Genomic DNA, 115,343 nt, shown 5'->3' with positions numbered 1-115,343 from the left:
CTTTAAAAACAAGAAGATTAAAGCGGATAGCAGGAATTAGCTCCTGTTCATACTGTTCTTAGCTATAAAAAATATAAATTGTAAACCGTAAATCGCAAATCATAACTACCTTTGCAGCTTTAAATAATACAACTATGAACATACAAGATATTCCACAAATTAAGTATACTGATAGCGGCAATTTCTTTTTGCTTGCTGGACCTTGCGCCATTGAAGGTGAAGAAATGGCAATGCGAATTGCTGAGAAACTGATAGGAATCACCGATAAATTACAAATACCTTTCGTTTTTAAGGGTTCTTTTAAGAAAGCAAATCGATCAAGAATTGATAGTTTCTCAGGAATTGGAGATGAAAAAGCGCTTAAAATACTGAGAAAAGTATCTGAAACTTTTAATGTCCCTACCGTTACTGATATACACACTAATGAGGATGCTGATTTAGCTGCCCAATATGTGGACATATTGCAAATTCCAGCTTTCTTGGTACGTCAAACTGATTTAGTAGTGGCTGCGGCCAATACTGGAAAAGTAGTTAACTTGAAAAAAGGACAATTTATGAGTCCAGAAAGCATGAAGCATGCAGTACAAAAGGTTTTGGACTGTAGCAATGAAAATGTAATGGTTACGGATCGTGGAACCATGTTTGGATATCAAGATATGATTGTTGATTTCAGAGGAATTCCTACTATGCAACAATATGCGACGACAGTACTTGATGTAACACATTCTTTGCAACAACCCAACCAAACTGCAGGTGTAACAGGTGGAAGACCAGATATGATTGAAACCATTGCCAAAGCAGGAATTGCCGTAGGTGTTGATGGAATTTTTATCGAAACTCATTTTGATCCCGCTAATGCAAAAAGCGATGGTGCAAATATGTTGCATTTGGACTATTTTGAAGCTTTAATGACCAAACTTGTGGCCATCAGAAAAACGGTAAATTCATTTTAAATCTAGCCCTTTTGAAGATAAATAAAAGAGCCACGCATTGCGTGGTTCTTTTATTTTGAACAAATCCTCAAACCCATCCTACTTAAATTAAAATTTTCAAACATAATTTTAGAAAAAAACAAAATTTAATCTTAAATTCGAAAACATATTCCGTTTTAATATAATACAAAGTAAATGAAGACTATAAAAAAAACAAATCCTGATTTAGGGGAAGTATATCACTTCGATAATTTTTTTAATATCTCAGCCGATTTTATTTGTATTGCAGGATTTGATGGGTATTTCAAGAGGATAAATCCCGCTGTTTCAAAATTATTAGGCTATTCAGATGAGGAATTGTATGCTAACCCAATAAGTAGTTTTGTTTACGAACCAGACCTTAAAATTACTATCGAAACCAGAGAGCAGGTGTATAAAAACAAGCCGCTTTTAAATTTCGAAAATCGATATTTAACTAAAAGCGGAGAGATAGTTTGGTTGTCTTGGACATCAATGCCTATCGAGTCTGAACATTTAATTTATGCAATTGCTAAGAATATCACACATAAAAAAAGAGTCGAACAAGAAAGAAATTTACTTCTTGCTAATCTTACCCAAATTAATAAGGAACTTACCGTTCGATCACACAAAACATCCCATGATTTAAAGTCTCCTATTAATAACATGCTTTCCGTTTTTAGCCTTATCGATATTTCTAAAATCAACGATCCGGAAACATTGGAATTAATTAACATTCTTAAATTAACAAGTGAAAATTTAAAACAAACTTTAAACGATTCGATAGATGAATTGGTTGAAAATGAGAATATAAATACCCAAATCGAAGAAGTAAACTTAAGTGAATCTCTTAATGAAGTACTCGCCTCCATAAATTCTCTGGTACATGATTCAAAAGCAATTATAAATATTGACTTTTCAGGCTTTGAGAATGTTACTTTTAACAAAGCGTATATTAAAAGTATTTTTTTGAATTTATTAACCAACTCTATTAAATATTCAAAACCACATCATGTGCCCATTATTAATATCCAATCTAAAGAAGTCAATGGGGTGAAACAGTTAATTTTTTCTGATGAGGGGTTAGGTTTTGATATGGATAAGGTAAAAAATAAGATTTTTGGGCTGTATGAAAAATTCCACACTAATGTGGATAGTACTGGCATTGGTCTTTATTTAGTTTACAATCATGTCACCAATCTTGGCGGCCACATCAGAGTCGAGAGTAAAATAAATGAAGGTGCCGAATTTATCATAACATTTAGAGCCTGAAATAAAAAGAGTCGTTTAGGCTAACATTGAGTTTTTTTGCGAATTAAAGAAGCGTTGCAACAGAAGTATTTAACCGTTAAAGTTCAAAACTCTTATGAAACAAATTTCGAAAAGAACAAATCCAATTTACCCAAACGCTGAATATTCAGCGCTTCAAATACTTCAATTTTTTGTACTTATTTGTTTCGTGCTTTACTTTGGAAAAACGCTTTTTATCCCTCTCAGTTTTTCATTGTTAATCAGTTTCATTCTGTTTCCCGTTTGTAAATGGATGGAAAAAAAGGGAGTAAGTAAAACTTTAGCCATTTTAATTTCCCTTTCTTTTATACTAGTTTTTGCAGTCACCCTTTTTTATTTACTTTTTATGCAAATAAACCAGTTCTCCCATGAATGGGAACCATTCAGAAAAAAACTTCTGGAAACATTAAATCAAATCAGTGTCTATATTGCACAGCGGTTTGAAATCAGCATGGAAGAACAACTTGAATTTTTTAAAAACTCTATTAATAACTCTGGCTCACAGGCTCTTTCCTTTTTGCGGAATGCCGCATATTCATTTTCACAAATCTTTTTTTACCTCTTGATAATTCCCGTTTTTTCGGCTCTCATACTCTATCATCGTCAAATACTTGCTAACGTTCTTTACCAGATTTTTCCAGCTGAAAGAAAAGAAACCATAAAAGAAATTCTGACCGAAACTATACATGCTTATTATAATTTCATAAAAGGAATGCTACTGGTTTACCTAATCGTCGGTATATTAAACAGTGTTGGCCTCGCAATCGTTGGCATTCCTCATCCTGTTCTGTTTGGATTTATTGCATCCATTCTCACTTTCATCCCTTATATCGGAATCTTGATTTCCTCTCTCTTACCTATAGCTATTTCCTGGATTACATTCAATTCAATTTGGTACCCTTTGGGCGTTATTATTGTTTTTTCCATAGTTCAAATTCTTGAAGCCTATGTGATATTCCCTTTTGCGGTAGGAAGTCGTCTAAAAATTAACACACTCGTAATCATCATCATGATTACGGCAGGCGGAATATTATGGGGCGCGGCCGGAATGATCCTTTTCATTCCCTTTGCCAGCATAGCCAAGCTAATTGCCGATCGAACGGAAAGTTTAAAAACATTATCCCTGTTATTGGGAGATGGCGAACCTCAAAAAACAAAGTGATAATATGATTTACAAAGCCGGATAAATACTCGCTTTGGATTAAATAAAAAAACCACAAGAATATACTTGTGGTTTTTTCAGAACTGAACAGTTTTAAAAAAATATTACTGTTTTGTGTCTATTCCATTTTGATCGATTAGATACATCAAAGAAGCCATAGTAGCAGCTCCAAGTTCTAATTCTCTTTTATCCACCGCATCAAATTTATCGTTTGCAGCGTGATGGTAATCAAAATAGCGCTGTGAATCTGGCTTTAAACCTGCTTTTACAATGTTTTTAGAAGTTAACGGCCCAATATCTGAACCACTATGTCCTTTTACAAAACTATGAATTAAATAAGGCTCAAATACCTTTGTAAAGCTTGCTATTTTATCAAATTGAGCATCATCACATTCTAAAGAAAATCCCCTTGGACTGAAACCACCTGAGTCACTTTCTAGGGCGAATATATGATTCTCATTATTTGCTAAAGAAAGCTCCTCATATTTTTTACCGCCTCTAAGTCCATTTTCTTCATTCATAAAAAGAACAACGCGAATCGTATTTTTGGGTTTATATCCAAGATTTTTAAAGATGTTTACTACCTCCATGCTTTGGACTACTCCTGCTCCATCATCATGGGAACCATCAGCTAGATCCCAAGAGTCTAAATGTCCACCTACAACCATTATCTTGTCAGGATGTTCCGTTCCTTTGATTTCTCCCACCACATTATGAGACAATACATCATCAAATTGCTCGCAGGATTGTTTGAAATAGAATTTCAATTTGGAGTTGCTTTTTAGCTTTTTAGATAGTAATTCAGCTCCGTTTGTACTAATCGCAGCCGTTGGAATGTATTGCGATTTTGGAATATCACCGTAACTCTGAGCACCCGTATGAGGAAAGTCATCCAGTCTCAAGTTCATGGAACGCACGATTGTACCCACCGCTCCAAACTTTGATGCTTCTTTGGCCCCATCATATCTTTGATCCACAGCACCGGAATAAGCATGAAATGACTCTATTTGTTCATTATCCATTGGACGGTTATAAAACACTATTTTACCTTTAATTTTATCCGTTCCTAAGGCTGCTAATTCTTCCAAACTTTGCACTTCTATCACTTCAGCGATAAGTCCGCTTTTTGAAGTGGCAATCGAACCTCCTAACGCGCAGATAGGCACATTCGTTTTACTTTTATTGTCAAGAATATAGGCAGTTTCTTTTTCGCCTCTCATCCATTTAGGGACCATCACTTCTTGAAGATAAACCCGATCAAAACCTAACGTTTCCATTTGCGCCCTGGTATATTGCACCGCTTTTTCAGCACTAGCAGAACCCGACAAACGAGAACCAATTTGATTGGATAGATGATCCAACCAAGAATAACATTTAGAATTGGTTAACGAGGATTTATAAATTTCCTTGATCATTTTTTCTTCATTCGTTTGTGCAAAAAGAAAAAAACTATTTAGAACCAAAACAACAGAGACTATTGACTTTTTCATTAAATTTTTTATTATCATTTAGAATTCAAATGTATTAAAAAACAAGTTGGGTATAACTATTAAAAAATAATTATACCCAACCCATAAAATTGTGAAATGAATTTATAACACTTGCAGGAGATCCCTATTTTAATTCATTAGTTCGAAACTAATCGCTGTTCCTCCTCCTGGAGCTAAATTCAAATTGATTTTTGATTTACTAGTTACTGTTACTGTTCTTATTTTATAAGCGATAGGATTTGTTTTCCAATCGGCATTTTTTGCATCTTCATAGATGATGGCTTTATACTTTTGTCCTTTAGTCAAGAAATCCAATTTGATTTCAGATTCTCTTGCGTTTTCATCGGTAATTGCTCCTAGGAACCAAGATTCTGAACCTTTGGCTTTTCTAACTACTGTTAAATAATCACCCGGTTCAGCTTGAAGATATTTACTTTCATCCCAATCTACAGCTACGTCTTTTATAAACTGAAAAGCATCTGGATATTTTTCATAATTTTCAAGTAAATCAGCTGCCATTTGAATTGGAGAATACATGGTTACGTATAAGGCTAATTGTTTGGCTAAAGTCGTGTGAACCTGCTCGGTTTTACTTTTATCATAATAACTCATTTTGATTTCAAAAATACCCGGTGTATAATCCATTGGTCCTCCAAGAAGTCTTGTGAATGGTAAAATAGTCTCATGCATTGGCGGATTTCCCACACTCCATGCATTAAACTCATTACCACGGGCGGCCTCGGCAGCAACATAATTTGGATACGTTCTTCCGTAACCTGTTGGGCGTGAAGACTCATGTGAATTCACCATTAATTTATAATCGGCCGCACGTCTGGCAACAAAATTAAAATGATTGACCATCGTTTGGCCGTCATGAAATTCTCCTCGTGGAATAATTTTACCCACATAGCCTGTTTTTACAGCGGGATAATCATATTTAACCATGTTCTCGAAAGCGCGATCCAAATGGCGCTCATAATTAGCTACAGAGCCCGAGGTTTCATGATGCATGATCATTTTCACATTTTTTGATTTCGCATAAGCCGAAATGGCAGCGATATCAAAATCAGGGTAAGGTGTTGTGAAATCAAAAACCTCTTCCTTCCAGTTTCCGTTCCAATCTTCCCAACCTACATTCCATCCTTCTACCAATACACCATCAAAACCATTTTTAGCTGCAAAATCAATGTATCTTTTTGTGTTCTCTGTAGTAGCACCGTGTTTTCCTGAAGCCTTAGGAGCATCTGCAAAATTAGTAGCGTTTTGAGAGCCTGCATAATCCCATGTTGATTTCCCTACATGCATTTCCCACCAGATTCCAACATACTTCATCGGTTTAATCCAAGATGTATCTTCAATTTTTGACGGTTCATTTAAATTCAAAATCATTTTAGAACTAACAATATCTCTTGCATCATCACTAATCATAATTGTTCTCCAAGGAGATACGCAGGGAGTTTGTAAATACGCTTTGTCACCGATGGCATTAGGAACCAATTGAGCTGTTAATTTGTACTTGTTAACATCTACATTAAGGTGCATTACTGGGTAATTAACTACTGCTGCTTCAAAAATATTAACATATAATCCAGCATCCGATTTCATCATCAATGGAGATTGAACGATATGTTTTCCGGGAATTGATTTTACGCCAATACCATTATTCATATCAATTTTAGAATTATCAATTTCTGATAACTTTGTTTCATTGTACTCATATTCATTACTATCAAAATCTCCTGGAATCCAAAAGGTTTTATAGTTTTCAGTCAAATTGAATTGCGTAACCTCATCAGAAATAATAAAATAATTTAACTCTGTTTGCTTTGGAAAATCATATCTAAAAGCAATTCCCTCGTCAAAAATTCTAAAAATGACATTCATTTTTACATTTGTTTCGTTTTGAATAAGCGAAACTGTTAATTCATTATAATGATTTACAATTGAAGACTGTTCTCCTAAAACAGGTTTCCAAGACTCATTGAAAGTGGCATTTTTTGTCCCTAGGATAGTGAAGTTTGCATCCAGAGCAGGCTTTTCTTTCAGTTTGATACCCATTGCGCTTTCTTGCACCACATCCTTATTTTTATAGCTTACAGTATAAGTTGGTTGTCCTTTTGCTGTAAGTTTAAAATCTAAAGTGATTTTTTTTGATGGTGATGCCACACTTTGTGCTTGAAGTAAGCTCAGAGTGAAAAACAGAATACCTGATAAAAAATGTTTCATATTTTTGTTTTTTTGTTTTTAGTAGGGCTAAAATAGTAAAACCATATTTAACAACTAGCCACCATTACATAATTAGATATTCCTTTTAAAAAAACCCTTCGGTAATTAAACCGAAGGGCACACCAAGTTAAAACAAAACCAAACTATTTATTTAACTCAAAACCAACTTTATTTTCTGTGTCTGAGCTTCCGCCAATAAAAGCTTCAAATTTTCCCGTTTCAGCAACAAATTCCAAATCAGAGTTATAAAATTTCAAATCTTCAGATGAAATTTCAAATGTCACTGTTTGTTTCTCTCCTCTTTTAAGGGCTATTTTTTGAAAGCCTTTTAATTCTTTTACGGGTCTAGTTACTGAACCAACTACATCTCTTAAATACAGTTGAACTACTTCTTTTCCTTCATAATTTCCAGTATTCGAAACTTCAACACTAACATTGATCTTCTCATTGAAATTTATCTTCTCAGAAGAAATTTTCAAATTTGAATAATCGAATGTGGTGTAACTTAATCCAAAACCAAAAGGGTATAAAGGCTCGTTTCTTTCGTCAATATAATTCGATTTGAATTTTTCAAATTTTCCTTCTTTATTACCTATTGGTCTTCCAGTATTTTTATGACTGTAGTAAATAGGCACCTGCCCTACACTTCTTGGAAAAGTAGCCGTTAATTTTCCAGAAGGGTTTTCATCACCAAATAAAACATCCGCAATTGCGCTTCCTGCTTCACTTCCCGCGAACCATGTATTCAAAATTGCAGGTACAGTTTCATTTTCCTGTACTAGAACCAAAGGACGTCCCGTAAATAAAACTAATACTACAGGTTTTCCTGTTTTTAATAATTCTTGCAATAAATCTTTTTGTGCTTGTGGAATTTCAAGGTTCGTTCTGCTACTACTCTCTCCACTCATTTCAGCTGATTCTCCTAGGGCTGCGACGATAATATCAGATTGATTTGCGATTTTTAAAGCTTCAGCCAACAGTACCTCTTTAGTTCTGCCGTCCCTATGTAGTGTTTTTCCAAACATAGTAGCTTTTTCTTCAAAAGCAGCATAATAATCTAGATTACTTCCTTTGGCGTACAGCACATTTGCATTAGCCGCCACTTCTTTAATTCCTGCTATAAGTGATATGGATTTATCCATGTTTGTAGCCACACTCCAAGTACCTGCCATATTTTCTTTGGCATCAGCCAATGGGCCGATTACTGCAATAGTTCCTGATTTTTTTAATGGCAATAGTTGTTTTTCGTTTTTAAGTAAGACCAACGATTGAGCAGCTATATTTCTAGCTTCTAATCTATTGGAGCTAGTAAAAATTTCAGTTTTAGCTCTTTTTACATCACAGTATTTGTAAGGATCTTGAAAAAGTCCAAGATCATATTTGGCATTTAAAATAAGACGAACCGCATTATCGATTTGCTCTATAGTCACTTTATTTTCTGCCAAAGATTTCTTTAACGTAGTCAAGAAACCTTCTCCTACCATATCCATTTCAATTCCGGCATTTAGCGCTAGCGCGGATACAGTTTGTAAATCGCCCACTCCGTGTGCCATCATTTCAGGAATACCAGTGTAATCCGTCACAACAAAGCCTTTAAAGCCCCATTCTTTTCTTAATACATCAGTCATTAACCATTTATTTCCAGTAGCAGGAATTCCGTCAACTTCATTAAACGAAGCCATCACAGAACCAGCACCGGCGTCAACCGCTGCTTTATAAGGGGGAAAATAATCATTATACATTTTAATTCTACTCATATCAACGGTATTATAATCCCGTCCCGCTTCTGATGCGCCATATAAAGCAAAATGTTTTACACAGGATAAAATAGAATTGTTTTTAGAAAGATCATCTTGTTGGTAACCGTTGACCATTGCTTTTGCAATTTGGCTACCTAAATAAGCATCTTCACCAGATCCTTCAGAAACTCTTCCCCAACGTGGGTCACGAGAAATATCAACCATTGGCGAAAATGTCCAGTTGATTCCGTCAGCACTAGCTTCTTGAGCTGCAATTTGTGCACTGCGCTCGATTAATTTCATGTCCCAGGTACATGATAATCCTAGCGGAATAGGAAAGGTAGTTTCATAACCGTGAATGACATCCATGCCAAAAAGCAATGGAATTTTCAATCGACTTTTTTCAACAGCCACTTTTTGAACTTCTCTAATCTTTTGTGCCGACTTAATATTAAATAAACCGCCTACTTTACCTTCTTCTATGTTTTTAGCCACATTAGAGCTGTTAGCAGCTCCTGTGGTGATATCTCCTGATGTAGGTAAATTTAATTGTCCAATTTTTTCATCCAAAGTCATCTTTGCAATTAAATCAGCTACAAACTCTGCTTTTGGTTTAATTTCAACTACTTTTTTTGACGCTTTTTTTTGGCTGTAGCCAAATAGAGAAAAGCATAAAAACGCTATAATTAATTTGTTATTCATTTTGTTATTTTTTTGTTTGTTGGAACATCCAATCGTAAATTTCTTTGTTATCATATACTCGTGTCCAACTATCATGATTTGCATCGTCAAAAATGGTCAGTTCAATATTACTATTGCAAGGTTTCAGTTTTTTGTAAATAGCAATCGAATAATTAACATCCACAACATCATCTACTAAACCATGAAAAATTCTAATGGGAATAGATGCTATTTTACAGTTTTCAATCATAGGAACACGATCTACAAACCCTGCAATAGGTACTAAAGCAGCAAACATTTCAGGGTGCGCAAAAGCTAAATTCCATGCTCCCCAGCCTCCCATACTTAATCCTGTTAGATAAATTCTGTTGGGGTCAATATTATTCTCTTTTTGAATTTTTAAAATCAATTGGTACAATACTTCAGAGTCCCAATATTCATTATCTGGACATTGCGGAGCCAAAACATAAGCGTCTAATGAATTTGACTTCAAATATTTAAAAGGACCATGCATTTTCACTAATTCAATATCAGCTCCTTTTTCTCCAGAACCATGTAGAAAAATAATCAGAGGCTTCTTCTCTTTTGTATTTACAGGCAAATGCAATGCATAATTTAGTTCGTGGGTAGTAACGATTTCTGTTTTAATTTTCCCGTTAATCTCCTTTTGAGCATTAGAGCATACTGTTATTATTAAAAACAGAAAAAGAATAGTTTTTTTCATATCTAAAATTTTTATATTTAATGTATAACCTTTTCTAAAATCCATATTTACCAGAATGAAATCCAAGCTTTATTAGTCCTTGTTTTACTTCTGGAGCATTCATAAATAATTTCCATAGCAATCCTGTGCGGTAGTTTTCTAGCATAACGACTTCTGGACCTTGATCGATAGCTAAATACCGCTGAGCTATCCAATTATCATGTATACTATGTGCATCGTAAAAACCTGCAACACCCCAAACATCCGACTTATAATTCTCATATAGATTTCTCATAAGCGCTATTGATTCTGCCGGAGTATATACTATTGAGCTAACTGCTGCTGTTGGAGAAATAACTCCTTTATCATTACTTGGCATATGTGCATCATACCCTACACTTCCGTCGTTGTTTCTAGAATAAGAAGCTGTCAATCCCCAATAATTAGCACCGTATCCTTTGTAACCAAACGGATTTTCTATACAATGCAAATAATTGATTTTAGTTTGATTTAAATTTAGATCCCAATAATTAGCATATTGATCAGTTAACTGATTCGGATCCAAACCTAGATAGGAATAATGCGCCCAGAATAAAGGCCCTCCATATTCCTGAGCACCATTATGCTTTAAAATTAGAGGTAAATCATACTTTTTATCAGAAGATATTATCCCACCATTTCTTGCCCATCCTTCATGGTAGGCTTTTGCATCTATGGTATGTGTAGGTGAGGATGCGGCCAATACATAAGTAATTAAGCATTCATTATAACCTTCTAATGGAAAATTCATTTGCCAATCGTAAGTAGGCGACCAATGCCAATATAATTTATTTTGATTATTAGTATACCATTGCCAGTCCACACCTTTCCATAATTGATCAAATTTTTGACCTACTGCCTTTTCTTCTGTAGTTCCATCTTTAAGGTATTCTCTAACTGTTATCATCCCTGCCACTAAAAAAGAGGTTTCCACTAGATCTCCTCCATTATCCTTAGTACCAAAAGGAATTACTTTTCCTGTTGTTCCATCGATCCAATGTGGCCAAGCACCATGAAAGCGATCAGCCTTTTCTAAAAAATCAGCAATCTTACTCAGTCTTTGCACTCCTTGTTCTCTTGTGATATATCCACGAGAGATTCCTGAGACTAAACTCATTAAACCAAAACCTGATCCCCCAGTAGTAACTATATTCTGTTCAAAAGAAGGATTGGATGGAATATAACGCTCTCTTGCCATTCCAGAATTGGATTGCGCATAAGTCCAAAAATAGGTAAAAGTCTGCTTTTGTACCAATTCTATAAGTACGTCATTAGAGATTTTCTCGATAATAGGACTAGGATTAGCAGGTACATCATCTGATGTTGCTTGTTGCGTTTTTGATGATGAATCACAACTTACTGCAAATATAATTAGTAGTAATACTGCAATGTTTTTCATTTTTGTAATTTAAAAATTAAGCCAAATACCCCCTAATCACAATACAAATATTGCAATTTCAGGAAAGTATTAAACATATATTATTTAGAAATATATTTTATATAAAGTATAAGCAAATCTATTGATCCTATAAAAAAAGCTTGTTGTAGCATGAACTAAAACAAGCTTATATGCATTATTTTTTTTCAGTCAATAAAGTAGTTACCTCAGCACTGCTAAGTGGAGTATTGTATAATCTAAAATTATCTAGAGATCCACTCCATGAGTTCATCCAGCCTTCGTCTGGGTTTCCAGAACCACCTAATCTAAAGCCATTAATTTTTGCAGCATTAAATTTAATCGGCCCGTGATTAGCCCAAGTATTTGTTCCCTTTACAACACCATCAATATAAAAAGTCATAACAGAAGTGGCTTGGTCATAAACAAAAGCTAAATGATGCCATTGATTATCAAATATTACCGCAGTACCTGGAACACCTACCCATTCGAACCAATGATCACCTGTACCTTGTTCGTCTACAAATATTTTAACAACAGCATTAGTTGCGCTTCCCTCAAATAATCCGAACATAGATGCTTTAGCCCAGTTATCACTTGTTAAAGCAAAAGCAAATTCAGTTTGAGTTGGCACTCCATGTTTAGACCAGAATGCAACAGTCATACTTGATGCTGTTACAGCAAAATCATTAGCAGAAGGATAAGCAATGAACTTTTTTGGAATTCCTCCTTTTACACCCTTACCAGAGATACCCTCTGTAGCCGTTAATGGATTATCAGTTGGAAATTTTGCTCTAATATTATCAACGGCAAATTTTACCGGATCAATAGTTGTATCGTCAAAGGGAACATAAAATTTTAAAGGTCCTCCTACCGCATTAGCATCCTGAGGATAATTTCCTAATTCAGGCCTGTCCATTTCTTGACAGCTGAACAGCACCGTTGCAGCCGCAACTACAAAAGTGATTTTTTTAATAAAATGAATATGTATTTTCATAATTACTATTTTTTTTATAATTGAAATTAATAGTTTGAGTTTTGAATTAAAACACCTTGTGCTTGATCGATAGCAGTTTGTGGAATTGGATACAAAGCGTTTTTAGGTTGGTATCCTAAACCTCCCAATACTGCTGGAGCGTCACCCCAACGAACTAAATCATAAAAGCGTTCATTTTCCATCCCAAATTCAACTCTTCTCTCTTGCTTGATAGTTGCCAAAGTTGCAACCACATTTGGAAGAACATTTGCACCACCTCTTGCTCTTGCTCTCACCTGATTCAAATAGCCAGTTGCCGAAGCATTTCCTGTTTGAACTGCAGCCTCAGCAGCCATTAAAAGGACATCAGCATATCTAATTATTTTGATGTTTTCCCAAGTATTTTGTTTTAATCCTAACTTTGCTCTTACACTAGCCTCGGTATATGCTTTTTTATTCCAATACATTTGATCTAATGGCGGAGCTGCTGGTAAAGTTCCACTTCCATAACCACCATCATCTTGACCTGAAGTCAAAATAGTTTCTCCTTTTCTAGGATCACCAGCTTCAAAAGCATTAACTAAAGCGGGAGTAGGAACATTAAAACCCCAACCTAAATCCCAAACTCCTGAACCTCTTACTCCCTGCGAAACAAAATAATTATTTGAAAAACTTTGTCCAGTTGAAATAACCAATTGCTGAACTTCAAAAACAGATTCTTTTGAGTTATTACCATCAATGGAGAATAATGTCTTATATGATGGTTCTAAATTATATACTCCTGAAGTTATGATTTCTTGACTTTTTGCCAAAGAAGCTGCATAATTACCTTGATATAAATACAGTTTTGCTAGCATAGCATTTGCAAAACCTTTAGTCGCTCTACCTGGAAAAGACAACCAGCTCGCTGGTAGCGTTTGGCTAGCAAACTCTAAATCCGCTTTGATGAAAGCATCAACTTGCGCAACAGTAGATTTTGCTTTAACCCCATCAGAAGGAACTACAACTTTGTTTTCAATCAAAGGTACTTCGCCATAATCCCTTCTTAAATCAAAATACAAAAATGCTCTTAAGACTTTAGCTTCTGCTTTATTAACCATTGTACCATTATCAGTCAAACCTGATTTTTCAATTGCATCGATCAAATCATTACAGGCATAAATTACCTTGTAGTGGTCATTCCAGTTATTCCCGTTAAAAAAAGATGTTTTTGAATAATTAAAATTGTCAAACGAGTTTGCTTGTTCGGCTTGATCAGTAGGAGAACTTCCTTTGGCTGCATCATCGGAACGAATACATTGAAACCAATATCTCGTCCAGTCTGAAACTGCCGAAGTTCGAAGTTGTCCATATAATCCAAATGCTTGAGCTTCGAATCCTCCAGCACTTAAATCCCCATCTACTGCTGTCCCTAAAGGCTTAGTATCTAAATCCGTACATGAAGAAAAGGATGTTAAAATAAGTACTGCAAATAATGAATACTTAATTCGTAATGAAATATATTTCATATCTTAAATTTTTAATTTTATTAAAATGTCGCACTAAAACCTATACTTGTTATTACAGGTAAAGGATATCCTCCGTTATCAATACTAAACTCAATAGGAGATCCACCTGCTTCAGGAGTGAAACCTGAATTGTGTTTCCAAGTATGTAAATTTTGAGCATTTAAGAACAGTTTCATACTTTGAAAAGTAATGTTTTGTGCACTAAACGGTTTAAAGTTATAGGCCAATTGTACATTTCTAATTCTGATATAACTACCGTCTTCTACATTATAAGTAGAATTTAATTTGTTATATCCTGAAGCTTCAGATAATCTAGGCTCCCAATTTGACGTTCCAGCTCCAGTCCATCTGTCTTCTCTTGCATCTCTATAGTTAAATTGAGCAAAAGTACTGCCGTTACCCCAGTTTCTCCATACTTCATTTCCATATACTCCTTGTAAATCAATAGCTAATGAAAATTTATCATAGCTTACGCTTGTGCTAAAACCATAAGTAAAGTCTGGTGTAGGATTTCCAATTACCTTTCTGTCATCAGTAGTAATTGTTCCATCTCCGTTAACATCTTTATATTTAAAATCACCAGGACCATAACTACCTAAGGTACTAACAGGTGAAGATAAAACATCAGCATAAGATTGGTATATCCCCTCCACTTCATATCCGTAGAATGAACCTATAGGATTACCTGCACTTGTACGAGTTGGACCTGAAAAGATTTCATATCCAGGTTCGAAAACTGAATTAACTTTGTTGTTGAGCGTAGTTAAGTTTCCGCTAATAGAATAAGAAAATTTGTCTGAAACCTTGTCATCCCAAGATGTAGAAAATTCAAAACCTTTATTTTCAATTTCCCCAGCATTTGTATAGAAATTTTCGTTTCCTTGCGTAACAAAAACCAATAAATCTTTGGTAGTTTTATTGTAATAAGTAGCATCAAAACTTAAACGATCTTTAAAAGTAGTTAATTCAAAACCACCTTCATAAGATGTTACCGTTTCCCATTTTAAATTGTCTGTATTTCTATATGCCAAGACAAAAGCAGGTACTAAAGTAGAACCAAATACTGCTGATGCACCGGTAGTATAATTAGGTAAATACGGATAATGAACCGCATTATATTGATTTCCAAGTTCTCCATAAGAACCTTTAATTTTCAAAGTGTTAATACCGCTGTTCTCCATGAATTTTTCTTTTCCTAATTCCCAGGCAGCACCTATAGACCAGAAGTTTTGATCTCTTGTGTCTTTAGGCAATTCAGAAGAAGAATCTCTTCTAAAAGATCCATTTACGATATATTTTCCTTTGTAATTATATAAGGCACGAAATAAAGTAGAAGTAGTTGCTCTTTCCCATTGCTCAGAATTTGAAACCCTTGTAGCTTGATCTCCATAAGGAAATACATTTAAATACCACCATCTAGGATCATTTGGTATCGGCTCGCCCCCTATCTTTTGCTTCACAGAACCACTGATACTTTCTAAATATTCTTGAAAAGAATTGTAACCAGCTAAAAATGTTAAACTATGATCTCCAAATTTTTTATTATATGTTAATAAATAATCTTGTTGAAAATTTTGGACAGTTGTATTGTATTGAGATACACTTGTCAAAGTTCTACCAGAATAAGATGTAACTTGATTGCTTTCAGCAGCAAATACATCAATTAATGGCACATAACTTCTTCCCTTTCTAATATCCATATCCCCTGAATATCCAATTCTAAAAGTAAAGTCCTTTAATAATTTTAATTCTCCATAAACATTACCTACAAATCTATATTGATTATTAATATTTGTATCAGATTCTTCATTAACTGGAATCAAAGGATTTCCAATTTGTGCACCTCCAATTTGAACTGGCAATTGATTATAAACACCATCTGCGTTGTAAGGACTAACAATAGGAGTTGCATTTAATGCCGAACCAAAGTTATTACCAACAGGTAGTTTTGATTTTATTCCATTTAATCCTATTCCAAATTTTAATTTATCAGAAACCTTAACCTCGTCATTTACATTAAATGTAATTTTTTGTAAATTTTCATTGCGGATAACACCTTCTTCTTTTAAAAATCCAAACCCTAAACTTAACTTATTATTGTCAGTAGCGCTTTGAATACTTAGGTTAGTATTTTGTACTATCGCTCCTTTATTCTCTATTTGGTTAATCCAATCTGTATCACTATTAAATAAATTATAATAAGCATAAGGAGGAGCACCATCGTTTACTCTTTGCTCATCATACAATTGCTTAAATAGCGCTGCATTAGCAACTTTTGGTGTACCTACAATACTTTTAACCCCTGTAGAAGTGTTGAAGTTTATACTCATTTTACCTGCTTTACCTTGCTTTGTTGAAACAAGAATAACACCATTTGCACCTCTTACCCCAAAAATGGCTAAAGAAGAAGGGTCTTTAAGAATTTCAATAGACTCGATATCATTAGAGTTGATATAGCTTATATCAGTACTAAAAATTCCATCAACAACATATAAAGGTTTAGTTTGATTTCTACTAACAGTCCCTCGTATACGGATGTCTGGTTCTTGTCCCGGTCTACCTGAGTTTACCACAGATAAACCTGCAACTTTACCTTGTAAAGAGGCAACTGGATTAGCATTTGGTTTATCTGCTACAGTTTTACCTTCAATTTTAACAATAGAGCCCGTTAAATCTCTCTTTTTTGCGCTACCATAACCGATAACTACAATTTCATCCAATTGCATACTCTTTGAAACTTGCATTGTTATAACCATAGGCGTACTTTTAGCCCCTACAGTTAAAGTTTCAAAACCAATCATTGAAATTTTCAGTCCCTCACCGCTTTTAGCGTTGATACTAAAATTCCCGTCAAAATCAGTATCAGTATTGGTATTTGAATTAAGGGCGATAATTATTGCTCCTGGAATTCCCAAACCCTCTTTATCTAATACTTTTCCCTTTATTACTTGACCAGACATATAAGCTGGGAGTAGAATGAGTGCTAAAAAGCTAAAAATAAAATTTCTCATGTATTAATAGTTTGTTAAAGTTAGTGGAGCCAAATTAGATAATTACAACGTTATAGTAACTATAAAGAAATTACTACACAGCCACATCATAAGATTAAAACAGAGCAAACGATCAACGTTTTAAAGCGACTATGATTGATATATGAGTACCAGACTACATCACTATGATGTAGTAATGATGAGTTGTAATTACGTAGAAAAAAGATTAAAATAATATAATATCTATAAAAATAAAACCTTTTTTATATCATTAATAAAAATTTAGATAGATTTTCATCCTGAATAAGGTTTAATTTCTTTCTAAGGCGGTAGCGATGCAGTTCTACACCTCGATATGAAATATTCATCATTGGAGCAATTTCTTTTGACGAAAGGTTCATTTTTAAATAGATACAAAGTTTAATATCCTTTCGAGTTAGATTTGGAAACTTTTTAGAAAGGTTTATTATAAACTCATTGTGAATCTGATTCAAATTAGTCTCAAATGTTTCCCACTCATGCTTATTTACAGCATTAATTTTAATGGCTTTTTTAATTTCACTTTTTAGTTTATTAAAATCTGACTCATTATCTAAAATAGTTTGAATACTTTCAATCATTTCACTTTGTTTCGCTATAGAAAGTGATTTACCAGCAACCTCTGAAGATTTAGATTGTAATTCTAGTTCTAAAATGTGCTTTTCATACTCTTGGCTGTTCAATTCATTTTCTGACTTAAGTTCAATCTCAAGAATTTTCTTTTGATGCTTCAGTTCCTCTTCTCTCAATTCTAGTTTTTGAATATATCGCATTTTATTCCATTTATAATAAACGTATAAAATTGTGCCCACCAAAAATAGATACAATAAAACCATCCAAAAAGAAAAATACCATGGTTTTGACACCGTAAAACTAAAAGTAGAGACTTTAGTATATTGTAATCCATCATGCTTGTAAACATTTAGAATGTGATTACCATTATCTAAATTATTCAAAATAATCAACCCTTCCTTAACCGGAATAAAATCTGATGATTTATCAACCTTATAAAACAAACTCGGTTTTCCAGCTCCATAAAGCCCGGAAACCACATTTATATTTAAATCTGAATTATACTTTATTCTTGATTGGTCATCGATTAGGTTCCCATTATTAAAAGCTTCGATCCTAATTTCATGATTAGTTTTAGTGTTGTTTGCTACTTGAAGAGATATAAATCCGTCATCCAAGTTTAATAAATAGCTATTCTTATCTTTAAATATTTTTAAATTATCATTTATGATCTTACCTTCATAATATTTTTCTTGGATGCTATTCCAAACAAATTTATTTCCATTCACGGTGATAGGGTACAAAACCCCCTCTTTTAAAACCATAAAATGTCCGTTATCTATAGCTACAATATCTGAAATGTTTCTAAAATTAGAATTAAACAACTCATTCTTCTCTAACTGCTTCGTAATGGAATTATAAGTGTACCATGAATTATGAATTAAAAAGAGAATTTCTGTTCTAAACTCAAATATCTTCACTCCAAAATCATTAGCAATACTATTCATTTGGCTCACATTTTCCACATGGATAGTTTCATAATTCTCATTTAACTGAATTCGATACAAGCCTCTGTAATTATCCGCCGCCCAAATTTCATTTTTTTTATTTTGAGCAACATATTTTATAGGCTTCAAAAGACCTTTTATATCAACCTTTTTAGACAAGTCATTGCCGTCATTGTAAATAGTAATCCCACTGTATGTTGCCTGCAAATACGAATTATCAATATTACTTTTCGTAAGGTTCCATCCCCCATTTCTATCATTTAATTTAGAGAAAATATTGTTTTCATAAATGAAAGTACCTTCATTATGACCAATAAGATATTTACTGTTTATTTTACTAATATTCCAAGCCTGCCCTTGCATACTTGGAACTGATGAGAAATGCTTGTCTTCATATTTAAAAACACCATGATTAGAAGCCATTAAATAGCCTTTATCAGTGGTTGCAACTGAATATACAGAACCTAAAACTCCAGAATTATCAGAAAAAATAGAAATAGGTGTATTGACTTCGATGTGCGCAATCCCATTGTCGAGTCCCAACCACAAATCATTTTCTTTATCTAAACCAATGCTCAAAATAGAATTATTCATCAATACATTATTTCGATTGATGTTTTTATAAGTATCATTGCTTAAGTCTAAAACATAAATACCTTCGCTTGCAGTTCCTATTACCAGTTTATTATTCTTAATGAACTTAGCAACATTGATATTTGCCATTTTTAAAGTTTCATTCAAAGGGTTTTTCCAAGAACTTAAACTTCCTTTTTCGTCAATATAAACGCCATTCTTTTTAGTAAAGATGTATGTTTTATTTTTATACTTTTCAATGGAATGAATGACATTATTCTCTAAAACACCCCAACGTTGTATTTTTTCAACTTTCGAGTTTCTCATTCTAAAAACTCCTTTCTCCACAGATGCGATTAAAATTTGATTATCAACTATAAAGCAATAAGAAACAAGAAATGGAAGTTTCATTTTCTTAATAAATTTACCGTCATAAATAAAAAGGATATTAAACGATTGAAAATAAATTTTATCCTTAAATTTAAAAATCTTCCAAATTTCCTCGTTCTCATTTTCATCAAAAACCTTATTGCCCTTGGAAATGGAAACATAATTCATCTTCCCTCCTGTTCGAGACCAATATCCAAATTCCTTGTAGGAACCCGAATAAAGCTTATCTCCATCTACCATGATCGAACGGATAATGGTTTTATCAGGCAACATATACTTTTCCCACTTCACACTATTATAACGTAATAAATAATGGTTATTAGCAAAATACATAGCATCGTCATTTCCCTGGGCTACATTCCAAATTTGGTTATCCCCTTGATAATTCGATTTACTGTAGTTTTCTACAAAAGGGAGTAAGTCCTGAGCATACAATTGAAGAGATAAAATATAGAAAAAGAGTAGTGATATTGTCTTAGCTTTCAATGCGAGAAGTTTTTTTGTTTTCAAATATAATTACATTTATTCGATTTTTGGACATAAAAAAGCCTCTCATATGAGAGGCTTTAGAATACTATAGTATATGATTTTAGTTCAAAAGTAAATTATAAACCTGATTGGAAATTTCTAATTCTTCGTTAGTCGGAATCACCATGATTTTTGTTCTGGAAGTTAAAGTGTTAATTTCCCTTATTTCTTTTGAACGAATTTCATTCTTTTCCATGTCTATTTCAATACCGAAATAATCCATATCCGTACACACTAATTTTCTGATATAAGATGAGTTTTCACCGATTCCAGCAGTAAAAATTATAGCATCGAGGCCATTCATTGCTGCCGTGTAGGAACCAATATATTTCCTTATTCGATAAGCATTCATTGCAAGAGCTAACTGGCAATCAACATTACCCTTTTCAGCATTAGATTCAATATCTCTCAAATCACTGTATCCAGTAAGTCCGAGCATTCCGCTTTCTTTAAGCAATAAATTATTTACCTCGGTTGGTGTATATCCTAACGTATTTATCAAATAAAATATTAATGAATGATCAATATCTCCGCTTCTTGTTCCCATTATCAATCCATTTGACGGGGAAAAACCCATCGTATGATCCATACTTTTCCCATCCTGAATTGCAGTCATACTGCAGCCATTACCTAGGTGAATGCTAATTATTTTTGAACTTTTCTCTAAATATTCTATTGCTTTTTCAGAAACGTATTTGTGACTTGTTCCGTGAAAACCATACACTCGTATTTTTTTTTCAGTTAAAAGCTTGCTTGGTATCGCATATTTGTATGCTATTACTGGAATAGTCTGATGAAATGCAGTATCAAAAACGGCTACTTGTTTTGCTGTTGCAAAAATTTCTTGGGCAACATCTATCCCCTCTAAATTAGCAGGGTTATGCAGTGGTGCCAAGTCAAAAAGTTGTCTTATTTTTTCTTTGACTTCTTCATTTATAACAACCGTATTTGAAAAAGTAGCACCACCATGAACAACGCGGTGTCCTATCGCATCAATCTCTTGAGTGCTTTTAATTACTCCTATACGGTCATCCATTAATAACTGAGCAATCTTCTCTAAGCCTATTTTATGATTGGCAATTAGTAGAGATTCATCTAATTTTGTATTACTGGTTACGTAGGTAAGATTTGAAGTATCTAATCCTATTCTATCAATCATACCACTACATATTACTTCCTGCGTAGGCATATTGATTAACTGATACTTTATAGATGAACTACCTGAATTTATTATTATTATTTTCATTAAACTTAAATTTAAAAATGGAAAGATTGAAGGACGAAACAATTAACTTTTAACTCATTAAATTTTTCAATCTTTACATAAAGTTTTACAATCCCTGCGCTTGTATTGCTGTAATAACAACTGTATTGATTATGTCATCAACAGTACAACCACGGCTTAAATCGTTTACAGGCTTGTTTAAGCCCTGCAACATTGGTCCTATGGCTAATGCTCCGGTTTCTCTTTGTACTGCTTTATAAGTATTGTTTCCCGTATTTAAATCAGGAAAAATAAGTACGCTAGCCTGCCCTGCCACTTCTGAATTTGGCATTTTACTTTGACCAATTTCCATATCCACGGCTGCGTCATATTGTATAGGTCCTTCTATTTTAAGGTCAGGACGTTTTTTACGAACTATTTCTGTTGCGGCTCTTACTTTTTCTACCTCATCTCCTTTTCCTGATGATCCAGATGAATAAGAAAGCATGGCGATTTTAGGTTCTATTCCAAAAGCTAAACTTGAATCAGCTGAAGAAATCGCAATCTCCGCCAATTGCTCTGCGGTTGGATTGGGGTTAATGGCACAATCACCAAAAACAGAAACACGATCTTCTAAACACATGAAAAATATCGAAGAAACGATACAGGTATTCGGTTTCGTTTTAATGAATTGCAAAGCAGGCAAAATAGTATGCTGGGTGGTATGTGCCGCTCCAGAAACCATTCCGTCTGCATCTCCCTTATAGACCATCATTGTCCCAAAATAGGACACATCTTCCATTAAGTCTTTGGCCATTCCCAGTGTTACGTTTTTAGCTTTACGAAGCTCATAATAGGTGTTTACATAATCCTCGTACTGTTCAGATTCGATTGGATTAATGACTTTTACTTTCGAAAAATCAAAAGCGATTCCCAATTCTGCTACTTTATTTTCTATTTGTTTTTTGTTTCCAATAATTGAAATATCAACTACATCCATTGCTAATAATCGAGAAGTCGCGATTAGAATTCTATCATCATTCCCTTCAGGCAATACGATATGTTTTCTATGTTTCTTAGCTCTTTTTACCAGATTATATTGAAACATTTTTGGTGTCATTCCTTCTGCTTCAAAAGCACTCAGCTTTTCAGATAAACTGTCTAAATCAACATACTTCTCAAATGTATTTATAGAAGTCTCAATCTTTTGCGTATTATTGGCGTAGATCTTAGACTTAATATTTCCTATTCTGTTTGTGATACTATAAGTTCCTCCTTCAACAGAAATAATAGGTACAATACTAGTCAACCCTTTAATTAATTTTAAGATGCTATCATCAGGAACTATATTCCCAGTCAAAACTATTCCAGAGATCGTAGGATAGTTAGCCGATTCATTTGCCTGTAGCGCACCCAAAATAATATCAGCCCTATCTCCCGGAGTGATGACAAGGGCATTTTCCTTTAAATGCAACAAATAGTTGCGTAATTGCATGGCTCCTACACTAAAATTCCCGATTTCATTATTCAAAAATTCACCGCCAAACAGAACTTTAGCATCAAGCTCATCCACAATTTCCTTAATTGTAGGGTTGTTTAAACTAGAAATAACAGGAATGGCATTGACCAAAACCTCTTTTGGCAAGCTTGCCTTTAAACCATCCGTTACCAATTTAATATTTTCAGTCTGCACTTTATTGGCAATAACTGCCAATACTTCAACATCCTTTACCTTAAATGAGTCATAGGCCAGGTAGAGACTATCGATGAGTTCTTCTAATGTTTTACCTACTCCTGAACCCACAATAATAGTTGGAATTCCCAGGTTTTTCGCAATCAGCACGTTCATATCTAATTCAATGACTGTCCCTTCTCCGCTAAAACTGGTCCCCTCCACCAAAACAAAATCGAACTGCTCCTCTAATTTTTTATATTTCTCAATAATTAAATCCAGTACTTCCCCGATTTTACCTTTGTTTTTCTTTTTGATCAATTTGCTTTTTGTAATAGCAAAAGCATCCTCAAAAGAAATATCTAAACCAAAATGACCAATCACAGTTTCAATATGATTATCCAATTTACCATCCTCAAAATCTTCGATTATAGGTCTAAAATACCCCACTTTGGCGGTTTTACCAATAAGCATACTCATTAAACCTAGCGTTACAATTGATTTCCCACTGTTATGCTCACTTGTCGCTATATATATTGCCTTATTCATTTCCTTTATTTTTATTGTTATTCCAACTCAAATGGAGTCAATCCTTATCAGGCTACCTAAATCTATGTTACTTTTAACCTTTGTCACTTTGCTCTTCTTCTTAAAACCAATCCCTCCTTTTAAAATAGACAATCATACCCACTACGATTAGGGCCATAATACCAATAACGGCAAAATACCCGTTTTGATACTGTAATTCGGGCATGTGTTCGAAATTCATTCCATAAACACCTGCAATAAAAGTTAAAGGAATAAATATTGCCGAAACGATTGTCAAAGTTTTCATAATCTCATTCATCTTATGCGTTTGGGACGAGAAAAAAAAATTAGAGGCACTCTCCAGCATTCCCATGTCAGAATCTATTTGTTCAAGCAGCTCCAAACTTTTTTGATGTAATCGCGAAAAATAACTATACGATTCCTGTTCAATGACAGTAAATTCTTCATCTTCTTTCAACATTTTGATAGCGTATAAGGAATCCCTTAGTGGAATTATGGAACGCTTTAGGAAATTAAAGTTATCCCTGTGCTTCTCAATTCTCACTAAAATTTCTGGGTCCGCACTATTCTTTGATAAACTAATTAATTCCTCTACTTTATCTTCTTCATTTTCTATTGTAACATAAAAATTCTCAATAATGGCATCCAATAGGAGGTAGAGTAAAAAATCTACTTTTTTTGATCTGACAACACCTGAATGGTTTCGAATTCGTTCTCTGATGTGAATAAAAAAATCACTCCTTTTCTCTTGAAAAGAAATCAAAACCCCATCTTTTATCAAGAAACTTATTTGTTCTACACTGATATTATCAGAATGCTCTGTGGGCAGCATGGACTTTATATTAAAAAATAAAGTATCCGGAAATTCTTCAAGCTTTGTTCTCCTGCTGGTATTTAAGATATCAGAAAGTAGAAAGTTATCTATTTTAAAAAAAGCCCCTATACCTTCAATGATTTCAATTTCATTTAAGCCATGCAAATTAAGCCAGTTATTTTGCGCTAGATCTATGCATTTTTTAAAATCCGACATTTCAAAGTCTTCATATTCGGTAACTCTCAGGTCGTCGTACACAAACAATTGCATTTCCGCCTCAAACTTTTTGTGACGACCCGTATATTCTAATTTGCTTGACTGTGACTTTGGTCCTTTTTTAAATTTTATTTTTCTCATCCAAAACTGTTTAATAGGTAGTACTACAAAAAACTACCCGGATATTACGGATTGTTCCCTTTTTGGCATTTCTAAAATAACAGATTAATTTCAGGGAATTTTTATTGGTAACAAATATATGGACAATTTACAATTTCATTTATGACAATGATCATCTTTTAGCTCTAAAACAAAAAAACCGAACTATCGCTAGTTCGGTTTTAACATTAAATATAAAAAAAAAGGAATTAATCTTTTTGCGACGAAACAGCTAAATTGTAAATTACTAAACCAAATCCAATTTTATTAATCGCATCCGCAATGTTATAAACCACATCGATATTACCACTAGGAATAACTCCGTTATACCAGCCTGTAGTTCCCATCATATATCCTAATGGATAAATTGACCATCCAACAAGTACGAACCAACACAAAATTTTATGTGCTTTTTGAATTTCTCCACCTGCTGCCGCAGCTAATTTTGAAGCTTGGCCTAACCAAATTTCATAAACAATAAAGAAATAAGCAACTCCGGAAATGAATCCCCAAAAAGCAGCACTATCTTTCATTACTACTTCACCTAAGTAACCTGTAACTAACATTATTACAGAATAAATGATCATTTTCCATAATAAAGACTGCTTTGCACCTGCTACTTTTAGTATCAGATAAAATTCTAAACACATTAACGGTACAGTTAAAACCCAGTCTACATAACGAAAGAATGTCGGTGATTCACCAAATGAAGCCCAATAATCTCTCATGTAGAAATAATGCACCGCAGCAATAAAAGTGATTAGTCCTGAAACCAATACTGAAGTACGCCACTTTTTGTCAAACTGACTTAAAGACAAAAAGAAAAATGCTGATGCGGCCATCATAGCCATACACCCTACAAAGAACGTAAACCCTACATAATCTGTTGGCGATAATTTCCCAACTAAACCTGAAATAAACATAAATTTTGTCATAACGAAAATATTTTTAAATAATTATTTTGTTCAGTCAAATGTAGTAAAAGTTAAACAACAAAAACAATTATGTTCAATCTTTTTTGCTTAATTTTAAACAATAATTAAATTTTATGAAAAATTATTCAAATATTGCAATAGTTGTAAGCTTTTTCGGATTATGGATGGACTCCTATTTCTCGACTAAGTTACAGGTACTCTCCGGTTTCCTTTTTATTTTCACTTTTGGAATATTACACGGAGCAAATGATCTACTATTAATAAAAACTATAAATCCTAAAAAACAATCAAATTCATCACTTAAAATACTCGGATCTTACCTGTTAGTTGTTTTGATGGGAATACTTTTGTTTTATACCATTCCTGCACTGGCTCTACTATTATTCATAATTGTCAGTGCGTATCATTTTGGAGAACAGCAATGGCAAAATTTACAGAATGACTTTGCCAAATGGATTTTGGCCCTGTTTCAATTAGCATATGGATTCTTCATTTTATCGCTGTTGTTTACTTTTCACCCAGACGAAGTACAAAGCATCATATTGAATATCACAAGAATCAGCATTCTTAGTTCCTATTTTTCAATGTTGTTAACGATTTCGGGTATAGCATTTATTGGCTTATCGATCTACTTTTATTGGAAACTAGAAAAAATTAGAAAAAAACTACTCAACGAACTCTTTTATCTAGCCCTATTTACGATCATTTTTAAATCTTCGAGTCTGATATGGGGATTTGCGATTTATTTCGTCTTATGGCATAGCATTCCTTCTATAATTGATCAAATAAAATTTTTAAATGGCAACTATTCCTTTAAGCATTTTATTGCCTACTGTCGCGCAGCAGGAATCTATTGGTTGATCTCAATATTAGGAATGGCACTTCTCTATTTTACATTTAAAGAGCAGCAATTATTTCATGCCCTATTTTTCTCTTTTTTGGCCGCCATAACATTTCCGCATGCTTTAGTGATCACGAAAATGTTTCGCGGTGAAAAAGGATCAATTAAAAAATAGAGGCAAAAAAAAACCGTTCACCAAAGGCGAACGGTTTTCTTTATACAAAGTAGAGACGGACTGAAGTCCATCTCTACACAAGCTAATTATTTTACTTCTTCGTAATCTACATCTTGAACATCGTCTCCTTGAGCATCAGCTTGTGGCTGTGCAGCATCTTGACCTTGTTCTCCTTGAGCGTACATTGCTTCAGTAGCAGTTTTCCAAGCAGCATTGATGTTATCAAGTGCAGTTTGAATAGCTGGAATGTCTTGAGATTGGTGAGCCATTCTCAATTCAGTCAATGCATATTCTACAGCAACTTTATTTTCATCAGATAATTTTGCTCCAAGGTCTTTCAATTGAGTTTCAGTTTGGAAGATCATTCCATCTGCTTCGTTCAATTTTTCAGCTCTTTCTCTTGCGATTTTGTCAGATTCAGCGTTAGCTTCAGCATCTTGTTTCATTCTTTCGATTTCTTCAGCTGTTAATCCAGAAGAAGCTTCGATACGAATGTCATGAGATTTTCCTGTTCCTTTGTCAGTTGCAGAAACTTTTATGATACCATTAGCATCAATATCAAAAGTTACTTCAATTTGTGGAACACCTCTTGGTGCTGGTGGTATACCATCTAAATGGAAACGACCGATAGTTTTGTTGTCAGCAGCCATTGCTCTAGCTCCTTGCAATACGTGAATTTCAACTGTTGGTTGAGAATCTGCAGCAGTAGAGAATACTTGCGATTTTTTAGTTGGAATAGTAGTATTAGACTCAATAAGAGTTGTCATAACACCACCCATAGTTTCGATACCTAGAGATAAAGGTGTAACGTCAAGTAACAATACATCTTTTACATCTCCAGAAAGAACTCCACCTTGAATAGCTGCTCCAATTGCAACAACTTCATCAGGGTTAACTCCTTTAGACGCTTTTTTACCAAAGAATTTCTCCACTTCGTCAGCGATTCTTGGCATACGAGTAGAACCTCCTACAAGGATCACTTCGTCAATATCAGAAACAGATAAACCTGCATCTTTAAGTGCTTTAGCAACTGGTGCCATAGAACGTTTAACTAATGAATCAGTTAATTGCTCAAATTTAGCTCTAGATAATTTTTTAACAAGGTGTTTTGGTCCTGAGGCTGTAGCAGTTACGTAAGGTAAGTTGATTTCAGTTTCAGTAGAAGATGACAATTCAATTTTAGCTTTCTCAGCAGCTTCTTTCAAACGTTGCAATGACATAGGGTCAAGACGCAAGTCAATATCTTCTTCAGCTTTAAATTCGTCAGCTAACCAGTCAATAATTTCGTGGTCAAAATCATCTCCACCTAAGTGCGTATCTCCATTTGTAGATAATACTTCAAAAACTCCGTCTCCTAATTCAAGAACAGAGATATCAAATGTACCTCCACCTAAATCGTAAACAGCAATTTTTTGATCTTTACCTTTTTTATCAAGTCCGTAAGCAAGCGCTGCTGCTGTAGGTTCGTTGATAATACGCATTACTTTAAGACCTGCAATTTCACCAGCTTCTTTTGTAGCTTGACGTTGTGCATCATTAAAGTAAGCAGGAACAGTAATAACCGCTTCAGTAACAGTTTGACCTAAATAGTCTTCAGCTGTTTTTTTCATTTTTTGAAGTGTCATTGCTGACAATTCTTGTGCAGTGTATAAACGACCATCAATATCCACACGTGGCGTATTGTTGTCTCCTTTTACCACTTTGTAAGAAACTCTTTTTGATTCAGCCGTAACTTCAGCAAAAGAATGACCCATAAAACGTTTAATAGAAGCAATTGTTTTGGTAGGATTCGTTACCGCTTGTCTTTTTGCAGGATCTCCTACTTTAATTTCGCCACCTTCAACAAAAGCGATGATAGATGGTGTTGTTCTTTTTCCTTCTGCGTTAGGAATAACAACTGCTTCATTACCTTCCATTACAGAAACACAAGAGTTTGTCGTACCTAAATCAATTCCAATTATTTTACCCATTTTTATTTATATTTAATTATAATGTATACTTATTTTAACAACTCATAGTCCTTAAGTCAATCTTTGTGCCAATCCAAAAGGGTTCAGGAAATTGTCAGTTTATGTTAAAAATGGCGTAAAAAAATATGACAAGATGACATTTTAGAGGCTCTGCCATTGTATTCTCGTGCTGTCATTGTTCGTGTCGACACCGTTTAAGTTGATGTTTTACAAGGTTTCTAATGGACTTCAAAATCTGATGCCCACAATCTCTAAATCCCTGTTACATTCCGAAAAATCTAGTTGGATAAATTCCCTACATTATTTGAAACTACATTTTAGAAAAACATCCGACTAACATTTCTAAATTTATATTAAGATTTATTCTTTAATCAATTTAAAAGGTTTACCCCCTTCTCTTTAATTTTAGGAAATCTAGAAAACATTCACAATAAACAAATATTTATTTATTGTTTGTCAATGGCTTCCTATTTTCGATCATTTTTCATAAACAAAGGTAACGAAGACAACCCTATTTTTCCAGATAATGTATATTTGTAATCCTATCTTAAAACAAAAAAAACATGTTTACCCTAGAACAAATCAAACAAGCATACGATAAAGTAAAAACAGAAACTGATTTCGCTATTTATATTCAGGAATTAATCGATTTAGGAATACACGGATACGATACCTTCATCACTGACGGTCGAGTAGTTTATTACGGTGATACAGATCATGAGGTAAGTACCGCTAAAAAATATGAACAATTATCCGTTGCAGCTACTGCAAACAAAGAGCGTTTTATTGAATCCCTTGTCATGCATGAAGGCGGTCAAACCGACTATTATACTTTTTGCCAACAGGCGAGCCAATCTGGTATTGCCAAGTGTCGTATTGATATCATCGAGATGACGAGCACCTATCTTACCCCGGAAGGCGACCCTATTGTAATAGAAAAAATTCCAGTTTAACAACTAAATTACAAGCTCAAGAGCATAGCTGGTTTAAAAATTTAAATCAACTGCACTTTTACGCACTACTCATTAACAGGCTGATTATCATTAATTAAAAATGATAATCAGCCTGTTGTCCTTATATTCGTTGAGTAAAACCCTTACCTAATACGTTGTCGATATGGAAACTAAAATTGGTGCTGTTTTATCAGGAGGTGGTGCACGTGGAATTGCACATTTAGGAATTCGTCATTGTACCTTCCTTTACTTCCGGCACGAGCGCTGGTGCAATCGCGATCGATTTTTTATGCAGCTGGTTATCCTATACCAGAAATTGTAAACATTTTAAAGGAAAGACAAATTTTTAATTTCTCCAATATTCTAATTAAAAAGCAAGGCCTGTTTGCAATGAAAGGTTTTCAAGGCATCTATCAAGAATATTTACCAAAAAACACATTTGAAGATATAAATATTCCCTTATTTGTTGCAGCGACTGATATTCTAAAGGGAGAGATTGTTCATTTTTCAACAGGAAACCTATCTCAAGCCTTGAAAGCTTCAGCCTGTACTCCGTTAGTATTTCAGCCTATCGATTTTAATAATGCTCTGTATTTAGATGGCGGCGTAATTAATAATTTCCCTACTGAGCCCCTGATCAATAAATGCGAAATAATTATAGGAAGTTATATCAATTCAATCAAAAAAGAAGTAGATGAAGTTCACATGAATAATATCCTTGACCGCTGTTTTCATTTGGCCATGAAAAACTCTGTTCAAAATAAAATAGAGAGTTGTACTTTGTATATTGAACCACCAAACATGAGTCAATTTAGCTTATTTAACCTTAAAAAATCTGATGAAATTTATGATTACGGCTATAAATACGCGCTTTTTTTAGAAAAAGAACTAAAAGAACTTATAAACAGTTCATAAAATCCCAACAGTGAATTGTTAGCTACAAATTGTATAAGCACCTGCATGATTCTCACTTATCTGCAACTATTGCTTACAGAAAATTTAAAAAAACTGCTTATTTGCAACTCGCTTATCTAAAACTACTTACCACAAGCGTCACCGCTTGTAGTTTCGGATTATCATACTATACTTTAGATTTAAAATGAAATTCTATTCCTTTTTTAGTTTTTTTCATTACATTTAAATTTTAGCCAAAGTTATTTTTTGAATATCGATGTCCTAAAAAGTTATAAAAAACTATCAAAAACACGCGCACTACAAAAGTTGTTTCTAAAAAAACACAAAGTCTAACTACTCTTCTAATAAACGAGATAAAAAAACAACGAAGTTTAGAGTCTGTTATACTAATAAATTAAATCAATCACAATGAAGAACGATACCATCTCCCCTCAACACGAATCGATAATCGCCAACTCACTCCCGGATTCCCGCATAAAAATTGCTGGTTTTTCACCTGATCCACAATCGCGTTTGGACTCGACAGAAATGAAATACAAACCTATTTTTGACCCCACTATTCTCTTTAGAGACGAAACAGATTCTTCTACTAAACGAGCAAGTATCGCTCGACTCATTGATAAACTTAACCCATCCGTAAATATTAGATATAAAAGAACTGTTGAAGACACCTATTGCAACGTTTACTCCTATGACTATTGTTATTTCTCCAACGTATATCTTCCTACTGTGTGGTGGACAGATGAGGCACTCCAAAAAATTCTTGATGGACACGAAGTGGAAGCAATTTACGACGACACCGTAGAAACAATTTACTCTAGTGCAATTCATGATTGGTTTTTGAAATGGGGAGCTAGTTTTGGATGGAAAAGAATATTTAGTATTGATGAAATGCAAAACAAGGTAAACACCAATGGAGGTATTGGAATAATTTGTGCCAAAAGAAAACAAAAAGGACTCTCAGGACATATCGTTCCCGTTGTTCCCGAAACTAATTTAAAAAAAGCATACCGAGAAGATGGTGTTGTTATATATCCATTGCAATCGCAAGCAGGAAAATTGAATTACAACTACTTTTCTAAGGTTAAAAAAGACTGGTGGAATAATGAACTATATTCTTCTTCTGTTTTTTATTATCACGACTAAATAAGTCGTCCAAAATCCGATTAAAATAACACAGCTGAAATTCTTAAAATACACCAGCGAATTAGCAACAAAATACAACTTCAAAACGGCATTGTTTTCTGGATTAAAAACAAAACACACTGCGCCACTACTGACTTAACAATCAATACACTAAACCTTCTGTTTTTGTAATTAAATATTTTTATCGTTTTAAAAATAAACAAAAACCAAACCTCATTTTTTTTCCTTTATTTTCATTCCAATATCAAGTTGGAAATGACATAATAATAAAGTACTTTTGCAGCTTAGAAAAACGAAAGAATAGTAAAAATTACAACTTGGCTATTCGTCTTCTTAAATCATTGATATAAAAGAAAGTAAAAACAACAGCGATTTTATAGTTACATTGAAAAATCTCACTTTTTATCAATCGTTCAGTCGATACAAACACCACATTTCTGAGTCTGAAATTAAATTCCTGTAATTTAAAAGTAAAAAAGCATTTCAATGGTTGCGAATAATTATTAATAATACAAAAAACTGTGTTTAAATAATTTACAACTAATGAAACTTTGTATTCAAATAATAAAATAAAGTCATCAACCATAAAAAAAAAGAACTCGTATAAATGAAAGAAAATCAGACACAAAAATATTATTGGGGGATTGGATTAGAAAACGAAACCTACCTACAATTAGAAGAATCCTTAACAGTATCTGGTGAATTTATACAAGAAAAAATTGGTTTTGAGAAATATAGCATTGATTATAGAAAATGCTACAAACCAGAAAGTTTGACTCCTCTGTTGAAGAAAGCTTTTGGTTTAGATAAAGAATATCAAGTTAGCCGAATGATTAATAGTCATTCTCTAGAAAAACTGGATATAAATTTCCAACACAAAACAATTCCAGCAGCAAAACTTATAGAGAACACTGCTGAAACTACTGAAGCGAAACCACAATCAATAGACAATCCTGAATACCTCGGAGAGTCTATAATGGAGGTTTTTCTAAAGAACCAACCCTACAATATTCAAAGTATGATTACCCAAAGAGAAAAAACGATGGGTTCGGTACATTTTGATGGAGATTCTATCGAATTTGTTACCAAATATTTTGAAAACAGAACTATCGTCGATTCTTGTAATGAATTAAAAGCTACCAAAAAGCTATTTCTTGACAAAATCAATGAATCCGGTGTACTAAAAGAAAAATTAAATTTTCCAGATTACAACAAGGGCATTAATATGTTTATGACCAATCAGGAAAATCTTGTTTTATTTAATAATGGTACCTATCATTTTCATATTACATTGCCTACTCTTGCAGAAAATAGCCGAATTGTTGATTACGATACTTTTGATAAAACACACGCTAACGCAATTTATTTGTTGCAGTGGTTTGAGCCTTTTTTCATAGCTACACTAGGAAGTCCTGATATTATGGGAGTGATTAACAACAAATATAATCTTGATAAAAATTTCACTTTAGGTTCTATGCGAAATGCTATGTCTAGGTACATTGGTGTGGGTACTTATAATAAATCGATGCCTAGAGGTAAGATTCTAACTTACAAAGTAGATGATTTTAGAAAATTATTGAAGTTTGAAAAAGAAGATAACATTTGGTGGAGAGATCAAATCGAAGCAGAAATGGAGTATGAATTACTTCCTGAAGTTGGCCTTGATTTCAATCAGGAAAAAATGTACCAAAGCGGTTTTGAATTTAGAAGTTTTGATGAATTTCCAGCAACCTATTTAGATGATGTTCTTTTTTCTATTGTTCTAATCTGTGAGCATGCTTTAAATCTACCAGATATTAAATGGAGCCATGATAGTGTAGCTTGGAATAATTTAGTTTTTAAAACTCTAAAATACGGTTACGCAACTGAAGTCAATAAAGAAGAAAAGGAAGAAATACTAGATCTATTACAACTACTTAATACGGCAGACACCAACTATAACGAACTCAAAGCTGATTTTGACGCTATTGTATTACTAGATGAATTTTTCTTTAAAATTTTAGCTGTTTTACACGAAATGTACAAGGACAACAATGTGTGCATAGACGCTATGTGCGGTCAAAAAACAAGTTCTCCACCAGTATGGGATAACTTTAATAAATACCAAGCTGAACAACATATGATACAAATTAGTTCTCAGCATGCTCCCAAGGTTAGTTACACTCGTAAAAAAAATAATAAAAAATCACAAAACTTAATTACAGAGGGATATTAATCTATAAAAACATTAAAACTTCAATTTTCTATAAATAATAGCATTAAATTAAAAGCAAGCGTAAACCGCTTGCTTTTAGTGTTTTAAAACACACTATGAGCAATAAAATCCAACTTCGATAGCCCAATAAAACGTTAAAAAATTGCTGTGGCACAGTTGTTGGAATTACTCAAAATGTATATACGAAACGAATAAAAAAATTTAATTATAATACTAAAATATAGAAAACATGAAAACTTTAAAACTAATCGCCGTTGGAATAATTCTACTTGTATCAAGCACATCTAATGCACAACTTTCAATAAGCCTAAACATAGGAACAGCACCTGTTTATCATAATTCAGCAAATGTAACTGTAGGTTATTATTACATGCCCGACATTCAATCTTATTATGATGTCCGAGCTAATCAATACATTTATTTAGAAAGAGGAAACTGGAAACGTTCAAGAACACTACCTAATCAATACAGAAGGTATGATATAAACAATGGCTATAAAGTAGCATTGAATGATTATCGTGGAAACAGACCTTATACTAACTACAATAATGACAAAACAAGATATTATGTAGGTTATAGAGGAGAGAATCAAAGAACAGTTCAATATCAAAATGATAAACGCGCACACTACAATAAAAAAGAGCTTAAAAACTCGAAAAACAATAGATATGCTAATAACAGCAATCAGAATGGACGTGATAAAAATGACCACAAAGGATACGACAGACGTTAATCATTTTGTTTAGTAAAGAGAAAGGGAGTTTCGTAATGAAACTCCCTATTTTTATGCCCTTTAAGTTCTGTAGGCAACAAACAAAAGTGATCAGAAGAAGAGACTCAAGACAAAACAGTATTCCCATTAAAAACCAAGTTTACAAAGCGCTTAATCTGTTACTCCTAGCTGGATTGAATCGTGTAAAAAAGAGGCAAAAAAAAAACGGGAATAAATCCCGTTTTCTTATAATTATATTCTAGTTCTTTTTAGAACTTAAAGTTTAGTCCTGCTGAAAAAGTTGTTCCACTAAATCCAAACTGGTTTACTTCCCATGCATATTTAAAACGACCTCCTAAATCAGTAACCACATCGCCTTTAGTATCAATTTTGTCTGGATAAACATTGAAAAGATTGTTTACCATCACATTAGCGGATATTGTACTTGTGAACTTATAAGCAACTCCTAAGTCAGTAATAACTTTCCCTGCAAAAGTTTGATCTTTTGAGATATCAGTAGCATGCTGCCAAGTAACTTCACCAAAATAAGTGTTATTGAAAATAAGACTTGCTTTTTTCAAATCATAATTAGTACCTAACAATACTTTTGTATTAGGCCTAGCGCTTAAAATTCTACCTTGTTCCTTACGGTTAAAGATGTCATATCCATTGGCTTTCAAAATAGCTGGTGTAGCAATTTGTCCATCAATTTTAGTATTAGCAATATTAGACGCTAAACTAAATGCTAGTTTGCCATTTCCTAATTCTACATTTTTGTAATTCAAAACAACATCAACACCTTTAGTTATAGTATTAACAGCGTTGATAAAAAACTTCATACTTGTAATATCATTAGCAATTAATACTTCTTCAACTGGGTTAGTTGTTGTGTCATCTCCATCAAAGCCAACCTCTCCTGAAAACAAAACACGGTCTTTTACTTTTATATGGTAGAAATCAAGAGAAGCAGAAAAATTAGCACCTGATCTAAAAGTAATACCTGTGGATATATTTTGAGATTTCTCAGCATGTAATTGAGGAACACCTAATCCGATAACTGCTGGATCCACATTGTTAAAAGTCCCTTGATTAGAAATTGTACCACCAGACACAAGCGTTTGAATATTACTCAAATAAATTTGGTGCAAAGCAGGTGCTCTAAATCCTGTACTGTAAGATGCTCTTACTACAATATCGTTATTTAGTTTGTAACGAGAATTTACTTTCCAAGAGAAGTTATCTCCAAAATCTGAATAGTTCTCATATCTTAAAGATCCTCCTATTAAGAAAGCATCTGATACATCATAATCTAAAGTAGTGTAAACCCCTACGTTATTACGGTCTTTATTTAATGCGTTAGCTGGTTGTAATCCAGGAAAAGACTGCGCTCCTCCATTGATATAAGATTCTTCTTGACCTGCTCTTGCTTCAAAACGCTCCTTTCTAATTTCTGTACCAAAACCGAAAGTTACTTTATCAAAAGTTCTGCTAAAATCAGCATTACCTACTAACTGGCTAAAAGAATATCCACCAACATTAAATGAGGTTGGACTACTCGCACCCAAAGAAGGATTTAATGTATTATCAACAGTGTAATCTACTTTATTAGAACCAGCTGTTAAACTGAAATCTGAATTAAAACCAAGCAAAGTAGTTTTTATTCCAATAGAACCTAGATTATCAAAAATATCTGTTTTGAAAGTAGGCTGAAAACCGTTATAAGGTGTTCCAGCATCGTGCAATAAATTGAAATTATCATTAACACCAGGCCAGTACGGAGCTCTATACAAAGCAAAACTAGTTCCTTTTCTAACATTAACATCTCCAAATGCATAAAGCGTAGTTTTGTCAGAAAGAGGATATTCAGCATTTACAACCAAAGCACCCATTTTAGAATCTGGCTGTCCAATAGTCATCCCTAAGTCAGGATTTCTACTTAACCAATCTCCCCATTGCGCGTCATCAGCAGCTACTCCAAACAAATCATCTTTCCCTGGTTTCCCAGCTCTGTTAGTTTTCTTTTGATCCAAATAAGAAAGATTAAAATTCACAAAACCTTTGTCAGCAATTTTAAATCCTGAGTTAAGATCAGCTCCAAAATTGAAACCGTCTCCTTGAGAAGTTACTCCAGATGTAAGATTTACTTCTGTAAAATTAGTTTGCTTTTTAAGGATAATATTTACTACCCCTGCAATTGCATCTGAACCGTATTGAGAAGAAGCTCCGTCACGAAGTACCTCAACTCTTTCGATTGCTGAAAAAGGAATACTTTTCATATCAGTTCCTACCTCACCTTTTCCGGGAGTATCATTGATATACACTAATGCACTTTGATTTTTTCTTTTTCCGTTAACCAAAACTAAGGTACGGCTTGGTCCTAATCCACGTAAATCTGCTGGGTCAAAGTGGGCAGTCGCATCAGAAATAGCCTGAGTACTAGAATTAAATGAAGGGATTTTGTACGCTAACATTTTGTCAAAGGTAACTTGTCCACTAGACTTAAGATCTTCAGCATACAATTTATCAATCGGAACAGCCGAATTTAATACGCTTCTTACTTTTGACCTATTCCCAGTGACAACAACCTCATCTAGGCTATTATTAGGGTTCATCTTAAAAACAATAGCAGCAGCACTTGTTACTTCTATACTTTTATTTTGGTATCCTACGTATTTAGCAACCAATGTAACAGGAAATCCTTTTACTGTAATTGCAAAATTACCATTCCCGTCAGTGGTCACACCTTGCGATGTTGCTAGGTCCACAACATTAGAAAAAGGCAAAGCTAGCCCATTCTCATCCGTCACAATCCCTTTGACTGTTTGTGCATTCATAACTGCTGGTCCTATTATCATAAATAGTACGCCTAAAATAAATTGATTAAATCTCATAAATAGTTTTTTGATAGTTTGATATAGTTAATACCGCAAAACTATGTCTTTTTCTTAAAAAACTCTTAAAATATTACATTTTTATTTAATATTTTAGAAATAAAACATTTTGTTGTTTTTTATTAAAAAGCCCTACAAACAGTGACTTTCCTATATTTAAGAGTCGACTATTTCTCCCAATCACGATCGTTTTTTATAAATACCACACTTAAACAACAAATACACCCTTAGATATCAACACTTTACTTATTTAACACATTTTTCGTACTGAATTCGCTTCGTTCAAGCGCAACCACTCTAGCTTGTTCCAATCTGACAAAACAAGAAGCAAAACATCATGACTTTAAAACTTAATTCTAAAAAGATGTATCTTTGATTACATCTTGTACTTATACACGATGCTAAATGAAAAGAAATAGACCTTGATTTCAAAAACTCTAATTCTCTCTAACAGCTTTTTTTTAAATGTATCCTATGAGCATTACGTTTTTTGATACTCTATTATGGTTATCTAATTGCAATTAAAAAAATCTAAGAATCTTCAAAATATGAAAGACACGGAAAAGTTCAAAGAACAACTGATAGCGGAGTTAATTACTGTGAGAAAAGAACTTGCTTTTCAAAATGAAGAAAAAGAAAAACGTGCAACTGAATTAGAGATTGCTAACATAGAACTTGCTTTTCAAAACGAAGAGAAAGAAAAACGCGCAACCGAATTAGGTGTTGCTAACAAAGAACTTGCTTTTCAAAACGGGGAGAAAGAAAAACGTGCAACTGAATTAGGTGTTGCTAACAAAGAACTTGCTTTTCAAAACGAAGAGAAAGAAAAACGTGCAACTGAATTAGGCATTGCCAACAAAGAGCTTGCTTTTCAAAACGATGAAAAAGAAAAACGTGCAACCGAATTAGGTGTTGCTAACAAAGAGCTTGCATTTCAAAATGAAGAAAAGGAAAAACGTGCAATCGAATTAATCATAGCAAAAGACAAAGCGGAAGAAAGCGACAAACTAAAATCAGCATTCTTAGCTAATATGTCGCATGAAATAAGAACTCCAATGAATGGAATTCTTGGTTTTGCAGACTTATTGAAAGAGCCCGGACTAACAGGCGAAGAACAACAAAATTACATTCGAATAATAGAGAAAAGTGGTGCCCGTATGCTCAATATCATAAACGATATTATTGATATTTCGAAAATAGAATCCGGGCTTATGTTGCTAGACCTAAAGGGTTCAAATATTAATGAACAGCTCGAATACATTTATTCTCTTTTCAAGCTAGAAGTCGAAGTTAAAGGAGTACAACTTTCAGTTAATAACATTTTACCTAATAGTGAAATTATAATTAAAACAGACCGTGAAAAAGTTTTTGCTATTCTTACCAACCTTGTCAAAAATGCAATTAAATTTACCAATAAAGGCTCTATTGAATTAGGCTATGTCCATAAGGGTAACTACCTTGAATTTTATGTAAAAGACTCAGGAATTGGAATTCCAAAAGACAGATATGACGTTATATTTGAACGTTTTATTCAGGCCGACATTACTAATAAAATGGCGCATCAGGGAGCAGGATTGGGTTTGTCAATTACGAAAGCCTATGTAGAAATGCTTGGCGGTAAAATATGGGTAGAAAGTGAAGTTGGCATAGGATCTATATTTTATTTTACCTTGCCATACGATTTTAGAGACGAAGAAAAAATAGTTACTAAAGATGTTTTACAATGCGATACTAATAGTCTTTATGGTAAAAACCTAAAAATATTATTTGTCGAAGATGATCGAATATCCGAATTTTTATTTGATAAAACCTGTAAAATGTTCGGTAAAGAAATATTAAAAGCAAGGAATGGTAGTGAAGCTATAGAAGTCTGTCGCAATAACCCTGACATCGATTTAATACTTATGGATATTCAGATGCCTGTATTGAATGGATACGAAGCAACGCAGCAAATAAGACAATTCAACAAAGACGTTGTTATCATTGCACAAACAGCATTTGTACATATCGAAGCCTTTGAAAAATCAAAAGCTGCGGGCTGTAACGATTATATTTCAAAACCCATTAAAAAAGAAAATTTACTAGCATTAATACAAAAGCATTTCAATAAATAGTAACGTATTCACTGCGGGTAAAAGCAATGAAACTCTTTCCTAAAAGGCATAGCTACTCGAAAAGTAAAGATTCATTATAGAAGCCTTAGGGTACAGCTAATGTTCAAACACAAAAAAAATTATGGCATAGACTTTCAAACAAAAGCCAAAAACTTCAAGATTAACTTTCCGAAAATATAGTGGTATTTGCACAGCTCTTTTAATACAAACCCCCAATGGCATAATTTGTTTCATTATATTGAAATGAACTTCCTTTTTGTAAACCAATCATTTCGTCGTAAATAGGAGCTCGGGTTGAAATACTAACAATTGTTTCTCCGTCTATTCCTACTTTCTCAAAAAAACCTATAAAATAGTTAATTGAACAGTAGCAACAATTGCTCCAGGCTCATCTTTTGTTACGTCTAATGAATTTAAATATATGAATTCTTGTTGCGCAAAAGCAAGCTCATCACCCAATGCTTTGAGTAGCTCATATTTGCCGGCCCTAAGATCTTCTCTCTGGCTAGCAGATTCATTTGGGCAAAAAGTATGTTCGTTTATTTCAGTCTATCGCTTTTTAAAGTTAGCAATAAGCTCATTCCACTTTTAGATACAATCTTCCAATATTCGGCTTTTAATTATTCCTTTTTTCATAGTATCAGTATCTGGCTAAAAAGTCAAAAATAGATCCTATTTATTTTACAAAAAGTATTCCTCGTGTAAGCAAATCTAAATAAGTTTATATGAGTTGAAGCACACAAGAAATTAACTACCAGCTCCTGAAAACAAATAAGCTTAAACCAAAACAGTCCCAACAAAATGTAGGGACTGTTTCTTGAAATCTATTTTCTAAATAGCTATTAAATCTTAACGACCATTTTACCTTTGTTCTTTCCATCAAAGAGATCAATAAAAGCCTGTGGAATCTGATCAAAACCTTCCACCACTGTTTCTGTATAAGTTAGCTTTCCTTCTTGTAACCATGTCGCCAATTGCTCAACAGCTTCTGGGAATTTAGTCGCGTAATTACTTACAATAAACCCTTGCATTAGAGCACTATTTTTTATTAAAAATGGTTGTACGCTAATACTTTTAGGCACAGATGTTTCGTTATAAACAGATATTGCACCGCAAATAATCATTCGAGCAAATTTATTAATATTGAAAAGTACTGCATCCGAAATTTCGCCTCCTACATTGTCAAAATAAACATCGACTCCGTCTGGACATGCAGCGGCAATAGCTTCTGTCATATTATTAGCTGTATTATAATTGATCGCAGCATCAAAACCAAATTCTGATTTTAGCATTTCTACCTTTTCATCGGTACCTGCAATACCCACAACTCGGCAACCCAAAATTTTACCTATTTGCCCCACTATACTCCCTACGGCTCCAGCAGCTCCAGACACAACGATGGTTTCTCCTTTTTGAGGTTTTCCTATTTCGGTTAAACCAAGATAAGCCGTCATTCCTGTCATTCCTAAAACACCTAAATACGCAGATTGGGGAACCTTTGTTGTATCAACTTTAGTTAATCCCGTTCCGTTAGATTTTTGAAATTCCTTCCATTCTAACATGCCAGAAACGTAATCACCCTTGCTGAAGTCATGATTATTTGACTCAACAACCTCAGCAATAACCCCTGAACTTATTGGTTTATTTAATTCAAATGGAGGAACATATGATTTTGCATCACTCATACGCCCTCTTAAATAAGGGTCTACAGAAACATAACTTGCTCTTAGTAAAACTTCTCCAGATTGTAGTTGCGGCTGCTCTTCCGTTATCAAATCGAAGTCGGATAATTGTGGTCTACCCACTGGTCTTTTATTTAATAAAATAGTATGATTCATTTTATTTGTTTTTATATTCATTTACGATTTTCCATTATTCAAATAATATCTTTATCGATAATCTTGTAACTTATTTATTTAGTGACAAAAAAGGAATTTAAAACTAGATGATTTTCAACTAGTATTAGTCTATATATGTTACCAAATCTTCTTTGCTTTTTCTAACTTTTGTCAAATTTACCAACCAGTCTTTATCTGAGTCTCTGTAACCCAAGGCCAGTATCACACAACTTCTAAGTCCTTTTTCTTTAAGGTCTAGAATTTTGTCTAATGCAGCTGGATCAAAACCTTCGATTGGCGTACTGTCAACACCTTCAAAAGCAGCTGCGGCAATAGATTGTGAAAAAGCAATGTATGCTTGTCTTGCTGCATGTTGAAAGTTTTCTTCAGCATCTTTTTGCGGGTAGCTATTCAACAACATTTGGCGGTAATTTTCCCACCCTTCATTCTTAAAACCACGAACCTCATTAGTAAGGTCAAACATTTTATTGATGCGTTCCGCTGTATATGTATCCCAAGCTGCAAAAACAAGCAAATGAGAGCAATCTGTAATCACAGACTGGTTCCAACCAATTTCTCTGATCTTTGCTTTTACTTCCGGATTGGTGACCACCATTATTTCAAAAGGCTGCAAACCACTTGAAGTAGGTGCTAGTGAGGCTGCTTCAATTATTGTGTCAATTTTCTCTTGAGACACTTTTTCGCCGTTCATTGCTTTAGCAGCATAACGCCATTTTAATTTATCTAATAATTCCATTTTAATATTTTGTTTTATTGTTAATTATCTATTTCTACTCTCTTTATTCTACTCTGTTTGTTCTCACTTTATTTCACAAATACTATCCCATGCAGCCTGAAAAGATTCTTCTAACACCTTTTTGTCTAACTGACAAAGTCCTCTGTTTTGCATGTTCATTAAAAAAGCCATTGGGTATATGCTAAACGCATAGAGCAAATAGGGCGAAATATCTTTTATGATCCCCTCCTTTTTACCTCGTACCCATAGATCAAAAAGTGGAGTCATATATAAAAGACCTTCTTGCCTGGTTTTTTCATCGATCATTGGTGTATTATCGCATTGAGATAAAAAAGAAGCTTCTTCCTTAAACTCTAATTTAAAACTTGACATATTAAACCAAATACGTTTAAAAATGTCTTTAACAGCTATATCTTGATTGTATCCTTTGAAGGCTGCTTCTGCAAAACCACTCTTCACATAAAGGTACAATTGATTTACTAAATCCTGTTTGCTTTCAAAATACAGATAAATGGTCGCTGGAGAAACATTAGCCACTTTGGCAACTTTAGCCATAGAAGCACCTTGAATCCCACCGTTGTTGACTAAACTAAGCGTAGCGCTTAATAGTGCTATCCGTTTAATTTTACTTTTTTGAAGCTGTCCCATACTGCTATATATTGAAGATAAACCTTTTATAATTATTTAAGAGTACAAAATTACATAAAAAAGAATGAACGTTCATTAATTTATATGTAATTGGGTTTTATTTAATACTATTAAAGATTTATCCCAAAAATGAAGCACAAAGCAAGTCCCCCATTATCCTCCATCTATTTCCTAAACTTTTAAAACATCTGAATTGTAAAATAACGCTGAATAACTGATTTTAAAGCTTTTCAAATTTTGAGGACGAGAATATCTAAATATTTGGCGCTAGCATATCCCTATCTATACATACCGCATTAAATCGACTGCATTGTAAAGAACCATTTTAACAAAAAATAGAGATAGCAACATCTTGTTAAAATTATGTTAAAATAAAAATTAAACAGCCGTTTAATTTAAACGGTTGTTTAATTTTACTCCATATATAATTTTATGTCATCAAATAGTCCTTTTAACGAAAAGCAAATCCAAATACTTCAGGTAGCGGAAACCCTATTTGCCGAAAAAGGTTTTGATGGTACTTCTATTCGAACCATTGCCAAAGAAGCTAAAATCAACGTAGCAATGGTCTCGTACTATTTCGGTTCAAAAGAACGATTATTAGAATCGCTTATCCATTTCAGAACAAAAGACTTAAAATTTCAAATAGAAAACTTATCGGCTGAGAATCTTGAACCTATCGAGAAAATAAACAAACTGATTGAAATTTATATACATCGGATAAATTGCAATAAAGGAATATACCGAATATTGCATTTTGAGTTTTCCAATGAAAAAAGAGACATTGATCTTCAAGCTTTGAATGACCTGAGAACTGGAAATTTAAAAGCTTTAATTACCATTATCGAAGAAGGACAAAACAAAGGTGTTTTTAGAAAGGACATTATTGTTCCTCTTATCACCCCAACCATCCTTGGTACATTTTTTCATTTCCATATGAATAAGGCGTATTTTAAAAATTTATTACAACTAAGTACTGACGAATTATACAACAATTACATAAAAACCAATCTGACAAAACACATCCAACAAACAATAAAAGCACTTCTGATATATGAAAGTTAGTCAATTAATGCTCTTTGGGATTTTCTTTATTGGAATTTCATCCATAGAAGCGCAAGAAAAAACGAGCTTAACACTCGATGAGGCCATTCATTTGGCCTGGGCAAAAAGCAATGAAGTAAATTTGGCCAATTCCAAAGTGGCAACAAAAAAATATGAGCTTCAGTCCGCAAAAAACAACAGATACCCTGATTTGAAAGTCTCAGGACAGTACCAACGTTTAGCAAAAGCTTCGATAGATTTGAAATTGAACAAAAGTTCTGATTCAAAGCCGCTTCCTGTTGTTGATCAATTAATGCTTGGACAGGTCAATGCAAGTCTTCCCCTATTTGCCGGTTTTAAAATACAAAACAGTATTAAAGCCCATGACAACATGTATCAGGCAGAGACAGCAAGTGCAATGCAAACAAAGGAAGAAGTTGCCATGCAAGTTGTCAATTATTATGCAGATTTATACAAAGCCCAAAAAACAGTAGAGCTCTTAAAAGAGAATCAAAAAAGTGCACAACAGCGTGTCGATGATTTTCTTGAACTAGAAAAAAACGGAATCATTCCTAGAAATGATCTATTGAAGTCACAACTTCAAGTTTCTAAAGTACAGTTATCGTTAGACAGAGCTATAAGTGAGCTAAACATTGTAAATTTCGAACTAGCCAGTCTTTTAAAAATGAATCCTAAGACGAAATTAGAAATTAGAGAAAGTGATTTTGCTAACTTTCAGATGAACAATGTTCCTACTAACGAAGAACCTGCGTTAACAAATCGTAAAGATCTAGAAGCTATTCGCTTACAGGAAAAAGCAAGTCTTGCTAATATTCAAATTGCCAAAAGTGGATACTACCCTACTATTTCAATCATTGCAGGATATACCGCTTTAGATTTAAAAAATGTGATTACCGTGCAAAACGCAATGAATATAGGCGTTGGCGTATCATATGATTTAGGCGGGATACTTAAAAACGGTACAAATGTAAAAATAGCTGAAAGTAAGGCTTTAGAAATACAAAGTTCCGAAGCGATGCTGACTGATTATATCAAAATACAAGTTCAGAAAGCCATTGAAGATTATGACTTAGCACTAAAACAAGATTTAGTCTACAATCAAGCTGTTGAACAGGCATCAGAAAATTACAGAATAATACGAGACAAGTACGATAATGGACTCTCGGACACCAATGATTTATTGGAAGCCGATGTGGAGCAATTAGGTTCCAACATTAATAAAACATTGGCGAAAGCGAACGTCATTCAAAAATATTATGAGTTGCTTTCTGTAACTGGACAACTAAACCAAACATTCAATCTTTCAAAAATATAATCGACACCAAAATGACAAAGAAAAAAACAAATACAAAGTTTATCATTATAATAGCTTCTTTGGTGCTATTAGGTTTTGCTTATGGAACTTATAAATACATCTACTCCCTTTCCCATGAAGGAACAGATGATGCCCAAATAGAGAAAAACATGAACCCAATTATTCCGAGAGTGTCTGGTTATGTTGACAAAGTGTATATCAAGGATAATGATTTTGTAAAAAAAGGAGATACTTTATTTACGATTGATAAAAAGGATTACCAATTAAAAATAGATGAAGCAACTGCAAATTTGGCCGCTGCTGAAGGAAATTTTGAGGTTTCTAAAGCAGATATCAATAGTATTCTAGCTAGTATTTCAGTCTCTGATGCCAATGTAAAATCAGCAGGAGGAAATATCGAAACTGCCAAAATCAGATTGGGTCGCCTTACAAGTGATTACAACCGTTACAACAATTTATACAAAAGCCATACCATCACAAAACAACAATACGAGCAAGCTTTAGCTTCAAAGCAAGAAGCAGAAAGTGAAGTACGTATTTTAGAGCAACAGAAAAAAGCATCTGCTTTCCAGAAATCAGTTATTGTAGCCAAATCAAAAGCGTCGGACAAACAAACTGATGTAGCAGCCGCCAATATCAAAAGAGCTAAAGCGTTACTTGATTCGGCAAAATTAAATCTAACATACACAGCTGTAACGGCTGCTATCGACGGCCAAGTTTCTAAAATTGATATTCAACCGGGACAATTAGTTCAGCCAGGACAGTCTCTCTTTTATATCATTAACAATAATGAAGCATGGGTTGTAGCCAATTTCAAAGAAACACAACTAAACAAAATGGTTACAGGACAAAAAGTTACCCTAAAAGTAGATGCGTATCCTGATTATGACTTTAACGGAACAGTCACCTCATTTTCACCTGCAACCGGGGCTCGTTTCTCTATTTTACCTCCAGATAACGCAACTGGTAACTTCGTAAAAACGATTCAACGCTTACCTGTTAAAATCAGTATTGATGCCGATAATGATGCCGAAAAGATAAAATTATTACGTCCAGGTATGAATGTGGATGTTGACGTACATATAAAATAAAATGGTACAAGGACAAGGACAAGACGATTTAGTAGAATATGGCTTTAGACGAGTTATTATTACAATTACAGCTGTACTATGTGCATTACTGGAAATTGTAGATACGACTATTGTCAATGTTGCACTGACCAATATGAGAGGAAGCCTAGGAGCTACATTAACTGATGTGGCTTGGGTGATTACAGCTTATGCTATTGCCAATGTTATTGTAATCCCAATGACGAGTTGGCTTTCACAACAATTTGGAAGGCGTAATTATTTTGCCGTTTCCATCATAATATTTACAGTTGCTTCTTTTTTATGTGGTAATGCAACTAATATATGGGAACTTGTTGCTTTCCGGTTTATTCAAGGTCTTGGCGGTGGCGCATTATTAGTTACTGCACAAACGATTATTACAGAAAGTTATCCTATTGCTAAAAGAGGAATGGCGCAAGCCATCTACGGTATGGGAGTGATTGTTGGTCCCACCTTAGGTCCTCCATTAGGAGGATATTTAGTGGATCATTTTTCATGGCCTTATATTTTTTATATCAACATACCATTAGGTATTATCGCAACGCTTTTGACATTAAGTTTTGTGCGAAGCCCAAAATATGGTGAAAAACTAAAAGCAAATCAAGTCGATTGGATTGGAATCGTCCTTTTAGCATCCTTTATCGGCTCTTTGCAATTTGTACTAGAACATGGTCAACAAGACGATTGGTTTAATAACAAATTGATTGTGCTACTAAGCGCTATTTCAGTATTTGGACTAATTTTATTTATTTGGAGACAGTTAACCTACAAGCATCCCATAGTAAATTTAAGTGTACTGAAAGACGGTAATTTAAGGATTGGTACATTAATGGCTTTTATTCTTGGTTTTGGATTGTACGGTTCTACTTTAATCATCCCAATTTACACGCAATCAGTTTTAGGATGGACAGCTACTGATGCCGGATTGTTACTGATTCCAGGATCGATAACTACTGCCTTTATGATGCCTATAATTGGTAAATTAATCCAAAAAGGTGTTCCTCAAGGATATATGATAGCATTAGGTTTTTTAATTTTCTTTTTGTTTACCCTAATGATGCGTAATAATATGACGCCAGATACTGGAGTCGAGCACTTATACTGGTCGTTGATCTTAAGAGGAATTGGATTGGGACTACTTTTTGTTCCCATAACCACTTTATCACTATCTACTTTGTCAGGAAAAAATATCGGTGAAGGTGCTGCTTTTACAGGTATGATGAGACAACTGGGAGGTTCTTTCGGAATTGCTATAATTACTACATTTATCACTAGGTTCAACCAAGAACATCGCGTAAATCTAGTAGCGCATTTAGATGGGAGTACTTATGAAGTACAACAACGATTACTGCTGTTGCAAAAGGGATTTATGTCTAAAGGATTTACATCTAATGAAGCATTGAACAAAGCCTACCAGGCAATAGACTATTCAGTTATGAAACAAAGTACCGTATTATCGTACATGGATATTTTCATGTATCTCGGAATCATGTTTCTCTGCTGTATTCCAGTTGTGTTCTTGATAAAAAAAGGAAAAAACAAAATTAATCCCGCAGATGCCATGCATTAATTGCAATAAAAAAAGCCGATATCATCAGTGATATCGGCTTTTTAAATTTTAAGTTGAATAATTATCTAGTAAAAACGAGATGGTTTCCTTTAGACAAATTCGCATCAAACTGGTATCCGTCATAATTGAAGCCTTTTAGATCATCAATTGTTTTGGCATCTGTGTCTATTATATAACGTACCATCAGACCCCTAGCCTTTTTGGCAAAAAAGCTAATAATTTTTAATTTTCCATTTTTATAGTCTTTAAAATCAGGTGTGATCACAGGAACTTTTAGCGCTTTCACATCTACAGCCGAAAAATATTCGTTACTCGCTAAATTGACAAATAATTCGTCATCTTTCAGCTCCTTGTTGAGGCTCTTAGTTATGGTGGTTTTCCAAAATTCATACAGGTTTTTATTTTCTCCCACTGGTAGTTTTGTACCCATTTCTAATCGATAGGCTTGCATTAAATCCAAAGGTTTCAACAGTCCATACAAACCGGATAAAATTCGCAAACTATTTTGTAACGCATCTAATTTATCCGGTGGAATTGAATAGGCATCTAAACCCGTATATACATCCCCGTCAAAAGCATAAACGGCTGAACGCGCATTTTCAGGAGAAAATGGTGTTGCCCAATCTTGATTGCGCTTCCAGTTTAAATCAGCTAATTTATCCGAAATATGCATCAATTCCGACAAATCTTTTGGAGATTCTTTCTTCAATACCTTCTGAATCTGCGTTGCTTCTTTTAAAAATAAAGGTTCCGTATAAGTGGCTGTAGGCAATTCTTTTTCGAAATTCAACGATTTGGCAGGCGAGATCACAATTTTCATAAATATTCCTAATTACAGGTTCTTTTCAATATTGATCCAAAAGTACAAATTGAAATCAAGAAACAGGATTACTTAAATTGATTTATTTAATGATTGAATAGAAAGTATAAATGATTTCAAATATTCTTTTCACTATTTTTGAGTTTTACATTTATGCCCTAAAAACGCACTTAATTTATCATGAACAAAATAGAAATTAGAAAAGCATCCTTATCTGATCTAGAATCACTCCAAAAAATTGGAAGTCAAACCTTCATGGAGACTTTTGCTGCTGTCAACACTCCTGAAAATCTTTCGCATTACCTTGAAGAAAGCTTCAATACAGCTCAATTAACTCTGGAACTTAATAATCCTGAATCCTCTTTCTATCTGGCTACTTTAGATAAAAAAAACATTGGCTATCTAAAAATAAATTTCGGAAAAGCACAGACCGAAATAATGGATACATCAGCAATGGAAATTCAACGCATCTATGTTTTGCAGGAGTTTCATGGAAAAAAAGTAGGACAATTGTTTATTGATGAAGTTCTAAACATAGCAAAGCTAAATCCTGTCACATTCATTTGGTTAGGTGTATGGGAACAAAACCATAGAGCACTTAGTTTTTACCGAAAAAATGATTTTTATGTATTTGACAAACATGTATTTACCCTTGGAAACGATATACAAACCGATCTACTAATGAAACTACAAATAAAAATAAGATAGGAATATAACCCCTAAATACCTCGGAATTTCGTACCTTAAGCTCGTACACAAATTTAAAAAAATAAGGGCCTCAAAAACCCGATACAATTATAGTTCCAATGAAAAACAAATTTAACAGCATTCCATTATCCATATTAGATTTAGCCTTAGTTTTAGAAGGAAACGCTCCTGCCCAATCATTCAAAAACAGTCTTAGTCTGGCACAGCACGCGGAAACCCTTGGATACCATCGCTTTTGGTTGGCAGAACACCACAATATGGTCAGTATTGCCAGTTCAGCGACATCTATATTAATAGGCCACATTGCTGGAGGCACCACAAAAATAAGAGTAGGCTCTGGCGGAATTATGTTACCTAACCATACGCCTTTGGTTATAGCAGAACAATTTGGCACACTAGCCTCATTATATCCCGATAGAATTGACTTAGGACTTGGCCGTGCCCCAGGAACAGATCAACTTACCGCTCGCGCCCTGCAACGAGACGATCAGGCGGCTTTCGAATTCCCAAAAACAGTGAGGGAACTGCAAAACTACTTATCTGAGGATAACCAAAATTCGGCAGTTAGAGCGATACCAGGTGAAGGCCTAGATATTCCAATCTGGATATTGGGTTCAAGTACCGACAGTGCAAAATTAGCCGCAGCATTTGGATTGCCTTATGCCTTTGCCAGCCATTTTGCACCGCAGCAATTAAAAGAAGCGCTTTACATCTATAGGACCAATTTCAAACCTTCGGAACATCTAAAAGAACCGTATGCGATTGCCTGTGTAAATGTTACCGCGGCAGCAACTTCTGCCGAGGCCAAATTGACTGCCACTTCCATGGAGAAGATTTTTTTAGGTATTCTGACAAATGACAGGCATCCTCTTCAACCCGCAGATCCAAATTTTAAAGCGAGTCCCGAAGCAAAACAAGTTATGAAGCAATTTTTGACCTACTCCTTCATTGGAAACCCCTCAGAAATCAAAGAAGCGCTAACCCAATTTGTTGATGATACACAAATTGATGAACTTATGGTAGTTTCCCATATTTACGATCACAAAGCAAGATTAAATTCTTATAAAATCCTTAGTGACTTACAAACTGCCTCTTAAAAAGGTCTAAACCAGCGATAGCTTCTTAAATAACTGTTAACAATATACTTATAAAACCTAATTTGAGTAAACCACTTTTAAATTCAGAATAATCGTTGCCAGATCATCACTAAAGAACATCTCTTAAAACATTTTCAAAAATTTCACTCACTTATTTTTACTACATTATTATTGAATTGTACAATGAGATTACCTACTAATTGGCTATTTTTGTCAATCTAGCGACAAATGGTTGACATTTGTAAATAAAAGCGGAAAATTTCCGAGTATTGGCTAAAAAAAAACATAGAATACATGAAAGTAAAGATCGAGAAGGCGATAAAAAAGATTTATAATAATGAGTTATTTAATGAGTTCTTTAATAATGAGAAATCCAGTGGACTCGTTCTGATAGGATGTACCATTTTCTCATTGTTTATGGCAAATTCGATTTTTGGTTCTCAATACCTGCATACCTGGCACACAGTAATTGGTGGTCAAAGTTTGGAATATTGGATTAATGATGGTTTAATGACCATCTTTTTCTTGCTTATTGGTTTAGAATTAGAAAGAGAAATATATCTGGGGGAATTATCCAATATAAAAGATGCACTGCTTCCTATTTTTGCAGCATTAGGTGGAATGTTAGTTCCTGCAGGCTTGTATTTGCTCTTAAACTATGGAACTATTGCACAAGCTGGAGCTGGGGTCCCAATGGCTACTGACATCGCATTTGCGTTGGGAATACTTTCTTTATTGGGAAACAGAGTCCCACTGTCTTTGAAAATTTTCTTAACGGCATTAGCAGTTATTGATGATTTGGGTGCTATTATGGTTATTGCCATTTTTTATACTAAAACAATACTTTGGACCAACTTATTTACTGCTCTCGGTGTTATGTTAGTCCTGTTTATAATGAATAGAATGAAAATTCGTAATTTAATTCCATATCTTATAGGTGGTGTGATTATGTGGTGGTTCATGTTGCATTCCGGTATTCACGCAACTGTTACAGGGGTTCTATTAGCCTTCGTAATACCATTTGGAAATGGAGATAAAAAATCAACTTCTTCCATTTTACAACATTTTTTACATAAACCAGTTGGATTTTTTATTCTTCCAATATTTGCCTTGGCGAATACGGCAATTGTGATCAGCTCAAATATAGGTGAAACCATTGCACAGCACTACAGTCTGGGTATAGCTTTAGGACTAATAGTTGGAAAACCATTAGGTATTTATCTCTTTAGCTTTTTGGCTGTTTCTGTTGGGCTTTGTAAACTTCCCGCAGACTTAAACTGGAAAACCATCATTGCAGTAGGTTTCTTAGGTGGAATTGGGTTTACAATGTCAATATTCATAACTCTACTTGCTTTTGATGACCAAACTATAATTAGTAATGCTAAATTCATTATTTTACTTTCTTCATTAATTGCAGGTTTAATTGGCTTCCTTTTTTTAAAAAATACCTTAAAAGAAGTTACAGATGAAAGCGACAATAAATAAGTTATTTGCTTATATCAACCTTAGCAAAGGCGAGGAAGATAAGAATATAGTGTTGGACAATGTAAAATCCAACATTTCATTCAGGGGTTCCAATTTATGGATTTTAGCTTGTGCTATAGTAGTAGCATCTATAGGATTGAATGTCAATTCGACGGCGGTTATTATAGGCGCCATGCTTATATCTCCGCTGATGGGACCAATCATAGGTGCCGGTTTTGGATTGGGAGTTTATGATTTTAATTTACTCAAAAAGTCCCTAAAAAACCTTTTAATAGCTACAGTAGTTGGTTTACTAGTATCTGCAATATACTTTTATATTAGTCCTTTTAAGGAAGCTCAGCCTGAATTATTATCAAGAACTTCTCCTAATATTTACGATATTCTTATCGCTTTTTTTGGAGGATTGGTTGGGGCTATTGCAATAACGCGGGTTGAAAAAGGGAATCCCATCCCGGGTGTAGCGATTGCTACCGCTCTTATGCCGCCTCTTTGTACCGCGGGATATGGTTTAGCACTTGGTAGCCTAAAATTCTTTTTTGGCGCAATGTACTTGTATTCAATTAATTGTGTTTTTATCTGTATTTCTACCTTTTTCATCGTTAAGTTTTTAAAGTACCCCGTCAAAAAACAACTGGATGACAAACATCAAAAGCAAGTACGATACATAATTACAACCTTAATAACAGTATTAATTCTTCCGAGTATTTATTTTGCGTATCAATTAATTGAGCAGAAAAAATACCAACATCAAGTTGCTGTTTTCATGGAAAATGAATTTACCAATAAAGGGATTGCTATTTTATATAAGAAAACAAACTTTAATTCAAAGCCAAAAAAACTACAACTCGGTGTACTGTCGAAACGATTTAGCGATGAAGAAATTAATGTCCTCAACCAAAAGTTAAAGACCTACGATATAAATGACACAAAATTAGTGGTGCTTCAAGATACCACCGACCTTAAAAGTGACATTTTAAACGAAATCAATTCAAACCAATCGGTATTGAGTAAAAAAGATGTTACTATCTTAAAATTAAAAAATCAAATTTCCCAAAATAGGTATGATAACAAAGCCTTATTGGCTGAGGTAAAAATTCTATTTCCAGAGATTGAAAATATTTCCTTATCTAATCACACTTTTGATGAGAACACAGACAGTACAAGGACAGTGCCGGTCTTGATCTACAAAAGCAAAGAGGGAATAGAAAAACCTTCGGAGGAAAAACTGGTATTGTGGTTAAAACAACGATTGGTAAAGAACGAAATAGAAATTTTTAGAGCACCGAGAAACATCCCTAAACCTGATCTACAGAAAAAGAAATAGACTACAAACATAGAGTGCAAGCTGCGGGTTTTATAACGCATAAAACACTTTCTATATTAGCTTAACAATAGGAAATGTATTGAATTTCGTAGCTGACCAATAAGTATAGTCCTATTTTAGCTACGATCCATTATACCAACTTAACTTTAAGAAATAAATTAACAGCTGCAGACTTTACAGCTTATTTGCATATATCGAAGACATGCGACTGCTACAGAATATATAACTATCGATACAACGTTTCGCATTAATTATAGCTTTAACCAAAGTACATTGCAGTATCGCTCAGTAAAACAAATAGTTCCTCTCAAACCAAAACCTTAAAGCATCAAAGTCGATTCAATTTATGAGATTTTTCGTCGCTTTAAAATAGATTGTATTAAATCTTGTACAAAAAACCACACTTAATCGTATACATATGATTATCAACGTATAATTTAGGTTTTTCCATATACATTACTTAGTTTTCATTAAGTTTGATAGTCACGAATCCCTAATATCTTTTATAATGAGCAAACCTTTAAAATGGTATTTAAGGAGACATTCCCTATTATATAAAATAAGATTTAAGTTGGTTTCTAAAAAGTCAACTTTTGCTGAAATGGAAGATTTTTGCTATAATTCAATCAACTCCAAAAATGAAATCCCCTCTATTTATTATGAGATAAACCAATCTATATTTACTGATGGTAATGAAGTTCTAACTGATCTCAAAAAAGCGATAAAAATTGCGAAATGGCTTAGAAATAATATTAAAGGTGGCCCAGGATTAGGCAATTCCTCAGCAATTGCCTTACAAAAAATGATTAATGGGGAAGGTGGCGTTTGCAGTGATTTTGCACAAGTTTATAATAATTTTTGTGTGATTAATGATTTAAAAGTAAAAGAATGGGGATTAAAAATTATAACTGATAATCCACAAACTTTGGGCGGGCACTCGTTTAATGCAATATACTCCAAAGAACTACAAAAGTGGATCATTATCGATGTGGCCAAATGCATTTGTTTTTATCATTCTAACCCGCGATTGCCTTTATCTGTTTCCGATCTTACTGCGCTAAAAAAACAAAACAAAGAAATTAAATATTTTGAGTTCAACAAAGAAATTCCAGCCGATCCCAAGAGAATCCGAGAGCTGTATCTTGCTATGAACTCATTCCCATTTCTGATAACCAATTATCGTAACAAAACCTGCGATTACTTCCTGACAAAACTGCATTTTCTCCCCGTATCAATAATCCATGGAATCTTATTTTTGAGCGGAAAGAGTTATTCCTTTGAATTTCCAACACATGATGCAAACAATAATATTGAGAGACCAGTTATTATCTTTAAACCAAGAAGAAACCCAACAAAAATACTGGAGGAAATCGCGAAATAAAAATCACTTTTAAAGGTTGAAAATTATCCTTGACCCTTTTGATTTTATTGATGCTTTTAAATAGTTGTGAAAGCATCAAAATAAAGTAAAAATGCTTCAGCACGATCAATTGAAAGCCTCCAAACTGATATTAAAAATCAAGAACCATGAAATTTCCTCACGCAAAAACCGTAAACTAAAAATTTACGGATCACTTCACGTAAATCTGGTAGAAGAATAAAAAGAGAAAAACGTGTGTTTTTTACTTCCCAAGCTGAAGCAATTCAAAACAATTTCCGACCTTGTACCCATTCTATGAAAACCGAATACCAACAATGGATTTATTCAGCGCAGAACCAGACGAAAACATAAACCTACTGCCCAAAGACGGTACTGTAAACTACTATGGTACGCTGATGCCGCAGGTCAAAGCCAACGAATATTTAGTTGAATTACTCGAAAACATAAACTGGCAAAATGACCAAGCTATAATTTTTGGAAAACTTATTATCACCAAGAGAAAAGTAGCCTGGTACGGCGATACCAACTTCAGTTATACCTATTCCAATACTACTAAAGAAGCCTTAGCTTGGACACCAGCCTTACGCAAACTCAAAGCACTTGCAGAAGCTACAACAGGAGAAACCTACAATTCCTGTCTGCTTAACTTATACCATGACGGCAACGAAGGCATGGCCTGGCATAGCGATGGAGAAAAGGACCTCAAAAAAAACGGCGCCATCGCCTCGATGAGTTTTGGAGCCGAACGAAAATTTGCCTTCAAGCACAAAAAGACCAAGGAAACAGTTTCCAAAATACTACAAAATGGTAGCCTTTTAGTGATGAAGGATGAAACCCAAACCCATTGGTTGCACCGCCTCCCTCCTACTAAACTTATAAGTAAACCTAGAGTAAACCTCACATTTAGAACTATCGTGCTAAGGCCGTAAAAAAGATTATCATTAAATACAAAATAAATACTACTTTAGTACCTACAGTATAAGTCAATTCTGTCTTCCTTGAATTCATTTCTAAAACACTAAAAATGGCAGCAATCAAAATCGCAATCACAGATCAAGAAATCAAGATGTGTTGGGAAGCACTCTATCTATTAAGACCCATGCTTCAAGCAGCCACTTTTGTAGATCAAATAAAAGAAATGCAAAAAGAAGGTTATGTCCTTTTGTACCAATTTGAGTACAACAAAGTAGTTTCGATAGCTGGATATCGCATATATAGCACGTTATATTCTGGTAAAATATTATATATTGATGATTTATCAACCTTAGAATCAGTGAGAGGAAAAGGTCATGCCACAACTCTTTTAAAACACTTGTATCAAGTGGCTGCAGAACAAGATTGTAACGCTGTACATTTGGATAGTGGACATGTAAGAACTGCGGCGCACAAGCTCTACTTCAAAGAAGGTTTTACCATCAGTGCCTTTCATTTCAGCAAGCCCATCAATTAAACAAACAGTTGCTCTAGTGCATCGAAAAACAGAAAAAAGAATTAATTGTATTAATTTGAAGAAATAATGAAACATAAAGCCAAATCAATACGTCCTTTTATAGGTGCTAAAGATCACGAACAATCTCGCAGTTTCTACGGTGATCTTAATTTTAAAGAAACTGTATTATCAGCAAAAATGTCCTATTTTGAAGCTGATGGTCTAGGTTTTTATTTACAAGATTATTACACTAAAGATTGGATCAACAATACCATGATTTTCATGGAGGTGGATGATGTCAATCGTTATTATAATGAATTATTAGCCTTAAAATTACCTTCTAAATACGATGGTGTAAAGCTAACTGCCATCCGCCTGCAGCCTTGGGGTAAAGAGTGTTATTTGCATGACCCGTCTGGAATCCTGTGGCACTTTGGAGAATTCAATAGCCCTTAAACGGTTAAAAGAACATTCCTTAAAATACTGCTGCTTGTAAATATCACTAAAAGTAGGTATTGTCATTGTCACTTTAATTTCGTCTATTTACGATAGGAAAATGACTGCAAAAACTTAATCTTTTACCACTATTTTTCAAACTATAGACTATTAAAAACCAACTACTAAAAAACTATAACTTAATCTCAAAAAAAAAACTATTATGAAAAGCGAATGGATTGCCAACTACGATGACAACCTAATAACAATAACCAACAATTGGTTTACTGGCGAAAAGCTATTTATAAATGACAAACTGCAAGATGAGCAATTAAATTTTATTACTCCAAGTAAAATGTCCGGAATTTTGACAGATAAAAAGGGTGATAGACTTCATGTAAAAACTAATATTTCTGGTTTTTTCAAGGTAAGCTGTCGACTGTTTGTAAATCATAAAAAAGTGAATCTGAAACAAGTTCTATAAAAAACCCACAAATAATCACATTTCAAAATGAAAAGAATAGCAGCAGCCCTAATTTTAGGGGTTTGTGTTAGTGCACAAGCACAAAACAATACCGTAGAAAAATCAGTCTTTGGATTACAAACAGGCTTAGTAGGCTTTTGGTTGAACAATGAAAGTAAACTTTCTAACACCATTGCAGTACGAAGCGAAACGGGTATTGAGCATGACTTTACCGTAGGTGATCATTATGACGGTGCAGGATTTATTTTACAGCCTGTAATTACAATAGAGCCACGTTATTATTACAACTTAGAAAAACGGAACGCTAACGGGAGGAAAACCAATAACAATAGCGGTAATTACCTTTCAATCAAAACAAGTTACCATCCAGATTGGTTTGTCATCAACTTATCCGATAATTATACTAAAACGGCTGATTTAGCCATTATTCCAACTTGGGGAATCAAACGCCAAATTGCGAGCCATTTTAGTTATGAGGCAGCAGTAGGTTTAGGATATCGAATCGTGTATTTAAAGGACAATTACCAAAGCGGAAATATTCAAAACGTAGATGAAGCAACAAACAGAAATCAATATACTCCTCATTTACATCTAAGAATTGGATATACTTTATAAAAAACATTCTATATGAAAGCATTAAAAAATCTTTCCGTTTTACTTCTTTTAAGTTTAGTTGGTTGCGCCACAAGCAGTGATTTTACTAAGAACAATCTTAATAATGATTTTTTCAAAAACAAAAAAATCGTTTTTACTTTCAATGAAAATAGTAAAAAAGCTGTCGCTTATTCTGGCCCCAAAGCAGGAATTGAACGCCAACCCGATGTAAAAGAAGTTTTCAAACAATCCATCGAAGAGTTAGCAAAGGAAACAAAATTAGATTTAAAGTTTAATGAATTCGGTAATTCCAATAGCAATTCAGATACAAATGTGAATGCTGATGTAACTGAAATTTTATGGACATTTAATCTGTCATCAGCCACTATGAGTACTGTGATTAATTATAAGATAAATAATAATGAAGTAGACACAATTAATAGCAGCTACAAAAACATGACCGGTGGAAATGAAAAGAATAACCTTTTACGCTGTTTTAAAATCGCAAATTATTCGGCACTAAAAAAATTAGAAAAATAAAAACCAACCAAAAAACCTTATTACAAACCAAAAATCCCTTTTGAATTAATCAAAAGGGATTTTTCATATAATTTTATATCGCTTTGTAATCTCCTGTCTTCCAACTTTCGATTAGGCTAGTTATCTTCTTCCTCTGTCAAATGCGATTTAGAATAGCCTCTCCACTTTTCAATACAGTCTTGAAAGTCTTGCGGCAATTCAGTGTCAAAACGCATCATCTCAGCTGTTGTAGGATGAACAAATCCTAAAGTTTTAGCGTGTAAAGCCTGTCTTGGCAATATTTTAAAACAGTTGTCTATGAATTGTTTGTATTTAGTAAACGTGGTTCCTTTTAAAATCAAATGACCACCATAACGCTCGTCATTAAATAAAGGATGTCCTATATGTTTCAAATGCGCTCTAATCTGGTGTGTTCTTCCCGTCTCCAGTTGGCAAGAGATCAAAGTCACATAACCAAAACGTTCCAGTACCTTATAATGGGTCACAGCTGGTTTGCCTATCTCAGGATCAGCAAAAACAGCCATTTGCATACGGTCTTTCAAGTGACGTGCTAAGTTTCCCTCGATAGTTCCTTCCTCTTCGTTTACATTTCCCCAAACCAAAGCAACATATTCCCTTTCGGATGTTTTTGCTTCAAATTGTTTGGCAAGATGTGTCATCGCCGCTTCAGTTTTAGCGATGACTAATAATCCTGAAGTGTCTTTATCAATTCGGTGCACTAATCCAGGACGCTCGCTGCTATTCATTGGCAAATTATCAAAATGATATGCCAAGGCATGTACTAAAGTCCCTGTATAATTTCCATGTCCGGGATGCACAACCATTCCGGGTTGTTTGTTAATTAACAACAAAGTATCGTCTTCGTAAACAATGTCTAACGGAATATTCTCCGGTATGATATGGTTTTCATATGGCGGGTGTGTCAACATTACACGCACTACATCTAAAGGTTTCACTTTATAATTTGACTTTACAGTCAAATCGTTCACAAAAATATTCCCTTCGGTAGCTGCAATCTGAATTTTGTTACGGGTCGCATTTTGAATCAAACCCATCAAGTATTTATCAATTCGCAAGGACGCTTGGCCTTTGGGGACTTCAAATTTAAAATGTTCGTACAATTCTTCTTCCAAGTCTATCGACTCTATATTATTGTTCATTTGGCATTTCTTCTGTTGGATTTATAGTATCCGTTTTTATTTCTTCTTCATAACTCATTTTTCCATCACCTAAAACCAAATCAATTTTAGATGATTTCAAGACTTTATCTCCCGCTTTGATATTTCTACCTTTATAACGCATTTCCAGCACCATGTCTTTTCCAAGATTTGGAACATAGGTAATCGTACCTTCCTCAAGACCTAATGCTCTTAGGGTTGGAGACGCTTCACGATATGTTTTTTCGATCAAATCCGGAACTTTCACTGATGAAAATCCAGAACTGTTGATTTTTATATAGACTTTTCTTCCCACTTTTACTTTCTCCCCCGGTAAAGGATCTTGCTGCACTACACTATACTTCGGATAATCACTTTTATAATCTAAACTATCTAGTAGCACATAACTAAGATCTAAATCATCTAGCTTTTCCTCCACTTGCTCCTCCGTTAATTTACTTAAATTAGGAACCGTAATCTCATTTCCATGATCAGTCGTAAAAGTCAACCAATGCATAAACAGGTATCCCAAAACGGCAATAATCAAAACGGCTAAAAATACTTGAATAAGAAACACACGACTGCTAAGATACTTACGTAAACTCATAAATTTAATTTTATAATTGGACAAAGATATAGCTATTTCGTTTCAAAAAAAATGATAATTTTGTTTAATGGTATTTAGTACTTTCTTAATGAATTTTAGGAGCTATTTCCCGCTATCCGCTATATCCACGCAAAAAAGCGTGGGATGTCGCTGCTATCGGGGCTAAAAATCGAATCGTTTTCACAAAATCAGTAGTTGTACTAACTCAAATCCTAGACCTAAAAACTTAAAAATGAAGAACATTGCTATTATCATGGGAGGCTATTCCAGCGAATACAAAATTTCACTAATCAGCGGAAACGTTGTATACCAATCATTGGACAAGACAAAATACAACGGATTTCGCGTCCATATTTTTAAGGAAAAATGGGTATATGTGAATGATGCTGAAACCGAATTCCCTATCGATAAAAATGATTTTTCGACTATAGTAGACGGAAAAAAAATCAATTTTGACTGTGTTTTCAATGCAATTCACGGAACTCCGGGCGAAGATGGTCTCATGCAAGCCTATTTTGAATTGCTCGAAATTCCACAAACTTCCTGCGATTATTACCAAGCAGCATTGACTTTCAACAAAAGAGATTTCCTTTCTGTATTAAAACCATACGGTATAAAAAGTGCCGTTTCTTATTATTTAAACAAAGGAGACGTAATCTATGCGGACGAAATTGTAAAAAAAGTGGGATTGCCTTGTTTTGTAAAACCCAATAAAGCGGGTTCAAGCTTCGGAATTTCAAAAGTAAAAACCGCAGCTGAACTACCAATTGCAATCGAAGTAGCTTACCAAGAAGATAACGAAATCATCATCGAAGCTTTCCTTGACGGAACTGAGGTGACAGTGGGTGTGATTGACTACAAAGGAACAATAACCGTTTTACCTATAACTGAGATTGTTTCTGAGAACGATTTTTTCGATTATGAAGCCAAATACTTAGGTAAATCACAGGAAATTACCCCCGCCAGAATTTCAGACGAGATGACCAAAAAAGTGGGTGATATTGCCAAGCGCGCCTATGAATTACTAAAAATGAAAGGATTTTCGAGAACAGAATTTATCATTGTAAACGATGAGCCATTTATGTTGGAAATGAACACCATCCCTGGATTGACACCGGAGAGTTTGATTCCACAACAGGCCATAGCGGCAGGAATTTCACTGGAAGAATTGTTTACCAATGCAATAGAGCTATCTTCACAGAAAAAATAAAGTAAAGAAATCTAAAAACCTCTGAATTTTTGCGGTTTTCAACTTCAAACTTCAAAACTTGAAATTTTTAATAATGAGAAAAGCCATATTTCCTGGATCCTTTGATCCCATAACCTTAGGCCATGAAGACATCATTAAAAGAGGAGTTTCCCTTTTTGATGAAATTGTAATTGCCATTGGTGTCAACGCCGAAAAAAAATACATGTTTTCACTTGAAGAAAGAAAACGATTCATCGAAGAAACCTTCAAAGACGAACCAAAAGTTACAGTGATTACTTATGAAGGCCTGACCATTGATTTGTGTCATAGAATAAAAGCTGATTTCATCCTACGTGGTTTGCGTAATCCAGCCGATTTTGAGTTCGAAAAGGCCATCGCGCACACTAATAGACATTTATCTAAAATAGAAACCGTATTCTTGCTAACTGCCGCAAGAACATCATACATAAGCTCCAGTATTGTGCGGGACGTTATTCGCAATGGTGGCGAATACCAAATGCTAGTTCCAAAAGCTGTTAGATTGAAGAAATAAGAAGTCATCAAGTTTTTAGTGTTAAGCCGTATAAGAGTATAGATGATTTATTTGTAAACTTAATACTGCCTAATGAATGCAGAACAAGTATTAATAAACTTGCAGAAAGTACATAATAGCCGTATTTTCGCCAAATCAAAATAAAAGCCAACAATGAGTAAAGAAAGAGAATTAAGCAAGCGTAGTGGGTCGAAATGTGAATTATGTGCTGCAACTGAAAACCTAAAAGTGTATGAAGTTTTACCTACTAAAAAAGGTGGAATTGACGAAGCAATAATGGCATGTAGCACGTGCATTGAGCAAATCGAAAATCCTGGCAATGAAGATCTAAACCATTGGAGATGTCTAAATGATAGTATGTGGAGTGAGCATGCCGCTGTGCAAGTGGTATCCTGGAGAATGTTGAGTCGCCTTCGTTCTGCAGGTTGGCCACAAGAATTGATTGACCAAATGTATTTTGACGAAGAAACACTAGCCTGGGCTCAAGCAACTGGAGAAGGTGAAGAAGATGAGAATAAAGTCATACACAGAGATGTGAATGGTGTAATTCTAGAAGTAGGAGATTCAGTAGTTTTGATTAAAGACCTTAAAGTTAAAGGATCGAGCATGGTGGCTAAACAAGGAACATCTGTACGTAACATCAGACTGGATCACGAAAATGCCGAATATATTGAAGGAAAAGTAGACGGGCAGACTATTGTAATCATTACACAATACGTGAAGAAATTATAATTTTTTTAGTGAATAGTGATATGTGAATCGGATTGTATTACCAAGATTTTACTTTTACTAAAAATCACACTTTTTAAAATAAAAAATCGTTAGCAGTAAAATTTACTGTTAACGATTTTTTATTTTCTGAATTTTATTTTACTGAATACTAGAAAACTTTTCACATCTCACTATTCTTCTTCCTTCTTAATCACTTTACGAGCAACTTCAATTTTGAACTTCTTGCCCTTCATTTTTTCATCCTTGATGTTATTCAACAAGTCTTTTACTTTATTGAATTTCACGGCAGCAAAAGAAATAAAATCCTTCACTTCGATTAATCCCAAATCACCTTTTTCTAGTTTCCCTTTTTGAGAAAAGAAACCTACGATATCAATCTTATTTAGTTTGTTTTTCTTTCCACCACTAATATAAATAGTTTGAAATTGCGGAGGTTTTGGTAAGTTAACGGTAGCATCTACAGTGAATGCTTTCATCCCATAATCAATATAATCTACCTTTTTCTCGCTTTCGTGAGCTACAATATAAGCCGTCCCAGAAGCTAACATACGTGCTGTCCTACCGTTTCTATGAGTGAATTCGTCTTCTTTTGATGGCAAGTGATAATGAATAACATGGTTCATTTCTGGAATATCAAGTCCACGGGCCGCTAAATCAGTTGTGATTAAATAACTTACACTTCCGTTACGAAACTGAATTAATGCACGTTCGCGCTCATCTTGATCCATTCCACCATGATAATAAGTAGCATAAATCCCTTTTTCATTTAAAGTATCACTGATTCGTTCTGCAGCATCACGATGATTACAGAAAACGATAGCCGACTCTGATTTAAGTGAACAAATCAGATTGAACAAGCTTCCTATTTTATCTCTCTCTTTTGAAACCACCATTCTCATCGAAAGATTTGTTTCTACCTCATTTTCAGGAATAAAGTCTAAAATAGTTGGGTTAACCACTCTGGTGTATCTTGGAATCTCAATATCCGATGTGGCCGAAACCAGCACTCTTTTGTTCAGTTTAGCCAATTTCCCAATGATGAATGACATTTGCTCATGGAATCCCAATTGCAATGATTTGTCAAATTCATCCAAAATTAATGTTTGAATTTTATCAGTCCGGAAAGTCCCTCTGTCTATATGATCTGCGATACGCCCAGGAGTCCCTATTAAAACGGCTGGTGGATTGCTTAAGTTCTTAATTTCAGTATCGATGGAGTGTCCACCGTAGCATACATTTACTTTGTAATCTGTACCCATTTTTTTCCAAACTTGCTCAATTTGCAGTCCCAGTTCTCTTGAAGGAACTAGAATTAAGCATTGCACAGATAGAATTTCAGGCTGTAACATTTCTAAAATCGGCAATAAAAAGGCCAAGGTTTTCCCAGAACCTGTTGGGGAAAGCAGTAATACATTATTATCGTTTAGGATAGCGTCTTGCGCCACTTCCTGCATCTCGTTCAGGCTTTCTATGCCTAAATTCAAAAGTATATTGTTGGAATGGTGTTTCTTATTCATTTTGCAAAAGTACTTAAAAAAAGTGCTCAATGGTAGGTTTTTAGCATTCTGTCCTAGTTTTCATTTTTACTAATACTATCCCTAAGCTCGCTGTTGGTATTGCTGTCAAAATAATATTACATTTGGCTTAGCTATTAAATAAATCACATATGAGATTATTCACTATTGCTTTACTGCTGTTTTCAATGGCCATTTCTGCACAAAAAGACACCAATTACAAGACTTTTTTCGAAAAAGGAAATGGAAATCAATCGGCCACATACCAGCAAACCATCGCCTACTATTCTCTTTTGTCCAAAGATTTTCCTTCGATAAAAATGCAAGAAATGGGTTTTACAGATAGTGGAGAACGACTGACCCTAGTCCTATTCGATCCTGATAAAAAATTTAATGTACAAGCGAGAAAGAAAGCCGTCCTACTAATCAATAACGGAATTCACCCTGGCGAGCCAGACGGAATTGATGCAACCATGCAGTTATTTCGTGATTTGGCACTAGCTAAAATCAAAGTTCCAAAAAACACCATTATAGCAACGATTCCAGTATATAATATTGGCGGCGCCTTAAATCGCAATTCGACAACGAGGGCTAATCAGGATGGCCCAGAAAGTTACGGATTTAGAGGCAACGCAAGAAATTATGATTTGAATCGTGATTTCATCAAAGCGGACACCAGAAATACAAAAAGCTTTTATGAGATCTTTCATCAACTGAACCCTGATGTTTTTATTGACAATCATGTAAGTAATGGTGCTGACTATCAGTATAAAATCACTTACATCATGACCCAGAAAAACCACCTAGGAACTATATTGGGCAATTATTTAGATATAGAAATGATGCCTGCAATAGTGCAAGGTTTAAAACAAAAAAACCTAGAAAGCACACCTTATGTGAATGCTTTTAGCGAAACTCCCGATAATGGTTTTGCGCAATTTTTTGACAGCCCTCGCTATTCCACAGGATACACGTCCCTATTTAACAGCATAGGATTTGTGGTGGAAACGCATATGCTAAAAAAATATGCCGAGCGTGTGAAAGCTACTTACGAATACATGCTGACAACAATGGCTTACACCGATGCAAATTACCAAAAAATAAAAGAACTACGGTTGCAAAACGAATCACAATATCTTCCTGGAAAATCCTACACGATTAAATGGGAAATTGACACCACAAAAGTGACTCCATTTTCATTTTTGGGATTTGAGGCTGGGCATAAACCAAGTGAAGCAACAACAGGCAATAGGCTGTATTATGACACAACAAAGCCTTTCAAAAAAGACATCCCCTACCTAAAAGAATATAAGTCAGCACAAGAAATTATAATCCCAGAAGCATACATTATCCCAAAAACATTTTGGAACGTTATAGAGCTGCTTAAAAGCAACAATTTAAGCTACACACAGCTTAAAAAAGATACGATTATTAACGTAGAAAGCTATAAGATTGCCGACTACAAAACAACCAGTTCAGCTTATGAAGGCCATTTTACACATAGAGACACAAAATTAAGCGTAAGCAAGAAGCAAATAGCTTTCGCTAAAGGTGATTATCTATTTCCAACATCTCAAAAAGGAGTCAAATATTTATTGGAAACCCTAGAGCCGCAAGGGGTGGATTCATTCTTTAATTGGAATTATTTTGATACCATGCTTCAACAAAAAGAAGGTTATTCTGAATATGTTTTTGAGGATACCGCAGCCCAATTATTAAAAGACAACCCAAAACTTAAAAATGAATTAGAGCAGAAAAAAACAGCTGATTCAGCTTTTGCTAATAATCCTGAGGGTCAACTGGACTGGATTTATAAAAATTCAGTTTACTACGAAAAGGCACATTTGCAATATCCCGTTTACAGACTGCCGAATTAAAGCAATATTAGGTCGTCCCTGTTTTTGCATGGAAGTCTATTTTACTTTTTTTTGCTTTTTTCGAAATTAGCAAATCATTATTTTAATATTTCGAAATTTGCCCTCTAATAACGCTCCATTCATAAATAAAACAAGGGCTATGATCATTATGATCATAGCCCTTGTTTTATTTAGCGCAACAATAAAAATTATATTGTATGCGGATGGTCGCCTTTTTCTTCTTCAAACAATAATTTAATGTTCTCATAAGAATTTTTTAACGCCTCAGGTATCTGATCAGGGCTAAACCATGCTACTTTTTCTATTCCTTCTTCCAATTGTCCTTGCGGTATTCCTTCAAAATCAGACTGCATTTCGAACCAATGTGTTATTTTAAGCTTAAAAACACCATTACGTTTAAAAACATGATACGTTTTTTGCAATTTACTTGTAATACGCAGTAGGTTTACTCCTGTCTCTTCTTCTACTTCACGCATTGCGGTACCTTCAATATCCTCTCCTTTTTCGGTTCCACCCTTAGGTAAATCCCATTTTCCATTCCTAAAAATGAATAAAACCTCCCCATTTTTATTGTAGACTAAGCCTCCCCCAGCCTTATTGACAGGAATTTTAGTTTTCAAAGTCTTCATAATCTCCTTTTCATCAGGGTGATAGAGATACGCTTTTTGAATTTTATTTTGAAAAATTTTGACTATAAGTTGCTTTATATCAATACTTTCTAATAGAAATAATTGAAAATCTGTTTCTTTTGATATTTTATTTGTCAAAAAAAGTGGTTTGTCGTTAACAAAAACTTTATACATTTGTAATATGATTTTTAATAAAGATACTGCCGAAAAAACAGCCGAATTGCTTTTGCAAATAAATGCAATTAAATTGAATCCAGGAAATCCTTTTACATGGGCTTCTGGATGGAAATCACCTATTTACTGTGATAACAGGCTAATACTCTCATTTCCACCCATAAGAAATTATGTTAGAGATGAATTTTCTAAACATATTGAAAAACAATTTGGAAAGCCAGATGTTATTGCCGGTGTAGCCACTGGAGCAATAGGAATTGGAATGCTAGTTGCAGAAAGTTTGGGTTTGCCTTTTGTTTATGTGCGACCAGAAGCTAAAAAGCACGGCCGACTAAACCAAGTAGAAGGTTTTTTGCAGAAAGGCCAAAATGTAGTGGTTGTCGAAGATTTGATAAGCACAGGAAACAGCAGTTTACTGGCAGTAGAAGCTTTGCGCACCGCCGGAGCAAACATAAAGGGAATGGCAGCAATCTTCACCTATGGCTTTGATGTAGCAGATCAAAATTTTAAAAATGCAAAAGTAGATTTATATACTTTAAGCAATTATCAAAATTTATTGAATTTGGCTGTAGCCAAAAGTTATATCTCTGAGAAAGAAGAAAAAACTTTAAGAGAATGGAGCGTTAGCCCATCGACATGGGATATCGTTTAAAGCACTTCATCGTTGATACTAACATCAATTGAAGTTAAAAAACAAAATTATATGAACTTAGAAAGTCCAAAAGTTGCAGTTGGGAAATCAGCGCAAGAATTATTCGATTTATTGACAGATGTTAAAAACTTCGAAAGGCTAATGCCTGAAAACATAGCAAAATTTGAAGTTATCGGTGATGATGCTTTTATTTTTGGACTAAAAGGTATGCCAGAAATAAAACTAAAAATGAAGGAAAAAGTATCTCCAAGCAAAGTAGTTTTGGGTGCTGCGAGTGACAAACTTCCTTTTACACTAATAGCTAACATTGATGCTGTATCTGATGAATCAAGTGCAGTTAAACTTGATTTTGAAGGTGATTTTAACCCAATGATGGCCATGATGATAAAAGGGCCAATTGGTAAGTTTATCGAAACATTGGCTACTAACATGGGAAAACTATAAATCCTGAATAACATAAAAAAAGTGTTTAAGAATTGAAATTATTTTAATTCCTAAACACTTTTTTTTTAATAAAGCAGCTGAACTTCCTTAATACTATATTCAGAAATGCTATTATCTTCCAATTGAACCTGTAACTTTCCATGCGAAGAAACTCCTTGAATAATTCCCATGAAGTTTTGATTTGATTTGTCTTTAAAAGCCATTGGAACCCCTTTTTTGAAGAGTCTACTACTATACTCCAACCATAGGGCATCCGTATCGCCATTCATCATGGCAATATTTTGTTTAATTTTCATTACAATCTCTTTCAAAATCTTCTCTTTGTCAAATTGTGAATCACATATTACAGCCAATGAAGACGCTTTAGGTAAATTTTCAAAATTAATTTGGTTGACATTTAGTCCCAAACCTACAATAGAATGCACCGTTCCGTCACTTTTGATACTATTTTCAATTAAAATGCCACCTATTTTAAAATTATATGACATAATGTCGTTTGGCCATTTAATCATTAAACTTGGAATATTAAATGTTTCCAAGGCTTCAACGATCGCAAGTGCAACTCCAATATTCAGTTTAAAAATCTGACTCACATCTGACAAAGAATCTTTAATAAAAACACTCATTATTAGATTCTTACCTGCCTCAGAGCTCCATACAGAACCCATCTGCCCCTTCCCTTTCACTTGATTTTCCGCAGTGACAACAGTAAAATTTTCTAGTTCCTGTTTGTTTGATAATCCTTTGAGAAATTCATTTGTCGAATCTATGGCATCGAGTTTGATTACTTTCATATGTAATTATTTGTCTAACGGAATTTAATATTATGTTAAGGTTCAAAAATAATCACAAAAAATGGTAACTTTACAAACTTATATAAAATAATTCATGGCAAAAAAGACTATAGATAATGATGCATTATTGGCAAACATTATTAAGGGAATCGAAGAAGTAAAAGGAAATGACATTGATATTCTCGACCTAAGAGAAATTGATACCGCAGTTTGCGACTATTTTGTTATCTGCAACGGAAATTCAAATACACAAGTTAACGCAATTGTTAACTCTATTCAAAAAACAGTTTCAAAAGAATTAAAAGACAAGCCTTGGCATGTTGAGGGATCCGATAATGCGGAATGGGTTCTTATGGATTATGTTAATATCGTAGTTCACGTTTTCCAAAAACAAATCAGGGAATATTACAACATTGAGAGTTTGTGGGGAGATGCTAAAATCACTACAATAGAAAACAAATACTAAAGAAAAAAACCAGAATGGCTAAAGATAATAATCCAACTCCTAATAAATTTAAAGTTAGTCCATGGTTAGTTTACACTGCCATACTACTTGTATTTTTATTTATCAGTTTTATAACTGGAAGTTCAAGTTTGCAAGAACCAGCACAATTAACTTCTTCTAAATTCAATGTCTTTTTAGAAAAAGGACAAATTGAGAAAGTAGTTGTGTATAATAAAACCGAAGCCGAAGTTTTTTTGAAGCCCGAAGCTCTTAAGGCAAAAGAACATCAAAAGGTTGCAAAAGATATTTTTGATAGACCCAATAAAGGGCCTCAATATACTTTTGAGATAGGTAATGATCAATTATTTCAAAAGAAATTAGAAACAGCAGTTGCTGAAGGAAAATTAAAAGATTTCAATTTTTCTCAAAAAAGCAATTGGACTGACATCTTAATTAGTTTACTTCCTATTATTATCATTATTGGTGTTTGGATCTTCATAATGAAAAAAATGTCAGGTGGTGCCGGTGGCGGTGGCGGACAAATTTTTAATATTGGAAAATCTAAAGCGAAACTTTTTGATGAAAAGACGGATGTTAAAACAACTTTTAAAGATGTTGCAGGTTTAGAAGGTGCTAAAGAAGAAATACAAGAAATTGTAGAATTCCTGAAGAACCCAGAAAAGTATACCAACCTTGGTGGTAAAATACCAAAAGGTGCATTACTTGTGGGACCTCCTGGAACAGGAAAAACGCTATTGGCAAAAGCCGTAGCTGGAGAGGCACAAGTACCATTTTTCTCACTATCAGGTTCTGATTTTGTTGAAATGTTTGTTGGTGTAGGTGCATCGAGAGTACGTGATTTGTTTAAACAAGCTAAAGAAAAATCACCAGCAATCATTTTTATTGATGAAATTGATGCTGTGGGTAGAGCTAGAGGAAAAAGCAACATGTCTGGTGGTAATGACGAAAGAGAAAACACTCTTAATCAATTGCTTACTGAGATGGACGGCTTTGGAACCAACTCTAATGTAATTGTATTAGCCGCTACAAACAGAGCAGACGTTCTGGATAAAGCGCTATTGCGTGCTGGTCGTTTCGACAGACAAATCTTTGTGGATTTACCTGATATTCGTGAACGGGCTGAAATTTTCAAGGTCCACTTAGCTCCACTGAAAAAAGTAGAAGGTTTGGACACTGAATTCTTAGCAAAACAAACTCCCGGTTTTTCTGGAGCAGATATTGCTAATGTTTGCAACGAAGCTGCTTTAATTGCTGCTAGATACAACAAAACTGCAGTTGACAAACAAGACTTCTTAGATGCCGTTGACAGAATAGTCGGTGGATTAGAAAAGAAAAATAAAATTGTAACCCCTGAAGAAAAGAAGGCAATTGCTATTCATGAAGCGGGACACGCAACAGTAAGTTGGATGCTAGAACATGCAGCGCCACTAATTAAAGTAACTATAGTTCCAAGAGGCCAAAGTCTTGGTGCAGCGTGGTATTTACCCGAAGAACGTTTAATAGTGCGCACTGACCAAATGCTAGACGAAATGTGTGCTACCATGGGAGGAAGAGCAGCTGAAAAAGTTACTTTTAACAGAATTTCAACAGGCGCTTTAAGTGATTTAGAAAAAGTAACCAAACAAGCACGTGCAATGGTCACTGTATATGGTTTAAACGATAAAATAGGAAATGTTACTTATTATGACTCAAGCGGGCAAAATGAATATAATTTCTCTAAACCATATTCCGAGGAAACTGCTAAAGTTATAGACAAAGAAATTTCATTACTTATTGAAAGTCAATATGAAAGAGCAGTTCAAATTTTAGAAGAAAATAAAGACAAACTGAATCAGCTTGCCGATATACTAATTGAAAAAGAAGTTATCTTCAAAGATGATCTAGAAGCTATTTTTGGAAAAAGAGCTTTTGACAAAAATCTTGAAGAAGTAATATTATAGCAATACATCAAATTTAATTATTTTTAAAATCTTAATTCAAAAACCCTTTTTGAATTAAGATTTTTTTATCTTTGACCGTTTCCTAATTAACATATAAAGCACCTTAACAACATATGAGTCTTTTCAGAAAAATTTTTGGTTCTAGTATTTCGCCTTCAGATGAGGATAAAGAGAAAGAAAATAGTAAATTTTCCCCTGATGCTGATATGATGTCTGCAGATGAACAGTTCATCTATAATTTTAAGAAAAATGGTGGTAAATTTTTATATTGTGAAAACCTTGAGGAAGTAAAAGAGCAGTTCGAAAATATTCTAGAAGAGAACGACTGGTATGAAAGTGAAGTCTTATGTTATGAGCCTAAACTTTTCAACATATTAGATGAAAACAAGCTCAGCTACGCAAAGTCAGCAAATCCAAAATTTCTTTTTTCATATTGTGAAAATCTAATTGCTGAAGAAGGCTCCATTTTATTTTCGTCAAATCAAATAAAGCAACTCAAACCACACGACTTACCCATTAACATTGTTGTTGTCGCTAGAACCAGCCAGATTCTTGCTGCAAAAAGTGATGGACTGACTTCAATAAGAAAAAAATACGAAAGGGATTATCCAACAAACATTACCGCAATAAAATATTTCGAAAAAGCAAAAGAAGAAGACTTTACTCAGTATGGAAGTTCAGCCAAAAACCTTTATTTGCTGTTGTTAGAAGATCTTTAACATGAATGAAACCCTTAAGAGATCTATATCTGGTGCTGTTTATATTATTTTATTAATATTTTCCATACTATATTCAACTGAAAGTTTTTTTATACTTTTCGGTGTATTTCTTCTCATTGCAACCGTTGAGTTTTGTAATTTGATCGAAATTTCAAGAATCATTCCTTTTATTGTGGCAAGCGCCACCTATTTGCTTTTTTACCAAATATCTATTGCGCAAGAAGGGTATTTGTACATCCTGAGATTCAGTAAAACATTTGACTTGATTGTTCTTTCTGCAACTCTTATCGTATTTATAAAATGTATACATTTTCTTTTTGATAATAAAATCGTCAGGATTGATTCCTTTTCAAAATACGTATACCTACTCGGTTATATCATACTTCCCTTTGCCATTATGACAAAGATTCCTTTTGGAATAGACGGCTACAATCCAAAAATTCTCATCAGTATCTTTATTCTAATATGGACAAATGACACCTTTGCATATATTGTTGGAAAGTCTATTGGAAAAACTAAATTATTTGAGCGAATATCACCCAAAAAAACTATTGAAGGTTTTTTCGGTGGGGTACTATTTTCAGTTATAGCCAGTTATTTGGTTTCAAAATATTATATCGAAATCGCAGAAGGAAAAACTTTTATTTGGATTATAATCGCAATAATCGTTGGTGTTTTTGGAACTATAGGTGATTTAATCGAATCCAAATTCAAACGCATTGCCGGGGTAAAAGATAGCGGAAAAATAATGCCCGGTCACGGAGGTATACTAGATCGACTAGATAGTGTTATATTTGTAGCACCAATTGTATTTTTATTTTATCAAATTTTAAATTATGTTTCATAAAGAAGGAGCCAAAACTATTTTACTAGGCGTAGCTTTTACAGCCATTGTACTTTTACTATCTGACAAATTAATTGACATTATTTGGCTTAGAAAGGTTTTACAAATTGCCGCGTTTTTGATATTGATTATTATTCTACAATTTTTTAGAAATCCGAAAAGAAATGCTTTGCTAAATGAAAATCAGATTTTAGCACCAGTAGATGGAAAAGTAGTTGTTATCGAAGAAGTATACGAAGGAGAATTCTTTAAAGAAAAACGCCTGCAAATTTCTATTTTCATGTCTCCAGTAAACGTACATGTTACCCGCTATCCTATGAGCGGAATAATAAAATTTAGCAAATACCACCCAGGTAAATTTTTGGTGGCATGGCATCCTAAGGCAAGTGAAGAAAACGAAAGAACAACTATAGTAGTTGAAAACAAAGTTTTCGGTGCTGTTTTATACAGACAAATTGCAGGTGCTTTAGCAAGAAGAATCGTAAACTACGCTGAAGAAGGTATGCAAGTCGTACAAGGAACAGATGCTGGTTTTATTAAATTTGGATCTAGAGTAGATCTTTTCCTACCTATAGGTACCCCAATTAGCGTCGTGCTAAACCAAAAAGCAATCGGAGGAAAAACTATAATTGCAACGAAGGAGTAATGAATGAAAAAGATTTGGACATAAGGTTTCAAGAGGCAGTAAAAACGGCAGGCGAAATGACTCAAGCATCTTTACCGCAGGATGTTCAGCTACGCCTTTATGCCTATTACAAACAAGCTACTTTTGGCACCTTAGAACCAAGACAAACTTCGACTTATCATTTAAGGGATGCTTTTAAAACCAATGCTTGGATGCAAATCAGTCATCTTTCCGCTGAAGAAGCAAAAGAACACTATATAGAAATCATCAATTCCATTATGGAAAAATAATACAACTAATGAAAAGATTGAATTTATTACTGTCGAGCCTACTATTAATTATTATTTTAGTTTCTTGTAATAACAAAAAACTGACAGAAGTCGTAGAAGTGCCTTTACCAACCGCACAAGAAAAAGTCTCCATCGGGTATCCCGACGATGTAAAGGCAAATAAAGGTTCGTTTCAACTGGAAAAGCTACCTTATCCCTATGACGCATTGGCACCAACGGTTTCACCTTTAACCTTGCAAATGCATTATTCTAAACATTATCTGACTTATACCAACAATCTAAATAACGCTATAGCTGGAACTGAGTTCGAGAATCAGTCAATCGAAGATATCTTGTCTCATTTAGACCCAAAAAACACCGATTTAAGAAACAATGCGGGGGGGTACTACAATCATTCCTTATATTGGAAGTCAATGGCTCCAAATGCCGGAGGAATGCCGAAAGACACATTGGCTACTGCAATTACAAGGGATTTTGGATCTTATGAAAACTTTATTACTGCTTTTAAAAGCGAAGCTACGAAACAATTTGCTTCTGCCTGGGTATTTTTAATCGTCGATAAGTCAGGTACATTAAAAGTGACCAGCAGCGAAAATCAAGATAATCCGTTAATGAAGAACGCCTTGATACCGGGAAAGCCTATATTAGCATTAGACTTATGGGAACATGCGTATTACTTAGGGTACCAATACAGAAGAAGAAACTATATTGATTCTTTCTTTAATGTAATCAATTGGAAAAAGGTGGGTGCAAATTACGAAGCTGCTTTAAGAAGAAAATACTAGTTAGTCCTTAAAAAATAAAAAGCTGATGCACAATTATCATAATCTTGCATCAGCTTTTTTATTTAAACATATTAAGTAATCAAGCCTTAGACATTTATAGTTGATAAATAAACGATTCCGAAGGTGCAATAGCAACCTGCACTTTTCCTTCCCCGTTTACCACCTCTAATTGCGCTTTAGACACCTTATACAATTGATCCGTAATCGTATAGCTACCGTCTTTTAATTTCCATTTTTTGATAATATCAGATGGTATCTTAAGTTCAAAAGAACTACTACTGATCCATGAAAAATTAGTCACTATGATTAATTTCTGATTAGCTGACCAGCGTGTGTATGCATAAATCCCTGGGTCAAAACCTGCCGTTGACTCGCGATTAATTGTTTGAATTTCTTCAAAATCACCCATTAACGCAGAACTACTGATAGAGAAATTAAGCAGTCTTTTATAAAAATCCCGAAGTTCCTTTTCTTTTTGCGTTAATAATCCACCATCAAACTCACCGTTATTCATCCATCGTTGATGATTTGGTACGCCAATATAGTCAAAAATTGAAGTTCTTGAATGCGTGCCAAATCCTGCATCTTCACTACCGGCCTCCCCTACTTCTTGTCCAAAATAAACCATTGTAGGCGCAGTACTAATCGTAGTTGAAACTACCATTAAAGGCTTTCCTTTTTCGGCTGTACCGGCAAATTCCGGACTTGCTAAACGTTGCTCGTCATGGTTATCCAAGAAATGCAACATATGATGCTCGATATCCTTCATTCCTTTTTGAATATCAGAAAGTCCATCAGGCAGGGACCTTCCCTGAATAATATCTTTTAACTTATCATAGGTTTCCACCTTGTCATACAAATAATCCATTTTCCCTAATCGAATATAATTGCGGTACTGGTCAGGATTATACACTTCAGCTAATAAGAATGCATCAGGGTTCTTCATTTTTACGGCTGAATTCATATAGCTCCAAAACTCATACGGAACCATCTCAGCCATATCATATCGGAAACCGTCAACTCCTTTACCTGTCCAATACAAGGCGATATCTCGGAACTTTATCCAAGAAGAAGGAACGCTTTTATCTTTCCAAAATTCAAAATGCTCTTCGTATGATTTCGAATCATAGCCTGCTGGAAGTTCCGGAAAATCCTTAGAACCGTCGGGACGCACTCCGTAGTTTACTTTTATTGTTTCATACCAATCATTTTTGTCTGGCTTTGCCATCCTGGAACCATTTCCTGTCCACTTCGCTGGAATCTCCTGGAATTTGCGGTCACTAAGTGCAGTAACTTCTCCATTTAAAGGCTGTGCTGTGTCTGGAACCTCAAATTGAGAATTAGGAATATAATAGAAATTGTTATCTCTTTGATATTCAAAAGTAACATCATCGTCAGCGCCAAAATCTCTAACTCCTGCAGGATTGCTTTTACCTTCGTATTTACGAGCAATGTGATTGGGCACAATATCAATCAGCAGCTTTAACCCTGCTGCATGCGTTCTGCTAATCAAAGCGTCAAATTCTTGCAGGCGATTTGCTGGATCAACAGCCAAATCAGGGTTTACATTATAATAATCTTTTACAGCATAAGGTGAACCTGCTCTTCCTTTTACAATATCAGGATCGTCATTTGATACACCAATAGCGGTATAATCCCGAATCAAAGCATGATGCGGAACTCCAGTATACCAAATATAACTAACGCCCAAGTCCTTAATTTCCTGCAGCGCTTTATCCGTAAAATCATTAAACTTACCTACTCCATTTTCCTCAATAGTTCCCCACGGTTTATTGTTTGTGTTTTTATTCCCAAATAAACGGGTAAACACTTGGTATACCACTTCTTTTTTTTCAGTGACAATCTCTGTCTTTTCTCCACTCATTTTTAAATCTTTCGTTTTACAAGCCGTAGACAGAAGTACTACGCTTATCCCTAATACAAGGGTTTTCTTTTTTATCATTCCTTTAAATATTAACAGCTAAACAATTATTCGAATTCATTTCCGGTAAAATGAAATACTTCAATAATCAGTTTTTAAATTTACTGTAATTTTTAAAACTACGCCAAATTCATTTTTTTATTACTCAAAAATGAGAATTTAAAACTTCACTACAACGAAAGAGTAACGTTTTTTGTTCATAACTTGTAAGGCTAATAAAAAATGTTCCAATACGTCACATGTACCAACTTATAAATAAATGCTAATATGGATTAGGATTGTTTCCTTTTTCATAAATTTGACAAAAAATAAATCCATTGAAGAAATTCCTGTTTTTCATCTGTTGTTGTTTGGCAATATTAAGTTCAAAACCCATTTTGGCGCAAGCAGCAAAAAAGATCGTAGTAGAGCATTCTGATTATGCAGATGTAAACCAAGCTGAGATGCCTGATGCCTTTTTACTCACAGGAAATGTGCGCGTTAGCCATGACGGGGTGGTTCTTACTTGCAACAAAGCCTATTATTTCCAGAAAGAAAATTATATAAAAGCTTTTGGAAATGTTCAATTAGTTCAAGGGGATACCTTGTTCTTAAACAGCAAGTATGCCGAATATAATGGAAATGTAAAAAAAGCTTTTGCAGCCGGAGAAGCTTTTATGAGTTCACCAGATGCTACTTTAGCAACAGACACCATAAATTTTGACAGAAACATTCAGGAAGTATATTACAATTCCCCAGGTACTATAATCAACAAGGATAATACTTTAAAAAGCAAATCGGGAAAATATTATGTAGCTCAAAAAAAGTTCCAATTCCTAACAGCGGTTACCATTACAAATCCAAACTACGTGATAAAATCAAATCACTTGGACTATTACAGTAATTCTGGCCATAGCTATCTTTTTGGTCCTTCGACAATTACAAGTAAGACCAATTATATCTATACCGAAAAAGGCTTTTATGACACTAAAAAAAACCTAGCACATTTTCTAAGAAAGTCCTACATAAAATACGAAGACCGATTAATTGAAGGAGATAGTTTATATTATGATCGAAATAGAGAATTTGCTTCTGCCACCCGAAATGTGAAAATAACGGATTCCGTCAATCGTGGAATTGTAAAGGGCCATTATGCAGAAATATACAAAAAACAAGACTCGATGTTTGTTACTAAGAGAGCTGTGGCAGTAAACTTTGTCCAAAACGACTCGGTTTATATTCATGGCAAAAGACTGATGGTTACTGGAAAGGAAAACAACAGGATTATTCGAGCCTACAATAATGTACGATTCTACAAAACCGACATGAGCGGAAAATGTGATTCGATACATTCTAGTTCAAAAACTGCCATAACTAAACTCATTGGTAACCCAATACTCTGGAATGGCGAAAGCCAAATCACTGGAGATGTAATGCATCTTATAGGAAACAACAGCACCCAAAAACTCGATTCGCTAAAAGTCCTAAACAATACGTTCCTCGTCTCAAAAGACACTTTGGGAACTGGATACAATCAGGTGAAAGGTCTAAATCTCTATGGGAAATTTGAAGAGGGAAAATTGCACGATGTAGATATAGTCAAAAATGCAGAAGTCGTCTATTTTATGCGAAATGAAGCAAATGAACTTATTGGAATCAACAAAAACGTAAGTAGTAAAATCAACTTAATTTTTGAGGACAGCGCCATAGAAACCATCACTTTTTTCAATCAGGTTGACGGCGATATTTACCCTGATAAAGACTTGCCTGAAAACGCAAGAAAACTGCGGGGTCTTGTCTGGCGGGGTGACGAACGAATAAAATCTAAAGACGATATTTTCTCAGACGAAGACAATAAATTGAATGACAAAATGATCGAAGCTGGAAAAAAAGAGGATGAAAAGGAAAATGTCCCCATGAAAATAAGGAAAGAAACATTGAATTACGACAAGAAGAAAAAGACTAAGTAAGAAGTGTTGTACTTCTGTGAGCCATCCATGTCTGTTTATAGCTAATCACGGACATGCTTATCTGTAAATCATAAGTTTAGATGCTAGCAGTTGAGAATCAATAAAAATAAGTCACGAAAAATAATACAATTTATACCTCAGTGTACTTTGCGTAAAACACAACGCAGTTTGCATTTAAATACATAAAAAAAGTGAATAACGATTTCATAAAATACCAAGCACAAACTTCACCCTATCCGTTAGGAATGGAAGTTTCATACGCTATGGGCTCTTATATTTACGATACAAATAATAAAAAATACTTAGATTTTGTGGCGGGAGTTTCCGCGTGTACACTTGGTCATCAACCGCCAAGAGTAAATCAGGCAATTAAAGATCAATTAGACAAATATTCGCATGTAATGGTTTATGGCGAATATTCTCAAAGTCCTGCAGTTGAATATTGTAAACTTTTGGCCTCTTTGTTGCCCAAACCTTTAGACAAAACCTATTTGGTAAACTCAGGTACTGAGGCCATTGAAGGTGCCTTAAAATTAGCGCGACGCGTTACAGGTCGCAGTCAATTGATTTCTTGTAACAATGCTTACCATGGTAACACTATGGGATCCATGAGTGTAATGGGATTTGAGGAACGCAAACAAATTTTCAGACCACTAATTCCCGATGTAGATTTTATCACTTTCAATAATGAAGCCGACTTAGAAAAAATAACAACAAAAACTGCGGCTATCTTGCTGGAAACTATCCAAGGAGGAGCGGGATTTATACAGCCACAAAACGATTTCCTTAATAAAGTTCGCGCACGTTGTACTGAAGTTGGTGCACTTATGATCCTGGACGAAATCCAACCTGGTTTTGGAAGAACAGGAAAACTCTTTGGTTTCCAAAATTATAACGTTGTACCGGATGTTGTTGTGATGGGAAAAGGAATGGGAGGAGGCATGCCCGTTGGCGCCTTTACAGCTTCATCTGCAATGATGGATTTGTTAAGCGATAACCCAAAATTGGGACATATCACTACTTTTGGCGGTCACCCTGTCATTGCGGCAGCATGTTTGGCTACTTTGAAGGAAATTACCGAAACTGAACTGATGTCAAGCGCTTTAGAAAAAGAAAAGCTGTTTAAATCGCTTTTGGTACATCCTTTGATAGAAGAAGTTCGTGGAAAAGGGTTAATGCTGGCCGCAATGACAAAAAGCGCTGCAATAACAAATGAAGTGATATTGAAATGTCAAGACAAAGGGCTTATTTTATTTTGGTTACTTTTTGAAGGATGTGCGATAAGAATTACGCCACCGCTTACAATCTCTAACGAAGAGATAAGAGAAGGTTGCGCAATAATGCTAAAAGTAATGGATGAAATCCTAGTGTCGGTTTAAAATTAATTGGCTTAAAACAACTACAATAAAAACATCACTTCCTTTTTGTTAATTAAATTGTTCATAACAATTCTAATTTTCTTCCACAACAACAGTAAGGATGCCTAATTTTAAGTAGGCCAAATTCAAAAAAATAAAGTATGCAATTAAGCAACGAAGAAGAAGACTATAACTTATCTCTTTCAAAATTTGAGTCTATGTTGAAAACCAACAAAGTTCTCTTTTTTGATTCTGAAGAATTTGAAGAAATCATACTTCATTATCTTGATATGGGTAAGGCCGCTTTGGCAAAAAAAGCACTTAAATTAGCGTTAGATCAGCACCCAAAATCAACAGGTTTGAAATTGGTTCAGGTTGAAATGTTAGTTTATGACGACAAATTGGATATAGCTGAGAGATTACTCAACGAGCTGTATGCCATCGAACCTACGAATGAAGAAATTTTTATTCAGAAAGCAAATATCTACTCTAAAAGAGACCAACATGAAAAGGCAGTTGAATTTCTAAAAACTGCCTTGGAATATACAGATGATTATGCCGATGTGTATAACTTAATAGGTATGGAATATCTCTTTATGGATAATCTAGAAATGGCAAAACAGAGTTTTATCAAATGTTTAGAAGAAGACCTTGACGATCAATCTGCTTTATATAATGTGGTGTATTGTTTTGAATTTTTAGACCAAAATTTAGATGCTATTGCCTATTTAAACAAATACATCGACAAAAACCCATACAGCGAAATCGCTTGGCATCAAATGGGACGTTTGTATTATGGGGTAAAAGATTACGAGAATGCCATCCGTGCATTTGATTATGCGACTCTTATCGATGATGAGTTCCTTGGTGCTTTCATGGAAAAAGCTAAAGCATTTGAAAGATTAAACAAATATGAAGAAGCTATTGAAAGCTACAAGAGAACCATCGAATTAGACGATGCAACTAGTTATGCTTTACTTCGAATAGGAAAATGTTATGAAAAACTAGGCAATAAAGTTCAAGCAATAAAGTACTACAACGATACGGTGCATGAAGATCCCCTTTTAGACAAAGGTTGGATTGCTATTACTGATTTCTATGTGCGTCAAAAGGACTTCCAGAAAGCCTTATTTTACGTAAACAAGGCTTTGGCTATAGACAATCAAAATCGTCTCTATTGGAAACGGTACGCCAGCATAAACAAACAAATGAACTTCTTTGAAGAAGCAGAATTTGGTTATAGAAAAGCAGTAGAATTTGGTGACCATAGCCTAGACACCTGGTTGTTTTGGGTAGACACCCTACAATTTTTAGGAGAGTTCGAAAGCGCAATACAAACTTTATTGCAAGCCTCTGAATATTTCCCTGAAGAAAACGAAGTAGAATACCGTTTGGCTGGATTGTATTTTATGATTCAAGACAACACCAAAGCAAAATTCCACTTGAGTAATGCCATGCGTTTAAACTTTGACAACTATATCCTTATTGAGGATATGTTTCCAGTAGTTTGGAAAAAGAAAATGGTGCAAAATTACATCGCAAAACATAAGAAAGAGTAATGGCTGCTATCGAAAAAAAACGTTTTGGTTTATTGGGTAAGAATATTAGTTATTCATTCTCTAAAGGCTACTTCACTGATAAATTCAATACTGGTGACTTTAGTGGTTGCAGTTATGAGAATTTCGACATCCAAGAAATAGCGGGATTTATCCAAATTACCAAAGACGCAGAAAGCTCAGGCCTTAAGGGGTTAAACGTTACCATTCCATATAAGGAAGCAGTTATTCCTTTTCTGGATAAACTATCAAAAAAAGCGGCAAAAATCGGCGCGGTTAACACCATTACAGTTAGTAAAAAAGGAAAACTAAAAGGTTACAACACGGATTACTACGGCTTCCAAAAAGCTTTAGAACCTTTGCTACAGCCGCACCATAAAAAAGCATTGATTCTGGGTACGGGAGGCGCTTCGAAAGGAGTTGCTTATGCCTTGGAAGAACTGGGTATATTGTATACTTTTGTCTCAAGAGAGGCTAAGGAAAATGCAATAGATTACAGCCAAATCAATGCAACTACATTTACCAACTACCACATCATAATTAACTCTTCTCCGGTAGGCACAAGTCCTAACGTTGATGCGTTTCCATTACTACCTTATCAGTATTTTACTGAAAAACACATTGCATTTGACTTAATTTACAATCCTGCCGAAACTCAATTCCTGAAGAAAGCCAAAGAACAAGGGGCTCAAGTTAAAAACGGATTGGAAATGCTTGTTTTCCAAGCAGAGAAAGCATGGGAAATTTGGAATAAATAAAACCAATTTAACAATTATAAATATCGAAGCTTCCAGCCTTTAAAAAGTTGAAAGCTTTTTGTATTGTCTCAGAAACTAGTATTAAAAAATAAAATCTACAGTATACTATACTTGCTTTTACCTTCTGCTACAGACTCCTTTCAATTGAGAATGACAAGTTAAAACACATTATTTATACCAATCTAAATGACAATCGGCTGCCCATAGCCCTGATAGCAGCGGCATCCTTTTTCTGGCTCCCTTTTTGGAGGCTAAAAAAGATACAGCGAATAGCAGGAAATTGCTCCAAAAAAAACATACTTTTAACATAAAACGGCTCTAAACAAGGGTTTTATTTTGTAATTTCATACTGCTTCACTATCTTTCGGATTCGATTAAAGTAGAAACCTTAAACATTTCAATAATGTTAGAAGAAAAGAATGATAACCTGCAAGAAGCAGATGGAAATTTAACGACTGATTCTATTGAATCACTTCAAGACAATTCAACAATTGCGGAAACACCAGCAATTACTGAGACTACAGAACCTGTAATCACTGATTCTAATGCAGAAGTTTCAACAGAAGAGGAAGTCCCGGAAACTGCTGCAACAATTGAGAATGAAAATCAAAAAGCATTAAACTCAATTGATGATTCAAATGCGGAAGAAAGTGAAGACGAAACCTTAAAGGAACGTCATGAAATTCCGATGCAAGATTACGATACCTTATCAATGGCGGCACTTGTGGACGAGCTAGATGCTTTAGTTTCTACAGGAAAAGTAATGTCGATCAAAGAACATGTCGAAGAGATCAAAAAAGCATTTTTAGCAAAATACAATCACTTTATTGAAGAAAAAAAAGAAGAATACCATACTGAAAACCCCGATACAACAGAAGATTTTCAATATCATTCTCCTTTAAAAACAAAATTTGATCAAGTTTACTCTCTTTTTAGAGATAATATAAATACCCATTTCAAGAGTTTACAAACTAACTTGAAAACAAATTTAGAAAATAGATTAGCTATTGTAGAGGAATTGAAAGAACTAATCAATCCTCAGGAAAACATCAAGGACACTTTAAAACATTTTAATGATTTAAGAGAACGATGGAAAAATGCTGGACCCATTCCAAAAGACAAATACAATCATGTATGGAATAATTATCATTTTCATGTAGAGAACTTCTATGATTATTTACATCTAGACAGAGAGGCCAGAGATTTGGACTTCAAACATAATCTAGAGCTAAAACAAAAAATTGTTGCTCGAGTTGAAGAATTGGTTAACGAGGCTGACGTAAATAAGGCTTTCAGAGAATTACAGGACTTACACAAAATCTGGAAAGAAGACATCGGACCAGTTTCGAGAGAAAATCGCGATATTATCTGGAACCAATTCAGTGATCTAACAAAACAAATGCACGATAAGCGTGAGGTTTTGTTTGAAAAATTAAGAGGTACTGAACTTGAAAATTTAGAAAAGAAAAAAGTTATTATTGCTGATATTGAAGTTTTGGCAACGGAAAAAGTAAATGCTCATTCCCAATGGCTTCAGCAAATTGAAAAAGTGGAAGCACTACGAACGGCGTTCTTCTCTGCGGGTAAAGTTCCTTCAGATGTAAACGAAGAAACTTGGGCGGCTTTTAAAAGTGCTGTAAGAAATTTTAACTCTTTTAAAAATTCTTTTTACAAAGAAATCAAAAAAGATCAAAGCGAAAACTTAGCTAAGAAAAACGCTCTTGTTACGAAAGCACAAGAACTACAAGAAAGCACCGATTTTGCTGTTACTACTCCAATCATGAAGCGAATTCAGGACGAGTGGAAACAAATAGGTCATGTGCCGAGAAAATATTCAGATAAAATCTGGAAGGAATTCAAAGAAGCTTGTAATCACTATTTCGACAAATTAAAAGAACACAAGGACGAAGACAGTGCAGAAGAAATTGCAGCCTTTGATAATAAAAAATTATACCTTGATACTCTACGTGCTTACCAATTGACCGGAGATCACAAAACAGATTTAGACGCTATAAAATTACATATTGAAACTTGGAAAAACTTCGGAAAAGTTCCTTTCCCAAGAAGGCATATTGAAGGGAAATTCAATAAAATTCTTGACGCACTTTTTGACAAATTGAGTTTGAGCAAGAAAGATACTGATATGATTCGTTTTGCCAACAGAATGGATAGTTTGTCTGAAAACAACGACTCTAGAAAACTGGAGAATGAAAAGATTTTCATAATGCGTAAAATTGAAGAGCTTCGAAACGAAATTAATCAATTAGAAAACAACATTCAGTTTTTTACAAATACACGTAATGCAAAGAAAGAAAATTCAATTGTTTTAGAGGTACGAAAAAATATAGCAATTCACAAAGAAAGCCTTGATACTTGGAAGGAAAAGCTAAAACAACTAAGGAATCTAAATCAAGAATAAAAAATTTAAATTGATACATCATAAACCTCATTCTATCGCTAGAATGAGGTTTTTTTATGCCAAAAAACGTAAGAGTATGATAATTATCATTTTAACTTTTCATAATTACAGCTAATTTTGAATATTGAAAAATTTATATCTTATGAAAAATTCGTTGATTCAAAAATACAATGTCCCTGGACCAAGATATACAAGCTATCCGACTGTTCCTTATTGGAATGAAGCCGATTTTTTATATCAAAATTGGATAGACAGCTTAAAGAAAACCTTTGTGGAAACCAATTCAAAAGAAGGAATCAGTCTCTACATCCACCTTCCTTTTTGTGAAAGTCTATGCACTTTTTGTGGATGCAACAAGCGCATTACAAAAAACCATACAGTGGAGCACCCCTACATTGCAGCTGTTTTAAAAGAATGGATATTATACTGTAAAATATTAGGTGAAAAGCCACAGATAAAAGAAATTCATTTGGGCGGAGGAACGCCCACTTTTTTCTCTCCCAAAAACCTAGAGGATTTAATCAATGGTATTTTTTCTTATGCCAGTAAAGCTAAAGATTATGAATTTAGTTTTGAAGGTCATCCTAACAACACTACTCACGAACATTTAAAAAAACTGTACGATCTGGGTTTTAGGAGAGTCAGTTTTGGCGTTCAGGATTATTCCGATAAAGTACAAAAGGCCATCCATAGAGAGCAACCGTTTCATAATGTTGCAAAAGTAACGTTCTGGGCAAGAGAAATTGGCTATACCTCCATTGGTCATGATATTATTTTTGGACTTCCTTTCCAGGAAATAGAAGATGTTATTGACACCATAGAAAAAACAAAATCGCTGCAGCCCGATCGATTAGCATTCTACAGTTACGCACATGTTCCTTGGATAAAGGGAAATGGTCAACGTGGCTTTAAGGACGAAGACATTCCACAAGACCAAGAAAAAAGAATGTTGTACCAAATAGGCAAAGAGTTATTACTAGACAACGGCTACTATGAAGTAGGGATGGATCATTTTGCATTAAAAACTGATAGTCTCTTTGAAGCTTTTAAAAATGGTAAATTGCATCGCAATTTCATGGGCTACAGCTCGTCAAAAACTCAATTAATGATTGGTTTAGGGGTATCCTCGATTAGCGACAGCTGGTACAGCTTTGCACAAAATGAAAAAAATTTAGAAGATTATTACCAAATCCTAGAATGGGACAAGTTGCCCATTTTTAGAGGTCATTTGCTGAACGATGAAGACCTCATCATTAGAAAACATATCCTTAATATAATGTGTCAATTTGAAACTTCATGGGAAAATAAGCAGGATTACTTTGAAGAAATTCCAGAAGTACTGATTCAGTTACAAGAAATGGAAAAAGATGGCCTACTGTTGATTCGCGATAATTCCATCCAGGTCACTGAAAGTGGCAAACCACATATTCGTAACATTTGTATGGCATTTGACTTACATTTAAAGCGTAAAGCGCCAGAAACAGAACTATTTTCTATGACAATATAGTTGAATATTTTCTGAGCAAACAGTTATTCTGTTTAGATACAAAAAAAGTAAACCGCAAATTCGAAAATTAAAGATACTAGTACTGTTGTGTCCCTAATTTGTGAATTTGCGGTATTATTTTGAAATCATAAAAAAATAGCGGTCCAATTAGAATCTATTCGTCCTTTGTTAAAATGCCATACAGTTCATCTTTGATAAACAGTAATTTAGCTTTTAACTCATGGGCATGCTCATCAGTGACTACTTCAATGTCAGTATTTACGCGATGAATTTCGTGTTCTAGTTCGTGATATTCATCAAAGAGCCTTCTGAAATGGGGATCTTCAACTTTTAATTTATGAATTTTTTCCTCAAATTGAGGAAACTCGTGTATTAAATCGTGTCTTTCCATGTGGATTGAATTTATATTAAAAATAATGACAATTAATTAATGGCAATTTGGAGTTTCCTGTATAAACAAACTCATATTAGATGGGGAAACATAAGGAATTCCCAGGCCCAATCCTCGCAATATAAATAGTATTCCAATTAAAACGGCAACATATGGTATGACCTTTTGAATCCTATTACGGACCGGCACTGTCAAAAAAGAATTGATGTAAATTACGCTGCTCATCATAGGAACGGTTCCTAATCCAAACAAAACCATATACAAAACACCTAAACTTTCACTTTGCATGGCGATTGCTCCAAACAAAGCTACATAAACCATCCCACATGGCAAAACACCATTAAGTAAACCTATAGTAAACAGTGACTTATAGCTCCTGTTTTTAAATTGACTACCCAGCGTTGATTTGACTTTAGATATCAATTTAAATATTGGTTTTGAAAAATTATATTTTGAAAATATCTTATCTGGAATCAAGATCACCGCAATCATAGCAACTCCAATAAATATGGACAGATTTTGTTGTATTCCAGCTATGAAAAAACCTTTACCAACCAACCCAAAAATGAGACCTATTGTACCATAGGCTGTTAACCTCCCCAGATGATAGGTTACAATCTGGCTCGCTTTTTTTGTAGGGTTATTTCTGTCTACAGGTAACATCATAGCAATAGGCCCACACATTCCTATGCAATGAAAACTGCTAATTAAACCGAAAATAAACGCTGTGTAAAGCATAAAATAAGTCGTAAAATCGAAAATCATTAAGACTTGTTGGGTCTAGAATTTTCGAATAGTTGTTTCTAATTTATATAGAAAGTATCCTTGGTCAAATACTGTTTTCCGTCATACTGCCACTCCATGTTAATGTCCCAGCGACCGCCTACCAAATTTGATTTAGGTATGAGCAAAGATGGATTAGACAACGAAATAGGAATTTCGAAGTCTAATTTTTTGTTAGACGGTCTATAAAGGGACACTGTTCCTTTTATTTTATGTGGCTTAAATGCGGATGGAAAAACAACTGTGATTCCGGCAGCAGTCTTTACTATAAGTGGTTTTTGATCTAAATCCTCTGCATTCTGGACTCTTTTCATTTCCTGTCCAAAAACAGCGTCATGCTTGTAATATTCCTCGACGACCAAATCGTTATCATATTTTGGATTTACTTGTACTTTGATAACAAAATATAAAATGAAACTCATAAACAATACAATTGCTATGACGATTCCGCCTCCCCAATTAATTTTCATATCTATATTTTTAATTTTGAAGGCGCACCTTCAATTAATTATTATACTAATCGAAACTTCGTGGACTTAAAAAATTAGTCGTACTGGTTTCAATTTTTTTATCACCGTCGTACACTTCAATTTTTAATTTTGTTTTATCACTCTCTAATAAATATTGATTGATTTCAACAAACAAGGTCCCTTCATTCATTCCTTGTTTTTTAACTATAAAATGTTGTTTTCCAACTACATTTAAACTTCCTTTTATACCTTCCAATTTGAAATGAATATCATTAAAATCATTGTTGGTCTTATTTATAATTTTATAGGTAAAAACATTACTTATTTTATCCCCTTTGTGCTGAAAAAGCTGTCCAGGCAATCTTAAAATAGTAGCCTCTACCTCTGTTCTCAAAAACAGTAAACCCAATAAAATACCGACTAAAATAACCAATATCGAAGTATAGCCTTTCATTCTTGCGGTGAACTTGAAAGGAAGCTTCTGCTCTATTTCATCTTCGGATGCATAGCGGATTAATCCTTTGGGCAAACCTATATTCTCCATTATCACATCACACTCATCAATACAAGCAGTGCAATTCACACATTCCAATTGAGTCCCATTACGAATGTCAATTCCTGTTGGACATACATTGACGCATTGTTTGCAATCGATACAATCCCCTTTTCCGCTGGCATCTCTATCTTCCTGCTTATTAAACTTAGCTCTACCCGTTTCTTTTTCGCCACGTACAAAGTCATAAGCAACATTTATTGATTTATTGTCCAAGAGAACTCCTTGCAACCTTCCGTAAGGACAGGCTATAATGCAAACTTGCTCTCTAAACCAAACAAATATAAAATAGAAAACCCCTGTAAAAATAGACAACGCAATCAACGTACTAATATTATTAATAGGTCCCTCTTCAATCATTTGCAATAGTTTATCACTACCAATAAGATAGGCAAGAAATACATTTGCAATACCAAAAGAGATGATTAGAAAAATAAACCACTTAATTCCCTTTTTTCTTATTTTCTCTGCATTCCATTCTTGTTTAGACAATCTGATTTGCGCACCTCGATCTCCTTCTATCCAATACTCAATTCTACGAAAAACCATCTCTAAGAAAATAGTTTGCGGACAAATCCATCCACAAAATATTCTTCCAAAAATCACAGTAAACAAGATGACAAATACCACTCCTACTATCATAAATAGTACAAATAGATAGAAGTCCTGCGGCCAAAAAGGAAATCCAAAAATATTAAATCGACGTTCCATGATATTGAATAACATGAACTGATTTCCATTAATCTTTATAAAAGGATTGGCAATCAAAATGATCAACAAAAAGTAACTCACCCATTTTCTATAGTCGTAGAATTTACCTGAAGGTTTTTTAGGAAATATAAATTTTCTATTTCCCTCTTCGTCGATAGTACCAATGGTATCTCTAAATGCTTCGTCTGGTAATTTTGACATGTTTTTATTTTTATACTTTCAATGTATCTTTAGTTAGCAACCGAAACTTCAGTACTCGATGCAGCTTCTTCAACCCATACTTCACCGTCAGGTGCTTTTGGATCTTTTGGATTGCTTCCTTTCAGAGACAATACATAACTTGCCACTTTCTGCATTTCTTTTGGTTTAAGTGTACCTTTCCAAGAGATCATTCCTTTTCCATCACGACCTCCATTAACTAAAGTATGGAATACATTTTTAATTCCGCCACCCAAAATCCATTTATCATCCGTCAAGTTAGGCCCAATTTGTCCTCCAGCATCCGCTCTATGGCAGGCTGCACAATTTTCCATGAAAATTGTTTTACCGATAGCTAAATCAGCCGGTTCCGTAAGTAAGGTCACCGTTTTTTCATCCATTAAATCTGGAGCTGTTTTCATGTATTCAGCAACATCAATTTTAGCTTGTGCTAATTCTTTCTTCAATTCCATTTCTTGGTCGTCACCTCCCATAATTTCAAATCGAACCATATATACTAGCGCAAAAACAATACAACCGTAGAATAAATATACCCACCATGGCGGCAGATTATTGTCTAATTCCTTGATACCATCATAGTCGTGATTTAGCAGAAGATTTCCTTCGTTTTCAATAGGCTCAGTTTTGGTCAGTTTTTGCATCAGCGTTTGATACCAGTCGCTCTCCCTAAAACTCAAGTTACTTTGTTCTTCTAATTTTATTTTTTGCTCCTCAGTCAGCATTTGATATGTGATGTTATCAATTGCTTTAATTGTAATTTCTATTGCGATTAAAAGAAATAGAAAAAACAACAGAAACAATGAGACCATAGGGTATTTTATAAATGCGGCTCGATCACCTGAATCTATAAAATATTCCATTGCTCCAAAAATGAGGAAGAAAATTGCCGGTACTCTAACGTAGGCTGGAATTAATTTTTTCATTTTAAATATTTTGAAATTATATATTATTATCGTTAAATGGAATTTGACTCAATTCATTGATCTTCTCTTTTTTATAGAACGCAACCCATATTCCAAGGCCCACAAAGAAGAAAAAGAAAATCAATAACGATAGTATCGGATAAATCGCAACTCCCGCGATCGTTTCCATGTTGTGTTTTATTTGTTCAAACATTTTAAATTGAGTTTAAAAGTGGCAAAGTTTCAAAGTAGCAAAGTTTTTATTTTATGCTTCCGCTACTTTGAGGCTTTGTGACTCTGTTACTTTACTACTTATTATCTTTTACTTTAATATCAGTTCCTAACCTTTGTATGTAAGCTATTAATGCTACAATTTCTCTCTCATGCATTGGCACAAATTTTTCTCCTTTAGCCACTGCCTTTTTCTTACTGTTCTCATAACTTTTAACAAAGTCAGGATCAGCATGAAGATTATCTTCAATTTTTTGAGATTGCTCCTTAATTGCATTTTTAGCATTTGCAACTTCAGCATCAGTGTAAGGAACTCCTAGCGTTTGCATCACTTTCATTTTCGCTTCAATATCTGAAATATCTAAAGCGCTATTGTCAAACAACCATTTGTATCCTGGCATTATAGAACCTGAAGAGGTACTTTGAGGACTCCACATATGGTTGAAGTGCCAGTTATCATTGTACTTACCTCCTACTCTTAATAAATCTGGTCCTGTACGTTTAGAACCCCAAAGGAATGGATGATCATAAACAAATTCTCCCGCTTTTGATTGTGGCCCGTAACGTTCTACTTCACTTCTAAAAGGACGTACCATTTGTGAGTGACAACCCACACAACCTTCACGGATGTATAAATCACGACCTTCTAATTCCAAAGGTGAGTATGGTTTTACACTGGCGATAGTTGGAATATTAGATTTTACCATTATCGTCGGAACGATTTGAATAATTCCACCAATTAAGATTGCTACTGTTGCAAGAATTGTCAACTGAATTGGTTTTCTCTCTAACCAAGGGTGAAACTTCTCTCCTTTAGTTCTACCACTGCTGATTTTTTGTAATTCAGGTGCTTCGGCTAATTCATCTTCAATTGATGCATTTGCTCTGATTGTTTTAGTGATGTTATATACTAAAACAAACATTCCGATAATATATAAGGTTCCTCCTGCAGCACGCATCCAATACATTGGCATAATTTGCGTCACAGTTTCAAGGAAATTTCCGTAAGTTAAAGTTCCATCAGGATTAAATTGTTTCCACATTGAGGCTTGTAAAAAACCGGCTACGTACATCGGTAATGTATAAAGTATGATACCTAGTGTCCCAATCCAAAAGTGAAAGTTGGCCAATTTAGATGAAAACAAAGGTCCTTTTGACATTCTTGGAACCAACCAGTAAATCATACCGAAAGCCATAAAACCATTCCAAGCCAAAGCCCCAACGTGAACATGTGCAATAATCCAATCCGTGAAATGCGCAATTGCATTTACGTTTTTAAGAGACAACATAGGTCCTTCAAACGTAGCCATACCATATCCGGTAATTGCTACAACGAAAAATTTCAAAACAGGATCAACACGCACTTTATCCCAAGCACCACGTAAAGTCAACAATCCATTAATCATACCTCCCCAAGACGGAGCCAATAACATGATTGAAAACGCAACACCTAAATTCTGAGCCCAGTTAGGCAATGCAGAATATAATAAGTGATGGGGACCTGCCCATATATATAAAAATATCAATGACCAAAAGTGAACGATTGACAAACGGTAAGAGTATACCGGACGGTTTGCCGCTTTTGGTACAAAATAATACATCAATCCTAAAAACGGAGTCGTCAAGAAAAAAGCTACCGCATTATGCCCGTACCACCATTGCACTAGAGCATCTTGTACACCTGCATAAACGGAGTAACTTTTCATTGCAGACACAGGCAATGCCAAACTATTAAAAATATGTAAAACGGCTACCGTTACAAAAGTGGCCAAATAAAACCAAATCGCAACATATAAATGACGCTCTCTTCTTTTTAATATTGTACCAATCATGTTGATACCAAAAACAACCCAAATCAATGCAATGGCAATATCTATAGGCCATTCCAACTCAGCATATTCTTTTGAAGAAGTATATCCTAACGGTAAGGAAATGGCCGCGGCCACAATAATTAATTGCCAACCCCAAAAATTCAGGTTACTCAAAAAATCATTAAACATTCGCGCTTTCAACAATCGCTGCAAAGAATAATAGACTCCCGCAAACATTGCATTTCCTACAAAGGCAAAAATAACTGCATTAGTATGTAAAGGTCTTAATCGACCAAAACTTAACCACGAAATTCCGTCCGTAAGATTTGGGAATAAAAATAATGTCGCCAATAAAAGTCCGACTGCCATTCCGACCACTCCAAAAACAATGGTCGCGTAAATGAACTTTTTAACAATTTTGTTGTCATAGTAAAACTGCTGCATTTCCATAATTAATTTTGTTTTTCTTCTGTTGTTTGTATTTCTTTTTGGGGCTTGATCTCGTCATCAAAAAGCATCCTGACGGATGGAGTATAGTCATCGTCATATTGACCACTTCTTACCGCTACTATAAAAGCAATAAAAAAAGCAACAGCTACGAAAATACTGATGGAGATTAATAAATAAATGACACTCATACCTATAATTTGTGTATACAAAGTTAACTTGCTTGTCCTCCTAAAAATATGACATTTATCATACTTCTTTATTTTTTGTTAAATTTATTATAAAGTTACCTTAGCCTTTTTGCATAATAATTACTCATTATCGTTACAAAACTCACAATCGTAATGGTGCTTAACGGCATAATTATAGCGGCAACCAAAGGCATTAAATTTCCCGTGATTGCAAATGACAATCCTACTACGTTATAAAACAATGATATTGCAAAACTCATCTTGATAGTTTTCATTGCTTTTTTCGAAAGCTTTAAAAAATAGTGCAATTTTTGAAATTCGTTCGCTTCAAGAATGGCATCACAAGCAGGTGAGAAAACATTGACGTTTTCTGAAATTGATATACCGATGTTGCTTTGCGCCAATGCACCCGCATCATTTAAACCATCGCCAACCATCATAACATTTTTACCCTCTTCTTGTAGTTTCTTGATGAATTCGAGTTTCTGTTCTGGCTTTTGATTAAATACCAATTCAGTTCCCTGTGGCAAAATATTCCTTAAAGTCGTTTTTTCGCCATCGTTATCACCAGATAATACTTTGATCTGGTAATTTTGTTTCAAAATCTTAAAAAGACTGTCTAAGCCCTCTCTGTATTGATTATTGAAAACATATTTCCCGAAATAAACCCCATCAATCATAATATGAACCGATGTTTGCATGATGTCGTTTTCTTCTGATTTTTCGACAAAAAGAGCAGAACCTATTTTAATATGCTTTCCATCAATCATACCTTGAATTCCTTTACCAGTGATTTCTTCAAAATCATTTGTTTTCATTCTCTTTCCTTCTGGTAAGAAATCATACAGCATTCTGCTCAATGGATGATTAGAAGCTCGAAGCAAATTTTTGACCTGAATTAAGTTCTCTTCAGAAAACGAAATACCTTCATAAGAAATACTTGATTTCTTGTTGGTCGTGATAGTTCCTGTTTTGTCAAAAACTATCGTATCTACTTTTGCTAATTGTTCAATGACTAAAGCATTCTTTAGGTAAAATTTCTGTTTTCCCAAAATCCGTAATACATTACCCATAGTGAAAGGAGCGGTCAACGCCAAGGCGCAAGGACAGGCTACAATCAATATGGATGTAAAAACATTAAAAGCAGTGATTGTATCAATAAAAATCCAATACATAAATGAGCTAAAAGCAATCAACAAAAGAATTGGAGTAAAATAACGGCTGATCATATCAGTGATATTTTTGTGTTTTTGTTCCACATCTTTCTGAAAAACATCATTACTCCATAACTGAGTTAAGTAACTTTGTGACACTGAATGCAGCACCTCCATATCGATAACTTTACCTATTTGTTTTCCTCCGGCAAATATTTTATCTCCCGATTTTTTGGTGATCGGAATTGCTTCTCCTGTCACAAAACTGTAGTCAATTGACGCACTTCCACTAATTAAAATACCATCAACGGGTATCAACTCTTGATTCCTGATAAGCAACCGATCCCCTTTTTGAATATCATAAACCGGAACACTCTCTTCTGTAGTATCACTATTAACTCGGGTAATGGCTATAGGAAAATAGGACTTAAAATCCCTTTCGAAACTTAAAAAACTATAAGTCTTGATTTGAAACATCTTACCCAATAACATAAAGAAAATCAAACCCGTTAAACTATCAAAGAAGCCAGACCCATAATTAAAAGCTATATCTATGGTACTCCTAACAAACATTACAATAATCCCCAATGCGATTGGGATATCAATATTCAACATTCCTGACTTGATACTCTTGTATGCGGAAATATAATAGCCATTGGCCGAATAAAAGAAGGCAGGCAACGAGATCACAAAAATCAACCACCTAAAGAAAGGCTTGTAAGTGTCTAGCCAATACTCATTAACTTCAAAATATTCAGGAAAGGAAAGCAACATAATATTTCCAAAACAAAAGAAAGCAACGCCTAATTTGTAAGTTAAGCTTCGATCAATATTCTTCGTCCCCGTTTCATAATTGTCCAGACTAATATAGGGTTCATATCCAATAGAACTTAACAGATAAACTATCGTTTTGATCGAAACTAATTCTGGATTGTATGTAATCCTAACTGTTTTATCTGGGAAATTTACCTGAGAAGCGCTTATTCCTTTTTGAAGACGTTGTAAATTTTCCAGAATCCAAATACACGAACTACAATGAATATGAGGAATACTAAGTGAAACAATAGCGGTTCTATCCTCTTGAAACTCCAATAATTTTGAAATAATACTTTCATTGTCTAAAAAATCATATTTACCGCTTATGTCTAGCGGAGTCGCTCCAGGGGATTTTTCAAAATCATAATAGCAGCCCAAATCATTCAGACTAAAAATTTCGTACACGGTCTTACAACCGTTGCAACAAAATTTTTTTTCGTCAAAAACAATTTCTTCTACTTTAATTATATCTAAACCACAATGGAAACAATTTTGTGTATCCATAACTTTGCTCATTTTACCTAATACAAAGATGCTCAACGAATGTTAATTAAAATATGATATATGTCATATAAAACCGTAATTTTACCGAACTAACAAACCTTTTTCAAGATGAGTAAATGCGAACAATGTATAGTTAGAGAATTTAGTTCTCTAAAAGCACTCAGCAAAGATGAGTTACTAAAACTTGCTGATTGCAAAACATCACACACCATTAAAAAAGGGGAAGTGATTTTTGGAGAAGGCGAAAATGTAAATGGAATATTCTGCATTAAAAAAGGAGTATGCAAACTCACAAAATTAAGTCCAAACGGTAAAGATCAAATAATAAAACTTGTTACAAAAGGAGAGTTATTAGGTCAACGTTCGCTAATAAGTGAAGAACCTGTAAACTTAAGTGCCGTTGCTCTTGAAGACATGGAAGTATGCTTTATTCCTAAAACCGAGGTAATGGGTTTCTTTGACAAGAACAACCAGTTTTCTATGAATGTAATGAAAACCATTTGCGGAGACTTAAAAGAAGCTGATGGTCATATGGTTGATATGGCCCAAAAATCGGTCAAAGAAAGATTAGCAGAAACACTGCTTCATTTGCATGATACTTTTGGTGTAAACGGGGATAATTCATTAAAGATTCAGTTGTCAAGGGATGAATTAGCCAGCATGATTGGGACTGCCACTGAAAGCTGCATTCGCTTGTTGTCTGATTTTAAAAAATTAGGAATAATTGAATTGGTCGGCAAGAAAATCACTCTTAAAGACATCAATAAATTAAAAAGGATCGCTGAATAGTTACTCTTTTATACCTATTGTTTCCTATCCATTAGCATATAATAAACGGGAATTCCTAATAATACAATACCAAGACCTAAACCTGTATTTACCGTGTCATATACTAGCAATGTAAGACATATACCAGTGGTAATTACAACATAAATTGCAGGTACAAATGGATACCCAAAAGCCTTATAAGGTCTTTCTGTATTAGGTTCTTTTTTTCTTAATATAAATACACCAATGATAGTTAAGATATAAAATAACAAAGAAGCAAAAGTAGCATACGTTAATAAGTCTCCAAATTTACCTGAAAGTGCTAAAACACAAGCCCAAATACATTGTACCCACAGCGCTTTGGCCGGAACTTGATTTTTATTTAATTCTGTTGCTTGTTTAAAAAACAAACCGTCTTTTGCCATAGCGTAAAACAATCTACCTCCTGAAAGAATCAGTCCGCTATTAGCACCAAAAGTAGATACCATAATTAACGCTGCCATTACAAAAACACTAACATTACCCATAATCATACCTGCAGCTGCAGCTCCAACTCTATCATTATTTGCAAACATAATTCCGCCATCAAAAATAGATGTCGCTCCTGGAGTTCCTTGCATTGGTAGTAACGCTAAATACGCTACGTTAGCCAAAACATAAATAATCGTTACAATCAATGTTCCTAAGAATAAACTTCTAGGAATATTCTTTTTTGGCTCTTTAATTTCTCCTGCGATAAAAGTAACATTGTTCCAGGCATCACTTGAAAATAAGGAGTTAATCATTGTCGCTGCGGCAGCTCCTAACAGTGCCGTTCCGGCCAATTTTGTAACAGTTACGGTTCCATCAGGATTAAGTACCGTTTTACTCGCATCCCACATATTAGCAAAGTTATTTGCCAAAATATCTGTTTTTAATCCTACGTAGATCCCTAGAATAATCAAAGCAAATAAAGCAATCAATTTAGCCGAAGTCAATATGAGCTGCACTATTTTTCCACTTTTAACTCCTTGTGTATTGATATATGTAAGCAGAATAATACTTAAAATAGCCAATAGTTTGCTATTTGTAAATACAAAACCTGCTCCTATTTGAAAAAGCGTATCGTCTAAGATTGGAAAAAAAATGGCCGCATAACTGGCAAATGTTACTGCAATTGCAGCGATAACCCCTGTTTGAATCACTGTAAAAACGGTCCAACCATAGAGAAAGGAAACTAATCTACCATACGCACGCTGAATGTACACAAATTGTCCACCGGCATTGGGCATCATTCCTGCTAATTCACCATAACTCAAAGCTGCGGCAACTGTAATCAAACCTGTTACCATCCAAATAACTAGCAACCAAGCTGCTGAACCTATGTCCCTTGCCATGGCCGACGTAACAATGAAAATTCCGGATCCTATCATGGAACCCGCTACTAAACTCGTAGCATCAATTAATCCTAAAGAGCGTTTTAACTCCGTTTTATTTTCCGACATAGTTCTATGCTGTTGACTTGTATTGTGTTTTATTTTAAGTTCAAGCTAAAATGTAGTTATAATTTCTTCGCTTCTTCCCAGAAAATGTCCATCTCTGCAAGAGTCATGTCCATTAAAGGTTTACCAAGTTCTCCAGCTTTGCTTTCCAGGTATTGAAAACGCTTAATGAATTTTTTATTGGTACGCTCTAAAGCATCTTCTGGATTAATATTTAAGAAACGAGCATAGTTAATCATTGAAAATAAAACATCTCCAAACTCTCCTTCCATTTTATCTTGATCACCAGCAGCGACCTCAACTTGCAACTCCTCTAACTCTTCTTGCACTTTATCCCAAACCTGGTTTGATTCTTCCCAATCAAAACCGACACCTTTTACTTTATCCTGAATTCGGCTTGCTTTTACTAAAGCTGGCAAACTTTTAGGCACACCCTCCAGAACGGATTTTCTACCTTCTTTTAGCTTTAATTTTTCCCAATTCTGTTTTACTTCTTCCTCGTCTTTTACTACCGTATCGCTATAAATATGAGGATGACGGTGAATTAGTTTATCACAAATTTCGTTGCAGACATCAGCAATGTCAAAATCATTTGTCTCGCTTCCTATCTTAGCATAAAAGACAAGATGCAACATCAAATCGCCCAGTTCTTTCTTAACTTCGATCAAATCATTATCCAAGATGGCATCACCTAATTCATAGGTTTCTTCAATGGTAAGATGTCTAAGTGTTTGCATGGTTTGCTTTTTATCCCATGGACATTTTTCACGAAGATCGTCCATGATATCTAGTAATCTTTCGAAGGCCTTAAGTTGAGTTTGTCTTGTATTCATTGAAAATGATTTTGTGTAAAAATAAGAAATCCTGAAATCTAAAAAAGTAGATTACAGGATTTCTTTATAAATAATGAGAATAAATTATTCTACACTCTTTTTTTATTTTTTTTGAGTTTCAGCAACTGCTTCCGCTTCTGTATCAGAAGGAGTTTCTGCTACAACATTTTCTTCAGCTACTACCTCATCAACAACAAGACCTTTAGCCTGGATCATATTGTACCAGTTTAAAATTTTCTTAATATCTGAAGGATACACTCTTTCTTCATCGTAATCAGCTAAAATCTCTTTGAAATAAGCAGCCAATGTAGCGTTATCTGATTTATGTGAAATTGCAGGACCATTACTTTCTTTTGCAGCAATTTTTTTCATTATTTCTGCCAATGGTTGCTCACCTTCGTAAGTATAAACTGAAATCTCGGATAACAAACTCACATTACTTTTTAAGTTTACTGTAATTTTTTTTCCATCTGCTAATGATTCAGCAACAAAACCACTACGTGTTTGTACTTTAAGTAGATATAAACCTGGTTTCCCTGAAATCGCTAATATTTTTTCTAAATTCATGCTATTTTACTTATAATTAAGAATTCTATTTTTTTTATGTGTTTTGTCAAAGTCCAAGAACCATACCAAGATAAGCCTTCTAAAATCAATTTACCTTCCTTTTTTGGCAATAAATCTCATTCTATAATCTTGAAATGTTTTGCCTTCAGTTATATTTTTTAACTTCTTCTGAATCAAGCGTTTTTTTAAAGATGAGATCTTATCCGTAAACAAGATTCCTTCTATATGATCGTATTCATGCTGAATAACTCTAGCTATTAATCCTTCAAAAACTTCTGTTTTCATTACAAAATCCTCTTCACAATACTCAATTGTAATTTTTGGATTTCTGTAAACGTCCTCACGAACATCAGGAATACTCAAACATCCTTCATTAAAACACCATTCTTCACCTTCTTCTTTCAACATTTTTGCGTTGATAAAGGTTCTTTTAAAGCCTTTTAATTCTTGTTGTTTACTAGCTTCCAAATCCTCATCATCGCTAAAAGGAGTGGTATCGATCACAAATAAACGAAGTGCCTTTCCTACTTGCGGAGCGGCAAGACCTACTCCATAAGCATTATACATCGTTTCGTACATATTAGTTATCGTTTCCTTTAAGTCTGGGTGCTCTTCTGTAATATTCTCCCCTACCTTTCTCAAAACGGGATGGCCATATCCTACAATTGGTAAAATCATTGTTTTTGTATTAAGTATTATCAACCCTAAATTTAGAAACTTCATTCTTTAAATACGGTTGGCAAAAATAGTAAAAATTTAGAGAATGAATAATTCCTGATTGATAAATAGCATATATTTATATTTAGTACTTAATTCACTGCCGTTTCTGATTGGGTTAAATAGTACAATTCTTATCTTTGCAAGTAATCCATTCCCTATGATTTCTAAGATTAAACAATTTGCAGACAGTACTTATTTTACGAATGCACTAAAGGTAACTATATCTGCAGTCATTCCTGTTTTGTTGTTTTCTTATTTAGGCCATTTCCGAATCGGTTTCACAATTGCCCTTGGTGCCTTTTTCACTTACCCAAGTGATATTCCCAGTAACTTAAAACACAAAATAAATGGAATACTGGTTGCGGTTCTTATCGTTTCCAGTGTCAATTTAATTATAAACCTAATTCATCCGTACCCATTCATCTTCTATCCGATACTGACGCTATTGATTTTTTTCTTATCAATGATTTCTGTTTATGGTCAAAGGGCAACTATGGTTTCATTTTCGGCACTTCTTTCCATTTCATTGGCTTTTGCCCATTTACAAACGGGATGGGAAATAGTACAATATTCAGGATTAATCCTTTCTGGAGGCTTGTTCTACCTTTTCATTTCACTGATTTTTTATTACGTCAGACCTCACAGGTATGTTGAACTACAAATAGCGGAATGTATCCAATTAACTTCTAAGTACTTAAAATTAAGAGGAGACTTATGGAAAGTTAACTCCGACAGAAAAGCGATAACGAAAAAACAATTGCATTTACAGGTCCAATTGAATACCATACACGAAAATATAAGGGAAGTTCTGATACGAAATCGAACTGTCTCCGGTTCTTCAAATCAAAATAGAAAAATGCTAATGACCTTCATCTCCTTAGTGGAAATAATGGAACTGGCGGTTTCTACCTCTTTCGATCATAATAAACTACATCAGAAATTCGACAACTATCCAAAGGTTTTAGGTACCTACCAAAATTTAGCCTATCACCTTGCCACCCATTTAAAACAGTTATCTGAAAGTATTCAAGATAGAACAAAATATGTCTCAAAACACAATTTAAATAACGATTTAAAGGATTTAGAATTTGCCATTGAAGACTACGAAAGAGATATGGATACCACTCTTGCTTCTGAAGGCGTTTTTATGCTAAAAACCATGTTGAACTATGCCGAAAAGCAAGTCGATACTATTAAAATTCTGGAACGAGCATTTACTTCATCTGTAATTTCGCATGACTTTAAAGGAAGGGATAAGGATTTAGAGAAGTTCATATCAACACAATACTATCCTTTAAGTACTATGATTCAGAACTTTAGCTTTTCATCTACTGTCTTCAGGCATTCGCTTCGATTGACGATTACCATTTTAATAGGATTTATTATCAGTAGAATCCTTCCTTTTCAAAACGACTATTGGATTGTACTGACTATTGTCGTTATTATGCGTCAAGGATACGGTCTTACCAAACAACGTACCTACCATAGGATTTTCGGAACTATTTTAGGTGGGTTTATTGCTTTTGGAATTCTTTCTCTAATTCACGATTCCTCTATTATTGGAGCCTTAGCTATTATAGCGATGCTTTTTGGGTTTTCATTTACGCCTTCCAATTATAAAATTGGGGCCACTTTTATTACTATTTATGTCATTTTCCTTTATGGAATATTGACGCCAAATATAGAAGATGTAATACAATACCGAGTCTTAGACACACTTGTTGGTGCCAGTTTATCGTTTTTAGCTAATTACTTCTTATGGCCTTCCTGGGAGTTTTTGAACATTCCTGTTTATCTAGAAAAATCGATCGATGCAAATCGAAAGTACTTGCAACAGATAACACTTCTTTACAATAAAAAAGGAGATATTTCTACCTCATATCGTTTAGCCAGAAAAGAAGCTTTTGTAGAAATTGGTAATCTAATGGCCTCTTTTCAAAGGATGATCCAGGAACCAAAATCGAAGCAAAACAAACTACCGCAGGTATACAAATTAACTGTGCTAAATCATACACTCCTATCATCAGCTGCCTCACTGGGAACCTATATTCAGTCACACAAAACCACCGACGCATCTGAAGCATTTAACGTGGTAATTAACAATGTGATTCAAAATTTAGAGAATGCAATGCTGCTTTTAAAAGAAGACGAAACCCAGCAAAAAGATAATAGTGCCGAAGAAATTGGAAAGCGATTTACCGAGTTGAAAAACATTCGCGCTAGAGACTTAAAACAAGTGAATGGTATGGACGAAGAAGCTTTTCAGTTGAAAATGCAAGAGTCACAATTGGTGATAGAACAATTGATTTGGCTGACAAACTTGTCCGAAAACATAGTGAAAACTACTAAAATTTTGATGCAATCTTAAACAAAAAAAATCCCGGACTCATGCCGGGATTTTATCTGAATTCTATACTATTTATAATTTTAAGACTGCTGTCGTATGTCTTCTTATTTCATCGGATAGTGCAGCGTTTTCATTTAGCTTTTGGCCATAAGAAGGAATCATTTCTTTGAACTTTCTCTGCCATTCATCAGTTTTAGTTTCTTCTTTGAAACATCTTCCTACTAAATCAACCATTATAGAAACGGCAGTTGAGGCACCAGGAGAAGCTCCTAACAAAACAGCCATGGTTCCGTCAGCAGTTGTGATAACTTCTGTACCAAATTCCAATATTCCACCTTCTTTTTCGTCTTTTTTAATTACTTGTACCCTTTGTCCTGCCCTTTCAATTACCCAGTCTTTAGAACTTGCTTCCGGAACGTATTCTCTAAGCGCGTTTATCCTGTCTTCAGTTGATTGGCGTACCTGATCAATCAAATACTTTGTAAGCGGTATATTTTTAATCCCGGCAGAAATCATCGGGAATATATTGTCTGTTTTTATTGATAATGGCAAATCTGAATAAGAACCGTTCTTCAAGAATCGAGTTGAAAACCCTGCAAAAGGTCCAAACAACAATGCTTTTTCACCATTGATCATTCTTGAATCTATGTGTGGGACTGACATTGGTGGCGCACCAACACTTGCCTTGCCATATACTTTAGCTTGGTGTTTAGCAATCACTTCAGGATTCGTGCATTTAAGCCATTGTCCACTAACTGGGAAACCCCCAAATCCTTTACCTTCGGGAACATCTGCTTTTTCAAGTAAAGGCAATGAACCTCCACCTGCACCTATAAATACGAATTTGGTATAAACTTTTCTTTTTTGGCCTGAAGCCACATCAGTAATTTTTATTCTCCAAGATTTATCTTCTCTTTGTCTTAATTTCTGAACCTCATGATTGAAATGCATGGTTACACCATCTAACTGAGTTAAGTAATTAAACATGCTTCTTGTTAGTTCTCCAAAGTTTACATCTGTTCCTATAGCCATGGAGGTAGCAGCCACTTTTTCAGATTCATTTCTACCTGCCATTACTAACGGCATCCATTCTTTCAATTGAGAGAAATCAGTACTATAAACCATATCTTTAAAAAGTTGATTCGGTTTCAACGCGTCAAATCGCTTCTTAAGATATGCAACATTTTTATCTCCCCAAACAAAACTCATATGAGGAATACTTTTTATAAAGTTTTCAGGAGACAAAACCTTGTTCTGCTCGACTAAATAAGCCCAAAACTGACGCGATACTTCAAATGATTCGGCAATACTAATTGCCTTTTTTGGGTCAATCGTGCCATCAGCACTTTCAGGAGTATAATTGAGTTCACAAAAGGCAGAGTGTCCAGTTCCTGCATTATTCCATGCATCAGAACTTTCAGCAGCTGCGATATCTAGTCTTTCGAAAATTTCAATTTTTAAATCGGGTTGTAGTTCTTTTAGGATCAAGCCTAAAGTGGCGCTCATGATTCCAGCTCCTATTAGTACTACTTCAGTATTTGAACGAATGGTTGTGTCGGGCATAGCAATAAAATTTTAAAATGCAAAGATACTTTATAAAATCGCAATAAAAAACAATAAATAGCCCTGGAAAAGTTAGATTTTACGAAAACGATTTCACTCTCTACATCATTAAAAATGATGTCTTAAAATCTCTTTTGATTCAAATAATCCTGAAGCATTATTGTTGCCGAAATTTCATCAATAAGAGCTTTATTTTGACGTTGCTTCTTATTTAGTCCACTATCTATCATAGACTGGAAAGCCATCTTAGACGTAAAGCGCTCATCCATTCTAATGACTTTCATATCTGGAAAATGATTGGAGAAATGAGTAACAAACCCTTTTATGATAGAGGCACTTTCTGAAGGTTGGCCATTCATTTGTTTAGGTTCCCCAATAATTACAGCCTCGACTTTTTCTTTTGAAAAATAATCTTTTAGGAAAGGGATGGCAGTTGCACTAGGAATAGTCGTTAAGCCTGAAGCTATGATTTGCATTTCATCAGTCACGGCAATACCTATCCGTTTTTGTCCGTAATCTATAGAGAGAATTCGAGCCATGTTTTTTTATTTATTTTGCAAAGATACATAAAGAATTAACTTAGCTGATGCAATTATAGATTACTCACGCATTATGGTTTTCTATGATGTTTTCAGTCTACTTAAAAACTTAAATTACCTAAAAAACGCTAGGAATAAAGACGAATAAATCCTGATGTTATTTTTAGAACAAAAAAAACAAATATGTTAGTATTGCGAAAACACTTCCCTTTTCTAAAAAATCGAATTATCTTTGTGTAAAAATTATCACACATGAATCCATTACAAACTATTATAGAACAGGCTTGGGAAAACAGAGCCCTGTTACAAGAAGAAACGACTACTAATGCAATTAGAGAAGTTATTGAATTATTAGACTCAGGAAAATTACGCGTTGCTGAACCTATGGGAGATGCTTGGCAAGTAAACGAATGGGTAAAGAAAGCGGTAGTTATGTACTTCCCTATCCAAAAAATGGAAACAGTAGAAGCTGGTATTTTCGAATACCATGATAAAATGTTATTAAAAAGAGATTATGCCGAAAAAGGAATTCGTGTAGTTCCTGGTGCAATTGCTCGTTACGGTGCTTATATCTCAAGTGGTGTAATTATGATGCCAAGTTACGTAAACATTGGTGCATATGTTGACGAAGGAACTATGGTAGATACTTGGGCAACAGTAGGAAGTTGTGCTCAAATTGGTAAAAACGTACATTTAAGTGGTGGTGTTGGTATTGGTGGTGTTCTCGAACCTCTTCAAGCCGCTCCAGTAATCATTGAAGACGGTGCTTTTATAGGTTCTCGTTGTATCGTTGTTGAAGGTGTTCATGTTGGAAAAGAAGCAGTTCTTGGTGCCAATGTTTGCTTGACTGCCTCTACAAAAATTATTGATGTTACAGTTGAAACTCCTGTTGAAATGAAAGGTTTTGTTCCTGCACGTTCTGTAGTAATTCCTGGAAGTTACACTAAAAAATTCGCTGCTGGTGAATTTCAAGTTCCTTGTGCATTGATCATTGGAACACGTAAACCTTCAACAGATTTAAAAACATCTTTGAATAATGCTTTACGCGAATATGACGTAGCAGTTTAAATTTATTTTATTTTAAAATATTATTGTATATTCCTCCCTTAAACAGGGAGGTTTTTTTATGTTATGAAAATACTAGTTATACAACAAAAAATGATTGGCGATGTCTTGGTTAGCAGTATTATATGCAATAACCTCAGGCGAGCCTACCCCAACGCTCAGATTGATTATCTGGTCTATGAATCAACAACTCCAGTTTTAGAAGGCAATACAAGCATTGATAATATTATTCTTTTCGAACAAAAACATCGAGACAGCAAGAAGGAACTTCTGAATTTAGCGCTCCAAATCAGATCTGAAAAATATGATGTTTTAATTGACGCCTATTCTAAATTAGAGAGTTGGCTCCTAGTACTTTTCAGCGGTGCTAAAAGAAAAATATCCTACAAAAAAAAGGGACGTACTTTTTTATATACTGACTCCGTTCCATTTGAAGCTTTTCCAAAAACTAGCTTAGGACTTGCCATAGAAAGAAGACTATCTTTGTTAGAACCACTTAATCTAAATATTAAAACAGACCCAATTCCTAAACTTTTTGTAACCAAAGAAGAAAATCAGGTTGCGAAAGCTGTTTTTGAAAAACATCAAGTAAAAGATGATCGAAAAACGGTTATGATTAGCCTTTTGGGAAGTGAAAAGCTAAAAACATACCCTTTAGAATACATGGCGAAAATTGTGGATACTATTTCCGATAATGGAGATATGAATATTCTTTTCAATTATTTTCCAAAGCAAATCGAAGAAGCAAGAACCATTTTCAATTATTGTAAACCTTCCACTCAAAAAAAGATCTATTTTGATTTACTGGGTAATGATCTAAGAGGTTTCATTGCTATTATGAACCAGTGTGATTTAATAGTTGGTAATGATGGTGGCGCCATAAACATGGCCAAAGCCCTAAACAAGCCTTCTTTTACTATTTTCTCGCCTTGGATTGAGAAAAAAATATGGGCCACTTTTGAAGATGGAATTTTAAATCAGTCCGTACATTTAAATGATTATAAACCTGGATTATTTACTTCAAAAACAGAAAAAGAGCTCAAAAATAATGCGCTTGCATTGTATCAGGAATTTGAACCTACTTTATTTGAAAACAAACTGAAATCCTTCTTAATTGAAAACAATTCCAATGGATAAGGCCGAAACCATTGCGGATAGCACGATACATTTGAGTGTATTAGTGATTACTTATAATGAGGAGCGCAATATAAAACAGCTTTTGCAAGATTTAGATTTCGCAGATGAAATTCTCGTTATCGACTCTTTTAGTACTGACAAAACCGTCGAAATAGCGCAATCTTTTAGTAATGTAAAAGTGAGCCAACATCTATTTGAGAATTATGCCATTCAAAGAAATTACGCTTTAAGTTTAGCTAAAGGTACTTGGATTTTGTTTCTAGATGCCGATGAAAGATTGACTCCGGCTCTGAAAAATGAAATTATTCAGACAATTCAAAATAAAGCAAAATTTACCGCCTATTATTTCAAGCGTACTTTTATGTTTGCCAATGAGAAATTACTTTTTAGCGGATGGCAAACCGATAAAATAATTCGTCTTTTCAGGAAGGAAAATGCTTCTTATTCTCTTCAGAAAACAGTTCATGAAAAGCTTAATACTGCTGGAGATATTGGAAAATTAAAAAACAATCTAATTCATCATTCCTATTCAGACTATTTCAGTTATAAAGAAAAAATGGTCCGTTACGGGCAACTGAAAGCACATGAGGAATTAATAAAAGGAACAAAACCTAATCTTATTCATTTCTATATTCGTCCCGCCTACCAATTCATTAATCAATACATATTAAGGTTAGGAATCCTGGATGGAAAAAAGGGGATTATCATTTGCTATTTAAATGCTATGAGTGTTTATATCCGTTTTCAGGAATTAAAAAGAATGAAAATAAACAATTAAGCTTTCCAGAATTTCAATTTCTTTTTCATTTTATGCTTTTTGGCGAAAGCTGTTTGAAAATCATTAGTTGCTCCCCACATTTTCTCGAAAATTTCCGCGCTACTTTCTGAATACAATTTTGCATACTCGTCACTCATTATTGCGATCATTTCCTTTTTTGGCGTAAGCCTGCTTAGGTTTTTCATTCGCATATCAAAATCCATTGATTCATGAAAATTCATCCTGTTTAAGTCAACCAGGAAAAATTGATATTGATTTTCAGATATTTTCTTAATTAATGTGTTGCCTGGCGAATGGTCCATGAACTCTATTCCTTTTTCATGTAGATCATATGAAAAACGCGTGAATTGTCGCAAAATATTCTCGTGATCAGGGTAATCTGGAATTTCAACAAGCTCTCTAAAAGTTAATTCAGCAGCAAGGTGCTCGCTTGCATAGTAACTGTCTTGTAATCCAAGCCAATTGAATTTTTCAAGAAAAGCAATTGGTTCCGGCGTTCCAATTCCTTTTTCTAACAAAACAGTTGCGTATTCATAAGAACGGCGCGCTTTCGATTTTCTGAAATTTTTATAAACCACTTTATTGATGAGATGCGGCACTTTAAACGATTTTATGTTAATCGTTTTACCATCTAGATCAAAAAGTTTAATACTATTTCTATCCCCATTACCAAAAACAACACCTAAATCTGAATTGAATTCCTTGATGAAGTGTAGTACTTCTTTTGAATTCTTTACAGTTTTAGAAAACATTAATTTTATTATCATTACTATTATTTTAGGTCTTAATTTTTGTGTTTCACGGACAAACAGCAATTCTTTAGCGGCGGATCAAAAAAACAAATTCTATAAATGCTTGGCAAACCTTTGAAATCTGTGTCCTGCTTCTCAATTACTATCAATCCACAAAAATACGCATACCATTTTAGACTTCAAATTATTATTGTAATTTCGGCAAAAAATAATATATGACTATATTACATGTATCGGCTGTGAAAAATTGGGGAGGTGGTGAGAATCACATTGAAAACCTATCCATTGAATTAAGCGCTACTAATCCAGAGGTTAAAAACATTGTATTATGCGTTGAAAATGGGCTTTTTCACAGTCGCCTCATAAAATCTGCTATTATTTATGAGACGGCACCTTTGGCATATAATTTAGACTTCCGGTTTTCAAAGAAGATCATTCAGATATGTAAAACGCATAAAGTCGATGTGATTCATATTCACGATCCATCAGCAATTGCTTTATGTATTATTGCGGATAAGTTTTATAGTTTACCTCCGTTTATCTTTAGCAAAAAAACTTCTTTTCCTATCAAAAAGAAAAGATCAACACTCTATAAATACAACTACTCCAAAATTAAAAAATACCTGTGCGTTTCTGATGAAACTAAAAGAGTTACAGCTGAATCGATCACTGATAAAAATAAACTGATTACCATTTATCATGGAACGAATTTAAAAAACAAAAGTACTGAGACTCCCTTTTTGTTACGAGAAAAATATAATATTGATTCCTCTAAAAAAATTATTGGAGTAATAGGAAATCACATCAGAGCTAAAAATTTTGAGACGCTTATTGAAACTGCTGATCTAATCATCAATAAAGAGAAAAGGAAAGATATTATATTTGTACAAATAGGGAACTTTACAGACAGAACAGCTGATCTATTAGAGTCCGTTAAAACAAATAACTTAGAAAAAGATGTCATTTTCTTGGGATACACTCCCAATGCTTCTAATTTCATTCCCCAATTTGACGCGCTTCTTGTAACTTCACAAAGCGAAGGAGTACCGCAAGTGATTTTTGAGAGTTTTTATCATAAAAAACCTGTTATAAGTACTGATGTAGGTGGTATTCCCGAAATTATTGAAGATGGAATGAATGGATTATTAGCTCCAAAACACAAGCCACAACTTTTAGCAGATAAAATAATTCAACTATTTGACAATACTGAGTTGATTCCTCAATTCACTTCAATTGCTCACGAAAAGTTAGTAAGTCTTTACACAACAACAATGATGGCGCAAAAAACACTAGAACAATACAAACAAATTATCGATGGAAAATCTTAACGAAGAAGTTCACAACGCTTACGAAATTATAAAAGAAGGCGGAATCATATTATACCCTACAGACACTGTTTGGGGTATTGGATGTGACGCTACAAATCCTGAGGCTGTAGCCAAAATCTATAAACTCAAAAAAAGAGCCGAAACACAAAGCATGATCGTTTTGATGAACGGCGATAAAATGATACACAATGTCTTTAAGGAGGTTCCAGAAGTGGCTTGGCAAATTATGGATTTGTCCGAAAACCCAACAACCATTATCTTGGACCAACCTCGAAATGTAGCGCCAAATCTAATCGCTACTGACAAAACATTAGGAATCAGAATCGTAAAAGAGCCTTTCTGTTTCAAATTAATGGAAAAGATGAAAAAACCATTGGTCTCTACTTCGGCAAATATTTCAGGTCAACCCACTCCAAAAAGTTTTAAAGAAATCAGCCCCGAGATTATTAAAGGTGTAGACTATGTTGTAAATTTGCAGCGCGATAAAATTGCTGGAAAACCATCTACAATTATAAAATTGGGTAATGATGCACAGGTAAAAGTGATTCGTAAATAGTTATTTATTACCGCAGATTCACAGATTTTTTTAAAAAATGTATTAAAAAAGATTTAAAAATTCATGTCTCAATATTTATTTGAACAAGAAACTTATCAGATAATTGGAATTTTATTTGAAGTACATAAAAATCTAGGAAAAGGATTCTCTGAAATAGTGTATAAAGATGCTTTAGAATTTGAATTTAAAAATGCTCAAATTCCGTTTGAAAGAGAAAAAGAATATGCAGTAAATTATAAAGACACTATTTTGAAACATAAATTTTATGCAGATTTTATAGTTTTTGAAAATATAATTCTTGAAATAAAGTCTTGCGAGTCTTTTAGTAATAGTCCTGTTTCTCAATGTCTAAATTATTTAAAAGTATCTGGAAATGAATTAGCCATTTTAGCTAATTTCAATAAATCCTCGTTAGAACACAAGCGAATCGTACTCTCAAAAAATTAATTAAAATCATTTTTAAAAATCAGCGAATCAGCGGCAAAAAAATAAATCAGTGTCAAACCGAATGAATTACAAAGAATCCTTAAATAATAAAATTTTTCAAGTCATCTCACAAGCATCCGAAGAACTTAACGTTGATAGTTATGTCATTGGTGGATTTGTGCGCGATTTGATATTGAAAAGAGATTTCAAAAAAGACATCGATATTGTTGCCGTGGGTAGCGGAATCGAACTAGCCTTAAAAGTATCTCAATTACTACCTAACAAACCCAAAGTCCAAGTTTTTAAAAACTACGGAACTGCTATGCTTCGTTTTGAAGATACTGAAATTGAATTTGTTGGTGCTAGAAAAGAATCCTACCATTTTGAAAGTAGAAATCCAGTAGTTGAAAACGGCACATTACAAGATGATCAAGACCGTCGCGATTTTACTATAAATGCATTAGCAATATCCTTAAATTCAAATACTTTTGGAGAACTGCTTGATCCATTTGACGGTTTGAAGGATATGAGGAACAAGATATTAAAAACACCTCTTAATCCTGATATCACCTACTCTGACGATCCTTTACGCATGATGCGAGCGATTCGTTTTGCTAATCAGTTGCATTTTGAAATTGAAGAAAACTCATTGCAATCCATCACCAAAAATGCGGAACGCATTAAAATCATTTCTGGAGAGCGGATCGTAGACGAACTAAACAAAATACTTTCGACAGACAAACCTTCTGTAGGATTCCTACTATTATATAAAACAGGACTTCTTGAAATCCTCTTACCTGAATTGACCGCCTTAAATCAAGTAGAAGAAATCGAGGGACAAACCCACAAAAATAATTTTTACCACACACTGGAGGTCGTGGACAATATTTGCCCAAATACTGACGATGTATGGCTTAGATGGGCTGCTTTATTGCATGATATTGGGAAAGCACCAACCAAGCGTTTCAACAAGAAACAAGGATGGACTTTTCACGGGCATGAGTTTTTAGGTGGTAAGATGGTCAAAAAAATCTTTGAGCGCTTGCACATGCCTTTGAACCAAAAAATGAAATTTGTTCAAAAAATGGTAATGATGAGTTCCCGCCCCATAGTTCTCTCACAAGAAACCGTGACAGACTCAGCGGTACGCCGCCTAGTGTTTGACGCAGGAGAAGACGTAGAAAATTTAATGACTTTGTGCGAGGCTGATATAACAACCAAAAACCCCAACAAGTTCAAAAAATACCATAGCAATTTTGAAATCGTTCGCAAAAAAATTGTCGAGGTAGAAGAGCGCGATCAGGTTCGTAATTTCCAGCCACCAATAACCGGTGAAGAGATTATGGAACTTTTCAACATTAAACCTTCAAAAGAAATAGGAATGCTTAAGGAAGCTATCAAAGAAGCCATATTAGAAGGAGAAATCCCAAATGAATATCAAGCAGCTTACGACTTTATGTTAAAAAGAGCCTTAAAAATAGGATTAAAGATTAACGCTTGTTGAATTAAGTATTACTTGTAATTAAAATATCTTTGCAAAAATAAGTTTAACAAATGAAAAGAGAGAATAAATCAGTTATAATTTGGCTTTTATCTGGGTGTTTTTTATTGTTTTTAATGGTAACTGTTGGCGGAATTACCAGATTAACGAATTCGGGATTATCTATGACCGACTGGCATCTAGTTACGGATACATTTCCACCACTGACAGATGCAAAATGGCAAGAAGCCTTTGAAGAATATAAAAAATTCCCCGAGTATCAAAAGATCAATATTCATAATGATTTCCAACTTTCAGATTATAAATTCATCTATTTTTGGGAATGGTTTCACCGCTTTATAGGCCGTATAATAGGTTTATTTTTTTTAGTCCCTTTTGCTTACTTCCTCATCAGAAAGAAATTAGATACTGCTACTATTAAAAAATGCATTATCCTTTTAAGCATGGGAGCATTTCAAGGCTTTTTAGGCTGGTTCATGGTAAGAAGCGGACTAATTGATGATCCAGACGTAAGTCATTTCAGACTTGCTCTGCATTTAACTTTTGCATTCATTACTTTTGCCTATACTTTTTGGGTCGCTTTAGATCTAATCTATCCAGAAAAAAAGAAAATAGAAAAATCATTACGAACTATCGCCCGCTATGCACTTTTTCTATTATTACTACAAATCATTTATGGCGGCTTTGTTGCAGGACTAAACGCAGGCTTAATTCATAATCACTGGCCATTAATGAGCGATGGGCAATTTATTCACGACAGTGTGTTTTTAGAACAAAAAAACCTCTTATTAAGCTTCACTGAAGGAAAAAGTGGGGTTCAGTTTGTTCATAGAACTTTGGCTTATATCGTTGTTGCTGCGATGGTACTACTCTATTTAAAAAGTAAAAAATTCACTTTAGATAAAGCACAAAAAAACGGCATTAATTTACTGGTACTAATTGTGTTCTTACAATTTGCTTTAGGGGTTTTCACGTTGTTATATGGAGTGCCTTTATGGTTAGGATTGATACATCAAATCAATGCTTTTTTCCTCCTGTCGGCAATGACATTTACCCTACACCGATTATCAAAATAACAACTTTTGATTATATTTGCACTTGACTATATTGTCACATTTCTTTGTTCATCATAAACAAAAATGTCTAAACTTGCTCCTCAGGATAAGTTTTTCGATCTATCAGATTACGGAAGAACTCCTGGAAAATTATTTGCAAATCGGTTAAAAAACACCCGATTTACACCCATTCACGTCAGCATACTTTTTGGTATTTGTGGTCTTATTGCTGTCTACTTGATTATTGAAAAACAATATTATCTGGCCGGTATCTTCATCGTTCTTAAATCGATCATTGATGCCGCCGATGGCGAACTTGCACGAATAAAAAACACACCATCTTATACCGGAAGATACCTTGACAGCGTCTTTGACATCCTACTCAACTTTATGTTTTTATCAGCAATTTGCTATGTCTCAACGACCCCATTTTGGATGACATTAATTGCCTTTTTTTGCATTCAATTACAAGGAACTTTATACAATTACTACTATGTGATTTTAAGGAATAACTCGGCTGGAGGTGATAAAACAAGCCAGATTTTTGAAGACAAAACGCCAAAGGCACTTGGTGGCGAAAGTCAGAAATCGGTCGCTATTTTACATATGATTTACACAATAGTTTATGGAGGTTTTGACAAAATAATTCACGCACTAGATAGTGATGCTTACAAACTAAAAACATTCCCAAACTGGTTTATGACATTCGTCTCTTTGTATGGACTAGGCTTTCAATTATTACTAATTTCACTTATGTTAGCCCTTGACTACATAGAATACATCACTCCGTTTTTTATCGGATATTCTGTCTTTATATTTATTCTAATAGGGATAAGAAAACAATTTCTAAAGGTTTAAAACTAATATAGACAAAATCTATAACACTTATTAAAACATATAATAACCAGCTAATTATAAACAACAACCTATAGCTTTAATTTAACTTTTTTTAAGATTAACAAAAACAGTCCTCCTGAATAATTTTATAACAATTTCTAAAAATAGTATAACAGATTAAACTCTCTTATTTGCCAACTTTGCTATGTAAATATTATTAATCATTAAACTATAACATTATGCCAAATTCAGAAGAAATTAAAGGAAACTGGAATGAGATGAAAGGTAAACTTAAGCAAAAATTTGCTGAACTTACAGAGGACGACTTGTTATTTGAAGAAGGACAAGAAGACGAAATGTGGGGAAAATTACAACAAAAATTAGGTAAGACTAAAAAAGAGATTGAGTCTTTATTTGAATAAAAGATTGATTCGTATTAAAAACGGTTTCAAAAAAAACAGCTTTATTTTGTTTATCAATTCAAACAAAATACGGCGGCTTTTGAAACCGTTTTTTTTGTTCTTTTTCTCAGCCTAACCACTCTTTAAAATGCGGCACTTTTTCTCTACTTACGATTACATCTTCATCAATATAAGAAGGCAAAATCACTTTTAATCTCGAATTACTATATAACACAATTTCCTTAATTGCTTTCATCGGAATTATGAATTTGCGGCTAATTCTATAAAAATCTTTTCTATCTAATTCCTGTTCTAAAATCTCTAAAGTAGATTCAACAAGGTAATTTCGATTATCAAAAGTATGAATATAAGTACCCTTATTTTCACTAAAAAAACATTCGACCTCATCTGTCGAAATAACTTTCAAATGTTGTCCGATTTTTACTGTAAATCTTTTTTTATAGTTTTTCTCAAATGGGTTGGAAAGCATTTTCTTGATTTCTTCAAAGTCAATTTTAAGCGATTCTTTTTTTGGAATTCGTGCTTGAAATTTATCTACTGCAACTTCTAAATCTTCCTCATCAATAGGTTTTAAAAGATAATCAATACTGTTCAATTTAAATGCTCTTAATGCATATTCATCATAAGCGGTTGTGAAGATAATAGCACTTTTAATTTCGACTTTTTCAAATATTTCAAATGACAAACCATCGGACAATTGTATGTCTAAAAAAATCAAATCTGGATGTTCATTTCTAGAAAACCAATCGATAGATTCTTCTACAGAATGAAGAAGCGCTCCTACTACAATATTTAGTTTTTCGAGCTTTCTTTGCAACAATCTTGCAGCTGGTTTTTCGTCTTCAATTATGATTGTAGTCATGCATTAAAATTTTAATAATTAGGTAGTCTATTTGTAATTTTCAATCATTAATCAAAAACATGCTTTTCCAATGATTTCCAATTTTGTTTAATATCAATTTTCGGATTTCGGCAAATATACAATGGGATATTATTTTCTTCTCCAATAGCATATTTATGTTTGATCATCTTTACTAGTTTAAAATCATAAAAAACGCTTTCAACAGCGTGTTTTTCATTTCCTATGCTGATGCAAATTTCTCCCTTAGTATTTCCTGTTCCCCAAGTCCAAAAACTACCATGACTCGAAACAGGGCGGGGCAAATTATATTTTTTACCCAGTATTTCAATTGCGCCAGCTTCTCCATAATTCTCTGCCCAGATCATGCATTTTTCTTTGTCTTTTGATGACAATGATTGATACAAACTATCGACTACTTGTACTTGCTCTTCCCATCCAAACATATCAGCAAAATCATCTGTGATTTCAATACGTCCATTTTCCTGAGCTTTTAGATTCAAATATTTGACATACGTTGAAATAGGCAAAATAGGAATTGCCCCAGGAATAAAAGCTATTCCCGGTAAAAGTAGAATAGCAGCAACGGCATAATTCCATTTTGGTTTACGTTGCAGTAATTTTTCAATTTTGACTGCGCCTGCAGCAAATAATAAAGGGTATATCGCGAAGAAGTAATAGGCTTTTGACTGCATCATCCACAGAATCATAAATACAACTACAGTAGCTACCCCAAATGCTTTATACTTTTTTAAATCTGAATCGAAAAAATAGGCATACAATCCAATCAAACTGATGGTTAATGTAAACGGAAGCTTTAATTGTTCTAATGCAAAACCAAATGTACCATTACCATCCAGTTGACT

At 34.2% G+C, this 115,343-nt stretch carries 100 protein-coding genes (1 of these 100 cut by a window edge); 57 read left to right on the top strand and 43 right to left on the bottom strand.

Features of this window, described 5'->3' with window-relative positions:
* The first annotated feature begins 134 nt into the window (after nt 1-134).
* The 3 genes from kdsA to HJ01_RS09975 all read left to right on the top strand — a co-directional run bounded on the left by kdsA (nt 135) and on the right by HJ01_RS09975 (nt 3,402).
* Nucleotides 135-953, top strand: coding sequence for a 3-deoxy-8-phosphooctulonate synthase (gene kdsA, locus HJ01_RS09985; protein WP_007138270.1), 819 nt, complete (start codon nt 135-137; stop codon nt 951-953).
* Nucleotides 954-1,127: 174 nt separating this feature from the next.
* The gene (locus HJ01_RS09980; protein ID WP_007138269.1) at nt 1,128-2,222 is read left to right on the top strand and encodes a PAS domain-containing sensor histidine kinase; all 1,095 of its coding nucleotides are present in this window, start codon (nt 1,128-1,130) and stop codon (nt 2,220-2,222) included.
* A gap of 94 nt (nt 2,223-2,316) precedes the next feature.
* Entirely contained in the window at nt 2,317-3,402 is a 1,086-nt protein-coding gene (locus HJ01_RS09975; RefSeq protein ID WP_007138268.1) for an AI-2E family transporter, read from the top strand.
* A gap of 104 nt (nt 3,403-3,506) precedes the next feature.
* On the opposite strand, the gene HJ01_RS09970 is transcribed toward HJ01_RS09975, so the two are convergent.
* The 13 genes from HJ01_RS09970 to HJ01_RS09910 form a co-directional block, all read right to left on the bottom strand.
* Nucleotides 3,507-4,892 carry a M28 family peptidase gene (locus tag HJ01_RS09970; RefSeq protein ID WP_040473841.1) on the bottom strand — a complete coding sequence of 462 codons (1,386 nt, stop codon included), beginning with the start codon at nt 4,890-4,892 and terminating at the stop codon, nt 3,507-3,509.
* A gap of 129 nt (nt 4,893-5,021) precedes the next feature.
* Nucleotides 5,022-7,118 (bottom strand): glycoside hydrolase family 97 protein, encoded by a 2,097-nt coding sequence (locus HJ01_RS09965; protein WP_007138266.1) that lies wholly within the window; start codon nt 7,116-7,118, stop codon nt 5,022-5,024.
* 143 nt (nt 7,119-7,261) lie between these two features.
* A complete protein-coding gene (gene bglX / locus HJ01_RS09960; protein ID WP_007138265.1) occupies nt 7,262-9,559 on the bottom strand; it encodes a beta-glucosidase BglX in 2,298 nt (765 codons plus the stop codon).
* Between the two features lie 4 nt (nt 9,560-9,563).
* Nucleotides 9,564-10,262: a prolyl oligopeptidase family serine peptidase gene (locus HJ01_RS09955; protein WP_007138264.1), complete on the bottom strand. Its 699-nt coding sequence runs from the start codon at nt 10,260-10,262 to the stop codon at nt 9,564-9,566.
* A gap of 34 nt (nt 10,263-10,296) precedes the next feature.
* Nucleotides 10,297-11,679: a glucoamylase family protein gene (locus HJ01_RS09950; protein WP_007138263.1), complete on the bottom strand. Its 1,383-nt coding sequence runs from the start codon at nt 11,677-11,679 to the stop codon at nt 10,297-10,299.
* A gap of 175 nt (nt 11,680-11,854) precedes the next feature.
* On the bottom strand, nt 11,855-12,673 hold the full coding sequence (locus HJ01_RS09945) for a LamG domain-containing protein (RefSeq protein WP_007138262.1): 819 nt from the start codon (nt 12,671-12,673) through the stop codon (nt 11,855-11,857).
* A gap of 26 nt (nt 12,674-12,699) precedes the next feature.
* Nucleotides 12,700-14,160 carry a RagB/SusD family nutrient uptake outer membrane protein gene (locus HJ01_RS09940; RefSeq protein ID WP_007138261.1) on the bottom strand — a complete coding sequence of 487 codons (1,461 nt, stop codon included), beginning with the start codon at nt 14,158-14,160 and terminating at the stop codon, nt 12,700-12,702.
* A 20-nt stretch (nt 14,161-14,180) separates the two neighbouring features.
* Entirely contained in the window at nt 14,181-17,171 is a 2,991-nt protein-coding gene (locus HJ01_RS09935) for a SusC/RagA family TonB-linked outer membrane protein (protein WP_007138260.1), read from the bottom strand.
* Nucleotides 17,172-17,413: 242 nt separating this feature from the next.
* Nucleotides 17,414-20,182 carry a histidine kinase gene (locus tag HJ01_RS09930; RefSeq protein ID WP_007138259.1) on the bottom strand — a complete coding sequence of 923 codons (2,769 nt, stop codon included), beginning with the start codon at nt 20,180-20,182 and terminating at the stop codon, nt 17,414-17,416.
* 79 nt (nt 20,183-20,261) lie between these two features.
* Entirely contained in the window at nt 20,262-21,446 is a 1,185-nt protein-coding gene (locus HJ01_RS09925; RefSeq protein ID WP_007138258.1) for an acetate/propionate family kinase, read from the bottom strand.
* An 85-nt stretch (nt 21,447-21,531) separates the two neighbouring features.
* Nucleotides 21,532-23,625, bottom strand: a complete 2,094-nt coding sequence (gene pta, locus HJ01_RS09920) for a phosphate acetyltransferase (RefSeq protein WP_007138257.1) — start codon at nt 23,623-23,625, stop codon at nt 21,532-21,534.
* A 100-nt stretch (nt 23,626-23,725) separates the two neighbouring features.
* Nucleotides 23,726-24,796 carry a magnesium/cobalt transporter CorA gene (corA, locus tag HJ01_RS09915; protein ID WP_007138256.1) on the bottom strand — a complete coding sequence of 357 codons (1,071 nt, stop codon included), beginning with the start codon at nt 24,794-24,796 and terminating at the stop codon, nt 23,726-23,728.
* A 227-nt stretch (nt 24,797-25,023) separates the two neighbouring features.
* On the bottom strand, nt 25,024-25,749 hold the full coding sequence (locus HJ01_RS09910; RefSeq protein ID WP_007138255.1) for a bacteriorhodopsin-like: 726 nt from the start codon (nt 25,747-25,749) through the stop codon (nt 25,024-25,026).
* A 113-nt stretch (nt 25,750-25,862) separates the two neighbouring features.
* Between HJ01_RS09910 and HJ01_RS09905 the strand changes: the two genes are divergently transcribed.
* Nucleotides 25,863-26,765, top strand: a complete 903-nt coding sequence (locus HJ01_RS09905) for a Brp/Blh family beta-carotene 15,15'-dioxygenase (protein ID WP_007138254.1) — start codon at nt 25,863-25,865, stop codon at nt 26,763-26,765.
* Between the two features lie 86 nt (nt 26,766-26,851).
* Here the strand turns inward: HJ01_RS09905 and dnaK are convergent, their stop codons facing one another.
* Nucleotides 26,852-28,735, bottom strand: coding sequence for a molecular chaperone DnaK (dnaK, locus tag HJ01_RS09900; RefSeq protein ID WP_007138253.1), 1,884 nt, complete (start codon nt 28,733-28,735; stop codon nt 26,852-26,854).
* Between the two features lie 563 nt (nt 28,736-29,298).
* Here dnaK and HJ01_RS09895 point away from each other — a divergent pair.
* The 6 genes from HJ01_RS09895 to HJ01_RS09870 all read left to right on the top strand — a co-directional run bounded on the left by HJ01_RS09895 (nt 29,299) and on the right by HJ01_RS09870 (nt 34,697).
* A complete protein-coding gene (locus tag HJ01_RS09895) occupies nt 29,299-29,688 on the top strand; it encodes a DUF1398 domain-containing protein (RefSeq protein WP_007138252.1) in 390 nt (129 codons plus the stop codon).
* A 163-nt stretch (nt 29,689-29,851) separates the two neighbouring features.
* Nucleotides 29,852-30,010, top strand: a complete 159-nt coding sequence (locus tag HJ01_RS17650) for a hypothetical protein (RefSeq protein WP_007138251.1) — start codon at nt 29,852-29,854, stop codon at nt 30,008-30,010.
* Nucleotides 29,956-30,603 carry a patatin-like phospholipase family protein gene (locus HJ01_RS09890; RefSeq protein ID WP_410500980.1) on the top strand — a complete coding sequence of 216 codons (648 nt, stop codon included), beginning with the start codon at nt 29,956-29,958 and terminating at the stop codon, nt 30,601-30,603. The genes HJ01_RS17650 and HJ01_RS09890 overlap by 55 nt, the downstream gene beginning before the upstream one ends.
* A 408-nt stretch (nt 30,604-31,011) precedes the next feature.
* Nucleotides 31,012-31,749, top strand: a complete 738-nt coding sequence (locus tag HJ01_RS09885) for a hypothetical protein (protein WP_007138249.1) — start codon at nt 31,012-31,014, stop codon at nt 31,747-31,749.
* Nucleotides 31,750-32,356: 607 nt separating this feature from the next.
* Entirely contained in the window at nt 32,357-33,964 is a 1,608-nt protein-coding gene (locus tag HJ01_RS09875; RefSeq protein WP_007138248.1) for a hypothetical protein, read from the top strand.
* 229 nt (nt 33,965-34,193) lie between these two features.
* A complete protein-coding gene (locus HJ01_RS09870; RefSeq protein WP_007138247.1) occupies nt 34,194-34,697 on the top strand; it encodes a hypothetical protein in 504 nt (167 codons plus the stop codon).
* 248 nt (nt 34,698-34,945) lie between these two features.
* Here the strand turns inward: HJ01_RS09870 and HJ01_RS09860 are convergent, their stop codons facing one another.
* The gene (locus HJ01_RS09860) at nt 34,946-37,567 is read right to left on the bottom strand and encodes a TonB-dependent receptor (protein ID WP_007138246.1); all 2,622 of its coding nucleotides are present in this window, start codon (nt 37,565-37,567) and stop codon (nt 34,946-34,948) included.
* 548 nt (nt 37,568-38,115) lie between these two features.
* Here HJ01_RS09860 and HJ01_RS09855 point away from each other — a divergent pair.
* Nucleotides 38,116-39,681, top strand: a complete 1,566-nt coding sequence (locus HJ01_RS09855) for an ATP-binding protein (RefSeq protein WP_007138245.1) — start codon at nt 38,116-38,118, stop codon at nt 39,679-39,681.
* Between the two features lie 842 nt (nt 39,682-40,523).
* Here HJ01_RS09855 and HJ01_RS09850 read toward each other — a convergent pair.
* The 3 genes from HJ01_RS09850 to HJ01_RS09840 form a co-directional block, all read right to left on the bottom strand.
* On the bottom strand, nt 40,524-41,519 hold the full coding sequence (locus HJ01_RS09850; RefSeq protein ID WP_007138243.1) for an NADP-dependent oxidoreductase: 996 nt from the start codon (nt 41,517-41,519) through the stop codon (nt 40,524-40,526).
* Nucleotides 41,520-41,643: 124 nt separating this feature from the next.
* The gene (locus HJ01_RS09845; RefSeq protein ID WP_007138242.1) at nt 41,644-42,276 is read right to left on the bottom strand and encodes an NAD(P)H-dependent oxidoreductase; all 633 of its coding nucleotides are present in this window, start codon (nt 42,274-42,276) and stop codon (nt 41,644-41,646) included.
* Nucleotides 42,277-42,339: 63 nt separating this feature from the next.
* Nucleotides 42,340-42,924 carry a TetR/AcrR family transcriptional regulator gene (locus HJ01_RS09840; protein ID WP_007138241.1) on the bottom strand — a complete coding sequence of 195 codons (585 nt, stop codon included), beginning with the start codon at nt 42,922-42,924 and terminating at the stop codon, nt 42,340-42,342.
* Between the two features lie 432 nt (nt 42,925-43,356).
* On the opposite strand from HJ01_RS09840, the gene HJ01_RS09835 reads away from it, so the two are divergent.
* The 4 genes from HJ01_RS09835 to HJ01_RS09820 are packed head-to-tail and all read left to right on the top strand — an operon-like array spanning nt 43,357 to nt 47,983.
* The gene (locus tag HJ01_RS09835; RefSeq protein ID WP_007138240.1) at nt 43,357-43,989 is read left to right on the top strand and encodes a TetR/AcrR family transcriptional regulator; all 633 of its coding nucleotides are present in this window, start codon (nt 43,357-43,359) and stop codon (nt 43,987-43,989) included.
* Nucleotides 43,979-45,304, top strand: a complete 1,326-nt coding sequence (locus HJ01_RS09830) for a TolC family protein (protein ID WP_040473837.1) — start codon at nt 43,979-43,981, stop codon at nt 45,302-45,304. The genes HJ01_RS09835 and HJ01_RS09830 overlap by 11 nt, the downstream gene beginning before the upstream one ends.
* 11 nt (nt 45,305-45,315) lie before the next feature.
* Complete coding sequence (locus HJ01_RS09825; protein WP_007138238.1) at nt 45,316-46,395, top strand: HlyD family secretion protein; 1,080 nt, start codon at nt 45,316-45,318, stop codon at nt 46,393-46,395.
* 1 nt (nt 46,396) lies between these two features.
* Entirely contained in the window at nt 46,397-47,983 is a 1,587-nt protein-coding gene (locus HJ01_RS09820; protein ID WP_007138237.1) for an MDR family MFS transporter, read from the top strand.
* A 61-nt stretch (nt 47,984-48,044) separates the two neighbouring features.
* On the opposite strand, the gene yaaA is transcribed toward HJ01_RS09820, so the two are convergent.
* Nucleotides 48,045-48,803 carry a peroxide stress protein YaaA gene (gene yaaA, locus HJ01_RS09815; RefSeq protein WP_007138236.1) on the bottom strand — a complete coding sequence of 253 codons (759 nt, stop codon included), beginning with the start codon at nt 48,801-48,803 and terminating at the stop codon, nt 48,045-48,047.
* 180 nt (nt 48,804-48,983) lie between these two features.
* On the opposite strand from yaaA, the gene HJ01_RS09810 reads away from it, so the two are divergent.
* The 11 genes from HJ01_RS09810 to HJ01_RS09760 all read left to right on the top strand — a co-directional run bounded on the left by HJ01_RS09810 (nt 48,984) and on the right by HJ01_RS09760 (nt 58,280).
* Entirely contained in the window at nt 48,984-49,511 is a 528-nt protein-coding gene (locus tag HJ01_RS09810) for a GNAT family N-acetyltransferase (protein ID WP_007138235.1), read from the top strand.
* A 98-nt stretch (nt 49,512-49,609) separates the two neighbouring features.
* Nucleotides 49,610-50,608, top strand: coding sequence for an LLM class flavin-dependent oxidoreductase (locus HJ01_RS09805; RefSeq protein WP_007138234.1), 999 nt, complete (start codon nt 49,610-49,612; stop codon nt 50,606-50,608).
* 294 nt (nt 50,609-50,902) lie between these two features.
* The gene (gene nhaA / locus HJ01_RS09800) at nt 50,903-52,093 is read left to right on the top strand and encodes a Na+/H+ antiporter NhaA (protein ID WP_007138233.1); all 1,191 of its coding nucleotides are present in this window, start codon (nt 50,903-50,905) and stop codon (nt 52,091-52,093) included.
* Entirely contained in the window at nt 52,074-53,417 is a 1,344-nt protein-coding gene (locus HJ01_RS09795; protein ID WP_007138232.1) for a TIGR00341 family protein, read from the top strand. The genes nhaA and HJ01_RS09795 overlap by 20 nt, the downstream gene beginning before the upstream one ends.
* 508 nt (nt 53,418-53,925) lie before the next feature.
* The gene (locus HJ01_RS09790) at nt 53,926-54,798 is read left to right on the top strand and encodes a hypothetical protein (RefSeq protein ID WP_100208557.1); all 873 of its coding nucleotides are present in this window, start codon (nt 53,926-53,928) and stop codon (nt 54,796-54,798) included.
* A 314-nt stretch (nt 54,799-55,112) separates the two neighbouring features.
* The gene (locus HJ01_RS09785; protein ID WP_007138230.1) at nt 55,113-55,727 is read left to right on the top strand and encodes an alpha-ketoglutarate-dependent dioxygenase AlkB family protein; all 615 of its coding nucleotides are present in this window, start codon (nt 55,113-55,115) and stop codon (nt 55,725-55,727) included.
* Nucleotides 55,728-55,822: 95 nt separating this feature from the next.
* A complete protein-coding gene (locus HJ01_RS09780) occupies nt 55,823-56,248 on the top strand; it encodes a GNAT family N-acetyltransferase (protein WP_007138229.1) in 426 nt (141 codons plus the stop codon).
* A gap of 66 nt (nt 56,249-56,314) precedes the next feature.
* Nucleotides 56,315-56,683 (top strand): hypothetical protein, encoded by a 369-nt coding sequence (locus HJ01_RS09775; RefSeq protein WP_007138228.1) that lies wholly within the window; start codon nt 56,315-56,317, stop codon nt 56,681-56,683.
* 202 nt (nt 56,684-56,885) lie between these two features.
* Entirely contained in the window at nt 56,886-57,146 is a 261-nt protein-coding gene (locus tag HJ01_RS09770; protein WP_007138227.1) for a hypothetical protein, read from the top strand.
* A gap of 27 nt (nt 57,147-57,173) precedes the next feature.
* Nucleotides 57,174-57,761, top strand: coding sequence for a hypothetical protein (locus tag HJ01_RS09765; RefSeq protein WP_007138226.1), 588 nt, complete (start codon nt 57,174-57,176; stop codon nt 57,759-57,761).
* A 12-nt stretch (nt 57,762-57,773) separates the two neighbouring features.
* Nucleotides 57,774-58,280 (top strand): hypothetical protein, encoded by a 507-nt coding sequence (locus tag HJ01_RS09760; RefSeq protein ID WP_007138225.1) that lies wholly within the window; start codon nt 57,774-57,776, stop codon nt 58,278-58,280.
* 116 nt (nt 58,281-58,396) lie between these two features.
* On the opposite strand, the gene HJ01_RS09755 is transcribed toward HJ01_RS09760, so the two are convergent.
* On the bottom strand, nt 58,397-59,440 hold the full coding sequence (locus tag HJ01_RS09755) for an RluA family pseudouridine synthase (protein WP_007138224.1): 1,044 nt from the start codon (nt 59,438-59,440) through the stop codon (nt 58,397-58,399).
* The gene (locus tag HJ01_RS09750; protein ID WP_007138223.1) at nt 59,430-60,044 is read right to left on the bottom strand and encodes a PASTA domain-containing protein; all 615 of its coding nucleotides are present in this window, start codon (nt 60,042-60,044) and stop codon (nt 59,430-59,432) included. The genes HJ01_RS09755 and HJ01_RS09750 overlap by 11 nt, the downstream gene beginning before the upstream one ends.
* Nucleotides 60,045-60,276: 232 nt before the next feature.
* Between HJ01_RS09750 and HJ01_RS09745 the strand changes: the two genes are divergently transcribed.
* The 3 genes from HJ01_RS09745 to HJ01_RS09735 all read left to right on the top strand — a co-directional run bounded on the left by HJ01_RS09745 (nt 60,277) and on the right by HJ01_RS09735 (nt 62,518).
* Nucleotides 60,277-61,254 (top strand): D-alanine--D-alanine ligase, encoded by a 978-nt coding sequence (locus HJ01_RS09745; RefSeq protein ID WP_007138222.1) that lies wholly within the window; start codon nt 60,277-60,279, stop codon nt 61,252-61,254.
* A 73-nt stretch (nt 61,255-61,327) separates the two neighbouring features.
* Entirely contained in the window at nt 61,328-61,786 is a 459-nt protein-coding gene (gene coaD / locus HJ01_RS09740) for a pantetheine-phosphate adenylyltransferase (protein WP_007138221.1), read from the top strand.
* Between the two features lie 153 nt (nt 61,787-61,939).
* Nucleotides 61,940-62,518, top strand: a complete 579-nt coding sequence (locus tag HJ01_RS09735; protein ID WP_007138220.1) for a PhnA domain-containing protein — start codon at nt 61,940-61,942, stop codon at nt 62,516-62,518.
* A gap of 170 nt (nt 62,519-62,688) precedes the next feature.
* Here the strand turns inward: HJ01_RS09735 and HJ01_RS09730 are convergent, their stop codons facing one another.
* Entirely contained in the window at nt 62,689-64,035 is a 1,347-nt protein-coding gene (locus tag HJ01_RS09730) for a DEAD/DEAH box helicase (protein ID WP_040473836.1), read from the bottom strand.
* A gap of 149 nt (nt 64,036-64,184) precedes the next feature.
* Here HJ01_RS09730 and HJ01_RS09725 point away from each other — a divergent pair, with 149 nt between their 5' ends.
* Nucleotides 64,185-65,909, top strand: a complete 1,725-nt coding sequence (locus HJ01_RS09725) for a M14 family metallopeptidase (protein ID WP_007138218.1) — start codon at nt 64,185-64,187, stop codon at nt 65,907-65,909.
* A 188-nt stretch (nt 65,910-66,097) separates the two neighbouring features.
* Here the strand turns inward: HJ01_RS09725 and HJ01_RS09720 are convergent, their stop codons facing one another.
* Nucleotides 66,098-66,712, bottom strand: a complete 615-nt coding sequence (locus HJ01_RS09720; protein WP_007138217.1) for an NUDIX hydrolase — start codon at nt 66,710-66,712, stop codon at nt 66,098-66,100.
* A gap of 7 nt (nt 66,713-66,719) precedes the next feature.
* On the opposite strand from HJ01_RS09720, the gene pyrE reads away from it, so the two are divergent.
* Together pyrE and HJ01_RS09710 are read left to right on the top strand one after the other, a co-directional pair.
* Nucleotides 66,720-67,364 carry an orotate phosphoribosyltransferase gene (gene pyrE / locus HJ01_RS09715; protein ID WP_007138216.1) on the top strand — a complete coding sequence of 215 codons (645 nt, stop codon included), beginning with the start codon at nt 66,720-66,722 and terminating at the stop codon, nt 67,362-67,364.
* A gap of 51 nt (nt 67,365-67,415) precedes the next feature.
* Complete coding sequence (locus HJ01_RS09710; RefSeq protein ID WP_007138215.1) at nt 67,416-67,808, top strand: hypothetical protein; 393 nt, start codon at nt 67,416-67,418, stop codon at nt 67,806-67,808.
* A 65-nt stretch (nt 67,809-67,873) separates the two neighbouring features.
* On the opposite strand, the gene HJ01_RS09705 is transcribed toward HJ01_RS09710, so the two are convergent.
* Nucleotides 67,874-68,602 (bottom strand): biotin--[acetyl-CoA-carboxylase] ligase, encoded by a 729-nt coding sequence (locus HJ01_RS09705; RefSeq protein WP_007138214.1) that lies wholly within the window; start codon nt 68,600-68,602, stop codon nt 67,874-67,876.
* Between the two features lie 94 nt (nt 68,603-68,696).
* On the opposite strand from HJ01_RS09705, the gene rsfS reads away from it, so the two are divergent.
* The 7 genes from rsfS to HJ01_RS09670 all read left to right on the top strand — a co-directional run bounded on the left by rsfS (nt 68,697) and on the right by HJ01_RS09670 (nt 74,271).
* Nucleotides 68,697-69,068: a ribosome silencing factor gene (gene rsfS / locus HJ01_RS09700; protein ID WP_007138213.1), complete on the top strand. Its 372-nt coding sequence runs from the start codon at nt 68,697-68,699 to the stop codon at nt 69,066-69,068.
* Between the two features lie 14 nt (nt 69,069-69,082).
* Nucleotides 69,083-71,008, top strand: a complete 1,926-nt coding sequence (gene ftsH / locus HJ01_RS09695) for an ATP-dependent zinc metalloprotease FtsH (RefSeq protein ID WP_007138212.1) — start codon at nt 69,083-69,085, stop codon at nt 71,006-71,008.
* 113 nt (nt 71,009-71,121) lie between these two features.
* Entirely contained in the window at nt 71,122-71,727 is a 606-nt protein-coding gene (locus HJ01_RS09690; protein ID WP_007138211.1) for a hypothetical protein, read from the top strand.
* 1 nt (nt 71,728) lies between these two features.
* Nucleotides 71,729-72,574 carry a phosphatidate cytidylyltransferase gene (locus HJ01_RS09685; protein ID WP_007138210.1) on the top strand — a complete coding sequence of 282 codons (846 nt, stop codon included), beginning with the start codon at nt 71,729-71,731 and terminating at the stop codon, nt 72,572-72,574.
* Complete coding sequence (locus HJ01_RS09680; RefSeq protein ID WP_007138209.1) at nt 72,564-73,217, top strand: phosphatidylserine decarboxylase family protein; 654 nt, start codon at nt 72,564-72,566, stop codon at nt 73,215-73,217. Before HJ01_RS09685 ends, HJ01_RS09680 begins: the two co-directional genes overlap by 11 nt.
* Nucleotides 73,217-73,486 (top strand): acyl-CoA-binding protein, encoded by a 270-nt coding sequence (locus HJ01_RS09675; RefSeq protein WP_007138208.1) that lies wholly within the window; start codon nt 73,217-73,219, stop codon nt 73,484-73,486. The genes HJ01_RS09680 and HJ01_RS09675 overlap by 1 nt, the downstream gene beginning before the upstream one ends.
* 8 nt (nt 73,487-73,494) lie before the next feature.
* Nucleotides 73,495-74,271, top strand: coding sequence for a superoxide dismutase (locus HJ01_RS09670; RefSeq protein ID WP_007138207.1), 777 nt, complete (start codon nt 73,495-73,497; stop codon nt 74,269-74,271).
* A gap of 94 nt (nt 74,272-74,365) precedes the next feature.
* Here HJ01_RS09670 and HJ01_RS09665 read toward each other — a convergent pair whose 3' ends face one another.
* Nucleotides 74,366-76,234, bottom strand: a complete 1,869-nt coding sequence (locus HJ01_RS09665; RefSeq protein ID WP_007138206.1) for an alpha-amylase family protein — start codon at nt 76,232-76,234, stop codon at nt 74,366-74,368.
* A gap of 329 nt (nt 76,235-76,563) precedes the next feature.
* Between HJ01_RS09665 and HJ01_RS09660 the strand changes: the two genes are divergently transcribed.
* The 6 genes from HJ01_RS09660 (at nt 76,564) to hemN (ending at nt 85,760) form a co-directional block, all read left to right on the top strand.
* Nucleotides 76,564-78,162, top strand: a complete 1,599-nt coding sequence (locus tag HJ01_RS09660; protein ID WP_040473835.1) for an OstA-like protein — start codon at nt 76,564-76,566, stop codon at nt 78,160-78,162.
* Between the two features lie 191 nt (nt 78,163-78,353).
* Nucleotides 78,354-79,541: an aspartate aminotransferase family protein gene (locus tag HJ01_RS09655; protein WP_007138203.1), complete on the top strand. Its 1,188-nt coding sequence runs from the start codon at nt 78,354-78,356 to the stop codon at nt 79,539-79,541.
* Between the two features lie 140 nt (nt 79,542-79,681).
* Nucleotides 79,682-81,079: a tetratricopeptide repeat protein gene (locus HJ01_RS09650; RefSeq protein WP_007138202.1), complete on the top strand. Its 1,398-nt coding sequence runs from the start codon at nt 79,682-79,684 to the stop codon at nt 81,077-81,079.
* Nucleotides 81,079-81,834, top strand: a complete 756-nt coding sequence (locus tag HJ01_RS09645; protein WP_007138201.1) for a shikimate dehydrogenase family protein — start codon at nt 81,079-81,081, stop codon at nt 81,832-81,834. The genes HJ01_RS09650 and HJ01_RS09645 overlap by 1 nt, the downstream gene beginning before the upstream one ends.
* A 403-nt stretch (nt 81,835-82,237) precedes the next feature.
* Nucleotides 82,238-84,253 (top strand): DUF349 domain-containing protein, encoded by a 2,016-nt coding sequence (locus tag HJ01_RS09640; protein ID WP_007138199.1) that lies wholly within the window; start codon nt 82,238-82,240, stop codon nt 84,251-84,253.
* 142 nt (nt 84,254-84,395) lie between these two features.
* Nucleotides 84,396-85,760: an oxygen-independent coproporphyrinogen III oxidase gene (gene hemN / locus HJ01_RS09635; protein WP_007138198.1), complete on the top strand. Its 1,365-nt coding sequence runs from the start codon at nt 84,396-84,398 to the stop codon at nt 85,758-85,760.
* A 154-nt stretch (nt 85,761-85,914) separates the two neighbouring features.
* Here the strand turns inward: hemN and HJ01_RS09630 are convergent, their stop codons facing one another.
* From HJ01_RS09630 to HJ01_RS09590, 9 genes are all read right to left on the bottom strand, one after another.
* On the bottom strand, nt 85,915-86,151 hold the full coding sequence (locus HJ01_RS09630; RefSeq protein ID WP_007138197.1) for a YdcH family protein: 237 nt from the start codon (nt 86,149-86,151) through the stop codon (nt 85,915-85,917).
* A gap of 36 nt (nt 86,152-86,187) precedes the next feature.
* The gene (locus HJ01_RS09625; RefSeq protein ID WP_040473834.1) at nt 86,188-86,889 is read right to left on the bottom strand and encodes a sulfite exporter TauE/SafE family protein; all 702 of its coding nucleotides are present in this window, start codon (nt 86,887-86,889) and stop codon (nt 86,188-86,190) included.
* A gap of 65 nt (nt 86,890-86,954) precedes the next feature.
* A complete protein-coding gene (locus tag HJ01_RS09620; protein ID WP_007138195.1) occupies nt 86,955-87,404 on the bottom strand; it encodes a FixH family protein in 450 nt (149 codons plus the stop codon).
* 46 nt (nt 87,405-87,450) lie between these two features.
* A complete protein-coding gene (gene ccoG, locus HJ01_RS09615; protein WP_007138194.1) occupies nt 87,451-88,869 on the bottom strand; it encodes a cytochrome c oxidase accessory protein CcoG in 1,419 nt (472 codons plus the stop codon).
* 29 nt (nt 88,870-88,898) lie between these two features.
* The gene (locus tag HJ01_RS09610) at nt 88,899-89,810 is read right to left on the bottom strand and encodes a cbb3-type cytochrome c oxidase N-terminal domain-containing protein (RefSeq protein ID WP_007138193.1); all 912 of its coding nucleotides are present in this window, start codon (nt 89,808-89,810) and stop codon (nt 88,899-88,901) included.
* Between the two features lie 16 nt (nt 89,811-89,826).
* Nucleotides 89,827-90,003 (bottom strand): cytochrome c oxidase subunit IV, encoded by a 177-nt coding sequence (locus HJ01_RS09605; RefSeq protein WP_040473833.1) that lies wholly within the window; start codon nt 90,001-90,003, stop codon nt 89,827-89,829.
* Nucleotides 90,004-90,097: 94 nt separating this feature from the next.
* Nucleotides 90,098-92,281 carry a cytochrome-c oxidase, cbb3-type subunit I gene (gene ccoN / locus HJ01_RS09600; RefSeq protein WP_007138191.1) on the bottom strand — a complete coding sequence of 728 codons (2,184 nt, stop codon included), beginning with the start codon at nt 92,279-92,281 and terminating at the stop codon, nt 90,098-90,100.
* A gap of 2 nt (nt 92,282-92,283) precedes the next feature.
* Entirely contained in the window at nt 92,284-92,469 is a 186-nt protein-coding gene (gene ccoS, locus HJ01_RS09595; RefSeq protein WP_007138190.1) for a cbb3-type cytochrome oxidase assembly protein CcoS, read from the bottom strand.
* A gap of 95 nt (nt 92,470-92,564) precedes the next feature.
* Entirely contained in the window at nt 92,565-94,943 is a 2,379-nt protein-coding gene (locus HJ01_RS09590) for a heavy metal translocating P-type ATPase (RefSeq protein WP_007138189.1), read from the bottom strand.
* 108 nt (nt 94,944-95,051) lie between these two features.
* Here HJ01_RS09590 and HJ01_RS09585 point away from each other — a divergent pair, with 108 nt between their 5' ends.
* Nucleotides 95,052-95,732 (top strand): Crp/Fnr family transcriptional regulator, encoded by a 681-nt coding sequence (locus HJ01_RS09585; RefSeq protein WP_007138188.1) that lies wholly within the window; start codon nt 95,052-95,054, stop codon nt 95,730-95,732.
* A 14-nt stretch (nt 95,733-95,746) separates the two neighbouring features.
* Here the strand turns inward: HJ01_RS09585 and HJ01_RS09580 are convergent, their stop codons facing one another.
* The 4 genes from HJ01_RS09580 to def all read right to left on the bottom strand — a co-directional run bounded on the left by HJ01_RS09580 (nt 95,747) and on the right by def (nt 99,270).
* The gene (locus HJ01_RS09580) at nt 95,747-97,195 is read right to left on the bottom strand and encodes an APC family permease (RefSeq protein WP_007138187.1); all 1,449 of its coding nucleotides are present in this window, start codon (nt 97,193-97,195) and stop codon (nt 95,747-95,749) included.
* 56 nt (nt 97,196-97,251) lie between these two features.
* Nucleotides 97,252-98,025, bottom strand: coding sequence for a nucleoside triphosphate pyrophosphohydrolase (mazG, locus tag HJ01_RS09575; RefSeq protein WP_007138186.1), 774 nt, complete (start codon nt 98,023-98,025; stop codon nt 97,252-97,254).
* A gap of 102 nt (nt 98,026-98,127) precedes the next feature.
* Nucleotides 98,128-98,592: a DUF5606 domain-containing protein gene (locus HJ01_RS09570; RefSeq protein WP_007138185.1), complete on the bottom strand. Its 465-nt coding sequence runs from the start codon at nt 98,590-98,592 to the stop codon at nt 98,128-98,130.
* Nucleotides 98,593-98,682: 90 nt separating this feature from the next.
* On the bottom strand, nt 98,683-99,270 hold the full coding sequence (gene def, locus HJ01_RS09565; RefSeq protein ID WP_007138183.1) for a peptide deformylase: 588 nt from the start codon (nt 99,268-99,270) through the stop codon (nt 98,683-98,685).
* 199 nt (nt 99,271-99,469) lie between these two features.
* Here def and HJ01_RS09560 point away from each other — a divergent pair, with 199 nt between their 5' ends.
* A complete protein-coding gene (locus HJ01_RS09560; RefSeq protein ID WP_007138182.1) occupies nt 99,470-101,680 on the top strand; it encodes an FUSC family protein in 2,211 nt (736 codons plus the stop codon).
* A 51-nt stretch (nt 101,681-101,731) separates the two neighbouring features.
* Here HJ01_RS09560 and HJ01_RS09555 read toward each other — a convergent pair whose 3' ends face one another.
* Both HJ01_RS09555 and ruvX read right to left on the bottom strand, forming a co-directional pair.
* Nucleotides 101,732-103,222, bottom strand: a complete 1,491-nt coding sequence (locus HJ01_RS09555; RefSeq protein WP_007138181.1) for a malate:quinone oxidoreductase — start codon at nt 103,220-103,222, stop codon at nt 101,732-101,734.
* A 122-nt stretch (nt 103,223-103,344) separates the two neighbouring features.
* Nucleotides 103,345-103,761, bottom strand: coding sequence for a Holliday junction resolvase RuvX (ruvX, locus tag HJ01_RS09550; protein WP_007138180.1), 417 nt, complete (start codon nt 103,759-103,761; stop codon nt 103,345-103,347).
* A gap of 252 nt (nt 103,762-104,013) precedes the next feature.
* Between ruvX and HJ01_RS09545 the strand changes: the two genes are divergently transcribed.
* The 3 genes from HJ01_RS09545 (at nt 104,014) to HJ01_RS09535 (ending at nt 106,741) form a co-directional block, all read left to right on the top strand.
* Complete coding sequence (locus HJ01_RS09545; RefSeq protein ID WP_007138179.1) at nt 104,014-104,829, top strand: 2,3,4,5-tetrahydropyridine-2,6-dicarboxylate N-succinyltransferase; 816 nt, start codon at nt 104,014-104,016, stop codon at nt 104,827-104,829.
* Between the two features lie 63 nt (nt 104,830-104,892).
* Nucleotides 104,893-105,963, top strand: coding sequence for a glycosyltransferase family 9 protein (locus HJ01_RS09540; RefSeq protein ID WP_040473832.1), 1,071 nt, complete (start codon nt 104,893-104,895; stop codon nt 105,961-105,963).
* A complete protein-coding gene (locus tag HJ01_RS09535; RefSeq protein ID WP_007138177.1) occupies nt 105,956-106,741 on the top strand; it encodes a glycosyltransferase family 2 protein in 786 nt (261 codons plus the stop codon). Before HJ01_RS09540 ends, HJ01_RS09535 begins: the two co-directional genes overlap by 8 nt.
* Here HJ01_RS09535 and HJ01_RS09530 read toward each other — a convergent pair.
* A complete protein-coding gene (locus HJ01_RS09530) occupies nt 106,738-107,508 on the bottom strand; it encodes a lipopolysaccharide kinase InaA family protein (protein WP_050855230.1) in 771 nt (256 codons plus the stop codon). The genes HJ01_RS09535 and HJ01_RS09530 overlap by 4 nt on opposite strands.
* A 200-nt stretch (nt 107,509-107,708) precedes the next feature.
* Between HJ01_RS09530 and HJ01_RS09525 the strand changes: the two genes are divergently transcribed.
* From HJ01_RS09525 to HJ01_RS09495, 7 genes are all read left to right on the top strand, one after another.
* The gene (locus tag HJ01_RS09525; protein ID WP_007138175.1) at nt 107,709-108,821 is read left to right on the top strand and encodes a glycosyltransferase family 4 protein; all 1,113 of its coding nucleotides are present in this window, start codon (nt 107,709-107,711) and stop codon (nt 108,819-108,821) included.
* Complete coding sequence (locus HJ01_RS09520; protein WP_007138174.1) at nt 108,808-109,377, top strand: L-threonylcarbamoyladenylate synthase; 570 nt, start codon at nt 108,808-108,810, stop codon at nt 109,375-109,377. The genes HJ01_RS09525 and HJ01_RS09520 overlap by 14 nt, the downstream gene beginning before the upstream one ends.
* Before the next feature lie 63 nt (nt 109,378-109,440).
* Nucleotides 109,441-109,824, top strand: coding sequence for a GxxExxY protein (locus HJ01_RS09515; RefSeq protein WP_007138173.1), 384 nt, complete (start codon nt 109,441-109,443; stop codon nt 109,822-109,824).
* Between the two features lie 61 nt (nt 109,825-109,885).
* Entirely contained in the window at nt 109,886-111,307 is a 1,422-nt protein-coding gene (locus HJ01_RS09510; RefSeq protein ID WP_007138172.1) for a CCA tRNA nucleotidyltransferase, read from the top strand.
* A gap of 50 nt (nt 111,308-111,357) precedes the next feature.
* On the top strand, nt 111,358-112,380 hold the full coding sequence (locus HJ01_RS09505; RefSeq protein WP_007138171.1) for a COX15/CtaA family protein: 1,023 nt from the start codon (nt 111,358-111,360) through the stop codon (nt 112,378-112,380).
* 63 nt (nt 112,381-112,443) lie between these two features.
* Nucleotides 112,444-113,217 carry a CDP-alcohol phosphatidyltransferase family protein gene (locus HJ01_RS09500; RefSeq protein ID WP_007138170.1) on the top strand — a complete coding sequence of 258 codons (774 nt, stop codon included), beginning with the start codon at nt 112,444-112,446 and terminating at the stop codon, nt 113,215-113,217.
* A 218-nt stretch (nt 113,218-113,435) separates the two neighbouring features.
* A complete protein-coding gene (locus HJ01_RS09495) occupies nt 113,436-113,618 on the top strand; it encodes a CsbD family protein (RefSeq protein WP_007138169.1) in 183 nt (60 codons plus the stop codon).
* Nucleotides 113,619-113,724: 106 nt separating this feature from the next.
* On the opposite strand, the gene HJ01_RS09490 is transcribed toward HJ01_RS09495, so the two are convergent.
* Both HJ01_RS09490 and HJ01_RS09485 read right to left on the bottom strand, forming a co-directional pair.
* Complete coding sequence (locus HJ01_RS09490) at nt 113,725-114,480, bottom strand: LytR/AlgR family response regulator transcription factor (RefSeq protein ID WP_007138168.1); 756 nt, start codon at nt 114,478-114,480, stop codon at nt 113,725-113,727.
* 47 nt (nt 114,481-114,527) lie between these two features.
* A protein-coding gene (locus HJ01_RS09485; protein ID WP_007138167.1) for an ArnT family glycosyltransferase crosses the window boundary here: on the bottom strand, nt 114,528-115,343 show its 3' portion. It continues 675 nt past the right edge of the window; the window shows 816 of its 1,491 coding nt (coding positions 676-1,491); the start codon falls outside the window, past its right edge; its stop codon occupies nt 114,528-114,530.

The sequence above is a fragment of the Flavobacterium frigoris PS1 genome (genome assembly GCF_000252125.1).
Taxonomy (GTDB): Bacteria; Bacteroidota; Bacteroidia; order Flavobacteriales; family Flavobacteriaceae; genus Flavobacterium; species Flavobacterium frigoris_A.
The sequence above is the reverse complement of the archived record's forward strand: the minus strand, read 5'-3'. Positions and strand labels throughout refer to the sequence as shown.

Bases quoted from the DNA above. Each gene is read 5' to 3' on its own strand.
- kdsA (WP_007138270.1), top strand. From the start codon at position 135: ATGAACATACAAGATATTCCACAAATTAAGTATACTGATAGCGGCAAT.
- HJ01_RS09980 (WP_007138269.1), top strand. From the start codon at position 1,128: ATGAAGACTATAAAAAAAACAAATCCTGATTTAGGGGAAGTATATCAC.
- HJ01_RS09975 (WP_007138268.1), top strand. From the start codon at position 2,317: ATGAAACAAATTTCGAAAAGAACAAATCCAATTTACCCAAACGCTGAA.
- HJ01_RS09970 (WP_040473841.1), bottom strand. From the start codon at position 4,892: ATGAAAAAGTCAATAGTCTCTGTTGTTTTGGTTCTAAATAGTTTTTTT.
- HJ01_RS09965 (WP_007138266.1), bottom strand. From the start codon at position 7,118: ATGAAACATTTTTTATCAGGTATTCTGTTTTTCACTCTGAGCTTACTT.
- bglX (WP_007138265.1), bottom strand. From the start codon at position 9,559: ATGAATAACAAATTAATTATAGCGTTTTTATGCTTTTCTCTATTTGGC.
- HJ01_RS09955 (WP_007138264.1), bottom strand. From the start codon at position 10,262: ATGAAAAAAACTATTCTTTTTCTGTTTTTAATAATAACAGTATGCTCT.
- HJ01_RS09950 (WP_007138263.1), bottom strand. From the start codon at position 11,679: ATGAAAAACATTGCAGTATTACTACTAATTATATTTGCAGTAAGTTGT.
- HJ01_RS09945 (WP_007138262.1), bottom strand. From the start codon at position 12,673: ATGAAAATACATATTCATTTTATTAAAAAAATCACTTTTGTAGTTGCG.
- HJ01_RS09940 (WP_007138261.1), bottom strand. From the start codon at position 14,160: ATGAAATATATTTCATTACGAATTAAGTATTCATTATTTGCAGTACTT.
- HJ01_RS09935 (WP_007138260.1), bottom strand. From the start codon at position 17,171: ATGAGAAATTTTATTTTTAGCTTTTTAGCACTCATTCTACTCCCAGCT.
- HJ01_RS09925 (WP_007138258.1), bottom strand. From the start codon at position 21,446: ATGAAAATAATAATAATAAATTCAGGTAGTTCATCTATAAAGTATCAG.
- pta (WP_007138257.1), bottom strand. From the start codon at position 23,625: ATGAATAAGGCAATATATATAGCGACAAGTGAGCATAACAGTGGGAAA.
- corA (WP_007138256.1), bottom strand. From the start codon at position 24,796: ATGAGAAAAATAAAATTTAAAAAAGGACCAAAGTCACAGTCAAGCAAA.
- HJ01_RS09910 (WP_007138255.1), bottom strand. From the start codon at position 25,749: ATGACAAAATTTATGTTTATTTCAGGTTTAGTTGGGAAATTATCGCCA.
- HJ01_RS09905 (WP_007138254.1), top strand. From the start codon at position 25,863: ATGAAAAATTATTCAAATATTGCAATAGTTGTAAGCTTTTTCGGATTA.
- dnaK (WP_007138253.1), bottom strand. From the start codon at position 28,735: ATGGGTAAAATAATTGGAATTGATTTAGGTACGACAAACTCTTGTGTT.
- HJ01_RS09895 (WP_007138252.1), top strand. From the start codon at position 29,299: ATGTTTACCCTAGAACAAATCAAACAAGCATACGATAAAGTAAAAACA.
- HJ01_RS17650 (WP_007138251.1), top strand. From the start codon at position 29,852: ATGGAAACTAAAATTGGTGCTGTTTTATCAGGAGGTGGTGCACGTGGA.
- HJ01_RS09885 (WP_007138249.1), top strand. From the start codon at position 31,012: ATGAAGAACGATACCATCTCCCCTCAACACGAATCGATAATCGCCAAC.
- HJ01_RS09875 (WP_007138248.1), top strand. From the start codon at position 32,357: ATGAAAGAAAATCAGACACAAAAATATTATTGGGGGATTGGATTAGAA.
- HJ01_RS09870 (WP_007138247.1), top strand. From the start codon at position 34,194: ATGAAAACTTTAAAACTAATCGCCGTTGGAATAATTCTACTTGTATCA.
- HJ01_RS09860 (WP_007138246.1), bottom strand. From the start codon at position 37,567: ATGAGATTTAATCAATTTATTTTAGGCGTACTATTTATGATAATAGGA.
- HJ01_RS09855 (WP_007138245.1), top strand. From the start codon at position 38,116: ATGAAAGACACGGAAAAGTTCAAAGAACAACTGATAGCGGAGTTAATT.
- HJ01_RS09850 (WP_007138243.1), bottom strand. From the start codon at position 41,519: ATGAATCATACTATTTTATTAAATAAAAGACCAGTGGGTAGACCACAA.
- HJ01_RS09845 (WP_007138242.1), bottom strand. From the start codon at position 42,276: ATGGAATTATTAGATAAATTAAAATGGCGTTATGCTGCTAAAGCAATG.
- HJ01_RS09840 (WP_007138241.1), bottom strand. From the start codon at position 42,924: ATGGGACAGCTTCAAAAAAGTAAAATTAAACGGATAGCACTATTAAGC.
- HJ01_RS09835 (WP_007138240.1), top strand. From the start codon at position 43,357: ATGTCATCAAATAGTCCTTTTAACGAAAAGCAAATCCAAATACTTCAG.
- HJ01_RS09830 (WP_040473837.1), top strand. From the start codon at position 43,979: ATGAAAGTTAGTCAATTAATGCTCTTTGGGATTTTCTTTATTGGAATT.
- HJ01_RS09825 (WP_007138238.1), top strand. From the start codon at position 45,316: ATGACAAAGAAAAAAACAAATACAAAGTTTATCATTATAATAGCTTCT.
- HJ01_RS09820 (WP_007138237.1), top strand. From the start codon at position 46,397: ATGGTACAAGGACAAGGACAAGACGATTTAGTAGAATATGGCTTTAGA.
- yaaA (WP_007138236.1), bottom strand. From the start codon at position 48,803: ATGAAAATTGTGATCTCGCCTGCCAAATCGTTGAATTTCGAAAAAGAA.
- HJ01_RS09810 (WP_007138235.1), top strand. From the start codon at position 48,984: ATGAACAAAATAGAAATTAGAAAAGCATCCTTATCTGATCTAGAATCA.
- HJ01_RS09805 (WP_007138234.1), top strand. From the start codon at position 49,610: ATGAAAAACAAATTTAACAGCATTCCATTATCCATATTAGATTTAGCC.
- nhaA (WP_007138233.1), top strand. From the start codon at position 50,903: ATGAAAGTAAAGATCGAGAAGGCGATAAAAAAGATTTATAATAATGAG.
- HJ01_RS09795 (WP_007138232.1), top strand. From the start codon at position 52,074: ATGAAAGCGACAATAAATAAGTTATTTGCTTATATCAACCTTAGCAAA.
- HJ01_RS09790 (WP_100208557.1), top strand. From the start codon at position 53,926: ATGAGCAAACCTTTAAAATGGTATTTAAGGAGACATTCCCTATTATAT.
- HJ01_RS09785 (WP_007138230.1), top strand. From the start codon at position 55,113: ATGGATTTATTCAGCGCAGAACCAGACGAAAACATAAACCTACTGCCC.
- HJ01_RS09780 (WP_007138229.1), top strand. From the start codon at position 55,823: ATGGCAGCAATCAAAATCGCAATCACAGATCAAGAAATCAAGATGTGT.
- HJ01_RS09775 (WP_007138228.1), top strand. From the start codon at position 56,315: ATGAAACATAAAGCCAAATCAATACGTCCTTTTATAGGTGCTAAAGAT.
- HJ01_RS09770 (WP_007138227.1), top strand. From the start codon at position 56,886: ATGAAAAGCGAATGGATTGCCAACTACGATGACAACCTAATAACAATA.
- HJ01_RS09765 (WP_007138226.1), top strand. From the start codon at position 57,174: ATGAAAAGAATAGCAGCAGCCCTAATTTTAGGGGTTTGTGTTAGTGCA.
- HJ01_RS09760 (WP_007138225.1), top strand. From the start codon at position 57,774: ATGAAAGCATTAAAAAATCTTTCCGTTTTACTTCTTTTAAGTTTAGTT.
- HJ01_RS09755 (WP_007138224.1), bottom strand. From the start codon at position 59,440: ATGAACAATAATATAGAGTCGATAGACTTGGAAGAAGAATTGTACGAA.
- HJ01_RS09750 (WP_007138223.1), bottom strand. From the start codon at position 60,044: ATGAGTTTACGTAAGTATCTTAGCAGTCGTGTGTTTCTTATTCAAGTA.
- HJ01_RS09745 (WP_007138222.1), top strand. From the start codon at position 60,277: ATGAAGAACATTGCTATTATCATGGGAGGCTATTCCAGCGAATACAAA.
- coaD (WP_007138221.1), top strand. From the start codon at position 61,328: ATGAGAAAAGCCATATTTCCTGGATCCTTTGATCCCATAACCTTAGGC.
- HJ01_RS09735 (WP_007138220.1), top strand. From the start codon at position 61,940: ATGAGTAAAGAAAGAGAATTAAGCAAGCGTAGTGGGTCGAAATGTGAA.
- HJ01_RS09730 (WP_040473836.1), bottom strand. From the start codon at position 64,035: ATGAATAAGAAACACCATTCCAACAATATACTTTTGAATTTAGGCATA.
- HJ01_RS09725 (WP_007138218.1), top strand. From the start codon at position 64,185: ATGAGATTATTCACTATTGCTTTACTGCTGTTTTCAATGGCCATTTCT.
- HJ01_RS09720 (WP_007138217.1), bottom strand. From the start codon at position 66,712: ATGTATAAAGTTTTTGTTAACGACAAACCACTTTTTTTGACAAATAAA.
- pyrE (WP_007138216.1), top strand. From the start codon at position 66,720: ATGATTTTTAATAAAGATACTGCCGAAAAAACAGCCGAATTGCTTTTG.
- HJ01_RS09710 (WP_007138215.1), top strand. From the start codon at position 67,416: ATGAACTTAGAAAGTCCAAAAGTTGCAGTTGGGAAATCAGCGCAAGAA.
- HJ01_RS09705 (WP_007138214.1), bottom strand. From the start codon at position 68,602: ATGAAAGTAATCAAACTCGATGCCATAGATTCGACAAATGAATTTCTC.
- rsfS (WP_007138213.1), top strand. From the start codon at position 68,697: ATGGCAAAAAAGACTATAGATAATGATGCATTATTGGCAAACATTATT.
- ftsH (WP_007138212.1), top strand. From the start codon at position 69,083: ATGGCTAAAGATAATAATCCAACTCCTAATAAATTTAAAGTTAGTCCA.
- HJ01_RS09690 (WP_007138211.1), top strand. From the start codon at position 71,122: ATGAGTCTTTTCAGAAAAATTTTTGGTTCTAGTATTTCGCCTTCAGAT.
- HJ01_RS09685 (WP_007138210.1), top strand. From the start codon at position 71,729: ATGAATGAAACCCTTAAGAGATCTATATCTGGTGCTGTTTATATTATT.
- HJ01_RS09680 (WP_007138209.1), top strand. From the start codon at position 72,564: ATGTTTCATAAAGAAGGAGCCAAAACTATTTTACTAGGCGTAGCTTTT.
- HJ01_RS09675 (WP_007138208.1), top strand. From the start codon at position 73,217: ATGAATGAAAAAGATTTGGACATAAGGTTTCAAGAGGCAGTAAAAACG.
- HJ01_RS09670 (WP_007138207.1), top strand. From the start codon at position 73,495: ATGAAAAGATTGAATTTATTACTGTCGAGCCTACTATTAATTATTATT.
- HJ01_RS09665 (WP_007138206.1), bottom strand. From the start codon at position 76,234: ATGATAAAAAAGAAAACCCTTGTATTAGGGATAAGCGTAGTACTTCTG.
- HJ01_RS09650 (WP_007138202.1), top strand. From the start codon at position 79,682: ATGCAATTAAGCAACGAAGAAGAAGACTATAACTTATCTCTTTCAAAA.
- HJ01_RS09645 (WP_007138201.1), top strand. From the start codon at position 81,079: ATGGCTGCTATCGAAAAAAAACGTTTTGGTTTATTGGGTAAGAATATT.
- HJ01_RS09640 (WP_007138199.1), top strand. From the start codon at position 82,238: ATGTTAGAAGAAAAGAATGATAACCTGCAAGAAGCAGATGGAAATTTA.
- hemN (WP_007138198.1), top strand. From the start codon at position 84,396: ATGAAAAATTCGTTGATTCAAAAATACAATGTCCCTGGACCAAGATAT.
- HJ01_RS09630 (WP_007138197.1), bottom strand. From the start codon at position 86,151: ATGGAAAGACACGATTTAATACACGAGTTTCCTCAATTTGAGGAAAAA.
- HJ01_RS09625 (WP_040473834.1), bottom strand. From the start codon at position 86,889: ATGCTTTACACAGCGTTTATTTTCGGTTTAATTAGCAGTTTTCATTGC.
- HJ01_RS09620 (WP_007138195.1), bottom strand. From the start codon at position 87,404: ATGAAAATTAATTGGGGAGGCGGAATCGTCATAGCAATTGTATTGTTT.
- ccoG (WP_007138194.1), bottom strand. From the start codon at position 88,869: ATGTCAAAATTACCAGACGAAGCATTTAGAGATACCATTGGTACTATC.
- HJ01_RS09610 (WP_007138193.1), bottom strand. From the start codon at position 89,810: ATGAAAAAATTAATTCCAGCCTACGTTAGAGTACCGGCAATTTTCTTC.
- HJ01_RS09605 (WP_040473833.1), bottom strand. From the start codon at position 90,003: ATGTTTGAACAAATAAAACACAACATGGAAACGATCGCGGGAGTTGCG.
- ccoN (WP_007138191.1), bottom strand. From the start codon at position 92,281: ATGGAAATGCAGCAGTTTTACTATGACAACAAAATTGTTAAAAAGTTC.
- ccoS (WP_007138190.1), bottom strand. From the start codon at position 92,469: ATGAGTGTCATTTATTTATTAATCTCCATCAGTATTTTCGTAGCTGTT.
- HJ01_RS09590 (WP_007138189.1), bottom strand. From the start codon at position 94,943: ATGGATACACAAAATTGTTTCCATTGTGGTTTAGATATAATTAAAGTA.
- HJ01_RS09585 (WP_007138188.1), top strand. From the start codon at position 95,052: ATGAGTAAATGCGAACAATGTATAGTTAGAGAATTTAGTTCTCTAAAA.
- HJ01_RS09580 (WP_007138187.1), bottom strand. From the start codon at position 97,195: ATGTCGGAAAATAAAACGGAGTTAAAACGCTCTTTAGGATTAATTGAT.
- mazG (WP_007138186.1), bottom strand. From the start codon at position 98,025: ATGAATACAAGACAAACTCAACTTAAGGCCTTCGAAAGATTACTAGAT.
- HJ01_RS09570 (WP_007138185.1), bottom strand. From the start codon at position 98,592: ATGAATTTAGAAAAAATATTAGCGATTTCAGGGAAACCAGGTTTATAT.
- def (WP_007138183.1), bottom strand. From the start codon at position 99,270: ATGATTTTACCAATTGTAGGATATGGCCATCCCGTTTTGAGAAAGGTA.
- HJ01_RS09560 (WP_007138182.1), top strand. From the start codon at position 99,470: ATGATTTCTAAGATTAAACAATTTGCAGACAGTACTTATTTTACGAAT.
- HJ01_RS09555 (WP_007138181.1), bottom strand. From the start codon at position 103,222: ATGCCCGACACAACCATTCGTTCAAATACTGAAGTAGTACTAATAGGA.
- ruvX (WP_007138180.1), bottom strand. From the start codon at position 103,761: ATGGCTCGAATTCTCTCTATAGATTACGGACAAAAACGGATAGGTATT.
- HJ01_RS09545 (WP_007138179.1), top strand. From the start codon at position 104,014: ATGAATCCATTACAAACTATTATAGAACAGGCTTGGGAAAACAGAGCC.
- HJ01_RS09540 (WP_040473832.1), top strand. From the start codon at position 104,893: ATGAAAATACTAGTTATACAACAAAAAATGATTGGCGATGTCTTGGTT.
- HJ01_RS09535 (WP_007138177.1), top strand. From the start codon at position 105,956: ATGGATAAGGCCGAAACCATTGCGGATAGCACGATACATTTGAGTGTA.
- HJ01_RS09530 (WP_050855230.1), bottom strand. From the start codon at position 107,508: ATGATAATAAAATTAATGTTTTCTAAAACTGTAAAGAATTCAAAAGAA.
- HJ01_RS09525 (WP_007138175.1), top strand. From the start codon at position 107,709: ATGACTATATTACATGTATCGGCTGTGAAAAATTGGGGAGGTGGTGAG.
- HJ01_RS09520 (WP_007138174.1), top strand. From the start codon at position 108,808: ATGGAAAATCTTAACGAAGAAGTTCACAACGCTTACGAAATTATAAAA.
- HJ01_RS09515 (WP_007138173.1), top strand. From the start codon at position 109,441: ATGTCTCAATATTTATTTGAACAAGAAACTTATCAGATAATTGGAATT.
- HJ01_RS09510 (WP_007138172.1), top strand. From the start codon at position 109,886: ATGAATTACAAAGAATCCTTAAATAATAAAATTTTTCAAGTCATCTCA.
- HJ01_RS09505 (WP_007138171.1), top strand. From the start codon at position 111,358: ATGAAAAGAGAGAATAAATCAGTTATAATTTGGCTTTTATCTGGGTGT.
- HJ01_RS09500 (WP_007138170.1), top strand. From the start codon at position 112,444: ATGTCTAAACTTGCTCCTCAGGATAAGTTTTTCGATCTATCAGATTAC.
- HJ01_RS09495 (WP_007138169.1), top strand. From the start codon at position 113,436: ATGCCAAATTCAGAAGAAATTAAAGGAAACTGGAATGAGATGAAAGGT.
- HJ01_RS09490 (WP_007138168.1), bottom strand. From the start codon at position 114,480: ATGACTACAATCATAATTGAAGACGAAAAACCAGCTGCAAGATTGTTG.